Genomic DNA, 115,343 nt, shown 5'->3' on the forward strand with positions numbered 1-115,343 from the left:
ATCGCCGAGGGCGTCGAAACCAACGATCAGGCGGACGCGCTCATCGCCATTGGTTGTGCGGCCACGCAAGGGTATCTGTACTCCAAACCGCTATCGGCCGGCGCGGCTAGCGAGGCGGTCCTAGGTTCTATGCGGCAAATGCCGTCGCTTGACGATTAGCCTAGAAAGGCACGCGTACGGCTGAAAACGTTTTTCGCTGGTGACGTATTCCGGACCCCATTAGGCTCGGCTTAAACTTGCGCTGATCTCAGACCTCGCCCCGCCTTCCCGGCTGACCAAAGCTAGCTTCCCGACCCAGACAATCCCGAAATTCAATCTTCGATCGGGACAAACGAGGGCGCGCTGGAAATGCCGAAGACCGTCCAAATCAATCGACGGGAATAAGCTAAGTTTTCGCGCCTCGTTGTTGACGAGAAAACCTCACGCTGGACCGATATCGAATCGGCTGCTTGTACAAATACTAACCAGGTCATACTTGCCACCAGCCAAATGGAGGCCTCTATGTCCGACGATACCTACCAGCCTAACGCTATCGAACTCGCTACGGAGTTGACGATTGCGTGGCTCAGCAATCCAAACACCCGCACATCTGCCGATGACATTCCTGCATTCTTATCGCAGATGCACATCAGCATTCAGTCGCTTGTTGGTGGTTCGCCGGCATCGGAAACGTCTGCCGAAGAGCCCAAGGAGTATGTCGGCGCAGTCACAGCCCGGAAGTCCCTTGCCAGCCCGGATCACATCATCAGCATGATCGATGGCAAATCATACAAGACGTTGCGCCGTCATCTCGCAACCAACGGCATGACGCCCGCGGAATATCGCGAGCGTTACAACCTGAAGGCTGACTATCCGATGGTCGCTGCGACATATTCGGAAAGCCGTCGTGCTATGGCGAAAAAGATCGGCTTGGGTCGCAAGCCCGGTCAGACTAACGCTACGAAGGCAGAGGCAGCAAAGCCGGCGTCACGCAAGCGCAAGGCCGACGACGCACCGGAGTAACCTCTTGGCTTTCATCGAGAGATGGAGGCCAGCCCCCGTCTGCTATTTCTTCAGCTCTCCCTCCGGCACCCCATTGTAGGGGGCAGCATTAGTCCCACTCGATTTGGCGTCGAAGCTACTAGGTCGCTTGTGTTCGTCGCAAGCCCCGAGCGTAAGTAGCAGGATCAGCAGCACAACGCGCATTTCTATTCCGATTTTATGAGCTCGGGATCTACCCCCATTGTGCTCCAGCTCCGCATGATTTCGGCGCTCAGGAGTAATCGTTTCTGATCGGGAAAGGCCTATGCGACGGTGACCTATGTGCGGTTAGGGCCGTAAGGAATTACTGCCGCGCCCAAGAGGCACAGCGCAGTACCCCCGAGGTCCCACCGATCGGGGCGAACGCCCTTGGCGATCTACGGCCAAAGCACCGCTGCCGTGATGTAGATGCCTCCATTTGCGGCATACGCTCGGCCGGCATCCGACGCGTCAACCCGGGTAAGCAGATAGGCGAACGCAACTAATGATGCGCAACCGGCAAAAGCCAGAGCGCTGACTTAGACATGCGAAGCCATGCCCAGAATGCAAAGCACCCGGCTATCTCAGCGAGTGCCGCCTCGACATAAATAAAGATCGATTGCACGATCAAATCCGTAGCAGGCCAGGCGATGTCCGCTGCTTTACCGACGACCCAAGAAAGCTTTGACTAGGCCGCCAATTCCGTTGGCAGGATCCGATCACCGATCACCGATCACCGATCACCGATCACCGATCACCGATCACCGATCACCGATCACCGATCACCGATCACCGATCACCGATTACCGTAAACGTATCACCGTCGACCAGCACCTGAGGGCTCAACGGGCGGCAGTTGTAACTCGAGGCCATTGCGGCACCATATGCGCCGGTCGCGTGGAAGACGGCCAGGTCACCATGTCCTACGCGATCGATCGTTTGCGCCATGCCAAAGGTGTCGCCGGTTTCGCAAACCGGCCCCCGATATTGGCCACCATGGTTTCCCCGTTCGGTGCGACAGCGGCAAACCGGTGATAGGCGTCGTAGAGCGCAGGCCGTGCGAGGTCGTTCATGGCTGCATCCACGATCACAAACGGATGCGTGACGCCCGGCTTTACCCATATCACGCGGGTCATCAAAACGCCGGCCAACCCGGCGATAACCCGGCCAGGCTCGAACGTGAGGCCGGTGTTCCACTGCTCCGTCACCCGGGTGACCATCGCAGCATAGTCCTCAAACGACGGCATCGTATCGCGGGCACCGTAGGGAATGCCCAGCCCCCCGCCCAGATCGACACGTATTATCGTGTGACCGCGCTCGCGCAGCTCGAGCACCAGTTCACCGACCCGCCGGTAGGCAGTTTCGAGGGGCCCCAGGTCGCCAAGCTGGCTGCCGATATGGAGCGCTATCCCGTGGAGGTCCAACCCATCCAGGCTCGCGAGACGGTCGAACATGTCGGGCGCCTCGGCGATGGCGACACCGAACTTGTTCTCACGTTTGCCTGTAGAAATCTTGGCGTGGTGTACCCCCGTCGACCGGTGCCGACCGTGCCGTGCAGCGCGAGGAGGTGGCGGTCGGCATCGGCGGCTACGTGCGCGCAAATGGCCGACAGATCCGCGTGAGTGGTTCAATTGACGATAAGGGCACAACGGGGACCGCTGGCGTCGTCGCAGTAGCGTTGCTACCCGTCGCGGGCTTCTTCATTACCGGTACCAGCGCGGAAGCTCCTCTTGGGGCACCGGTGACAGCGTTTATGGACGAGGATGTATCGGTGGCTGTGGTGCCGGCCATTACGCCGATGGTCGTTACGACCCCTGCAAAACATTAAGGTAGCGAGCGCGGGCGATAACACCCGCGCTCGTCGCGCTTCAGACTGGCTTGGCGCCAGCCGTGCCGCACTTCGCGAACTTTCCGTTCGCACTCTTGCACCGAACGGTCTTGACGGGCCTTTTCGGTGGACACTTGGTGAAGCGCCCCTTGGCGTCCTTGCACGGCGCGGCGATCGACGGTGCACCTACGAGCAACGACAGCGAGGCGGCAGCGAACAGCAGTTTACGCATCTGGCATTCTCCTGCCCGAGGACCGGGCTAGTTGAAACTGTCGCGGGATAGGCGAGCGGTCAACGGCGTCGTTTCCGTCTTTGTCGGTAAGAATGCTAGCGGAGATAACAACTATTCTTCCGCAAGCACCTTCATCACCGCTGGGAGGTTGCCCTTGACCACGACATAATTGCCCTTTTCAAAGTTCACGGCACTGGCGTCGTTCCAGCCTTTGAAACGGCGCACATAGTTCACGCGATTCACATTTACGACGACCGGATCGCCCTCGGGGCTTTGAAACTCAACATAGCCGTTCATGCGTCACCACAAATCAACCGTCTTGCGCCGTGGCAGCGAGGTCCGGTGATCTCGCAGAGATCAGCGACGCGATTTCGGCTTCGTCGATCGTTCGATTTTCCCACGTGTCTTCAACCGCGATCGACTTCTCGTCGTCGCGCATCGCAATCATTTCGGCGGCGGTAGCGAGCGCCTCGTCAAAGCTGTTGCGGTGAATGCCCAGGGTGGACATCTCGCCGTCTTTCCGAATTATGTAACGCATTGACGTAACTCCCTTGATCCGGACCACTAACCCAACCTACGCGGGATCAACAAGCAAATGAGCGACAGCCCGGCCGCGCGTTAAATCGCGTTTTCCAGGACAGTCCGGCCACACATCGGTTTGAAACGACGTGTGATTGCGCGAACCGATAAACCCAGCGTAGGCTGGCGAGATGGAAAACACCGCATCGCAGTTTGATCTTCTCGGCCAGCTCCGCTCGCTGATCGCCCGACGCAACGAAGCCGCGGAGGCGTTCGATGTATTCAAGCAGGATGCGGTGATGGCACCGGCGGCAGATGTGCCATCGGGCGAGGCGTCGTCAGACGAAGCTGCGGAGGCGGCAGCGGAGCAAGTCGATACGTTCACCGTACAAGCCGAAGGCCTGATGGCTAGTGCGACCGACGACGAGCTTCTGGCAGCGTATCGTCAGACCGAGGGTGAGGTTGGCGACTTGGCGGCCGAAACGCTTCGTGACGAGATGAGACGTCGGAACCTCGTCGATTGAGCCGCCGGCGTGACACACCCATGTCGTTGGGCATGAAGATCGAGCTCGCGTTCGTCGGCACGCTCGTAACCGCAAGTGCCCTGTCTATGGTTGCAACGATCATAGGGATTATTTGATGTGCAACCGAGCCAGGTTCGACGGCGAGCCTGAAACGATCACCGAGCGCTTCGGCGCGGAGTGGCTGACGCCCAAGCCGATGGACAATCGGTTCGATCCCAAGGAATTACGCCCGTTTGGTCGAGCGTATGTCGTGCGGAACGAAAACGGCCGCCGCGGGCTCGACGTGATGGAATGGGACGTCCTGGCAGGGCAGGCCAAGCAGGCAGGCCGCAAGGTTGCGCAGACCAATGTGCGCACCCTCCATCTCCCACAATGGCGCTCGCTTGTTACCAATCCGGCCAACCGCTGCCTGATCCCACTGACGGAGTTCTGCGAATGGGCCCGCGAGCCCACCGACCTTGGCGACGGCAAGAAGCCGATCAAGGGGGAGATGTGGTTCGAGGTGAGGGAGCAGCCGGTGTTTGCGATCGCCGGCTTCTGGCGGCAGGTTGGCGATCAGCGCTATTTCGCGATGGTCACCTGCGACGCGAACGAACTTGTTGCCCCGATCCATCCCAAGGCAATGATCACGGTGCTCAACCCCGCTGATCACGATCGGTGGCTTACCGGCAGCTATGACGACGTACTGGCGTTGCAACGCCCGTATCCAGCGGATCAGATGTCGGCTCGAGGGCCGATCTTCCCGACACGGCCATAGTAATTGCACTGTTAACGAGAATACTAAAATCCGTTCTCTCGTCTAATATAGATCAATCGAAGTTGAATATATCCGTTTCCGATGATTTTTGTATTGACTGTAGGTTGTTTCATCCCATGGCTTTGATATGAAAACCTGTCTTAGCTATCCTATTTTGATCCATATGTATTTCTTCCCTTGTCCGGATCGTTCTGGCGGGTAATAAGCGCGCGCCCAATAGAGGCGACAGGGGGATAAATTGAAGAAGATTTTTGCGATAACGATTGCGGCGCTGACCGTCAGCTTAGGGGGCTGCGCAACAGTTCTTAACGGGACCAAGACCGATTACACCGTCGCATCGCGACCGGATGGCGCCACGGTCAAGTTCACGAACGGCACTTCCTGCACGACTCCGTGCAAACTGGAATTTCGCCGCAAGGACGATCTTCGTGCCGACGTAACAATGGCGGGCCACAAGCCGACTTACGTTCTCATCCAGTCGAAGCTGAACGGTAGTTCTTTCGGCAACATCCTATTGGGTGGTGGCGTAGGTGCCATCGTTGACGGCAGCAACGGCGCCAGCAACCGCCTCTACCCGAGCCCGCTTATCGTGCGCTTGGCGCCCGAAGGCTCGCCGGACGGGGCTGTGCTTCTCGATAAAAAGGGTGATGTCGTTAAGACGGTGAAGGACCACAATGACTCTGTACGTGCCGATGTGTCCAAGACAGTCGGTCCTCGGATGTCCGGCCTTGAAGGTAACGATCTGCAGTAGTTCCATGTGCCTCGCCGTATCCACGCGGCGAGGCACATCGTCTTTCGGGTTCAAACCTGCCAAGGGACGGCAACGCCCAATCTTCGAACCCTTCAGGCTTTAACAGTCGGCACGTCGGCAATGTTGGTAGTCCACGCCGGTGACCGCATCGCCGACCGCATCTTCCACTCGCGCTTGAACCCCTGGGACGCCGTCACGGCCGTCCACGTACCGAACCTCCCGTTGATCGCGTCAAGCGCGCCCATCAGCCGATCTCGCTTCCCCGTATCCTCCTCGAACAGCGTGCGCGGTCGCTCCTCCTCGGGAAGCAGATCGTCGAGCATGATGCCGGCCTTCGTGTATGCGTAGCCGCCACGCCATGCCTTGTCCGCGCCGCGCCTGGCTGCTGCGATCAGCTCAAGACTGTCGTTCGTCATCGGATGCAGCGTCACCATACGTGATTCGCCGTACTGTGGCCGGTCGGGCTTGTGCTTGTTCGTGTGGAAGAATGCGGTCAGCCGGGCCGCGACCAAGCCGTGAGATCGCAGCTTCTCGCCCGCCCGCAGCGCGTATTGCGAAAGCGCGCCCATCATCTGCTCGAAGTCGTAGATCGGCGTCCCGAACGAACGGGTAGACGTTGTCGTAAATCGCGCCCGCAGCCGCTCTCAGCCGCAGATCATGCTGCATTTCGTTGCTCCATCAGACTCGAGTCGCCGCGAGCGGCATGCCCATAGCTAGGCGCGATCCCGATTGATTCGCAAGAACATTGCAAGAACATCAATCTAATGCGATTGGTGGGCCATCGATTCGAAGGACGCCCGATGACCGATCACGATGAAGACCAGCAGGAGCCAAAGCCGGCGTTCGGCCAATGGCTGGTGACGCAGAAGGACCGAAGCGATCTTGTCGGTCAGCTTGCGATCGGAGCCGCTGCCGATCGCCGCTTCCCGCGTCACGGAGATCCGGAAGCCGTCCGTAAGCATCTCAGCTCCATGAAGGCCGAGGGCGATATGTTTGCCGCAGTGGACGATGCAGAGTCGGAATGGCTGTCTGTGTGATGCAGGACGTATGGAAGCAGGCTTTCGTACTGATGGCGGACCATGGGCAGATGGGAGCCTGCCAGATCGTAGCGTCTGGTATGCAAAAGACACTGCCGGGACAGCCTGAGCAGTACCGGCAGTGGGAAGTCTTAGCCGACTGTCTGAACGCTGTGGCAGATGCCAGCCGGACGAAGCACTGATGCGGCCGGTGGCTCGATGATTGCCCTCGCGCCAGCGACGGCTTTCTCCTGCACCGTGACCCGCGTCCACGACGGCGACGGACCCCTATGGTGCTCGAACGGCATTAAGGTTCGGATTGCTGGCGTACAGGCGCCAGACTTTGAAAGCGCATCGCCTTGCCGCGCGTCAGATCCGCGCCGCGTGAACTACCGGTGCGACAACCTCGCCGCCAACCGCAGCCAGCAGATCGTCGAGCGCTTGGTATTGCGAAAGACGTTGCGATGCGACGCAATCGGCAAGAGCTACAGTCGCGTTGTCGCTCGGTGCACGCTGCCCGACGGTCGATCACTGTCGTGCGCTGCGATCGCTTCCGGCGCGGCTGTGCGGTGGGATCGGTACTGGCGGCAGTATCGAATGGGCGATTGCCGTTAGCTTCCACTCTGCGCCATAGCGCAGTATCGATCATAATGGCCCGTGCGCAAAAGCTGAAAGTCTACCGAACGGTCGCCGGCTTCAATGACGCCTAAGTTGCCGCACCCAGTCAGAGGGCTGCTCTAGAGGCATGGGGTAGCGACCGAGACCTGTTCGCGAGGGGCATAGCGGAACTCGTAACAGACGCCGCATTGACCGCGGAACCCTTGGCGTCGCCGGGTGTGGTTGTGAAGCTTTCCCGCGGTACGACCGCCGACGCGGCGGACGAGCAGTCGAGGTTACGCTCGGTGAGGCGGATCATGTCGGCGATCGCGGCCGAAACCAGCGACACGGCGATGGGCGCTGCCGGATGAAACCCGAGCCGGAGCTCGGCGACCGGGATGACGTCGTCGCCGAAGCGGTTCCGGAGACGCTGGATCACCTGAGCGGAATGGGTCGCAACCGAGGCGTGGAAGGCTTGGATCATGACATCTCCGTCCGCGTAGGCGATGGTCGCGGTAAACAGGCGGTGGCTTGGCGAAAGCTCGGACCCCGTGCTGCGGCCGCGCCTCGGCCGGCGCAGTCCGCCGCGCCCCGCGCCGTCTTCCACGGAGCCCTCGCGTGCCACGGACGGCCGCTGGTGAACGGGCCGGCCGTTCACGTACACCCGTCCGGGCGGTCACGGTCGCGGTGCCATGCGTCGGCTTCCCGTCGTCTTCGTAACCTTCATCGGATCATTCTCCCGTCGTGGTTCCGCCATCAGACCATCAGAGGCGAGGGGTGACCGAACACGTCGTCCGCCATCGGATCGTCGACGAGTTCGGGGTCAGTATCGAGCTCGATCGAAAGGCCGTGCAGCAGGATCGCACGGAGGCACCCGTCAAGCCCCATCACCCTTCGCTCGTGTCACGGTCTTTGAAGAATTCCCGGGGCGCCAGCATCCATGAGACTGGATACTGGTCAAGCCCTTCACGCTGGAAGCAGGTATCTGTCGCTGTCATGCGCTGCGGTCGCGTTCGGTGCCGCCGTTCGATGGAATCGGTACTGGCAACGGTCTCGCATGGTGAGTGCCGCTGATCGTGACCACGGACGAATAGGCTTGGGGCCTTGTCCAACTGCGGCGTCTGAAATGATGCTCGTTCATTCACGCGATGGTATCACGAGAACCTCAAACTCGGCCTCGCCCTTAAGCGCAGTCGTCAGGACCCTTATCGTCGTCTTACTCGACCGCCACAGCACGAAAGGGCTGTCCACCCCAGGCCAACTCGTCGCGAGATACCAGTCGCCGTTAGTGCCGACGAGATGTCCGAGTTTCCTCAGGCATGACAGAAGACGCGGCTTGGGGGCCAGCATGCGGACTTTGGCCGTGGCGATGCCCCCGGCCCGGGCATCGGGAGCAAGAGAAGCGGCGTATGCCGACCACCGAGTGGTCCACTGCGCAGAACAGATCGCCGTCCTTACGCGTCGCTCGTAGGCATCTCGCGATCGTTTGGACTGGTCTGCACGCTTCCGCTCGTGATCATCGCCCATGGCGGGTTCGCCAGTCGATCGGTTCGAAGTCCGCAGAGCGTGCCTTCGGATATGCCCGGTAAGAATAGACGTTCTCGGCAAGCCATGCCTCTTCAGCCACCCTGTCGCGAACCTCCTTCCACCAAACCTCCTGGACCGCGTTCCAGCGATACCGGCAAGCTCGCACCACCTCCTTGACGTCGAACGCGGCACCGAACGCCCGAACGATCCAGCCGTTTGCCGCGGCTCGCGTCATCAACAGGTTCAGCGCGGTCATTTCGGGTACGATCTCGTGCTGAACGATCTGGATCGTCGCATGGACGTCGGCAGCGGCTCGATGCGCTTCGTGGAAGAACCTGCACTGCGTCAGGATCCATCCCAACTTCGCGCACTCGAACCCGAGTTCCGTCCAACCGATGTCCTGGATCGAGCAGGCCCACGGCATGTCGGCGGTGCCGGGTAGCCGCCGTTCGACAAAAGGACGGTCGAACGCCGCATTGTGCGCGATGCGTACGTCGGCGGACCCGACAATCCGCGAAGCCTCAGCCTCGTCGATGCGCTTGCCCATGAGTTCGTCGTCGACGAGACCCGTGATGCGAACCACTTTTTCCGAAAGCCGCCGTTTGGGATCCTCCTGCCATGGATAGAGGCGATCGATCCGCGTGATCACGTGGCGTTCGTCGTGCGCGAACCGCCGAGCCGCCGGCTCGATCACGACGTCGGTGTCGAAATCGGTACTGGTTGTCTCGACGTCGATCACGACGCCGATGCCGGCCACGGCGTCGGCGCCCCGTCTGGTCAGTCCCGTGGGAACCTCCACGCGCCGAAGAACCCGGACGTCGGCATCACGGTCCTGCAGCTCCCGCGCGACCTCTGTTTTATAACGAGCCATATCCTTCTCCTGATGAAGACGTGTGTCCGGACCGACGCGGGCTAGACCTGGCGCGCGAAGGCACACCCAGGCGTCAGGTCGACCGGTCGTGATTGATCATGGGTCGCCGCGGGCCCGAGCGTTCGCCTAGGATGAGCTCTGGGCGTTCGGCCGGCGCTTCAGCAGCGCGAGTATTCCGGGCTTCGGGACGGAGTTGGGGGACAGCCCGCCTCTGTCCGCTTAGTTCGCTGGCGCATATTGCTGACCGCAGGCCACGTGAGGTCCGGCGGTCCGCTTCGAGGGCGTACCTCGTTCACGTCGATTCCGCTTTCTGGGCGTACGGTCATTCATGAGGTCGTCGATGTCCGTGGGACGGGCGTCCAGACCCAACCCGAGGCCGTGGGACAGCTGCATACACCATCCCGATCCGACGCTCAGACGAGACAGAAACCGTACTGGACGACACGAGCGTCGCGGCTGCATCGCCGGGGTACCATAAGCTCTAGGCACCCCGCTGGTCTGGAGAAGCTAAAGGCGGAGGCTTCCGCATCAACCTGATCCTGCGACTCGGACGGTGCCGGATACTCCGCCTAGAAGGCGCGCCCCGCTGGTGGGCCGGGCCGCCGAACAGCCCGACAAGAGCAGCGCAGTCGGGATGCGCCGGCGCGTAGATGCCGGCCCGGTAGGGCGTAGTCGCTGCTGCGCGCATCGCGTCCGGCAGCCTCGTCAACCAATCGGCATGAAGCCGCGCCTGCATCGCGGGACCACACCATGTCGGCACCGTTTTTCCGTGCCGCGCATCGTGCCGCCACACCCGTGTGGTCATGAGGAGATGGGCATGCGGCGGAACGGCCCACCCCTCCGCACCGCCAGGCTTGGCGTGAATCGCCCATGTCACAGTCGGGCCGTGCGCGGCAATGGTGATTCGGGCATAATCGCGCACCATCGTGACCCAATCGCCGGCATGGCAGGTTTCTGGAAGCGTTATGACGAGATGCCAAGCGAGCACCGCATCCGGGGCAAGGTGAGTGGTAGCCACATCCGCCTCGCGCCAGATGCGACCTTCTTCTTCGGCCCAGCGTGGATGACTAGCGGGCAGTTCGAGCCCGAACGCAATGAGATCATCACGGTGCCTGAAATCGAGAAACCCGAGTGCATCGGGTCCGGCTTGACGAGTGATATACAGGTAATTGGCCGTGACCGTAGCGTGGGTAGCACGGCGGTCGGTCTCGAAGAGGCCGAAGCCCCTGGCGGAGATCGGACGGATGCTAACCGCACGGCGGGCGTGGAGCGTGGTAACGGCGTTCATGAGAGTTTGTCCTTGGGGAACGTAAAGGGGGGATCAGGCGTCGGCGCTGACGGACACACGGTCCGCCAAAGCACGCAGCGCGCCGCGCGCGGGGTCATGCTCTGCCCAGGCGGCATGCTGTTCGGCCCAACGCTGCCACGTCGCCTGCGCAACGCGGATCAGCCCGGTCTCGGTCTCCTCAGGATCGGGGAGGAAGAAGCTCGGCAGCTGCAGCGTGCAGTCCTCGCTCGCACGGCATAGGCACGGTATGCCTTGCGCCGGCAGTCCCTCGACATGGCGCATCGCGGCATGCGGCACGACCCTCAACCGTTCCGCACCATCGCGCACGAGCGCAGTCACGCGGGGGTGACGTGCCGGGTCCGAAGCACCGCGTAATGTGTGGAGGAGATGGTCGCGCTCCCGGGTGAGCACCGCACCGGTCGCCGGCAGTCGTTCCTCCAGCCAGTTGATCAGCGTGTACGGCAGCGCATCGTCGCGCAGCGCATGCGCTTGGGTATGAAAATCGAAGCCGTCGGCATACGGTACAACGCTGAACAGCGCGATCCCGACCGGAGGACTTCCCAGTGGCTGAAAGGCGAGGCTCGGGCAGACCGAGATGGTGCGCAGGGTGATGACGGTGGCGGCGCGAGTGAACGGCAGCGCCGCGAAGCTGTCATTGATGATAACGGACATGGGAACCTCCGGTTCAGTGCGTCGTGAAGGGCGTGATGGACAGAGCAGACGCGTTCAGCGCCGCGAGGTGCGTGGCGGCCGCGGCGAAGTCGGCGCCGCGCAGCCAGCGGGCGAGGTGTGCGTCGATGATGCGCTGGACATCCGCGCCCCGGCTCGTGCGCGCCGCGATCTGCATCATCGTCAACCGCCAGACCGCAATGACATCGAGTTCGAGTGCGCCGACGATCACGTCATGGCGGCCGGTGCACCAGGCGGTGAAGTCGCGGACCGGATCGGGCGCGGAGGAGGGCACGCCGAGCGCCGCGCAGCACGCGCGGAAGCCGATCGGCTCGCCATCCGAGCTGGCGCCTAGGTCGATGAGTGGCTGGCGACGCCCGGAGAGCACGCGCACCGCTGGCGACCAGCGACCCAGCGGCAGGGCCTCGAGCAGGCGGGCGTCAGCGGTCAGATCATATCCCGTGATCACGCTGCGGTCGTGCTCGAGCCGATGGTTCAGCCATAATAGCAACGCCTCGGGCGTGTCCTTAGCGCTGAGCACCGCGGCATCGAGAGCGAAGGTGACGCTAGCGTTCGCGACGTGGCCGGTGAAGGTTGCGGCACCGATCAGCTGCGGCATGGATTGCTCGTGGGTGTCACCGAGATCGAGCCGCGCGAAAACGATTGCGGTGATGATGTGGGATGGAAGCATGATGTACAGGTCCGGGTGACGCGCACCGTCAGCCCCCCAAAAAACGAGGAAGGGTGGGGGTGGACGCGCGATGTGGTGAAGCCCCCAGGCGGGGCGGCGGACACCGGCTGCGATGAAGAACAGCTGGTGAAAGAACCTGAAGGCGAGGCTGGCTCTCGCCACCCTTTTTTTCCCTTCCTTCAAGTTCTTCACTTTCCCCTCACCGGCGAAACGTCTTTTCCATGCCGCTGCGAGACCGGGCCGCACGCGCGACATCCGCGTCTTTTCCATACTCTATCTCCCGATGATTCCTGTTGGGGTAGGGGTCGTCATCACTTGATCGGCGCGCACGCGCGCCGATCGGCCCGGCAAGGATCAGATGGGCTGCGACCTCGATCATCTGCCTTAGGCTTACCGGGCGGGCCGACGTTCAGCAGAACCTCGTCCACGACGTGAGTGAAGCTAATCTTGTCAGCTGACCGAGCAGCGGCAGGGCGGTGACATGCCGCCGTTCCGGTTACCGCAATTCCAGTCCTTGATCGGGTGCTACCGCCTGCGCCATCGCCCGCATCCGCTGGTGATCGCGCGCATGCTGGCGCAACCGCATTGCCGTCGACAGCCCTTCGGCGGCCAATTGATCGAGCAGATTACGCGCTCGCGGATCAGCGACGGCTTTCGCGGCCAGCGGCCGCAGCTGTGTCATCGCCTCGGGATTACGCTGCCAGGTATCTAGCCATGCATCAACCGCCGGGTGCAGCCCGCGCATTTCGTCGACAGAAGGCGGGGCGGGTGAGGGCGGCTGGGGCGTCGGCGCCGTTGGCGGACGCGGCACCGCATGAACCGATATGAGGGTAGTCTCGGTTGTCGGCGCCTTCACCGGTGGTGTGGCCGGGCGGGCTTTCGCAGCATCCCGCGCGATGTCTCGTTGGATGCGCTTCGCCAGCTTGCCGGTAAGCGTGATCTTCTCCGCTTCCGCGACCTCGACTGCCATCTGCAGGAAGGCGTCGCTGCCGGCGATCAATTCGACCGTGCCCCATTTCTGCTGCGCCAGCTTGAGCGAAGCTACCACGTCGGAACGCTGGAGCGTGTGGATCGCGAGCGTCGGTCCACAATCGGTGAACGCTGGTTGCGGCTGGCCGATGCGGCGATACATGCAGGTGCCATCGCGACGGTGCCACTTATAACCCGCGATCGGAATGCCCTCAGCGGCATGGTCTCCGGAGGGCGCGACGAGCATTGGCACAGCAAGCCCGAGCGCCTGCGAGACGGACGGCGCGCTCGCGCCTGCGCACCAAGCGTCGTAGGATGGAAAGCGCGCCGCGGCATCGAGCGCCGCGAGTGCTGGCGCATTTGCTGCCATCAGCCCCCGCTCGATCTCGGCAAAGTGCAGCGCGAACAATTGGCGCGTGGCGTTCAGCTGGTCGCGGCGTCCGCGCCAGTGTGCGGCGTTGATTTCGGCGGCGAAGCTCTGCCGCCACGCGATTATTGTCGCGCGTGCCTGCGCGCGCTGTGCGCCGAGCTGGTCGTGCGCGGCCGTCACTGTGGCTGCGTGTGCCGCGCGGGCTGCCTCATAGCCGGGACGACGTTCCTGTCCCGGCAAGAAGCGGGGTTGGCGCGTGACGATTAGCTCCGATGTGCCTGGCTTGAACGCACCGAGCCGATCAGCCTGCACGAGCTGCGTAAATGCTGCACTGCGCGCAGCGATGCTTGCCGAGATCGCGCGCTCCCCCATCGTAATCCGCGCGCCGTTGGTGCCCGCGCGCGCGTAGCCGAGACCCTCCTTACCCAAGTCTTCATGCAGTTCGTCCCACGAGCAAGCGCGGGCGATGATGGGAGCTACGATCGTCATCGCGATGCGCTCGAAAGATTCGCGCCCAGTGCGCGCCTCATAGCCGCTTGCACCACGCGACAGCCGTTCATCGACCGACTTGTCCATTGTGCGGCGGTCGGGCGGATGCACCCCGGTGGCGCTGCCATCGGCAAGGCGGACCAATCGGTCGCTGTCGATGTGGCGCACGCCGTCATCATCTACCCGGTATTGTGCGTTCGGCTCGGCAGTCCAGCCTTGGCGATGTTCGATCAGGGCCGCCGCTTGCACTGCGGCATTGAGTTGCCAACCATCGCCTGCTGCCACCAACGTGCCGGTCTCAGGGTGCACGCGGTTCACCGCGACGTGGACATGATAGTGCTGCGTATTCCGGTGTGCTGCGTAGATCGCCTGATGCGCCTGAAGGTTTAGGACGCGCATCAGCAGTGCCACCGCCTCGCCGACCTGTTCAGGCGTCGGGCGCTCATCTTCACTCCAGCTGATGACGTAATGCTCGATCGGGTCGGTGCCGCGGGCACGCGCGATCTGCGACAGCATTTCAGTCTGTGCGCGCTCGAAGTTGGCGGGCAGGTGGCGATAGCCGACGAGATCGACCTTCTCGCCGCCATGCGCCAGGTCGGTGACATAGCCGAGCAGCGCGTGCTCAGGATGGTCGGCAAGGCCGAGCAGTTTGAGTTCGGCAGGATCGGCATCACGCAAATAGTTCGAGAGCGCCATGAAGTGTGCGCGTACCTGTGCCCCGGTGGCACGCGGCTCGCCCTGCCCGAGTGCCCGCGCCATGGCGCGGCGCTGCTGGCGGTTGCGATGGCTGATCGCAACGATGATCATCGTAGCTCTATCTCTGCCAGTAGATGCAGTGCCTCGACCAGCAGTTCGAGGCGGCGCACGATCGCATCGTCTACCGCCCTGCCACTCCTCACCGCTGCGGAGCATGCCGCCAGCGTCGCGAGGCCCTGCGCCATGAGTGGCTCGTACGGGCGCAGCACAACCATCTGGCGCAGCACCGCCACGCGGATAAACGCCGCGCGGCTAAGCCCCGAGCTCGCCACCGCCAGCTCAAACAGGGCGAGCTGCTCGGAGTCGAGCTTCGTCGAGATTGCTTGCGATCCGCCGCCTCGCGGCAGCTTAACGGGACCCATCGCAGCCTCCGGCTGCCCCGGGTGTGACAAGCGTAGCGCGGAACACCCGCATGGTCCGGTTTACCGGGCCCATCCTGCCCTCTCTAGCCCCCACTTCCGTGCAGACCCTCTCGTCACCCCGGCTGCGCTGGTGCTGCAGGATGGGAACAGGAAGCCGGGGCACAAGCACTGCAGACCATGACGTCGACGCTGGGTTACCTACTAGACGACGCAGTGATCGAGATGCCCCGCGGCTATGGAGCGCTATCATGCGAGCAATCTGTCATAACAGGCGTCGCTGGCTTTCAATCGCTTTGCTGCCGTCAGAAGTTCATGGTCATTGGTTGAAGACTTGATGTGGCCGAACGCGTCGCCCATCTCGTTCCAGCAGTCGACAACTTCATCAGTCAGTCGACGTGCCGGGACATTGGGAGGTAATGGCCGGGAAGGTGCCAGCTGCGCGATCGTAGTCAGCACGGGCAATGCGGTATCAAGCCCGAGCCAGTGTGCGAAGCCTCCGGACATCGCGATGCGTAGCAGGTGGGCGGCCCAAATTCCACGCACCCGCTGATAGCCACGAACGCCATTGCCGATGAGATCGGCGGGGAGCCATCCACGTCCGAGCGACATGTTGAGCACACTCGGTGTCAGATGGGGCACCTCGTAGCATGGTAGCGTGGCGAGCTTCGGTGGCAAAGCGTCGAAGGCACCCGTGCCGTCCAGGTTTTGCTGGACGATGCGGATATCGAGCAGATCGCCGAGTTCGTCGGCGGCTCTCGAAAGGTCGTCGATGATGTTGCTCTTGTGCGGAATCTGCGAAACCAGCATCGCCGCATTGCCATAACGACCACCGAGTTGAGCCACCAGCCTCATCAACGGTAAGAACGTCTGCTCGCTCATCAGTTCGTTGGCGCCAACATCGAACAGGATGAGGTCGAAGCTTGCGAGCTGATTGAAGAGCGTGGATACTTGGGTCCCTTTGACTAGCGGGATGACCGGCACATCAGGATGCTGGACGCGGTGCGATATCGCGCTCGTGCCGGTGGCGTCAGCATCTATGATGCCGACGCGCATGCCGGCAAGGAGCGCGAGCGAAGCCGTGGCTAGCAGGATGCTTGTCTTGGCACTGCCACCGGCCTTGCTGCCGCTGGCAAGTAGCATCGGCAGGTCGGCATGCCGGCGTAACCGCTGGGGATCAACGCTCATGCCTGCTGCCTCCCCGGCGGGGTGGCACGCAAGCGCTCCATGCGTGCGAGCAGATCCGGATCCATCCCACCATCGTCACCATCACTACGGCGCGACGGTGTGGGTAGAGACACGGCAGCCGGCTTGTTAACGAGCGGAAGCGAGGATGCGGCGGGCTGTACAGGTGCGGGCGCTTTGCGACGCGGGGCCGGGGCAGGCGAAGGGGTGGCCTTTGTGCGATCGCGCAGATGCGGCTGCGCCAGCCGCTTGATGGTGCGGGTGAAGGTCGCGCCGCAGGCCTTTTCGTCCTGTTCCGCGATGAGTACGAGCAGTGCGCTGGGCTTGAGGTGCGGCAGGTCTTGGAGCGCCTTGACGTACTCGCCGAGCCACCACGTGGCGCGATCGGCCGGTCCAATCGGCGCGCTGGCTGCGGGGAAGCGCTCGGCGGCAAGTTGTGCCAGGTGGCCGCCGTGTGCGAGCGGGAGCAGCGGTGTCGTGGCAGCGGTGGGACGGCGGCGACTCATGCGCGACCTCCCTGAATGTGATCATGATGCCGGTCGGGCAACATGGGACAAGCCAGCGCACAACACGCATGCGCGTTGCGGAAATCAACAATGCAGGACATAAAAGTAGCACCTTGACCGGACATCAGACAGCTGACTGAAAGTCAGCGATGGAGGAGCGAGAGCGCGCCCTTGGTCTGTATCATGCATCCGTCTCGTGCCGCCGCGGTGCCCGACCGTCGGTTTCCGGACTTTTGGTCCGGTACGATGCCTGCGCCAGCTGTATCAGCCGGGTCACATGCACCGCGCACACAACTTCTCACCCGGGAAGTTGCCCTTTTCAAATATGTTCGTGCGAGCAAGGCGTCAAGGGTTCGTCATCATCATCTGGGCATTCACAGCGCAGTGCTGGAAGGGTTAAATGCGAATATGACAAAAGCTCGCTGCGCGCGTGTCTGACGGTCTGCAGGGATGGTATCCGGCTCTTCGTGGCGGGGAAGGGTGCTGGCCAAGCCCAGCCATGCTATTGCGGCACGACATACGAGGATGAAGCGGTCAATATTGTAGTCGAGGTTGGCACCGAACTAAACCTCGGCACGCGCATTAGGTGCCCGATGCGGGCACGAACAGCGGAGCGTTTCGCATGTGCGCCGGCAGTGCGCGGCGACATCACCTTGCTCCCGGGTTTCGCGCGATTGATGCGGCTAACCCGGTCTATCAACATAAGCCAGGCTTCGTTGAACCGGCTGCAATAGGGGGTGTGAACCGTGACGTCTGAGGCGGTGTTGTCGCCGCTGACCACGTCGCGGACCCCTCACACGTCGAAGCGGACACCATCGGTGACCTGCCGCGTTAGAAGTAGCCGTAGCGCCGGCAGATCGCGATTGAATTCTCGTAGCCGAAGTTGGGGATGGCGACGTCGACTTCAAGCCTGTCGTTGCGCAGCGGGCGCGCCTTGGCGAACTTCAAGTCTCAGCGCGTATCGGTATCCTTCCGAGCTGCCGTGGCCGGCTTGTCTGGCCAGATTTCTGCCATGGTGTTGCCTGCCTTGATCGCTTCCTTCTTGCCCGCGGTGTTATGCTGCTTGAGCGCTGCGACGAGCGTCGCGTCGACGATCCGTCGTCCCATCGGTAGATCCGGCCTCATTGGGACTACTCTGCTCATCCACACAAACCTTTCGCTTACAGGTTTGCGGCAGCGACGCTGCTACACATCGCCGCTCCGCTCAAATTGTATATGCAGTGTCAGACAGACCAGCGACGGCCGCTATCGGCATCGAATGCGAGCCGAGACGCGTTGCAAGAAACCGAGCCGTAGCCGCCCGCCGCGCCATAGATTGAATGTGCCACCAAGCCTATGCCGAACAGAGGATGATCATACAGATCGCGGAGCGGATTGCCCGTTGAGAAGCTCTCGAAGGCTTCCGGCGCCTTATCGAACGTGATCTTGTCTTCGTTCCAGTGGACGCCATCAGCTAGTGTCAGGTTCGAGAAGATGCTGCCCTCCTTCAAGTACAGGCAGAAATTGCGACCGTCGGCAGCTTTTAGATCGACAACGTCCTGATCCCGGAATTTTGCGAGTATCTCAGCAAAATTGAATCCGGCTTGGTCCAGCGCTCCGCTCACCACGGCATCAATCTTGCCGCTGGCGCCGATGCGGTCTAGTTCCGCGCGGCCGGCGGCGCGACCTTCCTGTTGCTCACGAACCTCTGCGAAGGCGCGGATGGCGTCTTCAGCGCAATGAGCCGTAAAAGCAAATTGTTCGAGCCGTAGCGAGCTCCCAAATGCGGTATGCTCGACGCGCACGCAGTAATTATCTCGGCTACTAGTCTGGACTGGTAGAAGTTCTGCCGACGTCAACGCATATGGCAAATTTCGACGATTCGCTTTCGCTATCTCGCGCTTAGTGGCTGACTTGACCTCCGATAGCATCGCGCGAATGGATGACGCTTCGGTCAGAAGATCCGCCGTTGTTTCCGATATGTCTTTTGCGGATTGGAGCAGTACGTTAAAATCGCGATTACCGTCATGTCCGAGACTTTCGACAACCTCGGCACGAACACCCCGCCCGAGGTCGACCCCGACGTGAAGTTCAGTATCAGGTCCGTACGCGCGTTCTTTCGTGATGACGCTATAGTCGTTCAAGGTTGGTGATGCATCGATAGCGTGATCGAGCTGGAGCTGCCTTGCAACCAGCATCGCAATCAGTTCCACGTCGCTCTGATCGGTGGTCTTCGCTGACTTCTTCATAGCTTACTCCTTCTGCGCCCTAGGCGCCTTTTCCCCGCCTTATTGCAGATCATTCATCACTGAATCGTTGAGAGGGGCGCTTCATTGCAGCGGCACGGGGTCGTCTCAAATGGACCAAGAACCTCTTCGGGCGCTTGCACTCGCCTCGATAAAAAGGAATTTCACCTTGGCAATCAGGCTAGTGGCGGCAATGGCGCACAGGTATTGAGAAGAAATGAGTAGGCGATCAACGCCAGTTCGACGTCCGGAACCCTGCGACTCAGCACTAGTAACTCAAGTCCCTGTTTCTCGGCTTCTCCGCGAGTGGAACGGAAGCAGGATCGGTTATGCTTGAGGGGCTCCCGATTGGTCAATTAAGCCGAGGGTAAGTTTCGGGCGTTTGTTCAGCGGCGACGTGCCGCTAATCAGCTTATTTGAGGAACTAGATGTCGACAGCGGGTGATATGTGGCACCGTTCAGTGCGGGTCCCCGCAACCATCTTCGACGCCACTCCTAGCCCCGCAGCGCAAGCTCCGGGGCTGTCGGCGTTTATGGTCTCTTTCCGTTCCCGCGCGCCCAGCCATTCGAGGATGGCGCCGAACTCGCCGTGCAGCGTTACGTGGACCTCGCCGCGCTTCGCGCCGGGCGTCAGGGTCACCCGCTCGATCAGGCCACGGATGGCGTCTGCGGCTTCGTCGCGGTCTTCCGGGCGGTTCAGCGCCTCTGTCAGCCGCTCGACCTTCTTCGCGTAGATCCCGGCAATATTGGGATGAATGTCCGGTGTTTCGGCAGGGGCTGCCGCCAATGCTGCCTTCAAGACCTTCTCCTCGGCTTCGAGGTCGAGCAGGCGGTCCATCAATGTCTCGCTGTAGCGGCCGTTCTCTATGGCATCGACGATGTCTGCCTTAGCCTTCTTGATCTTGGCCAGCTTGGATTCCGTTACGGAGCGATCGGCACGCTGCACGATATTAAGCCGGTTGGTTTCCTCGATGAAGCTGCGGATGGCCTCGTCTACCATGTCGGGCGCCATCAGACGGTCCTTGAGCCCAGCCAGCACGCGCTCCTCGAGACTAATGCGGGTTATGGTGCGACTATTGTCGCAAGCACCGGTGTCGTTGTGCGTCGAGCACGCGAAACGGCTCTGACCGCGCAGCGAGCAGGGGCCACCACAGGTGCCGCAGTGGACAAGGCCCGACAGCAGCGATTTCGGTCGGACCGTGCCGCGCATGCCGAGCGCCTTCCGGGTGGCTTCGATGGGGCCTGCATACTGGATGGACAGGCTTGCCTGCCGTGCCTTGACCGCCTCCCAGAGAGAGTCATCGACGATGCGTAGTTCAGGCACCTCCGTGGTGATCCAGTCGGATGCCGGGTTGATACGGCTGACGCGCTTGCCCGTACGCGGATCCTTCACATAGCGCTGCCGGTTCCAGACAAGGCGGCCGATATAGAGTTCGTTGTTGAGGAATCCCGTGCCGCGCTTGGCGTGGCCGCGCAGCGTGCCATGTGCCCAGAGCTTACCCTCGGGGCCGGGGATGCCGTCTGCGTTGAGGCGCCGGGCAATGGTCTGCGGGCTGACGCCGTTGGCGAATTCCCGGAATACCCGCCGGATGACCTCGGCTTGTGCGATATTGATGGTGCGCTCGCCACGGATAGGCTCGCCGTCGCTGTCGAACTGCTTCACGACGTCATAGCCGTAGCACAGCCCGCCGCCGGCTTTGCCCTTCTCGACCCGGCCGCGCATGCCGCGGTGCGTCTTCTTGGCGAGGTCCTTCAGGAACAGCGCGTTCATCGTGCCCTTCAAGCCCACATGGAGTTCGCTGATCTCGCCTTCGGCCAGTGTCACGAGCGTGATGCCGGCGAACTGAAGATGCTTGTAGAGCGTGGCGACGTCGGCCTGATCGCGGCTGACCCGGTCGAGCGCTTCGGCGAGGATGATGCTGAAGCGGCCCGTCTGCGCATCCTGGATCAGCTGCTGGATGCCAGGACGCAGCGTTATGCTCGAGCCCGAGATCGCGGCATCCTTATAGGTGCCGATAATCTGCCAGCCTTCGCGCGCGGCCTGTTCGCGACAGATCCGGAACTGGTCGTCGATGGACGACGCGCTCTGTTGATCGGAGGAATAGCGCGCGTATAGCGCAACGCGGGTCATGGCTTGTCTCCAAACACGGTTACCGCGTTGGACGACGTGGCAACCTGCTTACCCCTGCTGTTTATTATCTTTGCGGGCGCGATGAAGATCAAGCGCGATTTGCCGTCCGAGTAGTCGGGCGATCCGCGCGATCGTCACATCGGATGATGGGGCAGGGGCGGGGACAATAGTTTGCCGTGTTCTGTCAGCGGGTAAGCGATGCTTGCTCACCGGAAGTCGTCGACGTGGTAGAAGACCCGGTTCTGTATCCAGGTGTCGATCGTGGACTCATGCCAGCCGATGCACCGCGCTGAGATATGCACGCGCTGCGGAAAGGTGCCGTTGTCCAGCTTGCGATACAGCGTCGAGCGACTGAGCCCGGTCCGGGTCAGCACCTCGCGAAGGCGCAGGATGCGGTTTGGTGATTGGGGCATGAGTTTCCCTTCCGGTGTCGCGCGGTACGGGGAAGAGATCGGACGAGAAGGCAGACGGCTCAATGCCGCGGGACGGCGATAGCCGATGATCGCCCAACAGAGCGCAATAGAGCCGATACCGGCTGCTACCCGTCGTGTGGAGTCGCTGCAGCCCACAGTCGGGTAATGACGGTTGTCGGAGGTTCGCTGAAGCTAACCGTCCTGGTTGAAGTCGAAGAGGCACGCTGCTCGCCACAGAGCTAGTTTATCCGCCACGTCGATCTCTCACTCTGCCATTGTCGCGACGTCATCACGGCCCCGAGTGCCTGCCTGATTTCAGGCGCTGACGAAATCGGCGTGAATGGCATCGGCGACTACAACCTTTGCCATGCGGTTCCGAAGATTATGGCCGGTCGGGCCCTGAGGGGTAATTCTAGTGATCTAACGCCGGCCGCCTTCCTCAAGCATCAGGCGAGGCCCAACCTGCCAAGGACGAGCTAGACGTGCTCTTAAGGTGGGGGGGAGGGGCGGCCCTTGCGGGCCGCGCCAGTTGCGCTCGTACGGCCGGTTCTGACGCCTCTTACGTTAGAGAATAACCGTGCGGCACCGTGGCGGTCGTAAGTCGGGGCCTCTGTCGCCCAGTTGACGGGCGTCGATCCGAGCAGTCAGCCTGCCATTGATCGAAACTGAATGTTTTTGATTCTTACAAACAGCGCTTCAATGTATAGCCGAAATACTTCGGATATGCATTATTGCCTACGAGGTAAGCGGCAGTAGCGAGAGTTGTCGGAATAGTCTTGAAAGGGGCATCAATGCGGTTTCCTTCAATTGCTCTTGGCGCAGTATTGGCAAATTTGCTTATTGGGAGTGCGGATGCGCAGTCCGGTGCGAACAATAAGTCCGAATTCCGCTTCGACCTGTCGCCTGCAATCGGCGAGTCTCTGCGAGAAACCGAGGGAAATCAGCCTGTTGACGAGAGTGAGGTAGCACTCGGGTTTCGGTTCATTCGCTCGTTGACGGATAGTCTCGAAGTTCAGGCTACCCCCAGCGTCGGCTACAGCCCGCAAGTATACGACAAGAACGATCCCTCTTCGCAGGCGCGCGTCGGCTTCGAAATACGACGCCGCATGTTCTTTGGGTCCGACCAGCGACCGTTGCCCTACACGAGCGTTGGCAAAATCAGTGCTCAGGCGTTTGCGCGCTACTCGCCTTCGCTGGGCTTCGCGAACGCATTTGGCGACCACGCCTTTTTTGATAATGGTCTGGCGGGCGGAGTTCGTCTGGCGAACGACGTCTGGTTTCACTGTCGCCAACGGTGGATCATGGCTGTTGGTCTTGGATGCAATCCGGCCCGCCGGGTCGCCGTCCAGTTTACGCCATCGCTACAGTATCTTGTCTCGGACAAATCGGCGCGGCGACGCCTTGTGCCGCAGGCGGATGCGAGCCTCGTCGTGCCCTTGCGGGATATTAATATCCGGCTGGCATCGCGGTTCGAGAATCGTCGTTTTTCCGACCTTAAGATCGCGGGTGGTGGGAGACAACGCGACGGCCGCATAACGGCATCGCTGAGCTTCGACTTCGCGCCAGCGATTCCCAAGCTCCGCCGGTTGCTCTTTGGCGACGAGACCGGAAAGGTCATCGTCAATGATTTCACGTTGGAGGTTGGCGCGCGGTATGTCCGCAACCGGTCGAACAATACCGAGAAGAATTTCGACAGGATCTTCTTCGTTCCCGCCTTTTCCTACACTCGCCAGCTTGACTAGATTGGGGAAGGCCCGCCGGCGTCCTAAAAATAGCCGGCAGATCAACGGCGATTGGCAAACCCCGTACGGGTTCTCCTAACAACCTATGCGATCAGCTGGAACAGCTCATCGATAGATCGGTTTGCATCAGCCGATGCGACCAGATGCCGGTCAAAACGATAGTAATTGTCCGCATCCATGGGAGCCAGGATCACCGGATCGGCCAGGTCCGGACCGTACTCGGTTCGCAATACGGTGGCAGTAAATACGTCGGGATCGACCGTGACCACGTGCAGCTTTCGGGCGGCCAGGTGATAAGTGTCACCCGCCGCGACATTCGAACTGCGGGCAAGGCTGGCACGCATCGTTCGGTCGGTCCGTTTAAGTTCGCTGTGCGGCCCGTCGTACAACCCGCGGTAGCAGGCGTATTCCGTGCCCGTCGCGGCGCTCTCGACATACTCGTCGTGCAGAAAGCCGCCGACTAGGACGTGGCTAGCCAAATCGTAGACGTGGTCGTGAATCATCAGATCGGCAGAGCGATCGTTTGAAAATCCCTTGCGCCATATGTGTAACCGGTACCGAACTCGCCCGCCGTCACCACCCGTTCCCAAGGTCACAACCACGAAACCGTATGGATGGCTCCTAGCATCGCAGGCCATGATTGCGGGTTTGAGGTCGGCGATAACGGTCTTTACAGACTGGGGTTGACGGAGGAGGGCATCGTCGAGCCTGGCGATTGCAGACGGGTCAAGCATAAGGATTTATAACACTCTTGACGGAATTTAGTACGTTATCGACTTTCGCGGGATCACTCGCTTCGGTTAAGAAGCCGAGCACTATCAGCGCAGCTCCAACTGAAACAGCGTCGAATGGCACCGGATCTGGCCAGATGTTTGATAAGTCGAGCTCCCCTACTTGTCGAATGCTGAGCTGAATATCCTCTCGTTGGCTTTCGTAGAATACAGTGCCCCGCATTGCTTTGAACGCCGGCAGTTTGGGATCGTCCCGCGTAAGGATCGCTTCCGTGTCGGTTAGATTGGTGCGGATGATCGAGAACGATTTCGTAAGTCCAATATGGATCTCTAAGTGAGGGTTGATCCGTGCTTTTGCGGCCAAGGCAATCAACGCAGCGAGAACCTCCCTTTGAATGCCCCACTCCGTCCAGTCGTCAGCCCGCCCGCGAAATGCAGCCGCGTTCCGAAACTGGACGTAGCTCGCCATGAGGCGGAGATCGCTGGGGTCTGGCATAAGCAACCAGATCAGTCGTGTGGCCGACGATGCTCGCGACCCCGATTCAATGAGCGGCAAGATGATCGAGCGGAAATGCCGGCCTGATCGTCCTTTGAAGAAATACTCGCGCGATGTCGCTACAGATGCCTGGAGTTCGGAAGCGAGATCCCGCGGATGTACGGTGACGATTTTTGCTTCGCGCACGTCCCTTGGAACCAAAAGGACGATGAACGCACCAGTCAGCCCTACCGTAAGTAGCGTGCTGAGTGCTGCATCGATCACAGCCAGCCCGACATTAGGCAGCGTATCGTTGAACGGTCCCAACGGCTCTCGCGGTGTCGAGAAGTGCGGTAAAACTACAAACCGGGCGAAGATCAAGATCGCTATCGCGAGCGCTATGATCAAGAAAATCCACCGTACAGCGTATCGCTTGCCAAGCAGGTCGTTCCATTCCATTTTATTGCGACGCCCTCGGATTATTTTCGTGATGACTGCGGAGAGCTGGGGCAGTCGTCCGCCCGAGCGTAGTCAGAACCGTAATAGTGCGGGGTTATTACCGGATCCACAATGGCGTGCAGCTGAACGCAGCGCTCGTTCATATTCCGATCCCGAAAGGGTGGGACGTCACACGTCGTAAGACCGCCCTTCCGAAACCCGTTCGAATTCGGCGCGGTGATGCGTCATGTAGAATTGCGTGCGTTTGCCCATCTGCACGATCGTCCGCTTAGGCACGCCAAGCTCGGCCAGCGCCGATGCGGGGATGGAGGCCGCGGCGCGAACACGGCCGTCCTCCTTGAGAGTGATCAAGTGCTTGTCGAACAGTGCATCGATTGATGCCGCGAGCAGGATTCCGTTGTCGGGATCCAGGCGTTCCCGATTGTCGGAATGCCTCCAAGCTTTGATGTGCGACGCTCGTAGGACCGCTCCAATATCGCAGCCACTGATCACGCATTGGTCTTCCCAGATCTCAAGAAGCGCGGCGCGGAACCTCCTTGTCCGAGCCGGGCATTGACGAGGCGGCGTCTCGTCGTTTCGTCGAGGTTTGACGCCATGACGCTCTCGATGTCTGTTGCCTCCTCCGACACCTCGAATTCGTGCTTAAGCACGATCTCGAAGCCAAGTGCTCTCAGCGGATCGTTAGTAGGCGGGCCCCCGCCGCCGTTATAGGATGCGTCTCTGGCAAGCTCCTTGGCCACGCGCAGAACCGCTTTCGGCGGAAATCGCTCGTGGGTCTGGGGGTCGATGATGTCCCACTTCCTGGACACCCCGTTCGGGGCGATGCCGTTCTTTCGAAGGACCTCGAACGCCTCACGAACATGCTCTGACTCGACCGCCATCAAGTTTCCCCCCATAATTTATGAACTGTTCTCGCCAGCTTAGAGCGCAAGCTGGCAACCGCCATCGGTTTCTGCGCGCTGCTTGACCGGAAAGGGATCTAGCGCCCTGGACCGGTACTCGACAGGCGCTACCGAGTGGATCCCGGCTACAAGACGGTGCTCCCTGAAGTTGCCACGCTGCGAGACAAAAGTCAGACCTTGCGACCATTATCGAAGAGACCGGGTGGCAAGGGAAAGTTTTCCAGAGCCAGCGATTCAGACGGGCCTTATGCCGTCCCGTGCTCTGCACGGTCGCGCTCTATTCCGCTGACGCTTCACCGAGCCGCCCGACGGCGTCTCGTCGGCAGAGCCGTTACGATCGCTCACGCTTGGTCGGGCTGTGCCCGACATACGGACGGCCGCGCTGCGCACGGCCGGCGTGGCGCTACCGCGCGTCGGATGGCGGGGGTAGGCGTCGCTACCCTCTAGTCCCGCCGCGGCGGGTCGCAAGCCGGCGTTGCCGGCTCCTTCATTGCATTACGGCCTTTCAGGTGCTGCCCGCCGCTACAGCGGGACTGCCGGTTCGCTCCTGCCGCCTACCCCCGCCATTCCGGCGCCGGTTGCGGTTCTGAAGGAGTGAGGAAATGGCAAAGGACACCCTGACCAAAACCACCGGCACGCTCTACGCCGAGGTCACCGACCGGATCATCGCGCAGCTGGAGGCGGGGCGGGTGCCGTGGGTGCAACCATGGGACGGGTCGAAGCTGGAAAGCGGGCTGCCGCGTAATGCCGGGACCGGGCGGCGCTATTCGGGGATCAACGTCCTGATCCTGTGGGCGACCGTGTTCGAGCGTGGATTCGGGACGCAAGGGTGGCTGACCTACAAGCAGGCGCAGGCGCTTGGCGGCAATGTTCGGAAAGGCGAGACCGGCACGACCATCGGTTACGCCGATCGCTTCACACCTAAGGACGAGCGCGACAAACCCATCACCGAAGCCAGCGACGAGCATCGCCGGCAGGTGGCGTTCCTCAAACGGTTCACCGTCTTCAATGTCGACCAGTGCGAGGGTCTGCCCGACACGCTGTCTGTCGGCGGTGGAGCGTTTCTCGGCGAGCGCGAGACCATCGAGTGCGCGGAGGCGCTGATGACCGCCACCGGCGCACAGATCGGCATCGGCGGTGACAAGGCGTTCTACATGCCCACCGCGAATCGCATCCAGCTACCGCCGCAGCAGGCGTTCCACGATCAGGTGAATTACTACCGGACCGCGCTGCATGAGCTTGGCCACTGGACCGGGCATACGAGCCGGCTCGACCGTGATCAGAAAGGAGCGCCGCGCAGTGCCTCTTATGCCCGCGAGGAACTGATCGCCGAGATGTGCAGCGCGTTCACCTGCGCGGAACTGGGTATCGTGCCGACCGTGCGCCATGCCGATTACATCGGTGCATGGCTGGAGGTGCTGCGCGAGGACTCCCGCGCGATCTTCCGCGCCGCCAGTCAGGCGAGCAAGGCGGCCGACTATCTGCTCGCGTTCCGTGCCGACGCGGCGGATGACGCAGAGCAGGAGATGGCGGCATGACCGACCGTCCCGAAGAGCTGGAGGCGCGCGCGGAACGCGCCCTCGAGCGACCGACCGATCTCGCGCCCGGCGACTATCATGGGCCCGTGCATCCGGACGATCTGGCGAAGATGGAACGGGCGCTACTGTCACTGTCGCGGACGACGCGGGAGATATTCCTCGAGTACCGGTTGGACGGCTACAGCTACGATCACATCGCCAAGGTGACCGGGCTCAGCCAGCGTCAGGTCGCGCGGCGGATGCGGACGGCGATCCGTCGTCTCAGTCGCTACAGGCGCGGCGACGAGCGCCCCGAATGGCAGGTGTGGTTGCAGACGCATCTGCCACGATGGTTTCGCTGAAACGGCCAGCCTTGCCCGGCGAACGCCGGGCGAGGTTGGCGCATTCACGTTGCCCGGTTAGGTAACGCACATGAAGTCCGACGCCGATCATCTGCCCGAGCGCAACCAGACGGAGCTGGATCATATCCAGCGCATCCTGCTGGACGAGTTCGCCGCCGCGATCGCGACGGCGACCAAGCCGCACAAGCGGAACGGCAAGGTCTACAAGATCATCCTGTTCGGCAGCTATGCCCGCGACGACTGGGTCGACGAGCCGGATAACGGCTATCAGTCCGACTATGATCTGCTCGTCGTCGTCAGCCATGCCGACCTCACCGAGATTGCCGATTACTGGTACGTCGCCGAGGACAGGATCCTGCGCGATCCCGCCATCGCGCGACCGGTCAACATCATCGTGCATTCGCTCGAAGAGGTGAACCAGGCACTGTCGCGCGGCGAATATTTCTGGGTCGACATCGCGCGTGACGGGATCGCGCTCTACCACCTGCCGTGTCACGCGCTGGCAACGCTAAAGCCGCTGACGCCCGCCGATGCGTACGCGATGGCGCAGGGGTATTTTGACAAGTGGTCCCACTCGATAGACGTTTGGATAGCTCGCGCCCAAATGTCTGCGGAAAGAGCTGTTGATATTGAATGGGCAAAAGCTGCGGCGTTCGACCTACATCAATCAGCGGAACGCGCATACGCATGCTTTCTCTTGGTTCACACGCTCTACTTTCCGCGCTCCCACAATATCAAATTCCTGCGGTCGATCGCTGAGGACAAGGAGCCTCGTCTGATTGAGGCGTGGCACCGCGAAAGCAAGGTCGATCGACGCCGTTTCGAGTTGCTCAAGCGCGCCTATGTCGAAGCCCGCTACTCGCCAAGCTACGCGATTACCGCCGACGACCTTGACGCGCTGGCTGCATCCGTCGATCGGCTGCGCGCGACTGTCGAGACGCTGTGCCGCGAACGCCTCGACACGCTGCGTGAGGCTGCAACCGCCAAGTAGACATTCACTGGTCCGGTCAATGCGATGCGTCGTCGAACGCGCGTTTGCCGCAGCGGCGCCATAGCACGAGCATCTGATCGCGATCGTCACCGCGCAACCGCACTGCGACCTCCACCAGCGCGCCGAAGATCACGGCGCGATCATCGTCTGTCAGCTCGATCAGTCCGGCTTTTGCGACCAGTCCGCCGAGCTCGATCAGATGCCGCGTTCGTTCGCGCCGCTGCATCATCCAGCCGCGCGTATCATTGCGGCTTCGTGTCGCCAGCAGCCGATGCCTGACCGCCATCGTCCGCCGTTCTGTGGCTCGCGATGCGGTCAGCTTTGCGAGCAGATCCGCGTGCCGGGTTTTGAAAGAAGGCGGCACCTCGGTGGCGCCATTCCTCCCGGATTGCGGCGTCCTTCGTTTCCACCGCGGACAGCAACGCGCCGGCCAGTTCTTTGATCGACAACGCGTTGGCGCCGGTCGAGATGACCAACGTGCCGAGCTGCGTTAGGCGAGCGCTGCGTAACTGTTTGGCCTTGTCGTCGAGCGCCTTCAGTTCCGAATCATAGTCGCGGGGTTTGTGCATTACGGTGTCCTCAATTGCGGGTTGAGGGCGCCTCAGTTAGTGGTCCAGTCGATCAGCGTAAATACAATGAAACAGCGTGGGGCGAAGTCGTCCCGAGATAGATGAAATCTTCGAAGGGCGGGCTTATACGTCGTGCCGACGTCGCTTTTAGAGTGTAGATGGATTGCCGTCATGGCGATCTACCATTTCTCGGCTAAGATGATCTCGCGCGCAAACGGCTCCAGCGCACTCGCCGCGGCGGCGTATCGTTCGGCCTCGCGGCTGCGCGACGAGCGGCTCGATCGCACCCACGACTTCTCGAACAAGGCCGGCGTCGTCCATTCCGAAGTCATGCTGCCGGACGGCGCGCCTGAACATCTTCGCGACCGCGAGCGGCTGTGGAACGAGGTCGAGGCGGTGGAGGTCCGCAAGGATGCGCAACTGGCGCGCGAGATCGAGTTTGCGCTGCCCCGCGAGCTGGACCGGGCGGAAGGTATTCGGCTCGCGCGCGAGTTCGTGAAAGCCGAGTTCGTCGATCGCGACATGATCGCCGATCTCAACGTGCATTGGGATATCGGTGCCGATGGGATGGCGAAACCGCACGCCCATGTGATGCTCACCACGCGCAGCGTTGGCGAGGACGGTTTCGGCCCGAAGGTCCGCGACTGAAACCGCACCGATCTGCTTGAGCGGTGGCGCGAGTCCTGGGGCGAACAAGTCAACCGCCGACTGGCCGAACTCGATATCGATGCGCGCGTCGATCATCGCTCGTTCGAACGTCAGGGTATCGACCTCGAACCGCAGCACAAGATTGGTCCCGCGGCATCGCGCCGGCCGGGGCAGGGACTGGAGAGTGAACGGCTCGACGAGCATGTCGAGATTGCGCGATCCAACGGCAACAGGATCATCGCGCAACCGGGGATCGCGCTCGACGCGATCACGCGGACGCAGGCTACCTTCACGCGCCGCGATCTGGCGATGTTCGTCCACCGGCATAGCGACGGCAAGGAGCAATTCGACATCGCACTGGCAGCCGTTCACGCCAGTCCGGATATCGTCGCGCTTGGCAGGGATGGCCGAGGCGACGAACGTTTCACCAGCCGCGACATGATCGAGACCGAACAGCGGCTGGAAAATGCCACCGTCCGTCTCGACGCGAGCCGGCGCCACGGTGTCGACGAACAGTATCGCAAGCGCGCGCTGACCCGCGCCGAAATGCGCGGAATGGTTCTATCGAGCGAACAGCGCAGCGCCTTTGACCATGTGACGAACGGGCAGGGGATCAGTGTCGTCGTCGGCTATGCCGGTACCGGCAAGTCCGCGATGCTCGGCGTTGCGCGCGAGGCCTGGGAGAGCGCCGGCTATGCCGTCCGCGGCGCCGCGCTGTCCGGGATCGCGGCGGAGAATCTAGAAGGCGGATCGGGGATGGCGTCGCGCACGATCGCCAGCCTGGAACATCAGTGGAAGCAGGACCGCGAACTGCTCACATCGCGCGATGTGCTCGTGATCGACGAGGCCGGAATGGTCGGTACGCGACAGATGGAACGCGTCATTGCTGAAGCCGAGAAGCGCGGCGCCAAGGTCGTGCTCGTCGGCGACGCCGAACAGCTTCAGGCGATCGAAGCGGGGGCAGCATTCCGGTCGGTCGCCGAGCGTCATGGTAGCGTCGAGATCACCGATATTCGTCGTCAGCGTGAGGACTGGCAGCGGACGGCAACACGCCAGCTCGCAACCGAGCGGACGGGCGAAGCAGTGCGCGCTTATGAGGAGCACGGCCATGTCCATTTCGCCGAAACCCGCGATCAGGCGCGCGCTGATCTGATCGAGCGCTGGGACCGCGACCGCGCCGCCGCGCCGACCGCATCGCGCATGATCCTCACCCACACCAATGACGAGGTCCAGGCGCTGAACGAGGTGGCGCGGCAGCGGCTTCGCCTCGCCGGTGAGTTGGGCGAGGACGTCACGATCCAGACCGAGCGTGGCGCTCGCGCGTTCGCCACAGGCGACCGCGTCATGTTCCAACAGAATGAACGCGGTCTCGGCGTGAAGAACGGATCGCTTGGTACAATTCAGAGCATCACGACCGCCCGCATGCGGTGATGCTCGACGATGGTCGTCACGTCGCGTTCGACACCAAGGACTAAGCCCAGCTCGATCACGGCTACGCCGCGACCGTGCACAAATCGCAGGGCGTGACGGTCGACCGCGTTCATGTGCTGGCAACGCCGGGCCTCGACCGCCATGCCGCCTATGTCGCGCTGTCGCGGCACCGGGATAGCGTCGATCTCCATTACGGCCGTGATGACTTCGCCGATCAGGGTAAACTCGTCCGCACGCTGTCGCGCGAACGCGCGAAGGACATGGCGTCGGATTACTCGCGCAACTTCGGCGATCGACGGCAAATCCAGTTGCCGGAACGGACGATCGAGAACGCGCGCCCGGCGCCAACCCGCGATCCGTTTGCGGGCCTCGACCTGCGTCCGGTATTGCCTGAGCCGGTTCCGCTTCAGCCAGCGCCGAACCGCGCCGAAAATCTTCCTGATGCTGTCATCCGACATGGTCGTATCGTCAGGACGATGCGCTCTACCCACGCCGTGGGCGACGCCTACACCAACGAGCAAAGGGCCGAGCTTGCGGCGAGCCGCGCGTCGCTTGAGGCCATCGCGCCCCATGGTGCTCGAGATCTCGAAACGGCGATGACGGTCGACACGCGGCTTGTCCATGAGGCGGCGGAAGGCAGGACCAACGCGGTGATCCGCGCCATGCAGCTGGAAATGGAAATTCGAGAAGATCCGACACGCCGCGCCGATGTCTTCGTACAGCGCTGGCAGGGGCTCGAGCAGCAGCGTCGTGCGCTGAAAATCTACCATGAAGACACAAAGGTTCGGGCCATTGAGGACAAGATGCTCGGCATGGCAAAAAGCTTGGAGCGCGACCCGCAGGTGGAATCGATCCTACGCAATCGGAAGGTCCAGTTAGGATTGGGAGCGACCAGCGGCGCGAGTGTCGGCAGGGAACTCGCGGATATGATCGGGCGCGGACGTAGCCGCGGTTTGGGTATTGGGATGTGAATTCTGTCCGCCGGAGTATTTGCAAATGTGGCGCGTCCTCCTCGTCCCCCGAAGCGGGCGGGTAATCCGTCTCAGAATAAGGTAAAGGCCGTTAGCAGACCGGCCGCTGTTGAGTTGATCCTGGTGGAAACCGGCCTGACCGCTTTGGAGCAAGGGACCGCAATAATGCACTTTCGTTCATCTGCGGGTAAGGGACCGACCGCCTCATTGGTCGATCCAGCTTGACGCTTTGGACCGCCTGAACGATGTCTCCGGCCGCTTATCGACTCTCAGGGCGCGGCTATTCGAACCGTACCCGGTCGCGCTCTGCGGCCTCGTCGGCGCGCTTAGCATCCCGATCCCAGCCTTCGGCGATTGCAGTCAGCATCGCCTTGGTACGCGGAGAGGTAACATGCGCGGCCGCCCACCGGCGATACTTCGCGGCAAGATCCCGCTCCTGGAGGCCGCCTTCGAACATCGGCTTCGAGACGACGCCGCGCATATTGTAACGCTCGATCATGATCGAATGCTCGACGTCGTCCGACCGCAGTCTCTCGATGGCGGCGGCCACGGCCGGCGGCGGCCAAGTCTCATCGGCCTCGGCCGCGTGCGCAAGCGTCCGACCGATGTAGGTCGGCACGATCTTCGTGCGCTTCTGCCTGCGTCCCTCCTCAAGCATTCCGTCGATCCATGCGTCGAGCTTCGCTCGGTCGATTGTCCCGTTCCTCTCGCCCGGGACTCGTTCGTTGTGGATGAGGATGCGGTGCGAGATCGAGCCGCGGTTGCGCTGCTCAGGCGTGCTCGGTTCCTCGTCGGGGTCGACGTCGTCAGCGACGAAGACGTCCTTCATGATCGAGACGAAGAATTCCGGATCGCTGCTCATACGCTCATAAAGCGCCAAATCTCCGTCCTGGTGCTCGAGCACCGGAAAGAAGGCATACTCCGCTCTGGCGAGCTCCATCTGGTCCACGTCGTCACGGGCGCGGAGCGATTTGAACAGTTCGCCCAGCAGATAGCCGTCCATGTCACTGTCCATGCCGCCTTCGTTGATCTCTCCCACACGACCGCTCAGCATGGCGATCACGGTGGGCCAGGACAGCTCCCGCTCGCGCGGGTGAACGATCGCGAGCGCGCTGCCCGCACGGCCCGCCGCGACGAACCGGCGCACCAGTTCCTCCAGCTCCTCGGTCGGCCCTTCGAATCTGAACGGCCGCCGATTGGCCCAGAAGTGCCGCTCAGCGTCAGCGCCCAGCGTCGCTACGAGATCCCATGTTTGCCGCCCTTCGGGCCAGTCGAGAAGCATCGATGCGGTTCGCACAGGGCTCCAGCCTGACCGCTCGGCCAGCGTTAGGGTCTCGGTGTCGTATTCTTTGCCGCGGCTTCGGCGCAGCATGCCGGCAAGTGCGGTCGAAAGCTCGGGCGCGGGTGCGTCCGCTTCACCGTCGACGAGGATACCTTCTAGGATAGAACCGTCCTTGATACCGGTAGCGGCGGCATACGCGACCCCGCGGACGAAGCGGACGGTGTTGGCTAGCCGAATGACGGCATCGACGCCGGAGGTGGCCGCGAGGCTGGCGACGGCGTTCGCCCGACGCTGTTCGATCGCGTGTTCGGCCGCGACGAAATCGTCTGTGGGGTAGGAATCCCATTCGTCGAAGAGAGCGCGGGCCTGATCGAACGGATCCACCGTGTCCATAGACCTGACGATCTCCTGCAGGCGCTTCAACTCCTGGTCCGGCAGGACCCAGTCGGCTTGGCGGAAGCGGACGTGACGGTCCGCCAGGCGCCGGAGCGCACGGCGGAGCTCGACCCGATCCTCCCCGGCGCTCCGCTGGGCATGCGGCGCGAGCATCTCTAGAAACTGCGCGCGCCGATCCGGGGAAAAGCGGGGGAAGGCCTCCGCGACCTCGATCCAGTGTGCCGTGTCGCTTCCGATGAGCGAGAGCGCCCGGTCCGTGATGGCATCGTAGGTCTCGCCGACAATGCCATAGGTTAGGGTCTCCTTGTCGGAGGCTCCGGCGTCCCGATAGCGCGGACGCTGCGTCGGACCCTTCATGTCCTGCATCTTCGGCAGGAGCATCGTGACGAGCTGCCACCCGATCTGCGGGTGGAGCATCATGATCTCGTCAACGACGGCAAGGCGTTCGGCGAGCGGTGCGTTGGTGCCAGGGGACCAGGCAGTGAACAGGTCGCGCAGGCTTGAGATCGGTCGGTTGCCGCTCTTGCCGCCGGGATCTTTCGACGCCAGTTTGGCGAGGAGCAGCGCGGACCGTCTGAAGAACGCGGGATCCCATGCCTGGAGTTCAAGCGCCCACAGGATATTGGGAAGTTGCGAGCGCGCCACCCCAAAGCTGCTGGTCTCCGCGAATAGGACGGCGGGCGCCTCGTCACTCTCGAGCAGCAGCTCGAGGGCCGAGAGCAAAGGGCGGGGGGCTGCCTCCATCAGGTAGGTCAACTGACGTTCCAGTCCGAGGATCACGCGCACGTCGTCGCGCAGACCGGGAAGGCCGGCAACCAGGTCGTTTACGAATGCTTCTGGGTCCAGGCCCGCCTCGAGCCCGACCTCCTCGTGCATCGCCGCGATAATCAGCAGGGTGGTGGCGATGCCTTCGCGCAGAAGAGAGCTGTAGGGCGCGCTGGACCTACCGAAACGCTCCTCGGCGATGTCGGGCGGCGTGTCCGTCGTGAACACCTTGATTGCCGCGCCGGCGAGACCTTCGAGATGCCGGCGAGTGACGAGGTGGGAGAGGTTCACGAAGGCGTCGACTGGCGCGCGCAGGCGCCAGATCCCGCCTCGGAGGTCAATCGGTGTGTCCTGCATCGGCAGGTATGCGCGCAGGGACTGTTCGTAGTCATCGTAGTCCGACCCGCTGAGCTGGGCGACCATTTCCAGATCGCCTGCCTGCTGGGTGCTCCAAGTGCCTGCGAGTAGGGCTGGCACCAGGCGCTCGCCACCCTCGACCCAGGATGGCGGACGGAACCCGGCGCGGTGCGAATGGCGATGGAGGATGGTCAGGCTGCGGCCGGACTTGCGCGCGAGCGTCTCGGCCTTCTCCTCACCAAATCCCATTGATTTGAGCGCCTCGCTCATGTCGCGGATCGAAGGCCGCTCGAGGCGCACGAACCCGGAGCCGGACGGTCGGTAGTCAAGCGTTGAGATTGCCGGGCCGTAGCTCGCGAGGGACTCGCCAACTTCCTTTACGCTCGGCGAGAGGATGTATCCGTAGCGGTCGGCCTTCGCGAGAAGCCGGCCGGCGTCGTCCGTGTCGACAATCAGTGTGCGAGCCTCAATGAACCGACGGTTTGCCTCGTCCGCCGTTCGTATGGCGGCGACGGCGACGGCGCTCACCTCGTCGGGGCCATCGCCGACGAGCACGAGGGGTCCGCGGGCGCTCGTCAGGTGGTCGATGATCTGCCTGGCCTGCTCCGTGCGGGCGACAAGGGCGACTTCTTCCGTCAGCTGCGGGCTGTAACGATTGGAGAACTCGTTCCAAAACTCGTCGGTGCTGCGCGCGCCGCGGTTCGGCGCCGTCCCGAGGACTAGCCGCGCATGCTTCGCGCCTACTGCCCCGTGCTCCTCGAGCCAGGTCTCGAGCATCGCGCCATCGATGTAGCGGACGTCAGCAAAGTCGCCCCTGTCCTTGTATTCCTGTAGGAACTCAGGGAGCTTGAGGTTCGCGTTGTCCCAGTTGCGGGGCGTGACGAAGATGAACGTAAGATCCTTGCGGGTCTCCTCAGCCGTGTCCTTCACTCGCGTGCTGTAGTCCGACTTAAATTTGTCGACCGGCTTATCGTTCGTTCCGAACTCCCACACCGATCGACCAACGGGAATATAGGGTGTGCCGATCGCCATGGTCAGGTCACCGTCGTAGCCGCGTATCTGCCCGGACTCGCCGCCTGGGAACCGAATATGGTGGATGTCACCCACGTCGCGCGCGGAGGCTAGAACGAGGTCGCGGACCATTACGGGGAACTGCTCCCTTGCGCCGATCCGGTCCGCCCAGTGCTTGAGCTCGGCATGATTTATCCACTGCATGTCATGTCTCTTTGTCGCCGACGTCGCCGCGTTTTTCTTAGTCCGAATTAGCGCCGAAACCGTACTTTGCCCATCCGTGGACCGGACGACGACTTGCCCGACGTGCATTATGATAGCCAATCGAAGTCCGATGGATCAAACACAACACGATGAAGAAGGGTAGCGATAGGCGATCGCGCGGAGGGAGCGGCGCGCCCCGACCTTCGAACCTCATCTCGCGACGCCGGTCACGATTGGGGATGTACAACCGTGTCCGCGGTTGCGCCGAACACCGAACTACCGCGGCGGTTAGCCGCCGGCGGGTTCACGGGCTGCGGCTACGGATTAGTCTCCGCAAGTGGGCCGCCGTTCATCGCACTCGTGGGGAGCGACGAGCGAGGCATGAATAGCGCTCTCGACCTTCTGCACGAATGGACCAACCTCATGGGTCCGAACGCCATCCAGCTTGAGATACTGCTCGATGAGCCGGGCTATTGGGTCACGATTTCGCAACAGCCGGAGCTGATGCAGATGCGGGTGCTCGGCATCGACACCGCCACAAAGCCGCTGGTGTTTTCAATGAGCATCACGAAGCGACTCGATACCAAGCACCCATTCCTTGATAATTTGGCAAAGTACGCCCGCGAACCGGTCGCACCCGTGCTGCTAACCGTCGCCACAATGGCGTCAGCGCGGGGCCGGACGGGGCGATTGTCGTCGGTAGGGTTCGAGCCCGACCTTAAACGAGCGATTCTCCTGCCCGGGATTGATGTCTACCTCAGGCGAGAGGACAGACACCGCCGGTCCATGGTGCGACTGGAGGACGATGAGCGCGCTGCCGGGCCGCCACCGGCCCCTTCGACCGAGCCGTCCGCTTTGGCGGCCAAGCGCGAGGCTCGTCTTTTCGCGACGTTGCCGAAGACCATGTTCGCCCTGCGGAATTATCCGGCCGGAAAAGCCGTGGTCGCGTGCGGTGTGGCGGCAGGCATGGCACCTTGGCAGGTCGAGCAAGCGGTATGCAACCTCCGGCTCGCCGCGCACCTAGCATACGTACCCAATGGTAAGGCGAAGCGGCTCGCGATGCTCGCTCAGCTACGGGAGGACATGATAGAGCCGGCGAATGCAACGTTCGATGCAACGGAGTTCAGCGCAGACCAGATCGAGCAGCAGGCGGCGCTCGACGCCGGCTTCTTGCTACGCCTGATTGACGGCGAGAACCCCGTACCCGAGAGCCTGGGCGCGCGTCTCGTTCGCCTGCGCGAGCTCGGCCATGACTGAGCCCATCGTACCTACCGCGACCTCCGACCGGCTAAAGGTATTCATCAGCTCGACGATTAAGGAATGTGCGGCCGAGCGCACCGCGGCCCGCGCCGCCATCACCGGCCTTAACTTCGAGCCGGTCCAATTCGAGCGCGAAGGCGCGCGGGCCGAGCCGCCGAGGCACTTTTATCTGCGCAAGCTGCAGGATTCGCACATCGTCGTGGGCATTTACCGCGAATCGTACGGCTGGATCGATGCAAAAAACGACATGGCGCTGTCGGGCCTGGAAGACGAGTACCGCGCATCGGTCGCTTTGGACAAGGACCTGCTCGCCTACGTGCTTGAGCCCGCCGGAGGCCGGGACGCCCGACTCGCGGCGATGCTGGAGGACATTACCGCCGGCCCGAACACGGTCTACTTCTACACGGAGGGCGAGGATCTAGAGGAGCGAATCCGAGACGACATCACCGCGTTGATAAGCGCACGCTTCGCGCCTCGGGCCAGTGGACAGCCGACGCAGCCAGCCGCCGAATTACTCCGTTCAATCTTCCGCGGGAGCCCGGTGCGGATACGGCGCGACGCCCTCCTGAACGAACTGTCGGAGGCGGCGACCGCCGCCCGCATCGTGTGGGTCACCGGTCAGGCGGGGGCGGGGAAGACGGCCCTCGCGGCAGAGTGGGCGCAGGACCGTGGCGCCGCATTCGTGACCGCCCGGGGTCTGGACCCTCGAGCGACGTTGATCGCGATCGCGCAGAGCATCGGCGTGGCTAGCGGCGCCGAGTTAGCCACGCCGCTTTTCGATGATGTCCGCAATCTCTTGGCGCGGCGGTGGGGCGATGGGCGCAACTGGCCACTCGTGCTCGACGATCCCGACGACATGCCAGCCGTGTGGTCGGTACTACGCGAATATTTGGGGTCGAGCGCGATCGGCTCTATCATCGTGGTTGCTCGTGATCCGGACCCCACCCTGGCGGGAACGCGCATGACCGTCGGCGGCTTCTCGGCAGCCGAGATCGCCGCCCTGCACGAGATCGCGGACAAAAGCACGGCCGCGGCCGGGCTGGGCGATCTTCCCCTCAGCCTGCGCCGCGGCAGGGTGGTGACCGACCAGCCGGCGCGATTTGGCGCGCTGGAGCCGGTCGCCAGGGAAGCGGTGGGATATCTGGCTCTCTCGCCCGCTCCACTCGACCTCGACGACCTCCTCGCCCTGCTAGGCGACGCTGCTGGAGGCCCGGTGGCGACGGCAGCCCGACTGGAGTTAGCGTCCGACCTGATCATGGCGACACCTGCCGGCTACACGTTCGTCCACGACGCGGTGCGCGACGACGTGGCAGCCACAATAGGCGCCCGGGTTCAGCTTAGCAGCCTCCTGCGGCGACGCCTCGGCGCACGCTTAGCGCGAACAGGCCGGGCATGGGCGGCGTTTCGCCTCCGGCGCGATGAGGATCCGCAAGTGGCAGCGGGGCTTGCGAACCGCGCCGTGCGCGAGGCGGCGTTCAGCGGATCGAACCTTCACTTGATGGACGCGCTCGAGCATCTCGCCGGCTACTATCGGAAGCGCGCCGAGCACGGGCCACTGATCTCCACCCTAATGGCATTGGCCGACGCAAAGTCTTCGCAAGGGAGGGCGAATGATGCTCCGGCCCTGCTGGCCGAGGCACGCATGCTGGCCGTCGCCATGGGCGATGGCGAAACGCGATCCGCCGTCGACATCCTGGAGGCATCGCTCGCCCTGCGCCGCTCCGCATCCCAAGCTGCACTCGAGCGCGTGAGGGATCTGAGGCGCGAGGCCGATGCCGATGGTCGTGCCTCGGACAGCGCTCGTTTGCTCCTTGAGGAGGGGATCGCGATGCTCGCGATCAATGAAAACGACTTGGCGGTGCCGCTCTTCAGGAAGGCCGTCAAATTTTTCGAAACAACCGGCGACGCTTATGGCGTCGAGGTCGGGACACGGAACCTGATCGCGTCCCTTTCTGCCACCCCTGATGGCTTTGGCGAGGCCGAGCGACTCCGCGGCGAGCTGGACGCTGCCGTCCCCGAGAGCCCACGCTACCGGGCCTGGCTTTGCAACATGCTGGTTCCGCGGCTGCGACGCGAACGACGCTTCGACGACGCGGAGGCGATGGCCCGCGAGGCGATCGCCATCGGCGAGGAGCTGGGGGATCGCTACCTCGTGGCCATCAACAACGTTGCGCTCGGAAACGTCTTGCGAGAGGCTGGCAGGTTCCCCGAGGCTCTCGACGCGCTAGCCGCAGGCGGGAGCGCCGCCCAATCGATCGGGCGACCTGACATCGAGGGACGCAGCTCCCGCCTTAGCGCGCTGACAGAGAACGTAGCGGCTGAGCGCTCCGAGGGTGCGGTCCGGCGGGCGCACGCCGGTCGGGCCGAGCAGTTTGCTATGCATGCTGTGGCGCTTCTCTCGGGAACCTTCGCCTGGGGCGACAGGGCACATGCGCTTGAGGAGCTCGGCGACGCACGAAGGCTGCTCAGCCGGGACGGCGAGGCCGTCGCCGACTATGCCCATGCTATTCGGGACTTCCTCAAGGCAGCGGACGAGGCGGAAGTCGGGCGACTTTTGCCGTTCCTTCTGCGCATGCTTGAGGACCGCGATGACGCCGCCGAGACTATCGCCGCGGCATTTGGTCCGGACATCAACCGAGCTGCGCTTGGTGACAGCGGCGTTTGGATCCAGGCGGTACTGGTCGTCCTCAACGACTGCCCACTCCGGTTCGCCGCTAGCTGCCTCGGCAGCTTGGTTCGCAGCTTCGCACCCGCGCAAGGTGGCTCGTTCTGGCTGCAGAGGCTCATCCGCTGTCTGCTCGTAATCGACCGCGAGCTCGGCCGTAACACCCGCCCCGACACCGGACCGATTTTGCTTCTAGCAATCCTCGCCTTCTCGCGGCATCGCGAGATGAATAAGCAGGACCTACTCACGCTCGCAGGGATCTGTCTGGCCGATGCCGACGGATTGGTTGCTAGGCATCGGCCCGGCTCCGACCTTGACTTGATCGTGCTGACCGCCGGTGGACGCGTGCTCCTCACTGTGCGGACGGAGGCGCAGGCGCCAGAGGCGATCTATGTGGCTCTCGTTATAGCATGCTTCCTGACTGCGTACGGCGAGCAGCTCACCGCAATCCTGTTCTCGGAGGAGCTCGAGAGCGGGGTGGCGCTGGACGTCGTGGTTTTCGCGGCGGACATCGAGACGGGGCCGCTGAGGGAGTTCACGAAGGAGGCGCTTGAGACCAGGCCAGTCGCCGCAGGCCGACTGACGCCAGCCGAGGGCGAGGAGGTGCCAATTGTAATCTTTGCGCGAGCGGACACGATCGCCGCGACTCAAGCCGTTCCGACCCGGGGCGGCGAACTCGAAATAGCGTTGGCGCAGTTCTTGGAGGAGATAACGCACGCCACGCTTGGCCGAAGCCTGGACGACGAGATCTATGCTGAGAAGATCAAGGAGCTGCTGCTCTCGGCTCTTCGGTGATGCACAGGCGACTTGCCGATTAGCTATTGGAAAAGGGCTACCAAGCCTCGCATGTTGAATTTACTGTAGTAATGAGATGCGTCCCAATCATCCGCGAACATGAACAGATGGCCGGCGTTAGTGAAGATGCTGGCGTAAATGCCTGCTTGTGGGTCGGCCTGACCGACAAGGCTGGCAGCCTCTAGGATAAGCTCGCCTTAGGCTAAAAATCACAACAATGGCGGCGGGGCAGGTCAGTCCCAGTCACGCCTCATTTGCTCCACGTCCTGCTCGGCATGCCGCCGCGCCTCCTGAGCGAAGGTCCTGACCTTGGGGCGCGGATCGTCCAGGTAGCGGCCGAGCCGCCCGTGCTGCTCCCCCTCAAGCTCGACGTGGCCGAACTCGCCGGAGATCACGCCCGTCTCGCCGAGGACATCGGACACCCGCCGCAGGAGGTCATCCTTCTCGTCGAGCCGGTCCACCACATCCATGCAGATCGGGTAGATCGCCTCAATGCCGTCGTAAGCCTGCAGCGTCGCCAGCACGAAGGCCAAGTCCTCCCGGTTGCCACCCGCGACGAGCGCCGCCAGCGGTTCGGCGAGGCCGCCGGCCAGACTCGGGAAGACATTCGCGACTAGCCTGCCGCCACGGAACTGGTGGAGGGGCGGACTAAGGTCGTACCACCGCCGCACGGCGGTCAGCAGCAGCGTCGGGTGGCGGGAGAGCGGCTTCGGCAGTTCATGGATCCGGAATGGAATGGCGTCGAAGCGCCCTCCATCGCGGTCCCGCTCGCGCCTCACGCGCCCGTCGAGGAACTCCAGAACGAGCGCGGGCCGCTGGTCGGCGATTGTCGCGAGGATGCGGTCGCCATCGTAGTCGATCTCAGGAGCGTCGGCGAACGAGGCCACCAGCGATCGGCTCTGGTCATCGTCGAGAGCGGCGACGAGGCCACCCTGCCTGATGTTCCAGGCATGCCGGATCCAGTTGGTCTGCCCGGTCCCGGTGAAGTGCTTCACCGCTGGTATGATCGCCTCGTCCACCAGAAGGCGGTCCGGTGCCCTGTCCCAGAGCCCCGCCGCCGCGTTCACCACTGCGAGCATCGCCGTAAGGTCGCCCAGCCCGTGCGCCTGCGCGACCACTGCGCCTAGCCTCCGCGCGTCGGGCACGCTCTCGGTTGCTAGCCAGTCGGCGAGGCTGCCGAGGAATCGGCCCTCGGCGATCCAGGTGTCGGCGAAGCGGCGGACGTCGTCCTTTCGTCCGGCGGCGTCGAGGCCGATTAACATGACCAGGAGAATGGGGGAGAGCGTGTCGTCCATCGCGCCGAGGAGATGGAGGGCCACGTCCGGCCTCACTTGCGCCAAATGCTTGGAGAAGTTGGAGAGCGGCACGCTGCTGCCCGTCGCCAGCCGTTCGGAAAGGTAGCGCCGCAAGCGAGCGGTCCACGCCAGCGCGCCCTCCGCATCGATGCTGGCGACGATTGCCGGCCACCTCGCCTGTCGCCAGGCGTCGGTCGCCTGGAAGTCGAACGGGTCCGCGGTCCAAGCCAGCGGCCGGACGGAGTCGTGGCCGATGAGCACCTTGTACAAGAGGTAGTCCTCGTTCGCGTTCAGGTCGTCGCGCAGTGCGATCAGTTCGCCGATCACACGTTGCTGGGCCGCTACGAGTTCTTGGTCGCTGGCCATGTCGGGTGGCACCGAGCCATACCAGTGATGGACGTGCAGCGCTCTCACCTCCATCTCGCGACGGACCTCGAGGCCGCAATCGGGGGCGATGCCACGCTGGATGGCCGCGACGCGTGCGGCGTCGTCCATGACTATGGTGCGCAGCGCCGCGCTTCCACCATGGAAGGGCGGCCGCGACGCCTCGTCCATCGCGTGCAGAATCTCGCTCCGCACCATATCGTCCGTCGCTTGGCCGAGCATGCGCTCCAAGATCGAGATCGCATCCGCACGGACCCGCTTGAGTGCGGCGGAGGGTGCGACCGTCCCCTGATGGATCTGCAGCGTGTTCAACTCAGCGCCGCGGCTGGTGCCGCCAACTTCGGAGGAGAGCACCTTCTCGATCATCCCAATGACGAGCCCCCTAGAACGCTCGGTCGGGTCCGGGTTGAGCTTGGCTATGCCGTCGACGACGATCCGCTGGATCGCCGGGCCGTGTGTCCGCCACACGTCGAGGTCGTGCTCCGCGAAGCGCTTCGCCTCTTCAAGCCAAACGCGCCGCTCGCCCTCGTCGACCGCCGATCCGTGCATCTCCAGGAGACCGACAGCGATCGTTCGGGATCGCAGTATCGGTGGTGGTGAAGAAGCGAGGCGAGCTTGCGGGCGACGCCTTCGCCCGTCTCGCCGTCGTATGGCCCGAGCACCGTCTCGATTTTGGTAGCTACCGTGCCACGCGTGCGGGACGCCACGGCCACGAGGTCGGGCAGTAGCTCTAGGAAGCGCTCGCCGCGGTTTGCCAGGCGATGCATGACCACCTCGTCGAGGGTGTCGATTGCGGTCGCAATCTCGTCGTTGCTGCTGGAGGTCCTGATGGTCGTGATCGCTGGCTCGAAGGCGTCCTCGGCCTTCATGAGCAGTGCGATGTCACGCGCGACTTTGTCGAAGTCGTGGCCGGCGGGCAGCAGGTGCTTGCTCATGACCTCATCCATGCGCTTCTTGGTCTGCTCAAACAGGGCCCGGTCGATGTGGCGGAATACCGGAGCCTTGTAGAACGTGTCGTGGTTCATTTCCGCCCAGGCGTGGTTGAGCAGGGTCTGCACCTGGATCTCGGCCTTCAGCCCCTCGAACTGCGCGTACTCGGGAAGCGCGAGGCGCTCGGCTCTGAGCCCGACGAAGTAATTCGTGCTACTGAACAGGCGGGTCTCCGTCTCCGTGCCCGGCACCGCGTGGTGGACGTTGACGCTGACGACCTCGAAGTTGTCGTGGATGATCCCCGAGCCGAGGAAACGCTGGACCTGCCCGTTGGTGAGGAAGACCACCCGGGCGCCGGCGAGATCCTTCAGCTGCTGCTCGATCGCACTGTTCGGATCGATTTTGCGATCCTCAAGCTTCGTAGCAAGCGAGTCCGGATCTTTGGCACGCCCGGAGATCGCGTGCGGCACCATTGCGTGCGCCTTCACCGCCGCCGCCAGCACCTGTCTTATCGCATCGACGAAGGCGACGTATCTCGCCCGGTAGAAGAGCCGGTATTCATCGAACGTCATTGCACCCCTCCGCCGGACCTTCCCCGGCTAGATTTAAACGCGATTCCTGAACGGCACCACGTTCGGCGGCTCACCACGCTCTGCGGCAGCGCGCTTCAACACCTCTGATTCACATGTTGCTTAAGACGATTGGATGTCCAAAGTCGGGTGGGCGGCTATCGTCCAGGCGTCCGGAACTGAGTCGCTTCACCTTAGGTGTCGAGGTGCATCCTTTCGATGAAAGCTGACCTATCGCGATTCCTTTAGCAGCTCCATGCCTGCACGTCCTTGTACTTCTCCGCGACTGCGAAGATCGCACCGTAGTTGCTGCGCTTCAGCTCGCCTGAATAGGTCAAGCCGTGCTTTTCCGCGATCGCTGCCAGGGTGCTGTAGTGGTCTGGCAAGGTCTCCGTGGCCGCCGATCTTACCTTTGGTAGTAGCACCTCGTCCCGGACCTGCTGATCCACCTTGTCTGACAGTATTGCCGCCGCGAGCAAGTTTAGTTGGTAGAGGTAGCGATCTCCCTTCGTCGCTATTTCCACGAACGCGTTCGTGTCGTCGGGAGTAGCAGCGTATGCAGAGATCGCCTTCGTGTACTCGCCATAGGTCTGGTCGTGCTGCTCGATTAGTTTGGTCGTATTTTGAAAGTTCGTCTGCTCGAAGTCGCGCCGTTCCTTCTTCGTGACCCAGATGCGTGGGACGAGCAGACCTGCAAGGAAGGTCAACGCTGCGGGCACTATAATTGCGGCCCACGCGAGTGTCGGCTGATCGCATGGCAGGCTCACTTACTCCGCGCCTGCGCGAGCAGCGTCGCGATTGTGTCAGCCTCGCTCTTAATGACGAGGTTTTGAACGATCTCGAACAGCTCGTCCGCGGCTTGGAGCCCGGCATCTTCTGGATGCTGTCCCTTGCGGATGAGCTGTTCCGCGAGCTCCGCCCACCGTGCAGCGTCTGCCTCAGTGGGAACCGTGCGAAGCCGATACTTGATCCGAAGCGCAACGCCGAGATCCCTCATGCCATACCTTCCTGTTTAAAAAGTCGGTTTGAACGCCTTTTTTGGCGGCCGCTCAATTGCTGCGAGCCTCCGCCAGCAGCGCCTTGATGGTGTCTGCTTCGGAGAACAGCAGGATGGCGTCAAGTTCGCCAAAAGCCTCCAACGCCGCAGCACGCCCCGCCTGTTCCGGCTCGTCGCCGTTGGCAATCGCCTCCTCGACGCGGCGGCGCCATTTCGTGATTTGGACGTCCGAAGGATCTCTCGTCAGGCCGTACTTGATGCGGAGCTTATGGGCGATTGCGTCTGTCATCCGGCCACCTTGTGACTACTTGTCGCTACAAACACTTAGTCTCCGAGCAACCGTGCTTCAAAGCGCTCAAGTGCAGGATGAACGACTGGCCGGTCCTGGGCAACCCAAAGGCACCTCTGAATGGCCACTTCTGGGTCGCAGCGCTGGAGGTAGTGGCTCGGCCAACGAGCGTCACCAATGGAAATAAGCATCCCGGATCGCTGCAGGAAGGCAGCCTATGCGCCATGGTCGAAATGCCTGCCGGCCCGTTTTGGCGGTGCTGTACCTTTGCCTGAAGCTTAGGTGCAGACGAAGACTGCGGGGGCTATGGCTCGGATGATAGCGGACCTGATTGGGAGCAAACCGCGCACACGATCGAGGCGTCAGCCGGGATCGCCGAGCCGAGTCAAAATTTCCTGTAGCGCCTTCTGCATGCGTGAGGCGAAGGCGATGCTCTCCTCCTGCATGCTGCAATGGGCGTCAATTGACTGCCACTTCCGTCCCACGCTCATAGACATCAGCGCACGTTGCCTTTCGACGAGGCTGCGCTCCCTCGCGTCATATTGGCTACGGAGGGCGTGGACGTCGATGTCGGGAGTGGCGGAGAAGGATTCTCGCAGGTCACGTTCCATCTGCCGATTGTCGCTCGCGACGATGTCGGCGAAAAATCTCTCGATCGCGCCGTCAGCCTGCTGCGTCGCGAGGGCGTCATCGAGTTCAGTAACAGCGCGCAGAAAGTCGAGGCGTCTGCCCTCGGCGATCTTCAGCGTGGAGGCGTCCGCGTTCAGGATGAGGAGTAGCATGCCGAAGTAGGTGGTCTGCCGCTCAGGGCCGGCTTCCGGGAACATGTTGACGAGGCGTTCTGCCTGGGGGAGCGCAGCCTTCGCGTAGCGCTGGAACGTCTCAGTTTGCGGCGAGGACGGCGTGGGAGCGTAGTCCCCGTCCAAGGCGGTCATGGCTTCGACGTTGCGAGGGGCAAGCGCGCGTTGGAAGATGACGCTTGTAATGTCGACCAGGCGTTCGATCTTTTCTATGGTGGCGGGTGTCGTTCGTTCGACAGACACGGCCGCGAACTCCTCAGCACCGGCCATGGCGAATGCCTGTGCGACGTAGGCCGAGCAGAACGTTCCGTCGTCGCCTGCCGTTGCCTTGCCGGTTCCAACAGGAAGGACACTCTGCCTCGCCTGACGTAATGAATACTCGCGTCCTACGCCCATCTGGGCGTGAGACGCCGCCCTTCTTGCGACGGTTTCGTCCGGATGGCGGAACGCCCTGACGTTCTCGATTGCGTGAACGAAGCAGTTGGCCAGCGAAAGTGAGCTTACTCCGTCGCTGCCGGCTTCGGCGAACGTTGGCGGACTTGTGCAGATCAGCACGTGGCTGAAGCTGCTTCCGGCGGCCTCGCGCACGCGTCGTGATATGTCGAGCGAGCGTTCGTCCTGCGACTCCATGGTAGAGGTCAGGATGATATCACCGGGCCGCAGCAGCGACACGTTGGGGAGGAACACCATTCTCCCGTCGTAGCGGGGATTCTTGTCACCCATCGTAGACTCCCTTCCGCCGCGTCCCCTCGGGTCGACGTGGGCTGGCAACGCATTTATGGCTTGATCCATCGGGCTGCGCAATGGAATCGTGTCGGTGGTGTCGCCCCTTAAAGGGGCGTCCACCTGAGAGTCGCCCGGCCGCGTTTCGCTTTCCGCTCGTCCCCGCCCGTTCGTGAGCCAAGTTGGCTATCGGCCATCCAAACCTACGCAAGAAGATGAATGAGCGGCAGAATGTGGAAGATCTCAAACCGTGCATAAATGGCGGATTGGGGGTCACGGGCGCGCGGCAGCTCACGACCAGACCCGGTCGATCAGACGAGCAGCTTTAAGCGTCTGATCTAATCAAAACCGGCCGTTCGCGATGGGAAAAGCAGAAGGTCAGCAAAGCGCCCAATGCGGGTCGTTCCATCGCCTGTTTGAGTATCCCAAAAGCTGCCGTCTGTTCATGCCGCGTTGACGGCCAAGGTTAGCGGTAGTGCTTAAAGATTGGTGTCATCGGTGTTCTGAACTCCATCATCAATGTCGTCATCGTCGCCAATGTCGAACCATGCCGACGTGTCGATCTCGCTCGTGATCTCGGCCTCGCCGAGGTCCTGCGGCGTCTCGACCGGAACCTGGAAGCGCATCCCGATCGGGAATTCATCGCCGATCTCCGCTCCTTCGCCCCTCCGCCGGTCGCTTCCCGAGCCGTAGAGCAGCGTGACGCCGACTGAGCCCGTGACCTCGTATTCGACGTGGGTCGCGGTGATGCCGATGACCTGGCGCTCGTCGACGCCGACCCAGTCGACCGTGTGGTGCGTCGCCAGGATGTCAATCTCCCCGACGGTCTCAGTCGTGAACTTCTCGACCGCCTCCCTCTGCAGCCCGTCCGCGATGCAGTCGACGATCTCCCGCCGGTAGTCGCGCTGCGCCTCGAGCAGCTCGGCCAGGGCGACGAGCACATCATTGGCGATCGCATCCTGTTCGTCGAGATCGCGGACGATCGTGTCCTCTCGGCCGTGAACGTGCTTATTGAGGTCGCTGTAGGCGCCGATCACCTCTTTGATCAGCGGCTTGACGTCGATGCCGGCGATCTCCTCGACCTGCTCCACTGTCAGGCCGCCGATGAGCGCGTAGGTCAGCCGCGCGTTGCGCACGGGCTTGTTCTGGCCCTCCACCGGCCCGAACCATTTGCATGCCTCGACCTGCTCGCGGGGTGCGAGTGCGTCCATGACGTGGTCGAGGAAGATCCGGATGGCGGTCGCGAATAGGTTCAGGCGCAGCGGGTTGTCGCGCTGCTCGAGCGCGAGGGCGGCCCCGAGCATCGCGTCACGGGTGAAGTCGGTCGGCGCCAGGCCGATCATCGAGTGGGCCAGCCTCGCGACGTCGATGGCCGCCCGCTCCGCCGGCATTGCTTCGCCGACCATCACCGCTGCACCAGCTGTGCCGCAGCCAGACCCGCGACCGGCATGCGCACCGCCCAAGGAAATCGAATATCGATAACATACTACTGCAGCAAACTACAGAATGACTAACTTTGACAGATAAATGGTATTAGAGCAAGTCTTATATGTAGAATTCATTTGACGTCTCAGCTATGCAATATAGAATTCAGTCATCTGATTCAAGCGTATTTTCGTCAACTTTGTATTCCATAATGACGTATCAATCTGAGATCTGAAATGCGAAGGCATCTGCCATAACTTTACAATGTATTACCATATTTTCCAGGATAGAGGGTCATTACTTGAAAACTTTGATTGGAATATTCTCCTGCCCATCTGCCCATCTGCCCACGCGAGAACGTCAAAGACTAATCGCCAATCTTAACTAGTGTATTAGTGATAGACACTGACCGTTCTTAGATCGCGTCATTGGTTATTTGCTTTGTATCTCGAAGTAACTATAATCTAATAATATCTTGAATCATGGTATTTATTGAATTCTGCATCGGGAGATCTGCAATGCGTTTGATATTGGCTAGGTGCGTCTTTTGACGATAAGACGCACTTATTGCCCCACTGCTAGTAAAAAACAGGAGAAGCATTGATAAACCTGCTACCCCTCTTAAGCAGGGATTGCTTTTCGCCATCCGCGTTTAGTACCCTGTATCTCTCATGGCTTATCCCAGTCCATTTGCTTGATAAGATTCGCGGATGGTTCGTCGATACCTCCATCGACGCTTAGCAATGGACCAGTGAGTAGAGCGGGGGCGTAGTTCGAGTCGAGTATGGTGCTGAATAGTTTTCCTGCGGAATAATTAGCGCAGGGCTCGGCAGTGGCTTGGTGAACGACGACATTTAATTTCGTGGCGCGGCTCGCGGCTCGCGGCTCGCGGAGTGCGAGGTCAACCTTATGCATGTCATGACGTGGGGCGGAGCTGGCCATACGGTGCGAGAGGCCGTATCGCGGTCGCACTCTACGCATAGCTATAAGTTCGCGCATGGCCGACAGGGCCAAAACGCTAACACGATCCGATCCGGCAGTCGCTACTATCGTCGAGCACCGAATTGATGACTCGGCCCGGTCGCTGATCGGGCTGACGATTGCAGTCTGTTACTCGGTTGATAAACGCAACTTCAGCCGGATCGATAGTTCGAATTGGCTCCTAGGGTCGTAGAGGGAAAGTGAAGTGTGTTACGGTACGGTGCGCATGCCGCAGACGTTGGCGCGCAGATCGTTACCGAGTTGTGGGCCGCCATTAACGAAGCCTAGATACGTTTTCGTCGTCAGATCGTAGCGCTTCCAAGTCGGAAGGCCCGGCGCGTTCGGATAACCGGTGCGTGCGAAGGCGAGCCAGTAAGCTTGCATCGGCGGTGCCCCTGCTTCGAGGTCCTCGCCGTTCGTCATTACGTAGCGGATCTCGCTGCCGTGCGTCACTGACTTAGCGTCGGGGGCGGTATAGTCAAATTGATACTGCCAGACCGGCTGGCCCGCGCGGGATCGTGCGGCAGCGACCACCGTCACTGGGCAGCGAAAATTGATATCGTTCGACAGGATCAGGTTGAGATCGCCCATGCGCGGATCGGCGACGGGGATCGTGTCCAAGCCGTACTCTATCCGCGCAACGGCGCCGTTGCTCCCGAATGCGTCCCTGATCGCCTCACCGGCGCGCGGTACGCCGCCGTGGAGCGTCAACTCGCGAGCGTTGCTGCCGACGATCAGCGGGGCGGCGTTGCCGCCCTTTGCCAAGGTCGCGGCGGGGGGCTCGGTGAGAACGCGGCCGTCTACGATCGCCTGGAGCCAGATAAAGCTTTTGTCAGCGAGCCCCGGCACTTCGACCGCTTCGGTCGCGGCGATCAGCGCGGCGACGGAAAGTGCGCGCAGAGCTGCTGCAGTCTGCGCGATGCCGGCCTTGGCCGCGATCGACATGCCGAGGCGCTCGTTTTCGGCCAGGCTGCGCGGCGGGGTGCCGAAGCCGGGCGTCCCGCTTTCCTCGATTGCCTTCGCGAACAACCCCCGCGATCCGGGGCTTAGCAGATGAAGACCGACGTCCATTGCGCCTGCGCTCTCGCCGAACAGCGTGACGTTGGCGGGATCGCCGCCGAACGCGGCGATGTTGGCGCGGACCCAGCGCAGGGCCGCCTGCTGGTCCATCAGTCCGTAATTGCCCGATGCGCCGCCGCCTTCGCGGGTTAGCGACGGGTGCGACAGGAAGCCGAGCGCGCCAAGCCGGTATTGCAGGCTGACCAGCACCACCCCCTTGCGTACCATTCCGGACTGGATAGTTCCCGCACCGCCGCCGGCGTAGTTTGAGCCGCCATGGATCCAGACCATTACCGGCAGCGGCCTGCCGGGCTTCAGGTCCGGTGTCGCAACTTCAAGGTATAAGCAGTCCTCGCTGGCGAAGCTTGCCGCCTGTGTGTTCCAGCCGCGATCGACCTGAGGGCAGGACGGCGCAGATTTGGTGGCGTCGCGCGCACGCGTCCAGCGCCGCATGGGCTGTGGTGGTTTCCAGCGGAGCGGGCCGGTCGGCGGTTCGGCATAGGGGATGCCGCGGAACAGGTGGCGACCGTCCTCGGTAACTTCGCCGCGCAACGTGCCCTGCTGTGTCGCAACGACTGTGGCGGCGGCGAGCAACGCGGCGAGCAGGGTCACCGGGCGATGACCGCGCGCGTCGGAGCGGGGCGCGCCAGGGCCGCCTTGAACGCGCGTTCAGCAACCGGTGCCATCACTGCATAGCCAGCGGCTGTCGGGTGGACGTGATCCGAGGACAGCCCCTCGCGCATGCCCATCGTACCGGGCGCGACCAGTGCGGACCAGTAGTCGGCGTAGGTCGAGCCGGTCGCGGCCGCATAGGCCTTGAGCCACGCGTTCATCGCGACGATCTTGCTGCCGGTATCGAGGCCCGGCCGCCATGGATACTGGTCGGCGGGCGGGATCGAGGCGAGGATGACGCGGATGCCGTTGGCTTGCGCGAGTTCGGTCATCGCGCGGATGTTGGCCTTGCTCTCATCGGGCGTCATCGGCCCGGTGTTGAACGCGATATCGTTGGTGCCGGCCATGATCTGCACGACGGCGGGCTTGAGCGCGATCACGTCTGCGGGGAAGCGCACCAGCATCTGCGGCGTGGTCTGGCCGCCGATACCGCGACCGATCCGGCCGGGGGTGAAGAACGCGGGGACCTGATCGAACCAGCCTTGCGTGATCGAATCGCCGATGAGGACGATCCGCGGCTGGCCTTTGACGGGCGCGGGCAAGGCAGCGTTCGCGTCGCGGTACCGGCCGAGATAGGCCCAGTCGGTGTGCAGGCGTTCCTCGGCTTCCTTAGCCCATTGCGCCTTCTGCTCGGGCGTCGGGTTAGCGGCGAAGGCGGGGGATGCCGCGGCGATGGCAAGCGTGGCGAGCAACAGGCGGGTCGGCGTCATTACAGGTGTTCCTTATCGGATCGGAACGAGACGGATCGCGCCGCCGCCCGATCCTGCAAGAGTGAGGGTCAGCGTGTCGCGCGAGGTGACGGTGCGCGCGGTGGCGACGACATCGGTCGGCGCATCGCCGTCCTGCCAGATCGTCGCGGTGAACCGGCCGCTGCCTAGGAAATCGAGCGGTACGTCGAGGGTGCGGGGAGTCTCGTCGGTCATCGCGCCGACATACCAGTCCTTGCCCGATCGCCGCGCGGTGACGATCCGCTCGCCGATCACGCCCGACACGACGCGGGTTTCGTCCCAGCTCGCCGGCACCGCACGCACGAAATCGAACCCCGCCGCGCCCGCGTAATTATCGGGGCTGTCGGAGACCCCCGTAAACGGGCTGTCGAACACCACGTACATCGCCAACGCCTGGCCGCGCGTCGTCTGGACCATCGGCGTCTGCGGCTCGATCCGGAACGTTGCCGGCGTCGCGTTGCGGAAACCGCCGGGCGTATAATCGTACGGCCCGGCCAGTCCGCGCGTGAACGGTAGCGTGACGTTGTGCCGCGCGGTGATGCGCCGCGTCCATTTATTATATTCGGCGCCGAGCACACCCTCCTGCGTGAGGAACTGCGGCCAGGTGCGCGTCGCGCCGGTCGGATGATAGGCACCGTGCAGGTCGAGCATCAAATGGGTGTCGGCGCTCGCTTTGAAGATTCGCTGGTAGAAGTCGACGATCTGCTGGTCGCTGCGGTCCATGAAGTCGACCTTCACGCCTTTAATGCCCATCGCCGCATAGCGCGCAAACGCCGCGTCCATCTTCGCGTCGAGCACGCGCCAGTTCGCCCAGAGCCACAGACCGACCTTCCTGTCCGCGGCGTAGCGGACGAGGTCGGGCAGATGGATCGTGGGGACGACGGTCATGATGTCGGCACCCGGATACACCACCGGCCCGCCGCCGCTATTGATGTACCAGCCCTCGTCGATCAGCATGTAGGGCAGGCCGGCGGCGGCGGCAAAGTCGATATATGCCTTGATCGTTGCGTCGTTCATCCCCGCGGTGGGAAGGGCCTTCAGCGTCGGGCCGTTCCACCAGTCCCATGCGGTCTTGCCCGGTTTGACCCAGGAAAAATCGCCCTTTGGTGCGGGGTTGAGGCTGGTCAGGATCGTCGACTCGATGAGCTTTCCCGGCGTGTCGCCGAGCAACACGACGCGCCACGGCGTGGTCAGGCCGGTGGTGCGTATGTCGGCCTTCACCGCAATCCCGGGATCGTCGAGCCGGGGCGTCAAGCGCGTCGCGAAGCCAAGCGCGCCGGTCTCGCGCCCGGTGAGATACGCACCCGAATAGTCGTGCAGATCGGCATCGGTGATCGCGAAGCTCGTATCGCCCGTGCCAGTGCGGCAGGTGACCGGCATTTCGAACAGGTTGTGCGGGCGGACCTGCGACGCCTGTACCGGGTCGTATTCGCCCTCGTGACTGGTGTCGAAGCGGCCAAGGTTGAGGCCCCAGCAGTGATAGTCCGCGGGGAACGCAAATTCGGTCAGTTCGCCCGCCAGCCTGAGATCGGTAAAGGCGGGTTGGACGGGCAGGCGATAGCGGATCGCGACGCCATCGTCATAGGCGCGAAAGACGATATCGAGCCTTCGCCGCGCGCCGCCGGTTTCGGTCAGGCCAAGCGTCAGTTCGTTATAGTGGTCGCGCGCGGTGGAGGCCTTCCCCGCGATCAGCCGGTAGCGGGTGTCGATGCTGGTCCGCGTCGTGCCGGTGACGGCGGTATCGGGACCGAGCTTCTTGTACGCCTCGAATGCGAGACCGAGCGGGGACTCGTCGATCACCGGGCGGCCGTGGAACGCAATCGCGTAGGTCGGGCCCCTGGTCATTCGATCCTGGCCGATCGTGACGTCGATCGCGCCATCGGGGGATTGGAGATGGCGCTCTTGCGCCGCCGCTACCGCGGGTGCTGCAAGCAGGGCGAGGGCGGCGAGGATCTTCATGGCTCAGCGGACCTTGATGGCGGTCGGCGTCACGTTCCAGCCGCGCAACGCGACCGTCGTCGAGCCCTTGGTTGCGGCGGCGGGGTAGCGGATCTCGACCCGTCGCTTGGCGCCCGGCAGCAGCGAGACGTAGTTGTCGGTGAAATACGCAGGTAGGACCTGCGTGCCGTCAGCGTTTATCACCGTCAACTTCGTCGCCAGCGCGGCGACAGTGCCTGGATTGAACATGTCCACCGTGGTCGCGATCTCGTCGCCGTCGCGGCGGCTGGTCGCGGTCGACGTCAGCCGAACCTTCGCCATCGTGGTCATGCCGCGATACGCGGCGTCGTCTGCGCCCTGCCAATAGACGTTCTGCGAAACGCTCTTGCCCGCGGGATCGGTGACGTCCAGCGATACCAGTACCATGCCCTGCGTGAGCAGCGGTGCGAGATCGAGCGTGAAGGCATCCGCAACCAGCCCGGCGCCCGCGTTCACGGTCGCGCGCTGTTCGGCGAGCGTGCGGTTGTCGAGCGACGTCACCTTGGCATGCACGATCGCACCCGCGAGCGCCGGGCCGTTGTTGACGAGCACGACCTTGTGATCGGGCAAGTTCATCTGGACGTGGACCGGCTCCGACGCCTTCTTGGTCCCGTAGAACGCGGCATGCGTGTCATAGTCGGACGAGAAGATCTGCCACGCCGACGACGGCCAAGCGGGCTGCGTCATCCACAGCATCCGCGCGCTGTTGGTCGTCCACAGCCCGGCGTTGAACCCCTCGAAGATCGCGCGGTAGGAGTCGTATTCCATCATCTGCGCCTTGCGTTCGAAGTCGGGGAGGCTGGTGCCCGCGCCATAGCGCGTCGCGAGCGCATTCATGTACGTCTTGACCGCGCCGTTCCCGGTCTGGTGCCAGTCGTGATACGCCCATGTATCGCCGATCGGCCAGAGATCGGCCTTGGGCATCGCACGCGTCCAGGCCTCCAGCGTCGGGAAGCTGGGCGTGCCGAGTTCGACCGAGAAACCCTTGGCGTGTTCGTTGAAATAGGTGGATTCCGGGCGCCAGTTGTACGGCCCGCTGTTCTGCAGGTTCACGCGGTTCGACGAGCCCATGTACAGCCGGGTACCGTCGTCGCGGTTGACGATGTCCTGCAACGCCTCGTTGAGGATCGGCTGCGGCACGCCCTCGTTGCGGCCGAACCAGGCGACGATCGAAGGATGGTTGCGGAAGCGCTTCACCACGTCCTCGGCATTGGCGGTGAACAACGGCACGTCCTGCGCCTCGAGGTTGTAGTCCTGCGTCGATTCCCAGAAATCGTTGAGGATCATAAGACCGTGTTCGTCGGCGAGATCGTAAAAGGTCTCTTCGGTATTCTGGCCGACCCAGTTGCGGATGATGTTGAGGTTCGCATTCTGATGCAGCCGGAAGAACGGGAGCAGGCGCTCGCGCTCGGTCCGCTTCATGAAGTCGTCCATGCCGATATTGCCGCCGCGCGCGGCGATCCGTACGCCATTGACCTTGATTAGCAGGTACGGCGCGAGGCCGGCATCGCCCGCGATCGGTGTCACCGCGGGCGAGGTCTCAGCGCCGGGGACGAGCGAGGCGGCCCAGCCATTCTCGGTCTGGCGGATACCCTGGTGCGTGCCGTCGACGATCTGCGTGCCGAGCGCGCGTGCCTTGGACAGGTCGATCCCGACGCGGCGCAGCGTATCGGTCTTGTCCATCAGCGAGATCTCGTACGTCACCTGCCGCATGCCGAAGCGCAGCGCCTTGGTGTCCGATACCGCGCCGGCGACCGCGCTGGTCAGCGTCAGGTCGTGCAGCGCGGGCGCGCCATAGCCGTTCGGCCACCAGAGCTTCGGGTTGCGAACCGCGAGCGCGGGGAACTCGGCGGGTGCCATCGTCACGTCGGCGCTCGCATGCGGCGCGAGCGCGACCGACTTGCTGACCGTCACGTCGTCGAACTTCGCGGTGACGGTGGCGGTCGTCGGCTGGTCGGTCAGGTTGCGGACGGGGACGGTGATCTCGACATGGGCCACGCTGTTGTCGGCGTTGGGCAAGGTCGTCACGACCTGTGCATCGCCGAGCGCCGCCGGGCCGGTCGTGATCAGGTCGACGCCCTGCCACAGCCCGGTGTTGCGGTCGCGGATCGACGGGATCCAGTCCCAGCCCTCGGTCGCGACGAAGGTCGGGCCGTCGAGCATCTGCATCCCGCCATTCTCGCCGACGCCGGCGGTCATCGACTCCTCGTGCGCGAGGCCGGGATGCGGCGGCGGCGACACCTTCACGGCAATGACATTGCGGCCCGGGGCGAGCTTGCCGGTCACGTCGAACCGGCCGCGGATGAACGCGCCCTTCATCTTGCCGAGCCGCGCGCCGTTCAGCCAGATCTCGGCAGCGTAGTTCACGCCCTTGAAGTTCAGTTCGAGATGCTTGCCGGCGGTTTCGGCGGGTATGTCGATCTCGGTGCGATACCAATAGTCCTGCCGCGCGAGGCGCTCGGGGATCGCCATGTTGTTGAGCCCGAACGCAGGGTCGGCATAGACGCCGCGATCGACCAGCGTGGTCAGCACGGTGCCGGGCACGGTGGCGACGTACCAGGACTTCGCGTCATAGTCGGCGCGCGATACCGCTGCCCCGTCCGCCTGCACTGTGGGGGCTTCGGCGAGCCGCCAACCGGCGACGGTCCACAGCCCCGGCGATCGCTGCGCGAGTGCCGGGCCGCGCAGGGCGGGCTTGGCGACCGGCTTCGATAAGGGTGCGCGGCTGCGGGGCAGCGTGGCCGGGTCCTGCGGAGTGACTTGTCCAAGCGACTGGCGGACCTGCACCGGCCATTCGGATCTGACGGGGTCGCGCTCGGCATACCCGGCGGGCAGGGGCGTGGTTGGCGGCGTCTGGGCGACCGCCGTGGATGCGAGCAGCGACGCGAGCGCGGTGGCGCCAAATATACGGATCGAACGGTCGGTCATCAGTCATCCCCTTTTCGGCAGCCGGATCTCCGGCCGGGCTGCGCGATCAAACCATTAAAAAGCACGGGGAAACGAAAAAGCCAAATTATTTGGCAGATTCGATCCTGCGATCGAACGGGCCGTGACGAGCGACGAAGTCGGCATGGCCGGGGAGTGCCTGCGCGTTGCGTAATGTCGCCGCGCGGATCTGCCGGATTGCGTCCGCTACGCGGTCTGCATCGAGCGCATCGACGATGGGATCATAGCCGACCGGGATCACGTTCTGGCCGAGCAGCACCTGGACCCAGCTCGAGATCCCGAACAGTTCGTCGTCGTAGCGGAAGATGCGACCTTTTTCGCGGAACAGCGCGAGCTTGCGCATCAGGCTGTCGGGGATCGGCATCGTCCGAACATGCCGCCAAAACGCGGAATCGTCGCGGCGAGTGGCGTGATAGTGCAGGATGATGAAGTCGCGGACCGAGGTGTAGGCGTCGCCCATCAGCCGGTTATATTCGTCGCGTCCGACGTCGGAGAAGCCGCTGTCGGGGAACAGCGCGAACAGTTTCGAGATGCCGGTCTGGATCAGGTGGATGCTGGTCGATTCGAGCGGTTCGAGGAACCCGCCGGCAAGGCCTAACGCGACGACGTTGCCATCCCATAATTTCTTGCGGCGCCCTGCCTTGAACCGCAGTTGCCGCGGCTCGGCGGTGGGGTTGGAGTCGAGATTGGCAATCAGCACGGCGGTCGCCTCGTCGTCCGAGATGTGCGCGCTCGAATAGACATGGCCGTTGCCGGTGCGATGCTGGAGCGGGATGCGCCATTGCCAGCCGGCGGTACGCGCGGTCGCTCGCGTGTAGGGCAGCAGCGTGGCGCTCGGTTCGGTCGGCACCGCGACCGCGCGGTCACAGGGAAGCCAGTGCGACCAGTCCTCAAACGGCACGCCCATTGTCTCACCTAACAGGAGGCTGCGAAACCCCGAACAGTCGATGAACAGGTCGCCTTCGACCGATCGCCCGTCGTCGAGCCGGACCGCGCTGACATGGCCAGTGTCGGGATGCCGATCGGTGCCGGTGATACGCCCCTCAATCCGGGTGATCCCGCCGGCCTCGGCGCGGCGGCGCAGGAACGCGCCGTAGAGCCCGGCGTCGAAATGATACGCGTAGGCGAGGGGCTGTTGCCCGTTGGGGAGGCCGAACTTGTGCAGATAGGCGGCGACGGCGGAGGGGGCATACGCATCGATACCGCCGATGCCGGGGCGATCGCGCAGTTTCAGCCAGAGCTGGTGAAAGGCGAGGCCCTGGATGTCGCGGCCATGTCCGCCGAACGCGTGCATGTAGCGGTCCTCGCCAGTGTCCCAGCCGACGAATTCGATACCGAGTTTGAAGGTGGCGCCGGTCGCGCGGAGGAAGTCGCGTTCGTCTACGCCGATCAGCGCGTTGAAGCCCAGGATCGGCGGGATCGTCGCTTCGCCGACCCCGACGGTGCCGATCGCTTCGGACTCGATCAGGACGATTTGGCGCTGGCCGTCGTCGAGATAGCGGGCGGCCGCCGCGGCGGCCATCCAACCGGCGGTGCCGCCGCCGACGATCACGACCTTGCGGATCGGTCCAGGGTGCGGATCGGTCATCGGCCACGCTCCAATTGCGCGAGATAGGCGGGGTAGGCGGGCAGCCGCGCAGGGAGCGTCGCGGTCGCATCGGCAAGCCGCTTCAAGGCTGCGGTGATCGTCGCTGGCGAACTGGACGATGCAATCGGATCAGGCACGTGCGGGATCAGGCCGAGGCCGAGCAACAGCCCGTACCAGTCGTCTTTATCGAAACTTTCGTCCTCGTAGAACGGCAGACGACCGCGATGCGCGAATTGCTCGAGCGTGTGTGCGAGGCTGTCAGGACGCGGCAGGCGGGATGCTCTTTTCCAGAACGGACCGCGCGTTCGGCCGCTCGGCAGGTAATGGGCTGCCTGGTAGTCGCGCACGCGCGTAGCTTGCCGGTGGGTGCGCTGGTTGTATTCGGCGAGTTCGGTCGGCGCACAGTCTAGCCCCGGCAACAGGTCGATCGCGCGCAGGATGGCTGCGTGGGCGAGGTGCAGATTGGCGTTGGCGAGCGGATCGAGCATTACCGTGGCGTCGCCCAGCGCGAGGACGTTGTGCTTCCACGGTTCGGGGCTGACGCCCGCCGCGATCGGCAAGATCGTTTCGCCGGCGGGCAGGATGCGCTTTGCGCTCGAGTCCGACGTCTGATCGGCAGCAAAGGCCAGGCCGAGCAACGTGCGGTCGCGGAGGGGGCTTGCAAACCGCCAGCCCGCGGGCATCGCAACGAGATCATCGGTCGGTGTCGGAGCCTGGGCAGGCGCCGTCCCTAGCAACAATCTATCGACCGGAAGCCAGGACCGCCAATCGTCCCATTGCGTATCCAGCGCCGAGCGCAACGGCGCGGCAGGGCCCGCACAGTCGAGATATAGATCGGTGACGACCCGTCGGCCGTCCGCGAGCAGCAGCGCTGCGACCCGCCCGTCTTCACGGCGTTCGACGCCGGCAAAGGCGCCCGGGACGGGGGCGATGCCGATATGCCGAGCAAGTACGCGGAGCAGGTCGCGGTAGCGGGGCGGATCGAGCCGCAGCGCATAGCCGAAGCCCGAGATCGGCGAGTTCGGATCGTCGGACGGATGGACGAATTTTTCGGCGGCTGCGAGTACCGAGGGCACCGAGAAGGCATCGAACGCCGCGACCTTGCCGTTGCGCCGCGCGTTGAGCCAATGCTGATAGAACGCCCCGGGGGCGATCGCCCCGCCGCGCTCGCCATGCGCCAGGACGAACGGCGTCCCATCGTTGCTCCAGTCCGCCAACCGCGTGCCAAGTCGGTGCGTCGCGCCTGCAGCGAGAAGATCCCGTTCGCGCAGGCCGATCCGGTTATGGAACTCGGCGATCGAGGGCAGGGTGGCGGGCAGCCGGTCCGTCAGCGCGGCGGGGTCGTCCGGCGTCTCGATCAACGTCACCGCCAGCCCAGGTAACGCGCGCGCGAACGCGATCGCCGCGGACAGGCCGACAATCCCGGCGCCGAGCACGGCGATGGTGCCGATGGGCGTGCGGCTGGTCATGCAGCGATCGTCGCGTTGCGCCGAGCGATGAACGCGGCATGGTCGGGCATTGCGGTGGCGGTAGCGGTGACATGGTCTCTCAGGCTCGCGAGTGCGCGCTCGAGACCGTCTAGGCCGGGGCGATCGGCACGCTGGTCCCAGCTCTGCGGGATAATACCCTGGCCAAGATACACCGCGATCCAACTCGGTTCGAGGAACAGCCCCTCGCTATATTGGGTCACGCGGCCGGCGCCGCGGAACAGCTCCATCTTGTCGGCTAACGTGTCGGGGACCTGCATCGTTCGGACATGGTTCCAGAAGTCCGAATCGTCACGCGTGGTTGCGTGATAATGCAGGATCAGAAAGTCACGGATACGGTCATACTCCATGTCAACCATACGGTTGAACTCCGTCCGGTCGGTGGCGGCGATGCCCTCCGTAGCTGCGCGTTGCGGGAACAGCTCGATTAGCTGCGTAATCGCCATCTGCGCGAGGTAGATGCTGGTCGATTCGAGCGGTTCGAGGAATCCGGAGGCGAGGCCGATCGCAACGACGTTGCCGACCCAGCTGTTGCGACGACGGCCCGCCCGGAACTTGAGGAAGCGCGGGTCGGCGAGCGGCGTGCCCTCGACCGACGCGACAAGCGCATCCGCGGCGGCCTGATCCGAGATATGTGCGCTGGAATAGACATAGCCATTGCCGACGCGGTGCTGCAGCGGGATCCGCCATTGCCACCCCGCCGATTTCGCCGTCGCTCTCGTATAGGGTTCGATCGGCCCTTCAGGGGACGCGCAGGGCATCGCCACGGCGCGGTCGCAGGGCAGCCAGCGCGACCAGTCCTGCCACGGCTCGGCCATCGCGTCGCCCAGCAACAGGCTGCGAAACCCCGAGCAATCGACGAACAAATCGCCCTCGACCATCTCACCTGAGTTGAGGCGAAGGGCACGGACGTCGCCACTCGCCGGATCCTGGTCGACCGACACAATCCGGGCCTCCGTCCGGCGTGCGCCATGCGTTTCGGCGAAGCGGCGGAGATAGGGACCGAACAACGTCGCATCGAATTGATACGCATAGCCGAAGCTCGACGCGAGATCGTCGGGCGCGCCGTTGGGAATGGCGAACCGGCAGCGTTTGGCGGCGGCGACCGCGACCGAATAGTCACCGATCGGCTCGGCCCGCCCTTCGGCCGCGAGCCGAAGCCAGTAATGGTGAAAGCCGACATCGTCGAGCGGCCGACCGAACGTACCGAAGGGATGGATATAGCTGTCACCGATCGCGCCGAAATCGCGAAAGTCGATCCCTAGCTTGAAGGTCGCATGCGTGGCCCGCATGAAGTCGGCCTCGTCGAGCCCCAGCCGTTCAACGAACGCACGGATATGTGGCAACGTCGCTTCGCCGACGCCGACGATGCCGATCTCCGCCGACTCGATCAGGTGTACGGTGCAGGCTCCGGGCAACAGGCGCACGAGAGCCGCTGCGGTCATCCATCCCGCCGTCCCGCCGCCGACCACGACGACCCTAGTCGGCACCTTGTCCATGTCCGCCATTATCCTCTCGCGACGCTTTTTTTACCCGTTACCGGTAGGGCCGTTTCGAGCCTGTTACACTTTGGCCACACTTCGGCAATGTCTGTCACATCTGTCTATCAAATTGTCTTATCTGGCTTGTGGTCCCAAAAATAGCTGCCTAACACACTGGTAAGGCGAGCGAAGGACGTTCGTCGATCTGGGGAAGCGCGATTAGATCGTCTGCTCGACGAGCGGCGGCGATCGCGCTGAAGGATGCTTAGGGGATTATCATGGCTGGTGTTGCATCAACGCGCGCGATCGCTCGCGCGTCGCGTCTTGTCGGGGCAAGCGTTTCGGTTCTCGCGATCGCCGTGATGACACCATCGGCGTTTGCGCAGGTTGCCGATCCGGCTGCTGCTGCTCCGCAAGCTGTGCCGGCCCCTGCCGGCCCGGGCACCGCCAGCACGACGTCGGGCTCGGCCAGCCTCGACTCGGCGACCGCGGGCACGGCTCCGGGTTCGGCGAGCAACACCACCGGCACGTCGGGCGCTTCGCAGAACGCCGGCAATCCGACCCCCGATCCCGAGCGCGAGGAGATCGTCGTCACTGGCATCCGCCAGAGCCTGGCCAACGCGCAGAACATCAAGCGCAATTCGGACACGGTCGTCGACGCGATCACCGCTGAGGATATCGGCGCACTCCCCGATCGCTCGGTCAACGAAGCGTTGCAGCGCGTTCCCGGCGTATCGATCAGCCGTTTTGCGGCACCGAGCGATTCCGCACACTATTCCGCCCAGGGCTCGGGTGTCGTGATCCGCGGCCTCAGCTACGTTCGCGGCGAATTCAACGGTCGCGATGCGTTCGCCGCCGGCGGCGGCCGCGAGATCGGCTTCAACGATATCCCGGCTGAAATCGTCGGCTCGGTCGAGGTCTTCAAGAACCTCACCGCCGACCTGGTCGAGGGCGGCATCGCCGGCACCGTCAACATCAACACGCGCAAGCCGTTCGACTCAAAGAAGGACCTGTTGTTCCTCTCGGCCGGCATGAACCTCGGCGATCTGGAGAAGCGCGGTGCGCCGCAGTTCGTCGGGCTCGTCTCGAAACAGTTCGATCTGGGCAGCGCGGGACGGTTCGGCATCCTCGCCAGCGGCACCTACCAGAAGCTTTACAGCCGGTCGGACTCGGTGTTCATCTCGTCGATGCTGCCGCGTTACAACGACGACAAGAACGGCAACGGCGTGCAGGATGCCGGCGAAGGCCGCTTGTTGAACGCGGGTACGCCGTTCCAGTCGACGCTGTTCGATACCTTCCCGCTGCCGGCGGGGCGCGACGTGGTGTACGCCCCCCTGGGTGCAGGCTCGCGTTCGCAGGACTTCAACCGCACGCGCATCGGCTATTCGGGCGCTGCGCAGTATGAGACCGCGTCGGGCAATCTGCTGATCACGGGGCAGCTCGTTCGCGCCGAGTCGACTGATGATTGGCTCGAGCATACCGTCGAACCGAACGTCTATTACGGCGATGCCAACACGGTGTTCCCTGTCGGCGGCTCGGACTTCACCTACGACGACGATGGAGTCTTCACGAGCGGCACACTCGGCAAGCGGAGTGGCGCGGTGCAGGGCAACACGCCTAATGGTTTCGGCGTGCTCAGCCAGTTCGCACCGAACGGCGTGTTTACGACGGAGTCGAACCGACATTTCTTCTCGAAGTCGGTGTCGCAGGATCAGTCGCTCAACATCAAGTTCGAGCCGATGGACCGCCTACACCTGAATTTCGACGGGCAATATGCCACGTCGAAGGTGAAGGTCCGCGACGACATTCTCGATACCGCGACGTTCAGCCAGACCGCGATCGATCTGCGCGGCGGTATCCCGCAGATCACCTCGATCACGCCGGGCTTCGACACGACCAGCTACTTCGCGAATCCGAACTCCATCTATTTCCGCGACGCCTTCAACGGCCGTCAGGACAACAAGGGCCATGAGTGGGCGTTCCGTGGCGACGCGCAGTTCGATGTCAGCGACACGGCGTTCCTGCGCAACGTCCGGGTCGGCGGTCGATACGCCGATCGCAAGCAGCTGGTGAAGGCGGTCGACTACAACAACTGGGGGTATCTGTCGGAGACTTGGGCGGCAAAGGGTCCAGTGACCTATGCAGCGCTCGATCAGGACGAGCAAACCCTGCACAGTTTCACCAACTTCTTCCGTGGAAAGACCAATACGCCGCCGAGCGCTACATTCGTTGCTGACGACATCCTGCGCGATCATGACGCGTTCACCGATCTGTTGCGCAAGATAACGACGCTTGGCGGCGGTACTTATACACCCGCCGAAGACCGCAAGACGTCGGATGGCAGCGCATTGATTGACGGCGCGTACCTGCCGAACGAGGTGTACCGCAACCGCGAGCAGACCATGGCCGCCTATGCCCGCGCTGATTTTGGCGTCGAGGATTTCGGCAATGGCATGAGCCTGACGGGCAATGTCGGGGTGCGTTTCGTGCGAACCAAGGACAGCTCGAACGGCGCGATAACGTTCCCACAGCAGAACACGATTTTCGATCCGAACAATCTGCCGGCCAATCCCGCTGGTGGTGCGTATCCCGCCACGCTGGCCGGGTTCTGCCAATCGCAGCGCGACGTGCCGCCGACGTCGGGATCGATCAACGCGATCTGCACCGTACCCGCCGCCCAACAGGCAGCGATCCTCGCCTATGCGAATGGGTCATCGACGCCCGACATCGCCAAGCAGAAGTTCAACTTCTGGTTGCCGAGCGCGAACGTCAAGCTTCAGGTCACGCCGACCCTGCTGTTCCGCGCGGCGGGATCAAAGGCTATCTCACGACCTAATTTCGGTGATCTGCGTAACTACGTGGGCGTCGGCACGTCAGGCGGCAACACTGCGGGCAACTTCCAGTTCGCCGCGCAGTCGCGCAACCCGTTCCTACGACCGGTCGAGGCGCTCCAATTCGATCTGACCAGCGAGTGGTATTTCTCGAAGGTCGGTTCGTTGACCGCTACGGTGTTCCACAAGACGCTGTCGAACATTATCGTCGACAATCTCGGTTATACGCGTACGCTGACCAACAACGGCCAGACGTTCGATGTGCAGGTTAGTGGCCCTGCCAACGTCAACGGCAAGTCGCGGATCAAGGGTGCCGAAATCGCGTACCAACAGACCTTCGACTTCCTGCCAGGTGCTCTCAGAGGCTTAGGTATGCAGGCGAACTACACGTACGTGAAGGCGGGCAAGATCCCTAACCCGGTGCCTGCAAATGGCGCTGCAGATGGCAGCCGCCCGCCCCAAGACGTCGCTGGCCTGTACGATAATCTGCCGTTGCAGGGCCTGTCGAAGCATACCGCCAACATTGCCGGCTTTTACGACAAGGGGCCGTTCTATGCCCGCGTGGCGTATAGCTGGCGCTCGAAGTTCCTGCTGACCAACCGCGATTGCTGCTTCCCGTTCCTGCCGGTCTACGCATTGCCGACCGGGCAGCTCGATGCATCGGCGTTCGTGACGGTGAACGAGCACTTCAAGCTAGGCGTGACCGCCTCGAACCTGCTCGACGAGACGACCAAGACCAACTTCCTGTTGAACGGCGCCGGGCTCGAGGCACCGCGCAGCTTCTTCAAGAACGACCGGTCGTACACCTTGTCGGCTCGCATGACCTTCTGAGGTCTGGCGGGACGAGACGCCGGGGATTACACGCACGTCATGAGTGACATCCCCGGCCTTCCCGTTGCCGAAACGGGCGCGATCGATGCGGCGCAGTTCGAAGCCGAGATCGCGCACGGATATCGGCCCGTCGTCATGCGTGGGTTGGCGGCGCACTGGCCAGCGGTCCGCGCGGCGGGTCGATCGGACCGCGAGATCGGGGAGCACATCGTGTCATTCGATGGCGGGCGCTCGGCCGATGTCATGGTCGCACAGAGCGACGTGCGCGGGCGGTTTTTCTATAACGATGATCTGAGCGGCTTTAACTTCGAGCGTGCCAAGGCGCCGATTCCCACACTGGTTGACCAGCTGATCGCGCTGCAGGGCGTATCGGGAGCACCTGCGATCTACGCGGGAGCTGCCGCGGCGGGCGAATTTCTGCCGGGCTGGGCAGAGGCGAACGTCCTGCCGCTACCGACCCCCGATGCAGTACCGCGCGTGTGGATCGGCAACGAGAGCCGCGTTTCGACGCATTACGACGTGTCGAGCAACGTCGCGGTCGTTGTGTCGGGCCGGCGGCGGTTCTGCCTGTTTCCGCCCGAGCAGGGGCGCAATCTGTATGTCGGGCCGCTCGACGTGACGATTGCAGGACAGCCCGTAAGCTTGGTTGATCTCGAGGCACCTGATCTGGATCGTTACCCCCGGTTCGCGGAGGCGCGGGCGCAGATGCAGGTGACGGTTCTGGAGCCTGGGGATGCGATCTTCATACCGTCGATGTGGTGGCATGACGTGAAGGCGCTCGGGCGGTTCAATGTGCTGGTTAACTACTGGTGGGGTCAGGCGGGCGCGGCATCGCCGTTCCCCGCGCTAATCCACGCGATCCTCGCGATCCGCGATCTGCCGGACGGGGAACGCACGGCGGTACGCGGGTGGTTCGAACAATATGTGTTTGATGATGATGCGCAGAAAGCTGCCGTGCATTTGCCCGAGGAGATGCGCGGCGTGCTCGGAAGCCCTTCGCCGGAGCGGACCGCCGCGGTCCGCGGGTATCTGGCGCGAGCGTTGGACCGGCTTTAGCATCAGCCTGATTAGAGAAGGATCATATTCGCACGTCGATCCGGCCTACCGTCGTCGCGATGCGTCGAGGAAGTCGGCGGTCCAGACCAGGGGCGCGTTCCAGTTGATTGCGAGCTCGTTCACCGTAAACGCGCGGTAATCGTCGATGCAGCAGGGGCGCACCCCTTATCGGCCCGGGCTCGTTGGCGGCGGCGGAATTTGCGCCAACTGACAGCATACCGGCAAGCGGTGCGGGATGACGCCTGTCCGCAGGCCCCCCAGAAGCGGTGATGCGGGTGCTGCATCGCGCGCGTGCCGATCCCGTTGACGTAGGAACGGTCGAGCGAATTGCGACCGAGGATTAGTCGAGGCTTGCCACGAACGCGTCGCGGTAGGCGGGTTTGCGATCGATCTGCCATGCGACCCCGAGGACGATCGCGCGGTTGAGGATCGAACTGTTCGATCCCCAGGATAGTTCGTGCCACCAAAGGGGATCCCGTAGCTGCTGTGCAGTCCTTGAGCCACGAAGCCGTCGGCGAGCGCGATAATCCGGCTGCGAAGTATCGTAAGATCTTCGGTGGGTAGCACGTCGGGCAGCGTCGCAAGCGTCAGTGCGCTAGCGACGCGGATCATTTGCTCATTTACGCATCCAGATCTCCGGATGCGTATCAATGTAAGTCGATAGTGCTGTCGTGATCCGAGCGTCGTCCGACGTCGAAGGGTGCGCATGGCAGCCGGTGAAGGCAAGGTCGGTCACGCGCACAAAGGCGACATTGCGCTCGCCTTCAGCTTTGAGACGTGCGGCGACCTTACCGACTTCTGCGGCGATTTCTCCATCGGCCATGTCGGTCGCCCACAAAACGACATGTGCGTCCGGGTTGGCAGCGCGCAGGCGTTTGACGAAGTCGACATAATGCTGCTCGTAATCGGCGTGCAGTGCCGCGCGTGTCTTCCACGGCTCGCCGGGATGCAGCGGTGTGGTGAAGTCGTTGGTGCCGAGCGCGATGACGTACAGGCGGGGGCGCCAGGCGGTGTCAGTGTAGCGCGTGGTCTTGTCGAACAGTATGAACGGATAGGCTACGGGCACGGTATCGGCGGCCATGCCGTCGTAATTGCGGACGATGCCGCGGCCGGAGATCGCGTTGACCTGATAGTCGGCGCCGTAGCGACGGGCGGTCAGCGCGGGCATCGCTTGCGAGGCGTCGGTGGTGGTCCAGACTTCGTCCTGCGTGCAGTCGCGCTTGGTCGAGATGTTGCCGTAGCCGACGGTGTGGGAGTCGCCGATGAACTCGATCTGCCGCGTACGAGTGGGCGCGGGGAGGGCGCGCGTTCCGGCCGTGGCGTAAAAACCTCCGAAGACGGTCGGTGCGGCCTGGCTTTCGCTGGCGACATCCACGCGGATGGTATGGCGGCCGTTCGCGAGGTCGGCGACGCGGTAGAGGCCCGGCTTGGGCTTGACGAGCGTGCCGGTGGTGCTGCCGTCAACCGAAACACGGAGGATGACGTCGCCCTCGCCGACCTTCAACAAGACGCCGACGCCGAGGAACGTTGCTTCGAAATACGTGCCGGGCCATTGGCGACGATAACCGTTGCCGGTGCGGTCGACACGGCCGGCGATGTGCACCGGCAGCGGTGCTCCGGGCTTGATCGACACCGGCGTCACGGACAGCGGCGTGGAAATTGCCGACGTCGACAACATTGCCGCGCCGAGCATGCCCAGGAGTTTCTTCATGCTCATACCTCTAGCCATGCGGGGAGCTCATCCTTGGTGAGGGAGCGCTTTGCGTTGAAATCGCGCCGCAGTTGCTCCGCCGTATTCTGGTCGGGGCCGGTGAGCCATCGGGTGTGCCAGGTCATGAACCAGAGCCAGTCTGCGTCTGGACCAAGCAATGTCGGGTCGGGGACGGGACCATTCTCGTGCAAGCAGATCGGTAGCGTGTCTGCGACGATTGCCTTTACCTGTGCAAACATCGGCGCGAGGTTGCCGTGGTCGTTCGCGTAGATATCCGCGCCGGCGACATCGACTGTCGCCCGGCCCGGATACCAGGCGGGATCAACGTTTTGCCCGGCCCAGCCGAGTACCCAGATCAGGTTGTTCAGCCGGTGGACGCGCGTAAACTGGTCGTACATCAGTGCCCAGAGCGCCTTGAACGCGTCGGGGCCGTGCTTGCCCCACCAGAACCAGTCGCCGCTGAACTCGTGAAAAGGGCGCCAGAGGACGGAAATGCCCCGGTCTTGCAACACCTTCAGCAGGCGTGCGACTTCAGCCATGTCGCGCATCATCGCGATGTTCTGCGGCGTGCCGGGTTTGAGCGCGGCGGCGACGTCGAAGTCCTTCTTGGAATTCTCGTAGCCGGTGCCGATGTCGGGGGCGCCCCAGTGCCAGCAAAGCGTGACGATCCCGCCAGACCGCGCCCATGCGGTCGCACGATCGTTGACGGCGTCGTTGTCGCGCGCATCGATATAATCGAGGCCGAGAATGGCGGGCAGTTTGCCGGTGACGCGCTGGAGATAGTCCAGTTCGCCGTTCGGATTGAGCGGGCCGGATCCCTGTTCCTGCTGGCCGGTCAGCGTTCTTCGCCCGTATTGGCTCCATAAATATGCGTAGAGTTTTCGCGCGGCCGGCGACGCACTCGCGTTGCTCAGCGTGCGGTCTGGGACCGCCGCCAGCGCCGGCATGCCGTGAAGCAGGCCGAGCGCTGCGGTCATGCCCAGTGTTTCGCGTCGGCTCAGCATCAGATCGCCGCCATCGCCGACGCATGCGCGCGGATCACGGCCTGCGTCGACGTGTCGCTGTCGAACACGCCGTACCAGCCCTGCGGTTCGTGCGGCGGATCGCCCATGTAGCCGAGATCGCCGCGCTGAAAACGGTGATCGGCGTGCGGTGTGCGCGCCTCGCCGTTCCAGGCCCAGAAATTCGAGCCCGCCAGCGGTCCGCCGGACTTCGCATTGGCTTCGATCGCCGCGTAGATCTGGCGATAGAAGCGATCCTTGTACTCGGTCGTGATGGTCGGATCATAGGCATTCTGCCCGTCGCGGGGATAGCCGAACTCCTCGATTACCAGTGGCTTGCCGAGCGCGGTGGCGAGCCGGATGTGCGCGTCGATATAATCGGCGACTTTCGCCGCGCCGGCGTCGTAGGTGCCTGCGAGATCGCCCGCATCCATCCACGTCCAGTTGTTCGGCCAGATATGCGTCGTGAGGTAATCGATCGACGGCGAGCGATGCGCGGCAAGTACGACGTCCTCGCGCTCGATCGAACCCTTCAGCCCTTCGGAGCCGGTCGAGACGAGGTGGTTGGGATCGAGCATCTTGATGTACCGCGCGGTCTCGTCGATCCAGCGATAGAAGTTCGGCAGGTTGGGAACGGCAACCGTAGCCCCGCCTGCCGGACGCGGTTCGTTCGCGAGCTGCCAAGCCATGATCGTCGGGTCGGCAGCGTATGCGACACCCGTCACGCTGTTGGTGCGCGAGACGACCGCGCGGATATAGTCGCGGTACATCGCCTGCGCTTGGCCGTTCGTGTAAAAGGCTGCGTTCCAGTCGGCGAACTCGGGCCATGGATGCGCGGGGTCGTTCATGTTGATGAACTTGCCGCCGTTGACCCACGACAGGTAGGTCATCATCCCGCCCGACCATTCCCAGAAGTTGGTCAGGTAGATCACGCCGGTCATGTCGCGCTTCGCCATTTCGGCGAGCGTCCAGTCGAGGCCTTTGAGCAGGTCTTCATTGTAGGTCGCGGTCTTGTCGCGGAACCCGGGCGTGATCGAGTTCTTCAGCGGCGATAGTTCGGCAGAGCCAAGGATGCGCAGATTACGGACGCCAAGCGTCCTTAGCCGGTCGAGCTCGCGTCCAAGTCGCGCGCGATTGCCGTAGGCGGTGCCCGCTCCCAGCCAGGCGCCGTACCAGATGTTCGCGCCAGCGTAGCGATAGGGCTTGCCGTTCCGTTCGAAGCCGTTGCCGACAACGGTAACGAGCGATGACGGCGACCGTTGTCCGGCAAGCTTCCCTTTCCCGAGATTAGCCGAGTTCGTGCATGCAGCGACTAACGCCACCCCGCCTAATAGAGCAGCACGCCTGTCAATTCCCGCCAATGCCGACTTCCCGATCCAGTTATAGGTCCGAAGACGATAGCGCCCGGTCCGCGTCTCACGCTAGCTGGCTTATGGTTCTCGCCAAAACAAAAACCTGATAATCAAGCGCGAAAGCCGCACCTAACTATAATGCAAACCAGCCAACATGAGCCGAAATCTGGAGCAGATGAACGGCGGAAGTTGGGAAGCACGAATGCCGCGCGCATACGCGGAGTCGAGTCTTGGGGCCTGCGGATAGTTCTTCGTGATCCTTGGCCAGGCGAGCCCGCTGCGGCGACTTGGCGAATCATGCTGAGCGCATCCGGCAGAGCAAAAAGCAGGCTTTTACCAGGAATCATGCAGCGCGCGGTATGACCAGCACGAACGTCGAACCTGATTCATCATCGAGTATCAAACTGCCGCCCGCGCCTTCGATCAACGATCGGGCAATGGCAAGGCCGAGACCGGTGCCGCCGGTCGTGCGTTTGGTCGTAAAGAAGGGTTCGAACACGCGGTCGCGGTCGCAGGCGGGGATGCCCGGGCCGTCATCGATGACGTACAATGCGACTTGAGTGCGAGTGATCGTCGCGCGCACGTCGATCATGCGTGCGCCCGCCTGACGACTATTCTCGAACAGCGTGGTCACGGCCGCCTCGAGCGTCGCGCCGGGCACGGGAAGCGCGGGCAGTTCGGCGGGCAGCGAAACGATCACGCCTGCGTCACGTACCGCATCGGCCACACGACCGATCACCGCGAGTGGGGCGATCGTCGTTGCGGTACCGGGTTCAGCCATGTCGGCGCGAGCCAGGTCCAGCAGACGCGTAACGAGCAAGGCCAGTCGATCGGCATCGGCATCGGCGTTGGCGAGGAACCGGTGGCGGTCGGCTGCGGCCATATCGGGATGATCCTGCAGCAGTTCTATCGCGCCGCGAATCCCTGCGAGCGGCGTCTTGAATTCGTGGCTGACCGCGTGTGCGAAGTCGCGCAGATAGTGCGAGCGACGCTCGATCGCCGCCGCCATCGCGGCAAAGTCGGCGTAGAGGCCCTGGATCTCGATCGCCGCGGTGACCGGCGCGTCGGGCACGCGGCCAGGGCCGGTAGCCACCGCGCGCGTCGCGATCCCAAGCTGCTCGATCGGCCGCGTCACCCCGCGTGAGATGACGCCGCTGAGCGCGACGAGCGCCAGAAAAATAGCGGCTACGCCGATCAGGATCTTGCCGCGATCCTCGTACAGGCCCTTGAACAACGCGCGGGCGGAGCGGGAGAGCAGCAGCACGCCGACCACCCGCCCGTTCACGACGACGGGTCGGGCGTAATGGACGCGGATCGCGGCGGCGCGCGAGAGCCATTCGAACCGATAGGTCGCACGGTAGGCGCCGTTGCGGCGCAGGACCGTCGTCGATCGTCCCGCAAGCGCCGCGACGATTTCGGGCAGGGCCGCATAGCTACCGCCCGCGGAGGTGGCGACGATGCGTCCGTTGCGATCGAGCAGGGTCATGCCGGCGAGCGTGGTCGCACGGGTCGCATCGAGTACGGGCTCGAGCCGTGTCATCGCTTGTGTCGCATCGGGCGAAATAGGGCCCGCCGGGGTGGGGGCGGGGCGTTCGTCGAGGATCGGCGTGGTGCTGAGGTCGACCCCGGACGTGGTGGGGCTTGGGTCATACGGATCGATGGCCGTCGCCGCGCCAGGAGGCACGTTACGGCCCGGCGGGCTCTCCGGCCAGACGAGCGCGGCGGTCGCTGCCAGTGCCGCGCCCTGCGCGACCAGTTCGGCCTCGGTCTGGCGGACGAGCGTGTTCTCGTAAACGCGCAGGAACACAGCGCCGACGCCAGGCATCGCTGCCACGACGAACAGCGTTGCGAACAGGATCGTGCGCAGCCGCAGTTGTGGCCAGTGGCGTTTCGCCCAGTCTTTGACGACGGCGATCACGTTCCCGCGCACGCACCCAGGCGATAGCCGATACCCGCCCGCGTCTCGATCAGGTCCGCTGCACCGACACAGGCGAATTTCGCACGAAGGTTGCGGATATGGCTGTCGATCGTCCGGTCGGTGACGGCGAAGCCGGGGCCGTGCAACCGATCGATGATCGCATCGCGGCTGAACACCTTGCCAGGCATCGAGACGAGCAGGCGGAGGATTTGGAACTCCGTGACGGTGAGCGGCACGTCGGCATGGTCCCACAGCGCACGCCAGCCATCGAGCTCCAGGCGCAGGCGGCCTTGGATCAGGTCGCGCCCGGCATTGGTGGCGGGCGGCGGCGAAGTCGTACGGCGCAGGATGGCCATGACCCGCGCGACGACTTCACGCGGCGAGAAGGGTTTGACGACATAATCGTCGGCGCCGAGCTCGATGCCGAGCACACGGTCGATCTCGTCGTCGCGGCTCGACAGGAACAGGATGGGGACACCGCCGCCGGTATCGCCGCGCGCGCGCAGGCGGCGGCAGACTTCGAGCCCGTCCATCCGGGGCATGTTTATGTCGAGGATGACGAGGTCCGGCAACCGCGCGGCGGCAAGCGCGAGCGCCGCCTCGCCGTCTTCGGCCTCGATCGCGCCGAGCCCTGCCTTGCCGAGCGCGAAGACGAGGAGTTGACGGATATGGGGATCGTCGTCGACGACCAGGATGGTGCGGGGCATGGGGCACAGGATCATCGTTCCGCCCCTGCCGTCAACGGTGTTGGGGCCGGCGTGACGAGGGTGGCCGGTGGTGGCGGTGTCACGGACCCGTCGCAGCCTCGGCCGTGCGGGGCGGGACGCACGACCGGCGGGCGGACGCCGACGAGCGCTTCGGCTGTATCGAGCCGGCGCGCGGCGCGCGGTGTCCAGCTTCGCCAAGTGGCTTGGGATCGGATCGTGCTGCGCTGCGCCTCCCATCGCAACCAGGCGATACGATCGCGAAGCAAGGGTTGGCGCGCCTGCCGCTCGAGCGTCGCCAGCGACAAGAGTGCGGACGGGCCGAGGTGCGCCATGTAGCACAGATCGAGCGGGGGCCCCGACTTACCGGTTGTCAGGGCGGTCCGCGCGTTCCACGCCGCTGCGGTCGCGCCGAGATCGATGACGCTTGCAAGCGCAAGCACGATTGCTGCCGCAAGCGCATTTGCGTTGATCAGCCACGCCGCCGACCGCCCCATCAACAGACGCCAGCCGATCAGCACCAGCCCCGTCGCTACCAACACCATCCACACCAGCGCGGCGAGCCGAAGAATGGTCATCCCATAGGCGTCGACATAATCGAGCGTGCGTAAACCACTGGAGGCGACAAGCAGCAGGTTCTGCACGATCCACAAGGCCACAAGGCGGCGGACCTTCGGTCGCGTCGCCCCGGTATTTCCCGGCCTGAGTGCCACGAGTACGAACAGCCCAGCCAGCAACGCGGTGACGATCAACGAATAGGCGCCGCGATGCGCGTACTCCGCCATCGTGACGCCAGCGGGCAAGTCCGCACCGCTCCATGGGAAGGCGAGGTCGAGTGCATTCTCGACCGCGAAGATCGCGTTGAAGGTCACGAGCGACAGCGTCAGCGTTGCCACGCTGGGATCGAGCGCGGCAACCGTCGGGCGATCGGCGCCGCGTGCCAGTCGCGTTGCCGCCGCACTTGGCCGCAGGCTCGTCCATACGACGACGACGACCAGCGCCGCGAGCACGCTGCGCCAGACCATCGTCACGGTGTCGGGCAGGACGATGTTGGCAAAGGCGCGATCGATCAGCGGATTGGCGGATGCAAACAGCGCGAGAAAAATGGCACCGCCGCCGATTGGGATGACGAGCATTCGGGCCACGGCGCGAATACCGCCCGCCGTCCGCCCCCTGCGTTCGCGGACGGTCGCGATCCGTGCGGCATCGCGCAGCGGCGATAGCATGCCGGTGAGGCCGAACCATGCCACGCGCAATCCCCAAGCGAGTGCATCGTCGAACCCGCGGCGCGGCAAAAGGCTGGTGAGCGCCAATGCGATGCAGAACAACAACCAGGCGAGCGGGCTCGGATCGTCGACCAGCACCAAGGCGAATATGGCGGCGACGATCGCCGCGATGCGTGCGGTAGCGACGCGTAGCGTCGCGCGTCGGGTCGCCAGCACCAGGGCGAGCCAAGAGACGGCGAACCCGCCGACGACCGCGCCCAAATCATTGCCGTCGACGATAAACTCGGCGGCCGCCACGAGCGTCAACACCGCCCCCATCTTGGCGATCAGCCGGTCCTGCGTATTAGAGCGCGCGTCCATCATGATCTCCCGATTGTGAGGGGCATCCATGGTGGACGGGCGTCCGGATCGGATGGGGCACCCCACGCAGAACGCGATTTGATCCGGTGCAGAACCTGTGCAGGAGCACGATTGGTTTACCTGGAGCGCGGTCGATCGGGCAGGGCCCTCAACGGTTTACCGCGGTGGTGCGCCTGGACGTTGACACCCGCCTCTAACGTTCAGCCGCCGCAGGGGCTGGGAGATTATGCCCAAACGGGAATGAGTGTCTGAGGTTGGGGACCGACTGACATGCGCACGGCCGTATCGCTGCGAGGCTTGGCGTAGCCACCGTCTGCGTAAGAACGGGCCGTGGCTACGGGTATGAGCCCAACCGGACCCATGAGTTCGGGCACAGACACCTGCGCTGGGCGGCATTGCCAGGCGGCATTAGCCGCCGTGCTGGCCGTAATCGTCCGCTCGGGCCTACATCGTAGCTTCATGGGGCAGCCGAGGAACACGACCTCACTATAGGCAGCGCGCCGGCGCTGCGTATACGCGATCACGCCCCTGTGCTTGAGGCCGCGGACGGTGGCGCCGACAGCGGTCTTGGTCAATCCGGCGGATCGGGCAGGCAACGATCACGCCGCGCTGGCCCGAAGCGCGAGCGACGCAGGCTGCGGCTTCGTTGCGGTTGAGACCGCCGGTGTGTGACACGGCGCGCAGTGCAGATGCCAGGGACTTGACTGATTCAGCCATGACTCACTTCAAAAATCATGGGAGCGAGCACATGTGACGACGCGCTCCGCGGATTTGGGAAACGAACGGTCGCTAAGATTGGCTTGCATAGGTGTCTAGCCGGCTCCCCGAATCCCCTGCTGGCAAAGGTGTGGGGTACGGGCCTCATTCATCGGCGTCGAATGTGGAAAATGGGAACGAGTCGCTCGGCTGCGAGCAGGGCTGGCTTGCGGCACAGGCTAGTCACAGCCAAAACCGGAACATGAACGAGCAGCGATTTTTAGGGGAGCATGCCGGCGGGGACAGCATATTGGTGGCGATTCAGCGGATTTAGTGATTGTGCGTGAACTAAATCGAGCAGGGACGGTGTCTAAAGCTGATGCGTGAAAATATCGTCAGTCGAAAGGATGATCGCGTGCCTCCGAAGCCGGAAATCCTTCTCTCCAAAGATCAGAAACGCATCGTCTGGGATTTGCGGATCTCCGGCCCCAGTGCGCGAACGACACTCGCCGATCGGCTCGATATGCACAATGGCGCGGTGACCCGGTTGAGCCGCGAGCTGATCGCGCTCGGGCTGGTCGAGGAGCATCTTCAGGACCAGCGCGGCCGGCGCGGCCGGCCGATCGTCCCGCTGGGTATCTCCAGCCGCGGCGGCTACGCGGCGGGCGCGACGCTGCATCCAGGCTGGCTCGAGATCGCGCTGGTCGATTTCGCCGGGACGGTCATCGTCCGCGACCTGGAGCCTTTCGACAGTCCCGATCCGCGCGCGTTCGTCGAGGCGGTGGATCGCCGGTTGCGCGGGCTAAGCATGAGCCACACTGTGCCGCGGTCGCGCTTCCTGGGGCTGGGCGTTGCAGCGACGGGACCGACGCTCGCAGGCGATCCGACGCGGCGCTGGACGGTCGACTGGCTGCAGGGCTGGCGCGATCTCGATCTGCAACGGCTGTTCGCCGACTATCTCGGCCTGCCGGTCTGGATCGAGAATGACGGGACGCTGGCGGCGCTCGCTGAATACTACGACAGCGGGCTGATCCGCACGTGCAGTTCGGCGATCGTCTTCTTCATTGGGCATGGGGTCGGCGGAGGGATCATCGTCGACCGCGCGATCCTGCGTGGCGAGCATGGCAATGCGGGTGAGATCGGCCGGTTGTTTCCGGGGAAATCCAAGCGGCCGTCGGGTATCGACCTGCTCGCCGAATTGCAGGCCGCCGGCGCCGACATCCGCGCGCTAAACGAGGTCGAGATGCATCAGGGCACGCATGCGGCGTTGATCGGTGCGTGGGTCGACCGCGCCGCCGCGCAACTTGCGGTCGCCGCCGATAGCGGGGTCGCATGGCTCGATCCCGGCGCGATCGTCGTATCGGGCGCGCTGCCCCTGCCGATCCTCCACGCGCTCGGTGCAGCCCTGGAACGCGCCGACTGGGCGACGGCCTTTTCCCATCTGCCTCGGCCGAAAATCCATGTGTCGCGACTTGGCAGCTGGGCGGCAGCGGTAGGCGCCGCACTGCTACCCATCCACCAGCTCGTCGCCCCAAATGCCGAACGGTGACGTGATTTATTTCCGGATAAATAAATAAAACTGCCACAACCACCGCCTAGCCGCGCCGTCATTGGGGCGGGCAGTCGATGCCGGCCAGACGGGCGGGGATCATCGCATGGTTGGGTTTTCATTACGGTTGCTGGCACTCGCCGGCGTGTCGTCGATCGCGATCGTCGGTCCGGTCGCGGCACAGCAGGCGGACGCCCCGTCGGCGGCCGGGGCGATTGAACCGGCGGCTGCGCCACCCGGGGATATCGTCGTTACCGGTATCCGGCGCGCCAACAACGTCGCGATCGAGGCCAAGCGTAATGCGACCAACATCATCGACGTCATCGGCTCGAACGATGTCCGCGCCTTGCCCGACGCGACCATCGTCGAGGCGTTGCGGCGCATCCCCGGTCTGTCGGTCCTGCCTGCGACCGACAACGAGCATCCGCGCGACGAGGCCGCGACGCCGGTGATCCGCGGGCTCGGCCCCGCATACAACAACGTGACGATCGACGGGTTGCAACTCGCCTCGCCCGGCACGCCCAACGGAACGCTCGGCTCGATCTCGCGCGGGGTACGTCTCGACATCCTGCCCGCATCAATGATCAGCCAGTTGCAGGTCGTGAAGACCTTCACCGCCGATCTCGATCCGAACGCGGTCGGTGGCGCGATCAACATCGTGACGCGCAGCGCGTTCGAAGGCGGCGGCAAGCCGTTCGTCACGACCGAGGCGTCGCTCGGCCATGCGAACGACACCGGCCTGCCGCGCCACCAACCCGATTTCGGCACGCGGCTCGGCGCGACGGTCAGCACGACGTTTGGCGCGAACCACCAATACGGCGTCGTCCTGTCGGGCAATTACCAGACGCTCAGCAGCTACACCGACACGCACATGACGACCGATACGATCCACTATTCCTTCTACAATGCGGCGGGACAGCTTCAGACCGGCGCCAATCTTGGCAACGGCTTTGCGGTGCCGCAGCAGGACAAATACTGGTACGTGATGGACAAGCGCGATCGCTACGGCCTGACCGGCAAGTTCGAGGTCCGGCCGACCGACACGCTCCAGGCCTATGCGTCGCTCGGCTATTATTATTTCAAGGACAAGATGGAGCGCAACGAGGTCCTGATCGACCCGCGCAACCGCGGCACCGTCCTGAACCAGACCGCGACCTCGGGCAATTATCCCGGCGGCGACGTCGAAGTGGGGTGGGAGAACGCCGATATCGTCACCCGCACTCGGGTCGGGCAGGCCGGTCTGACGTGGCAGCCCGGTGATCGCCAGACGCTCTCGCTCAAGGGCAGCGCGTCGCGCGCGACCTATGACGAAGTGTTCCAGATGATCAAATACGCGACCGGGGTCGCACGGCCGGTGCCCGGCATCGCCGGGGCCACGCCGACCGCGACGTCGAACTTCGCGTTCGCATACGACACCAGCCGCCTCGATCAGAAGTTCGCGGTCGATCCGGCAGCCTATAACAACTTGTCGAACTACAGCCTGCTCTATTACCGGCCGACCAACGAACGGCACGCCAGCGACACGGTGCTGACCGGGCGGCTCGATTACGGCCTCAACCAGGGCGCCGATGCTGACGGTATCGGGTTCGCGGCGGGCGCGAGCTACACCGACGATCGGCCCAAGTTCAATCTCGACCGGATCGATCTGGAGCCCAACACGACTGGTCGGCCGATCGGTCTTGCGACCGCGCTCGGCCCCGGCGGCGCGCCGCTCAACTATTCAAACGGCCTCTATTTGCTGACGATCGATCCGGTCGCTTCGGTCCGCGACATCACTGCGCAACCCGGATCAATCCTCAACAGCACGGATCAGTCGAACTACAACAACCAGGACGATTTCCGTCACGTCGAGAAGATCGTCGGCGGCTATGCACTTGCCAGCTACGTCTCGTCGGCGATCAACGCGCAGGCGGGCGTCCATCTCGATCACACCGACCAGTCGACCGTCGGACGGATCAAACGCAACGGCGTCTTCGTCGACCAGCCGACCAGGTCGAGCTACACTTATCTGCTGCCCTCGGCGATCGCGACCTGGCATGCGACGCCCGCGATCGATCTTCGCGCCGCGGCCAGCCAGACGATCGGTCGGCCCAGCTATGACAGCTACGCCGCGCGCAGTTCGATCGGCTTCGTCAATGCGAGCGACCTCGGCAACGGGGCGGCGACCGGCGTCAACGTCGCGATCGGCAATCCCGACATCAAGCCGCGCCGTTCGACCAATCTCGACCTCGCCACGGACTGGACGCTGTCGAGCCGCTATGGCGGGATCGTCTCGCTCGCGGCGTTCTACAAGGACATCAAGGACGAGATCTTCAACGCGGCCTCCGTCGGCTACACCTATGAGGGGGTGAACTACGTCAACGCGTTGGTCACCCGGCCGACCAACGCGAGCAAGGCGAGCATCAAGGGGATCGAGGCGAGCGCGGTGCTGAACTCGCTCGAGCTCATCCACCCGCTGCTGAGCGGCTTCGGCGTCAGCGCGAACGCGGCGTTGCTTCGCGGGCGGATCGACGTGTTGAGCGGCGCCGACGTCGCGCGCAGCATCGACCGGCTCGTCGGCCAGCCCGACAGCACGCTCAACGCCAGCGTGTTCTATGCGAAACACGGCCTCGAACTGCGCGCGGCGTATAATCGACAAGGCAGGGCGCTGCGCACGATCATCAACGATATCGTCTGGCAGGACCTGTACTGGGCGCCGCGCGAGCAGGTCGACCTGACCGCGAATTACACGCTGCGGAACGGCGTCGCGGTGATCGGACAGGTCAGCAACCTGACGCACAGCCGCCTGACGAGCTTTGCGGGGCCGGACAAGAATTTGCTCAAGGACAGCTATTCCGTGCCGACGACCTTCTGGCTCGGCCTCCGTTTCACGCCCAAATTCTGATCCCGGAAAGGTCTGCCATGACACGATCGCATCTTGGGGCGCTGTCCCTACTGATCCTCGCCTCGCTACCCGCGGTTTCGACCGCTGCAGTGGTGCCGGCTCAAAACGTGCGGGAGATCCACGCGGCTCTGCTGGATCCGAACGGTCGCCTGCTGATTGCCGCGCATCGCGGGTGCCATAATTCGTCGCCTGGCCATGCCTTGCCGAGCGCACCAGAAAACTCGCTGATCGGCCTCGATCACTGCGTCGCGATGCGCATCGACATCATGGAGACCGATGTGCGCCGCACCCGCGACGGCTATCTGGTGATGATCCATGACGCGACGGTCGATCGGACGACCACCGGAACCGGTGCGGTCGATCACCTGACGCTTGCAGAGATCAAGTCGCTCCGCCTGCGCGACAACGAAGGAGAAAAGGGCGCTGGCCTCACCGACCAGCAGGTGCCGACTCTCGACGAGATCCTGGCGCATGCCGGCGACCGGATCGTGCTGAACCTGGACGTCAAGGACGCGATCTATGCCGAGGTGATCCAGGCCGTCGTCCGTGCAGGCGCGACCGACCGGGTCATCGTGAAGACCTCCGCCGGCATCGGGAGCGCGCCGCTGGCTGCGATGGCGCCCTACAACCGCGTGCCGTTCATGCCGATCCTTGCCAGCGGAGATGGAGCCGAGTCGGATCTGCCCGCAATCATCACACGCCAGGCTTCGGGCCCGCAGCGTCCGGTCGGCTTCGAAGTACCGCGCATGCTGGGCGCTGCTCTGCCTAGCGTTGCTGCGGCTGCTCGAGTGGCCCAAGGTCGTGTGTGGGTGAATACACTCTGGGAAGGATTCGTTGGCGGCTATGGCGGTGACGTGGATGCCTTACGCGATCCGGACGCAGTATGGGGACGCCTGCAACGAGCGGGTGTTAGTATAGTCCAGACCGACGAACCCGAGGCGCTCCGACGCTTTGTCCCCAGGTAATCGCCATTTCCGTTTTCCAAGAACGCTTAATCGGGTACGTTTTCAATGAGACCATGGCAGCGGACACAGTCGGGTAGGGCGGAACGATTTCCGAATGGCCCTGGCTATCCGCGCGTTCTATGGGCTGTGTTCTAGTGCGAGAAGATCTGAAGGTAGACTCTGGTGGGACCAGCGATGGTGCCGCAGACCCACTCACGGTTCAACTGGTCAAATGGGCCGACCTCATTTTTCTCATGGAGAAGGCGCACTGAAGCAAGCGGCGGCGATAATTTTGAGAGCCTATCGAGAGGCTCTAGGAGACACGCGCGTCATCTTCCTCGACATACCGCATGAATATGCTCTCCTGGAGTCGGAACTGGTCAGCCTTTTTGAGGATCACGCAGAGCAGGCACTTGCCCGAGAACTTACGGCGCCGCCAAAGAAGAGAGCTTAATTACGACAAACATGAATGAACAGCTGGTTTCCGTAAGAAGCACCGTTGGCCTGAATATCCGCGTGTGTGTCAAGCTGACCAGCCAGTCCCTCAAGCTCTGGCTGGTATCGGGTACGATTGCTCAAATGCGCGGCCGAAACGATGGCGCGGGGAGAACAGACCCGCTATCCATGATTAGCAAGCGGGGGACTAGATGAGCCAATTCAGAGAAGAGGTTCTGGGTTGGATCGTGTCCCGGCGAGTCGTGCGCGGCAGCGAACTTGCTGCGTTGCGGGCGGCTGGGATCGTTCCGAGACCGGCGCAATGGCGGGCGTTCCTGAGCCTGCTGGCCTTGTGGCTGGGCACGCTCGCCTTGGCTGCGGCAGTGATTTTTTTCTTTGCCTTCAATTGGACCGATCTGGATCGTCTCGCCAAGATTGGCCTAGCCGAAGCAGCGATCCTGGTTGCCCTGCTCGCCTGCTGGCGGCTTGATCTCAACGCGGTTGCGGGCAAGGCTGCGCTTACCCTGGTTAGCCTGCTGGTGGGAGCGCTGCTCGCTTTGGTTGGGCAGATATATCAGACCGGAGCGGACACGTTCGAGCTGTTCGCCTGTTGGGCCGTGTTGATCTTGCCGTGGGTGCTGATCGCGCGATACGCGTCGTGACCGGGCTGCGCGGCCCACGTCTGGAACTGTTGAAGCCCGCCCGGTAGGCAGACCCGATCGCGATCTCTGACGCGACATGCGATGCGAAATGTGTCGCCTTCCGCTCTGATGAATGAGCGTTCGAAGCTGAGGCACAAGGAACGGCGGGTTGGAAGTCTTCGTTTGGGTCCGCACGGCGGCGCGAATACGATTGTTTCAGCATAGGCCACGATCGCGAACATTTCCAGCAATGGCATCCGGGAATGGCGGACCTGGTTGGGTTTCGAGAACGCTCGCGTTTTCCAAACCTGATCCCCGCCGAAAGAGTGCCGGCCGTACCGATCGCTACCAAGGGCAAACGACCACTCGGCCGTGGCCGGGGTACCAGCCGGACCCAAGCTATAGACGCCCACCGGTCCGCCCGGACAATGGCCGACCGGTGTACCCAAGCGCCGGGCTAGTCGTCGACGGCAGAACCGTCGATCTCGGCCTCGGCTGCTTTGGCGATGGATTTAAGACGGGGATCGCGAGCGGTACGACATGGTTATGGAGTTGCGATCGAGACCGGTATGAGCACGGTACCTACAATACGACGAGGACCGAACTGTACGGTGCGTCGCTGATCGTCCAGACATGGGATGGGGCCGGTCGGATCCGCTTGCCCCGTTCGCTGATTCCCCCGATCTCGCGCGGCAACAACGGCTGGTGGGACCTGTACGATGTGTCCGTCAGTTCTGAGGTCATCCGCGCGAGCTACCGGCTCAACGGGCTCAACAAACCGAAGATCGTCATCGATCGCCGCAGCGGCCGGATCACCGTCCAAGGAACCGCGAACTATGGCTTTCGCGGTACCTGCGACATGATCAATCATGAGCCACGCAGGTTCTAGAGGCTGCGCCGACAGGCGGTCGTCCTGGGATTACCCGCGCTGGCGGGCATAAAGGTCTGGTTCTACACCATCGTCTATCTCGCCATCGGTGCGACAGCCATGCTGGCGGCGTCTGTGTATTTCTCGACCATTGGAACCTAGCCGGTGTCACCTGCGCAGCGTACCTCTGCCCGGCTCCCGCGCGTCGTCGGTCATTGGGCGCGGGTCAGCAAATGAGTTGCGGAAATAAGTAAAGTTTGACTACCGCCATCTACAGAATGCGAACGTGCGCGTAGGAGCGGTATGCCAACCTTTCGTCAGCTGGAATATCTGGTTGCGATCGCCGACGCGCACAATTTCCGACGTGCTGCCGCAGCGGTGCACGTCTCGCAACCGACATTAAGCCAGCAACTCCGCGTGCTCGAAGCGGAACTCGGGATCACGCTAGTCGAGCGCCAATTGGCTGGGGCGCAGTTGACGCCGATCGGGCGAGATGTCGCAGACCGTGCGCGAAAGCTGCTCGTGGAACGACAGGATATTTGCGATCTCGCGTCGTCTGCCCGCGACAGGGCCGTCGGGACGATCCGGTTCGGCGTGACGCCGACGCTGGGGCCGTATCTGTTGCCGGGCGTCATCGCCGACCTCACGCGCGATCATCCGGGCCTACGGCTTTATATCCGCGAGGGCATTCCTGATGAACAGACGCTCGAACTCGCCCGTGGCAAGCTCGACATGATCCTGGGGCCGCTACCGATGCACGGTGATGCACTCGCGATCGAACCACTGTTCCGTGAGGACCTAGTGCTCGTGGCGTCGCCGTTCCACCCGCTCGCACAGCGCAGCCGGCTGACCGCGGAGGATCTGCGCGGGGCCGAAGTGCTGAGCCTTGATCCGCGGCACCATCTGCACCGGCAAGGCGTGATCCTTTGCGAGCGATACGGCATGGTCCTGTTACGCGACTATGAAGGCACGAGCCTCGACAGTTTGCGACAGATGGCGGCGACCGGGCTTGGTCTGGCGATCCTGCCAAGGCTTTACATGTGTTCGGAAGTCGGTGGTGATGCTGGGATCAGGATCCTGCGTCCCGACGAGTGGAATGGCCACCGGATGATCGCGGCAAGCTGGCGTGAGAACGCTGCGAACGGCGCGCTGTACGCGATGATCGCGGACCGCGTCTCGCAAAGCGCGACACGGATAATGAATGGGTACCGATAGTCTCAGCCTATCAAAAGGTATCTGGACTATCGATTGGCGCAAAGGTGCCGAACCGGCCATTTCAGTTGTGCGAGCAACGCCCGATCATGTGGCGCGCTCGACAACGGAAGGAGAAATGTCGTGGCTGTGTTACGCACGCATCTTAGAGAGCAGCGAGGCCCCCCGTGCCGGTTGGCGGCATCAGCAAGACTGTCCGCCCTGATCATAGTCGGTCTCGGCGCAACCCCTGCGCTGGCACAGAGCGACGTTCAGGCCTGGGGCGGCTTTCTCGCAAGCGGCACCGTCCGAGAGCGGCTTGGGGTATGGGCCGAAGGGCAGATCCGGGTCACCAACGATATCGACCATCTAGGTCAGCGCAATCTGCGCCTGGGGCTCGGCTGGGAGGCGTCGCCCGACCTCTCGATCTACGGCGGCTATGCGGTCTTTCGCAACACGCCCGTCGAGGACAGCGCGTCGTCGATCGAGCACCGCACCTGGCAGCAGTTGTTGGTCACACTGCATTCGTCCCCAAAACTGCGGCTGATTGCGCGGACGCGGACCGAACAGCGGTGGCGCGAAAATGCCAGTGGGACGTCGTGGCGAGCGCGCCAGATGCTGCGCGGGGTGATGCCGCTGGGCAAATCTGGTTCGCCCTCCGCCATCGTAACGAGTGAGGTCTTTTTCGAGCTGGAAGACACGCGCTGGGGCGTTCGATCCGGCCTTGATCAGGTTCGCACCTTTGCGGGCGTCGGCCTTCCCCTGAAACCCGGACTATCGACCGAGATCGGCTATCTCAACCAGACGCTGATCGGCCGCGACCGTCCTGGTCCCAACCATATCGCTCAGATCACTTTGGTTGCCCGCTTCTAAAACTCCCTCCCCTGAAAGGATGAAATATGACCGTATCTCGACGTGATATTCTGACCACTGGCACGCTCGCATCGGCGGCTGCCGTAACTATGACGTCGACTGCCGACGCCGCCGACACGATCGTTGCAGCTACGCCGCGGCTGACGCCAGATGAAGCATTGCGGCGACTGAAAGATGGCAATGCAGGGTTCGTCGCGGATCGCCCGGTACGGTCCGACCTGTCGCGCGCTCGGCGTCTGGCGCTTGCCGAGGGCCAGCAGCCGTTCGCGACGCTGGTCGGATGCTCGGACTCGCGCGTCGGTCCCGAACAGCTGTTCGGCGCGGGTCTGGGCGAGTTGTTCATCGTCCGCACTGCCGGCAACAATGTCGATACAGCGGGCATGGGCTCGATCGAATATTCCGTGACCGCGCTCGGCGTACCGTTGGTCGTTGTGTTGGGGCACGAAAAATGCGGTGCCGTCGCAGCTGCAGTCGATGTAGTAAACAAGGATGTACGACTGCCCGGCAGCATCGGCCGGATGATCGAGCCGATAATCCCGTCTGTACTGGTAGCACGGCGTGCCGGGGCGACCGCCGAGACGCTGCTCAACCGCACGATCGATGAGAACGTACGGCGGATGGTCGATCGGCTGCGCAACTACTCTGAGCCGATGCTGCTCGAGCCCCAGCGACAGGGGAAGTTGAAAGTCGTGGGGGCGGTCTACAGCCTCGCGACCGGACTGGTGCGCTGGCTTTAGTCCGACGCGAGGGGGAGGTGAGGTCTTCCCCCTCGAATTCTCCTGCGTACCAAGCCGGTCACTGCCTAACGCCCGTGGGCAGAAACGCCCTCGCCCCCACGTCATCAATGGCACCGCGAGCCCACGCCAGCTAAGCTTCCCGTTCTTGATCGAGGCGCTCAGCGAGATCACGACCAGATCCGCATCGCGCGCTTACGCCTCATCCGCGGCCTGATCGGCGAGCCGTACCGCATAGCCCCGCGCGGCAAGATGATCGCACCCCTTCAAGTCGTTGGCGGCAGACGGCCCCGCCTGCTGCATGACGAGTACGGCAGTCGTCGTTTTAGCCGTGACGGGCGAGGCGGGGACGCGCGAGACGCAGCGGCCGCTTCCTCATAGACGGAAGCTCATCGTGCCGATCGCGCGGCGCGGATCGCCGATCGCAACACCGTAAACGTTTACCGCGGACGTGTAATAGGTCTTGTCGAAGACGTTCTTGAGATTGAACTGGAACGTAACGGCCTTCCCCGCAAGCATCGTGTCGTAGGTCAGGAACGCATCGGCGACGGTGTAGTCGGGCAGCCGGAAGCTGTTCGCGTTATCGCCCGGCCGCCGCGCGACGTAGCGCGCCACGCCGCCAAGCCGCAGGCTGTCGTTGCCTGCGATCCGTCCGACTTCGTAGGCGGCCGATAGCGACGCAGTGTGCGGCGCGCCGTTCGCCAGTTCCTTGCCGGCGAACACCGGGTCCTCCGTGGTGCGGGCGTGCGTGTAGGCATAGCTGCCGATCAGGCTCAACGCCTTGGTGATCCGCCCGGCGATGTCGAACTCGACCCCGCGCGAGATTGCTCGTCCTGCGGTCCGGTATTCGGTCAGGCCGGTCGCGGCATCGAACTGCGAGACGAGCACGTTGCGCTTGTCGATGTCGTACAGCGCCAGCGTTGCGGTGATCCGATCGGGCACATCGAGTTTCGCGCCGACCTCGAACGATCGTCCACGCTCTGGTGCGAAGCCGGATCCGATGGTCACACCACTGGCGAGCGGTGCGATCGTCGAGGTCGGCTTCAACGAGCGGGTATAGCTCGCATACAGCGAGAACACATCCGCCGCCTTCCAGACGAGTCCGGCCTGCGGCACGAACTCCCAGTCGTTCAGGTCGGTGTTGGCGACGAATGGTCGACCCCGTCCGGCGCGCTGGTCGAAACCGACCAGCCGCCCCCCGGCGCTGACGATCCAGCGATCGCCGAGATGGATCGAATCCTGCGCGAACAGTGAGTAATTGTAGAGTCGATCGGTCTGGTCGCTGTCGCTTGCCGATACCGTCGTAGGGAATGCTTCCAGTCCGTAAATCGGGTTCACGTAGCTGAATGTCGATCGGACGGCCTGCCGGATCAGGTCGCGCCGGTAATAGCGACGATATTCGCCTTCGATCCCGCCGATCACCTGATGATCGACACCGAGCAGCTCGAAGCCGCCATCGATATAGGCTTGCGCATAGGCGTCGGTGCTGAGCGATCCGAGCGTGGCATCGTTGCTGCGCATGAGCGTACCCCGCGCGACGTTGACGCCCGACACGCGGAGCTGGCCGGCGTCGTAGGTCTCGCTGTTGAAGCTGGAGGCGAGATGCGCTGCCCAGCCACCACCGAGTTGATGGTCGACGGCGAGCTGGACGAGGTGGCTCGACCCCGCCATCGTGTTGTTCACGTCGTCGAGACGCTGGCGGCGCGGGACCGCGAGCGGCGTCAGCGTACGCGGATCGAGTGCGGTGCCGCGATCGAACGGATAGTCGAACTTGCGGTATTCGTACCATATTACGGCCTGCGTATTTTTCCCGTACCAGGCGAGCGACGGTGCGATCAGCGTGTCGCGGCGCTCGCCGAAATTGCGCCAGTAATCCTCATCCTGATGATCGACGACGAGGCGCGCAGCGAAACTGCCGCTCAACGATCCGGTGACATCGGCCATGCCCTCAAGCCCCGACCTGCTGGCTGCATAGCTCGATCCGGTGAGGGCGACATTCAGATGCGTCTCAAGCAGCGGCTTCTTGCTGACGATGTTGATGACGCCGCCCGGATCCATCATGCCATAAAGAAGCGAGGAGGGGCCCTTGAGCACCTCGACGCTCTGCGTGGCGGCATTGAAGGCGCGGCCCTGCACCACCGGCGTCCCGTTGTGCATGACCGAACCGTCGCGGTTGCCGCCGAAGCCGCGCTTGAGCACCGTGTCCTGCGTTCCGGCCAAAGTGTTGCCCTGCGTAATACCGCTGACGTTGGTCAGCACGTCGTCGAGATAGCGGGGCCGCTGATCGCGAATGACCTGAGCGGGTACGACATTGACCGCCTGCGGCGTATCGAGCGGTGATGCCGCAGACCGTAGCGTCGATGCGTCGGGGGTAGGCTTGTAGCGATCGTCGGCGGCCTTTGGGGTCGGCGATGCTCGCGCGGTAACGACAATCTCCCGATCATGCTCGATAAGCGCCGCCATCGTTTCCGCGGTTGCGACGCACGGTGAGGTGAGCGCCGTTATGGCGAGCAGGCAGCATGGATCAAAACGCACAACATTCCCCGAAAGTTCGCGGGCGCTTACGCTTGGTGAGAAGGATTCGCAATAGCAGCGATTTTGGCGCTGTTATCGACTGACGCGGTTGTTTTGAACGAGACGTGGCGGGTGTAGCAGAAAGGGTCGATGCGAAGGGCGACGTCGGCAGTTTCTCGACGCCGCAAATGACCCGCGACTACGGCGCGCCGATCGGCAAGAATCGCCACTCCAAGGCAGCCGGGGATCTAGGGCCGGTGCTGCTTGAGGACACCACGCAGATCGTGAAGCTGGCCCGCTCCGATCGGGAGCGTGAGCCCGAACGCGTCGTCCATGCCAGCGGTACCGGCGCGCACGGGGTGTTCACAGCGAGCGTCGAGATCTCGAATATCACCAGCACATCACTGCTTGCGACGGGCAAGCAGACGTCGGTGTTAGTTTGCTTCTTGACCGTAATCCCGGATTGGGCAGCCCGAGGGCATGCGCGATCCCCGCGGTCGTCAGTTCCGCCCGACAACGGCGTTGCGCGGATTATCGATCTCGATTGCCGCACGCATTGCGGCGACGTGTTGCGTGACGTGCGCTCGCCTGTCGTCATCATCCCATGTCATGGCCTCGACATCGAACCGTTGCGCCTCGTGGCCCAGCACCTCATCGCCGAACATTGCGGCCGTCCCGGCAAGCTTATGGTGCAGGTCGACTGCAGCGAGCATTTCGGTATCGGTGTAGGTGTCAGCCCGCAACAGGTCGGTTAGCATAGCCATGATCTCCGCTTTGCGCTGGCGATAGCGGCCCTCGATCTTCGGACTGAAGCGGCTCTTGATATTCAACGCCGCGTGCGGCTGGCGCATGTCGGTCCAGCGCGCCAGAGCGGATTGGAGGCCGTCGAGATGCATCGGCTTTGCCAGATGCGCTTGCATGCCCGCATCGAGGCATGCGGCGATGTCATCCGCATAGGCGTTCGCGGTCAACGCCACGATCGGCAGATCCGTTGCGGTAATGCCGCTCGCGCGGATGCGACGTGCTGCTCCGATGCCGTCGAGTTCTGGCATCTGCATGTCCATGAGCACCATGGCATAAGGCCGCGTTACGGCCACTGCGTGCTGAACGCGTTCCACGGCAACATGGCCGTTTTCCGCAATATCAACATCGCACCCCAGCCTTTCCAGCATGGAGCGCATCAGTAACTGGTTCACGTCGTGATCCTCGGCGACAAGGATGCGCAAGCCTGGCCTCAACTCGGCACAAGCGTCTTCGACATTACCGTCAGACGTAGACACAGGGGTTGACGCCGATGCCTCACAGGTGCGCAGCGGCAGCGACAGAAAAAAGCGTGTGCCTTCGCCAAGCACGCTTGTCAGGGTAAGTTTTCCGTTCATCAGCCGCGCCAGCTGCGCGCTGATCGCGAGTCCGAGCCCCGTGCCACCGAACTTGGATGCGGTGCCCGTCTCAGCCTGGACGAATTGCTCGAATACCGCCGCTTGGCGATCGGGCGCGATCCCGATCCCCGTGTCCTCGACTTCGATGACGATAGACGGCGTTCCACCCGGCTGAATCGAGGCGCGTAAGGTGACGCGGCCATGTTCGGTAAACTTTACGGCGTTGCCAAGCAGATTGAGAACTATTTGACGGAGGCGCAGTCCATCGCCGACGACCATCTTGGGCAGGTTTTCGGCGAAGTCGTAGTCAAGCGCGATGTGCTTCTGCGCCGCCGCGGGCATGACCAGCGTAACGCACGCCCTGAGGGCGTGGGGCAGGTCGACGGGTTCTTCCGCGACCGTCATCTGACCGGCTTCGACCTTTGACAAGTCCAGGATATCATTGAGCAGTCTCATCATTGCGCGTCCTGAGTCGGCGATGAGTTCAGCCTGCCGGCGCTGGTCGGCACGAAGGTCGCTCGACAGCAGCAGGTCGGTGAAGCCGATCACGCCGTTCATCGGCGTGCGAATTTCGTGACTCATGTTGGCAAGGAAGTTTGCCTTGGCACGTGCCGCGGCCTCGGCGAGGGCTCGTGCTTCGCGCAGCTCGACCTCGGCCACGACCTGATCGCTGATGTCCCGACAAACCAATATCGTACACGTGTCGCCCATATAGTCTGCAAGACGTGCTGCAGCCTCAACCCAGATGTGATGGCCATCGGCATGACGCATGCGGAAGCGCAGCGTCGTTACCGCGCCGGGTGCCTCGATGTGAAGCTGCGCCCGGTGCGGGGCCAGCAGCGGTATATCCTCCTCGGAGATGAACATCTCGAGCGTTTTGCCGAGCATCTCGTCGGGGTCATGGCCAAGGACCGCCCGAACGGCGGGCGAAATGAACCGGTAGGCACCATCGGTCGCGTGGAGCGAGATGATATCTCCCGCCTGTTCGGTGATGAGGCGAAAGCGTGCTTCCCGATCACGCAGCAGGGCTTCTATTCCCGCCTGTTCAGTTACGTCCTGGATGACGCCGAATAGGCCGATGACGGCGCCGTCCGGGCCTTGCTCGGCGCGACCTCTGGCGATCACGTGTCGCACCTGTCTGTCCGGCCGCAGCAGCCGTGCATGGAATTCATACGGTGTGCCATTTTCCAGCGCGTCGCTGACTTTCAACTCGACGTCCGCGCGGTCATCGGGATGATAGACGGCAAGAGCGGTGGCAAACGCTGGAGCATGGCCGGCCGGCTGACCGTGGATCTCGCACACGACGTCGGACCAAAAGACGGACTGGCTAGCGCAGTCGACGCGCCAATGACCGACGCGTCCCATCGCCTCAGCCATGGTAAGCAGCCGGTTGGTTTCCTGCAATTCGGCGGTCGAACGCGATCGATCGAGTTCCGCCTGTCGGCGACGACCGACATCGCGAACGCTTGCAATGAATCCGGTCGGTTTATTGCTGCTGGTATCGTGGAGCAGGCGGTAGCTTGCTTCGAGCCAGATATAATGACCGTTCTTATGACGCTGCCGGTATGTACAGATCGGATTGACGGCGCCATTCAGCAACGTCCGACATGTCGCTATCACCGTGCCGCGATCATCAGGATGTATTTCCTTCGCGGCGGCGGCATCGACTAGCTCTTCCGGGGCATATCCCAAAACATTTTTAGACGCTGGGGAGACGTAGCGGCGGACACCGTCCATCGTAAACTGGACGATCATGTCGTTCGAATTGTCCGCCAGCAGCTGGTACAAACGCTCGCTTTTTAGCCTCGCCTGCTCGGCGGAACGGCGGGCGGTGACATCATGCAGGGTGCCATATGTGCCAACGATATTGCCCGATTGATCGATCAGGAGGTGGCTGCGTACCGACGCCCAACGGTCGGTCTGGTCAGGGCCGGCGGTGAGGTAACGCAATTCCTGACGGCATTCGTCGACATCGCGCGCGAGTAGCGATGCCAGGCGCGCCATCGCCGCGTCGCGATCCGCCGGGTGGATCGTACTGATAAACGATCGGCCGATACTCTCCTCGTTCGTCCGGCCAGTAAGAGTTTCCCAGGCCGGATTAAGATATATCCAGCGGCCCTCCAGGTCAGTCTCGAAAATCACCTCGCGCGAGCGGTCCAGAATACGCCGGTGTCGCCGATCGCTTTCGTCGAGGCGTTCGCTCAGTCGCCGCCGTTCCGCAAGCAGCAGCGCCAGCGGCAGACAGGTCGCATATATGGTAACCAGATACCCTTGAAAGAACAAGATATGTAGGGCCGCGCCTGCGTTTATCAGCGCGATCGGCCCAAGTCCCAAAGCCGTAAGGGTCGATCCGATCAAGGCGATGACGAGCGTTCCTGCAGCCGCCCCCAGCAGGCCCATACGATACGTTGCCAGCACGAGCGCAGCGAGCGGCAGAAACAGGACCGGTAACCCGGTTTGGCTGAAGATTGCGAGGGTGGTCGTGAGCACCGCAAATAGGCCAACCGCAATGTCGAATGTCGATCGTGACGCGGAGGCATAAGGGCGTGCCAGACGATAGCGCGCGCAGGTCAACGAGAACGATACGATCAATACGATGCCGATGAGGTCGCTCGCCGCCCAACTGATCCACGCAGCCCTGAAAGGACCACCTCCCGCAGCGATCGCGCTTGCCGCGATGGTGGCGCCAAGCGGCACCGCGACAAGCGTCGCCAGAAGAAAGCGGCATACCCCATTGGCGCTCTCGAAAAGCTCGATCCCTGATGTCCAGCGGCGGATCAGGGTATAGGCCGTTGCCACGGTCGCGAGATTGGCAAGCGTGAATACCGCCGATACGATGAGGCTGGAACCCGACCACCAGTTTACGAACAGGCTCGCGACACAGCATAGCACCACATGTGGGCGTCGTGTCCCCGGCGCCGCGAGCATCAGGCCGGACAGCAGGATGCCATTTGCAGGCCAGAGTGCCGCAATGCCTTCGGTACCGCGGCTGATCGCCAACCCGAGCATTGCCCCCGCAAGATAACAGACCCCGGTGAACAACGCCGGTGTCCAGCGGGGCCGGCCGATCAACGGCAGCGATGGTAAAGACAGGTCGCGCATTGCTGTAGCCTATCTTGAGAAGGTTAACTCTCCACCTGCATCGTTGGTTAGTTCCGTCAGCGCAAATTGTGTTTGAACAAACTTTCCTTCAGGATCTCGCCAACCCTCAGAACGAGAATGTCGGGGTCGAACGGCTTGATAAGATACCCGCTCGCGCCCGCGCCAAGCCCCTCGTCGATCATGTCTTCGCCACCCTGGGCGGTAAGCATCAATATGGGGATCAGGTAGGTCTCGGGCGCCGCGCGCAGGCGCTGCAGGATTTCCAACCCCTGCATCCCCGGCAGTGAGCGGTCGAGGATGACGAGATCGGGCTTCTTGAAGGCGATCGTCTCATAGGCTAACGTGCCGTGGCCGACGACGCCAATGAGATAGCCGGCATCAGTCAGCAGTTCCTTGACCATATCGCCCATGAGGGCGTCGTCCTCCACGTAGATGATGCGGGTAAGGCGCGCGGGCGGCTGATCGAGTGCCTCTTGCATCAGCGGCCAGCCACTGGTCGTTGCTGTGGCGGATGCTTTTTCAGCATTTCCTCGACCCTGAAGACCAGTTCGTCAGGTTCGAAAGGTTTCTTCAAATAGTCGTTGGCGCCTTCGTACATCGCTAGCTCGACGTCCTGATCGCTCCGCCTCCCGGTGAGGATAAGCACCGGCATATCACAGAGATCAATCGAGTTGCGCATTTCTCTCAGCACCAGCAGGCCGTTCATCTCCGGCATGTTGCAGTCGAGGATGACGAGGTCGGGACGCTTAGTCCGTAAGACGGCGATGACGTCCTTGCCGTCCGGCAGCAAACCAACGCCGTGCCCCGCACCGATCAACGCGTCCTGGGCAATCTCGCCGACGATCTCGTCGTCCTCTGCCATGATAATACGGGCCAAAATTTACTCCTACCCAACCACACTTGGTGCCAAGCCTGACAACGTATGGAGGCTTATCGGCCCTCGCACCATATTGAAATACGGTCAATTCTAACAAAGGTGACCTGTCAGGGTGCGAAACCCGCCGTGAGAAAAAGTCAGCAAACATCTACGTCGCCGTGCCCCCTCCTGATCTCATGCAGAATGCCAAAAAAGTTAGTTTCCGGCACCTTTCTGAATCAGAATCAGCTTATAAAAAGCCGGCGGTTATCCGCCGAAAATACCGATGTTAAGCAATATTGTTGTATAAAGAGAGTGCGGGGATTGAATTTTTGACCCTTCAATATGGTCTGCGCGTGCACTAGACGTGATAAATCCGGTTTTTTTGTAGGTTGGCAGGTATTTGTCCCCGATTAGGAGCCTTCCTTTTGGGTGAGGCGTTTTATCGAGAGGCGCTTCTCGCTTGTCGGGATAAGATCTGACGACGACATCTTATCGACAAAATGCGAAGCCTGCCTGGCTCATGACGCAGCGGTCGGACTCTTTCTCGACACATTATGAACCCGTTGTAGCTAGTGAAGGCCGCTAAGGGACTGAAAAATGTTCGAGTGGATGTCGGAATTCAGACTTAGCTTGATACTGTCAGCGCGAATATTGAAGGCGTCGTGTTGTGGGCAAGTATGCAATTAATCGACTAAATACAGTAATATTTAATAATTATTCACTTAAGTATATCGGGCTGTATTAACTATGAATGTGGTCAAATATGGGTTTGAGTTGCTCACTGAATTGAAAGGTTCTTGCGAATAACAAAACTGTGGCCGCCGTTCTGCTGGGGCGACCACGGTCGTACGATCCGGCCTACAGGTCGCGCGGTGTCTTGCGATCGTCGCCGACCATCAGTTCGACTGGGGTATCCCCGATCGGTCCGGGCGACTGGTCGTCATCCGTATGGACGAACAGCCAAGCGGCCCATAAGTCCGGCAACCGCGGCGCCGCTGAGCGGTGCAATCCAGAACAGCCAGAGTTGCGACAACGCCCACCCGCCGACGAACGGCGCCGGACCCGTGCTGCGTGCCTGGTTCACCGACGTATTGTCGATCGGTATCGATATGAGATGGATGAGCGTCAGCGCCAGGCCGATCGACAGCTGCGCGAACGGAGCCCGCGAACGCTCGTCGGTAGCGCCGAGGATAACCGTCAGAAAGCCTGCGGTCAGGAGCGCTTCGGCAAGGAAGGCCGTTGCCGCACTGTATCCGCCCGGCGAATGCACACCATAGCCGTTCGCGGCGAACCCGCTGGCGACGAGGTCGAACCCTGCAGTTCCCGACGCGAGCGCGGCGAGTGCGGCGCTGCCCAGGATGCCGCCGATTACTTGCGCAATGACATAGCCCGGCAGGTCGCGGACGGGAAACCGCCCGGCGATCGTCAAGCCGACGCTGACGGTCGGATTGAAGTGGCTGCCCGAATTAAAGCCGACGGCAAACGCCATCGTGAAGACCGTCAGACCGAACGCCAGAGCGACACCGGCTATGCCGATCGTACCGGGAACACCCGTGCCGCCCGCGAGTACCGCAGCGCCACATCCGCCGAGAACCAACCAGAACGTACCGATGACTTCGGCCGCAAGCCGGCGTGCCGTTGCGATACGTCGAGGACGAACAGTCGGCTCTCCAGACGCGCCGGTGGTGGAAGAGCCAATGGCCATTTTTGAGGATGCTTCGCGTGGGACGCATCCGCTGACGTCCGTCGGTCAATGAGATATCGGGCGGGGCGGCTGTTACTGCCCCGCCCGACGACTGATCGTCAGGTCCGGCGGATTATTTGCCGCGCAGCGTATTGATGACGGCGATGCCGAGCACGCCGGCCACGGCTGCTGCGGTGAAGGGACGCTCCTTCGAGAACTGGCAGACATAGTCGATCAGCGTTTGGATGGTGTCCTCGACGACATCCTTTGCCTAGCCGACAGTCTTCTGGATGGTGCCGTCCAGCTAATCCGCTGCGCCTTCGCTCTGCCGCAACCTGTCGCCGATCGCGCCGCCTAGCGTCTCGTTGACCTTGCTGCTGACGTTGGTGGCGCCGCCGGTGAGAGTATCGGTGTTCATGAGCGTTTCCTTTGGTTGGGGAAGAGAAGGTCAGATCAGGGTACGGTCAGTAGTGCCCCGCGTGTCGTCATTATTGTTCGGACGGTCGAAGCCGGTGCCCGACTGACGATCCATCGAGACCATGCCGGTAGGGGCCGTCTCGCGACGATCACCGTCGACAGTCCGACGCGCATTCGGCGTGTCGTCGCTCGACTTGGCGCCATCGAGCATCCGCTTGACGGCATCCCCGGCCGCGTCGCGACCGCCCAGTCCGAACGCGAGCGCAAAGGCCACGGCGATCGCCCCCAGCAGCAAACCGAACGCCAGGTTGATGATGTCGTCGGCCAGGCCCATGAAGCGCAGGCCAACCGCCGTGCCGAGCACGAAGATCGCGATCCGCACGACAGGTGCCGCAACGCGCGCGCTGTGGTCGCCGTTACGCTCGATGGTACGGGCCACGAAGCGAGCGATCACGACCGATCCGAAGATGATGATCGCACCGAACACTACCTGCCCGAACAGCGTCAGCACCTCGGCCATGATCTGCGAACCGTAGGCGAAGTTCAGCTGAAGGAATGCCTTCATCAAGCCGAAGATCAGGATCGCGACGAACGCGCCGGTGCCGACGGTCTTCGACGACACGAACGATGGGCTGGCCAACGATCCACCGAGTTCGCGGTTCTCTGCGTTGCCCAGGACATCGATCGAACCGATCGTGCGGTCGAAGCTGGTCGTCGCCAGAAACTGCGTCAACAGACGCGACGCGAACTTGGCGATGACATAGGCGACGGCGAGGATCATCCAAGCGACAATGACATGCGGAATGGCATCGAGGATGAAGCGCCGCATAGCGGTTGCGGGCTGCGAGATCGCCGCGATGTTCAGCGTGTAGAGTGCCGCGATCGATACGGGAATGATGATCAGCGCGAACACGATGCCACCGACGGTACTGGGCAGCATCATCGGGTCGGTCGGCGTGACAGCACCGACATGCGTCGAGAAACGCTCGACATGGCTTGCCGTAATGATCGCCTCGACCGCCTTTTCGGCGACCTTGGCGAGGACATCGCCGGGGAAGAAGATCAACGCAGCGCCGATGATCCGTGGCACGGGCGTGCCGAAGCACTGTAGCATGTCGCCGAGCGGACCGGTTGCGCCGACGAGGCCCAAAGGCTGCGTGGCCAAGAACAAGGCGATAAGGACCACCCAATATGCGGCTTCACCGACCTGCGCGCCGATCGTGGTCGGGTTGCGCGGGTTCGCGTTGGCGTGCAGCGCGAGCGGCGCCTTGTTGACAAGCTCCGCTACGTCCCATTTGGCGGCCCGCGCGATCGCCTAGCCGATCACCAGGATAATCCACGCGGCGATGACCCGCGGTGCCCAGATCTCGACATAGCCCTAGGCTTGCGCCCCAAAATCGCAAGTATTCGATGCTACCGTATCGCCTGCATACGTCACGTCTTCCATGATCCAGTCCTTGAAACCCTCTACGGGGCTGGATTTGTTGAGGTTACCCGGCATCGCCCGCGTCGGGGCAATGCCGGGTGGTCCAGGTTAAAGCGGCGATGCCGGGTCAGCGAGAATGCCGCATGCTGCAGCCGCCTTGCCGACTTCGAGCGGCACCTTGGGATCCTTCACCTGCCCCGATACGCGAACGAAATCGCTGACCGTCAGGCGGCCCGGCGTCGTGTCTCCTTCGCGCGAAGCCTTGACCGCGCGACCGAGTTGCTGGAGCTGGCCGAGCGACAAGTTCGCCTCAAGCCGGTCGCCGACGCACTGCGACTGGGCAGGCTGGAACCCATAGCCCTCGAGCGAGGTCGCGATCTTGGCGGAGGGATTGACGCATGCGGCGAGCGAGATCGTGCCGATGCCGATCGCGGCCAGCCCGGCGATCCGTGTGAAGTTGCGATGTTGTGTCATGAGACGGCCCCTGTTTTCGGGGCCATACAGTCAAGCCGGAGCGGCTCTCGATCTGATGATCCCGAGCGCCAAACCAACCAGTTCGTCCAAAGGTTGCTAGTAATTCTAGCCGTTTATCAGGTGCATAAGTATTATCACTGTTGGAATACACCGTATTGCGGGGAGGGGAGGGGACGGGGCGGGGCAAGCGCGACACTCTGAAACTATTGAGCGGTGCAGACAGCCGTTCGTATAGATACATGAAGGCCCGAACTCAAAGAGCGGGAATGGCGGACTGGACGTCCACTCAGGGTCGTTCACGGGAGGTCGGGTCGATGCGACCTTATCGAGCCCCGATAGTTGATCGACGCAAACGTGCTGCACAGCGCTTTATCATCAAGATTCTGAGGAAACCGCCATGGTCCCATCGTCGCGTATCGCCATCATCGGCGCCGGTAATGTTGGCGCCGCAGCCGCCTACGCCCTGATGCTGCGTGGTCTGGTTGCCGAAATCGTCCTGATCGATGCGGATCCCGAGCGTGCGGTTGCCGAGGCTACCGACATCGCCGATGCCAATGCGATCGCGCGCCCGACCCGGATCTGGGGTGGTGACTATGCGGATGTGCGCGACGCGACCATCCTCGTCATCACCGCAGGCGCCGCCAACAAGGACGGACAGCCGCGTACGGCGATCGCCGACAAGAGCGCGGCGATCGTGCGCGATTGCGTCGGCCAAGCCATGGCTGCCGGTTTCAATGGCATCCTCGTCGTTGCCTCGAACCCCGCCGATGCGATGACGCAGGTCGCGCAGGTTGCCAGCGGGCTTCCGTGGGCACGGGTGATCGGTACCGGCACGTTGCTCGACAGCAACCGCTTTCGCAAACGCATCGCCGACCGGCTCGGGATCGCGCCCGGCGCGGTAGAGGCATTGGTGCTGGGCGAACATGGCGACAGCGAGGTCATGGCCTATTCCACGGTCCGGATCGGCGGCATGGACCTGGACGCCTATCTCGACGGACAAGCCTTCGATCGCCCGGCGATCGCGCATGATGTCATGCGCGCCGGCTATACGATCACCGATGGCAAGGGCTATACCTCGTTCGGCGTCGCCACCGCGATCGTCCGTATTTGCGAGGCGATCCACCGCGACGAGCGCGTGGTGCTACCCGTATCGACACGGGTGGAAGGCCAGTACGGAATCGACGACCTGTACCTCAGTCTGCCCTGCCTCATCGGTGCGGGTGGCGTGCTTCGCATCCTGACACCCGGCCTTGCCGATGACGAACTTACCGCGTTGCACGCCTCTGCCGATGCCCTGCGCGAAACGCTGAAGAACACCGGCTGAGTGGGCGGCGATGGGTGAGGCTGCCACAGTCGCCGCACCAAATTGGCGTAGAGCAGAGGATATCCCGGTGGCGGTCAGCTGTCGGGTTCTGGGATTGTAGAGATGTCCTTGTTCGACAATCCCGAACTCTCGTCCCGCAGGAATTGCAGAAGCTCGTCCACCTCGTCGGAATCGAACTGGAGATCCAGGTCGTCCATCTGGATACGGACCGAATTCCGCTTTTCTGCGGGGAATTCGGCAATGAGGTCGGCACATTCGGACAGCGTACCCCGTCCAAGAACGTCGGTGCTTTTAGCATCGAGATCGCCGACGGCGTAGATGGTAGCCGGTTCGCTCAGTGGATAGGTCGTCATGGTTTTCCCTTTTGTTACCGCAAGTCACAACGTGCAGCTACCCCTGCTGGGCGCACGCATCTTGAACTTAAGGTCGACTAGCGGGGGCCCAGCCTCGCCCTCGCCAAACCACCTCGTGAGGGGGAGGGAGCAAGGCATTCTCCGCACCAATTCGCCGTCGCTGCTCTAAAGGTCGCGACAACTCCCTCACCGCTTCTGCCGGTTAGCCGCCGTTGGTAATGGCCGCCGCGATCTCGGCCGCTTTCGCGTCTCGCAGTGCGCCACAGAGTCGTATCCCCTCAAGCGCACGCTGATAGGCGAGCAGGCCGACATTGGACTTGCGCACCGTAGGCCCGACTTTCGCATCGATCATGGCGGCGCGATCGACGCCGCACTGCGAGGCGAACGCCGATGGCAGCCGGCTAGTGATGAAGATGCCGTTGGCGCCCGCAACCAGCCGGTCATAGTTCGCCAGCACCCAATCGGTGCCGAAATCGCGGGTCTCGACCGTGCGGACGATACCGAAGATCAACTGCAATCGATCGAAGCCGCGCAGGCGCTTGTCGTCGAGTGACAGCAGATACCGGGCGACATCGGCGCGGCCGCTCGACGCCGCTGCCGCCAAGGCGCTCGATCGGAGCGTCGGATCCTCGCTGGACAGCCCGCGCTCGACCAGCATCTTGGCGACCGGCAAGCCGCCGTCCGCCGCAAGCACTGTCAAGCCGTCGGAGAGGAAGCCTGGATCGAGCGCGGCGGCGTCGCCTCCGAGGAAGCGGCTGGCCGCGTCCTTCAGCTTGGCGCGAACGGCCGGGTCGCGCGCGTCATCGGCGACCAGCCCGACGAGCCGGTGGCGCAAATTCTGGTGTCCGGGATCGTCGCTCGCATGCGCGCCGGCGGCCGGGTCGAAGCCGAGCTTGGTCAATTGCGGCGTGTAGATGGAAGCCATGAGCGACCGATATGCCGGCAACGACGCCGGCGCGATCAGACCGCGCGAGCGCCAGCCCGAAATCCGGTCGCCCGGATCGACGCTGGCGGCCGCATCCGGATTGGCGGCCATCGCCCGCGCCTCGGCGATCAGCCATTTCGCAGGCGCCTTGCCGGCCCGGAACGACGCCCACAGGCTGTCCGTGGTCGCGACGGCCTCGCCGGGCGACAACGTGGCGGACGACGCGATCAGCGCCTGCCAGTCCGCGGGCGCCAGATCGAACCGGTAATAGCCGGTGCCGCCGACATTGGGCATCAGCACGCGCCCGGCGGTAATGCTCAGCGTCGCGGTCTTCGCGTCCATCAAGGTGCATTGTTTGCCGGCGTCGATGCGCACGCAGAAGGGAATCGTCCACTGGAGCGGTGCCAGCTTCGAACCCACGAACGCGTAGCGCGACTGAACAGCCGTCAGCTTGCCACCGTCGCGGCGCACGTCGATCACCGGGACGCCTTGCTGGTCGACGAAGCTCGTCAGCGCCGCGAGCACCTTGGGATCATGCGCGGCATCGGCGATCGACTGGAAGAACTGCTCCGACGAGGCGTTGCCGTAAGCATGGCGCTTCAAATGGAGGCGCACGCCGGCCTTGAACTTGTCGTCGCCCAGATACGCGGCGATCATCGCAACCACCTGGCCACCCTTGCCGTAGGTGATGTTGTCGAACGCGGCGTCGATCTGAGAGTTGTCGGTGATCGCCTGATGGATCGGACGCCCAACCTCGAGCGCGTCGGTGTTCATCGCGCCGAAGCCTTCGGCAATGGCGCCGACGCCGATGCCCAGTTCGGGCCGCCACTCGTTGCCGATACGGTAGCCCATCCAGTTCGCGAAACTCTCGTTAAGCCAGATGTCGCTCCACCAGGCAGGGGAGACGAGATCGCCGAACCACTGGTGGGCCAGCTCGTGGCTGACGATCATGCCGAATGACTGTTTGTCGCTCGTCGTGGCGTTGTGGTCGAGGAAGATGATCCCGTCGCCATATGTATCCGCGCCGGCATTCTCCATCGCACCGGGCATGATCGGCGAGCCGATCTGGTCCAGCTTGGGGAACGGGAACGGCTCCCCGAAATAGCGCTCGAGCAGGCCGACGATGCGCGGGGTCTCCGCCATCACGTACCCCATCTTGTCCTTTTGTGCCTGAGTCGCGACCGCTCCGAACGGCATCGGCTTTGCGCGCTCCGGCGTCGGTGCGATCGTCCCCGTCAGTCTGACGAAAGGCCCCGTATCCACCGCGACAAGGTACGTCGGCAGCGGCTTGGTGGGCGCGAAGCGGTGCGTCTCCAGTCCGGCCGCGGTTTTGGTCGTGCCAATTTCGGGGCTGTTGCTCACGACCGTCATGCCCGGATGGGTCGTGACGCTGACCGTGAACGGTTGCTTGAATCCCGGCTCGTCGAAGGACGGGAACGCCGCCCGCGCGTCGATGCTCTCGAACTGGGTCCAACTGTACCAGCGCTCGCCGACCTTGACGTGGTAGAGACCGGACGCGTCGTCGCCGAACTTGCCGCGATAGTCGAACACCAGCGTGGCGGCACCCGCCGGGACGGCGCTGGCGAAATCGAGCCGCGCGGTACCCATCGCGTCCACCTGCGTGAAAGTCGCCGGGACGATGGTGCTGCCGATGCGGGCGAAGACCTTGCCGACGACGAGATCGCGACCGTGCATATACAGCTTGGTCGTGCTGCCTTTCAGTACGACGTCGATTTCGTCATGCCCGCTGAAGCCATCGCTTTCGGGAAGGATGGTCAGGTCGAGGCGATAGGCCTTCGGCACCGCTGCATCGGAAAGCCGTCCCTTCGGCGCGTTCGCATCCGGTACGACGCTCTGGGGCGGCGATTGGGCGAACGCTGTCGTCGATAGCAGCGCTGCGACCGTCAGCATGATTCCGTTGCGCATCGCTCGTTCCCTTGTGGTCATTCTTCGCACGCTAAGTCGTCGCGATCGTTACAGCAAGCTGGCGCGCCGGATGTACTTCCCAATCCGCATCTCCGACTGTTCGACCATCCGAACCTGTTTCAAGGCCGGGATACGCTTCGGATCTAGGCCGAACTTGCGGTGGCGCCCCAGCGATGCTGGGGCGGCGGTCGAAGACGGCAACGGACGCAATTTCACGGCGGGGCGGCCACCTGTTCCCATGATTGCCTTCGCTCCCCATCTGAGATGCTACGCACGAAAACCTCAACCGCCTCGGACTGATCGACGAAGAGGATATCATCCTCGACGAAGCCGCATTGGCGTTGGCCCACCTCGACCACCCCAGCACCGATCTCGCGACCTACCGCAACCTGCTCGACGCGATCGAGATGCGGCTGGACGTGGTCGGCCAGGACGCGGAGACGTCGACCGAGCGCGCCGATGCCTTGGCGGCGGTCCTCGCCGGCGAATTCGGGTTAGCGGGCGACGCCGAGACTTACGACGATCCCGCCAACGCCGACCTCATCAGCGTTCTCGCGCGTCGCCGCGGGCTGCCGGTCAGCTTAGCCATTCTCTGGGTCGCGATGGCGCGGCGGCTCGGCTGGAGCGCCAACGTGCTCGACGTACCCGGTCACGTCCTCGTCATGGTCGGCGCAGAGGCCGCGCCGGTGATCGTCGATCCGTTCGCGGGGGGCGTCCGGGTCGGCGTCGAGCGGCTGGCCGCGCTGGTCGAAGCGGCCACCGGTCCCGGCCGGGCGGTGACCCACGTCGCGGCAATGCCAAACCGCGCCGTTCTCGTCCGCCTCCTTCAGAACCAGGCGTCGCGCGCCGAGCAGGCGGGCAGGGGACGCCGCGCGCTTGAGCTTTACGTCCGCATGACGACGATGGCGCCGGCCTATCCGCACGCATGGTGGGAGCGCGCCCGGCTCGAACTCGTCGACCATGAGATCGCCGCGGCTAGGGGCAGTTTAGGCGCGATGCTGGAGATCACGCGCGACCCGGTGCTGCGCAGCCGCGTTACGGAAACGCTCGACGCGCTGCCGGCATCCTGACGTTGCTCGTGATCGAAATACAGACAAGAGACAAAGCCGGTGACGCTGCGCGGGGCATCAGGGGGCTTTCGGAGGTGACGGCATCGATGGAAGCTTTGGGACGAAGGTCTGCACGATCAGAGGGATATTGCCTCAACCGACATGGCGACATCGGGTATGGTAGCGTCAGTAAATGCAGCGGTGCGATCTGAACCTATGACCGATCCATTCATCCTACCAGACGGCCTTTCCGACTGGCAGCAGGCGCCGCGCATGCGCCCGTTGAACGACCGGATGCCAGTTGCGGAAGGCCGCTATGTCCTGTGCTGGCTTCAGCAGGCACTGCGCGCGTACGACAACCCGGTCATCGATGCAGCCGTCCGTTTCGGCAACGCACTGCGGCTGCCGGTGTTGGTCTACCACGGCGTTCGCGAGGACTATCCGTATGCGTCGGACCGACTGCACCACTTCATCATCGGTGCGAGCATCGATCTCGCCGACGGGTGCCGCGAGCGCGGGCTGGCCTGTGTTCGGCACATCGACCGGGCCGTCCGGCGCGAGAAAGGTCTGGTCTACCGCTTGGGCGCTGATGCTGCGGCAGTCGTGCTGGAGGACCAGCCGACCTTCGTTGCGCGGTGGCAGTCCGAGCGCTTGGCCGCGCGTGTCGACGTGCCCGTCTTCGCGGTGAATGCCGCCTGCCTGGTGCCACCCTCGATCATCGGTGCCGACGTACGCGGGCGGACGGCGTTCCTGCGCAGCCACGAGCCGGCGCGCGCCGGCTGGGCGGATTGGGACGAAGACGTCGCGGAGATCGAGCCCTACGCCAGTGAGCTGCCGTTCACGCCCGACACGCTCGACGAAGACGATCTGGACATCCTGATCGCCGGCCTCAACATCGACCATTCTCTGCCGGTAAGCTCGCTGCATCCGGCGGGCCGGAGGGCGGCGAAAGAGCGGCTCGCCCGTCTGGTCGCGGAAGTGCTGCCTGGCTACGCGTCCATCCGGAACGACGCGACGCGTGCCGAGGGCGCTAGCGGCCTGTCGCCCTATCTGCACTTTGGCGTCCTTGGTCCTCGCGAAGTCATGGCTGCGGTGAACGGCGCGGCCGCTGGCGAACAGCACAAGAGGAAGTTCGCCGACGAGCTTCTCGGCTGGCGCGAATGGTTCCATTATCAGGCGCGGCATCTGGACGTGCCCGAGCGGTACGACCGGATTGCGAGCTGGGCGCGGCAGACGCTGGCCGATCATGCCGGCGATCCCCGTCCCGATCACGAGACGCTGGCCGCCATGCTGAGGGGCGAGACGCGGGACGAGACGTGGAATGCCTGTCAGCGCCAATTCCTGGCTGAGGGTTGGATGCACAACAACCTGCGTATGTATTGGGGAAAGCGGATCATCGCGATGACGCCCAGTCCCGAGGCGGCATGGGCGACCGCCTGTTACCTCAACGATCGGCTCAGCCTCGACGGTCGCGACCCCAGCACCTACGGCAACATCGCCGCGATGTTCGCCGGCTCGCCCGCCGATCGCGAGCGTCCTGTCTATGGGCGCGTGGCTACGCGTGGCGACGGCTCTAGGCGGCGCACGGAGGGCGGCGACGTGTGGCTTGCGACTGCCGCAGTGCGGGCAGGCCCGCTAGTATCTGTTCCAGAATCGGTGCCAGTCGACCCATATCTGACTGGCGAGACTACTATATAAGCGTGTCGGCTGTTTGACTAAGCAAACCAACGCGCATCCTGACAAATCGCGTGTTGTTGGTAGTTGTTGGTTTCCCGCATTTGGACGGGAAGCAGTCTTCGGTTCGAATGAATCGAACAGCAATGAATGTCGTTATGCAACAACGAGTTCTATGTTTGGATGACTAGCGATAATCTCGAGGATTATCTCGAAATAAGTCTGGCCCGTGCCTTCTTTCAGCGCGGCTAGCAGGCGGGTAATCCGCTTGAGGTCATACCGGTCAGGTAGTTCCAGCTTTGTCTTCAGGAACTGATACGTTGCGGCAAATCCGAGGCTTGCACGAGCAAGGTCGATATCCTGCCAGACAAGCCTGACGGGTTCGCGCCCACGGATGGCACCGTAACCGCCGCGTAGCATGTCATCCAGCGCATCGAGGCTTTCGCCAAGCTCCCAGTCCTCTGTTGCCATGAAGACCCGATTGATCTCGGCGTAAAACGATGGGATGTCGCGTATGTGTTCGCCGACGATCGTAAGTGTGGCGGTCAGTGTCGTTCTCCCATCGCGCGCAGCGTTGGGCGTCTGAGGCTCACGTCGCAACGTCGGCTGCCGAGAGCAGGATAGGGGGCTCTCCGCCCAGCCGACTGACGAACTCCCGCCGCGCGATGCGGTGGATGTCGGATTCGAATTCCGCATAGGTCTCGATCGCGGTCTCGCGGTCAATTCCCTCTACATCCTGGTCGGTAAGTTCGACCAAGGCCTCGCTGGTGATCAGGAACTCGACGACGCCGAGGTCGGTGTGCCCGAGGAACAGGATGCCATTCCGCTCCGCGAGCCACTCATACTCGCCGAGGTCGAAGCGAACGCTCGCGGGCTCCATGCCTCAGCCCTCGTCGTTCGCGCTGGGCAGCCGCTCGGCCAGCGCGGCTATACCGTCGCCGCTAAGGGACGCATGCGATGCGCCATCGATCTGCAACGGGCGTTCCGGGGTTAGCACGGCAGCGTTGCGATGCTCCGTATCGAGGGCCTTCCAGTCACGGACTGCGCGCTCCAGGCTGGTGACCTCGGTTAAATCCTCGTCCCCGCGCGGGACGTTCTCCAACGCGGCGCTCATCCGCCAGTCGATGTCCGGCGTCTTTGCGTCGTCGCCCCAAGTCGCTTCCGTCATGCTGGTACCTCATCATGGCCGGCGACGCCGGCTTCCTGGCTACAGCGCTCACCTTCGACGGCTGGTTCCGCCACGGGTGGCATCGTTCCTTTCACGACCGATGCTCGAGGCGCTTGATCGCATCGTCGGACACTTTCAGTTGAGATTGTACGCGCGGCTTGCGCGGTGCATGGTGGACGAAAGATGCCACAGGGAGAGTGACGACATGAACCGACTGCTCACGGCCTTGACCTGCCTCGCGACATTCGGGGCCACGGGGGTGGTCGCACAGTCGTTCGCTCCCTCGAAGGACATCGCTGCCGTCCTCTCGTCGCCGACGCGGACGCCTGCGAACCGGGCGCGCGATCGCTATCGCCACCCCGCGGAGACGCTGGCCTATTTCGGCGTAAAGCCGACGCAGACGGTGATCGAGTTCCTGCCCGCCGGCGGCTGGTATGCCGAGATCCTCGCGCCGCTGGTAAAGGGCCGTGGGCGATATGTCGCACTGGTGCCGACGACGCAGGCGGAGCGCACCCGCAAGGCATTCGCCGAGAAGGCCGCGGCGTACGGCACGACGCAGGTCGCGACGATCGACTTCAAGACCGGAGCATCGACCGTCCCGGCCGGCAGCGCGGACGTGCTGCTTACGTTCCGCAACGTCCACAATTTGCTGATGCAGGACGATCCTGCCGTGGCAGGCCGCGTGTTCAAGGCATTCTACGCGGCGCTCAAGCCGGGCGGCGTGTTAGGCGTGGTCGATCATCGTCTGCCGGAGGATATGGACACGACGCGCGAGAAGACGAGCGGTTATATCAAGCGATCGACGGTAGTCCGGCTGGCGCAGGGGGCGGGTTTAACGCTGGCCGGGGAATCCAGGGTCAACGCCAATCCCAAGGATACTCATGATCATCCGGAGGGCGTCTGGACGCTGCCGCCAACGTATCGATTGAAGGACGTCGATCGCGCGAAATACGCCGCGATCGGCGAGAGCGATCGGTTCACGATACGGTTCGTAAAGCCGCGTTGACCGAGCCGAAGGGAAGGCCCGCGATGGCGGCGCAGAATATGTGATCGATAGGCAGGTGGCGGCAATGGTTGTCGGGATCGTGCGCCGCTCGGCATAGTTATCACATGTGTCGTGAACCCCCGTTTGCGACCATATTCAAAGGGCCGATGCCGATGAAAGCTGCCGATGTCTTCACGACGCTCGACGTCGAGTTGAAGCCCGATCCTTCACGCACCGTCATCCGGCCGTTCAGCTTTGGTTATCCGCCAGCGTTCGAGGCGGATCACCCACCGCGCACCCAAGTCGTCGTGGATCGCATCCAGGCGCTGGACGATACCATGCGGGCGCGGATGCGTGACCTGCTGCTGACGCCGATGCGGGAGCGTCACCGGAACGTCGAGCAGGTCCTGCTCCGCCGTTTTCATGAAGTGCGTAAGGACATAGGCGAAGGCGACTTCAACGAAGACGAACAGCTGTTGATCGGCGCGTATTTCAGTCAGGAATATGCGTTCGAGTCAGCCGCGCTGTTCAATCCCAGCATCGTTTCGTTGACGGACGAGGCGCCGTCGGTGCCGGGCGCGGTCCGCTTCGTCATGTCACTACGGGGGATCGGCGAGGGGCATATATCGTCGATCACGTTTCGTACCGGCGAATGGGGCCCGGGCGACCGACTGGTGATCGACCCAGCCAGCGACCACGGCGTCCCGCCCCGCATCGAGCGGCAAGACGACGCGTGGGTCCGCCTGGTCTGCGACGACAGTCAGGACGTGTCCGAAACCGTCATCTTCCCGGTGCTGCCCAGTCAGCGTCAGGGGATCGAGGATTTGCGCCTCGTCAACTTCACCGATCACGACGGTGTCGGCAGCGTCATCGGCACCTACACCGCGTTCGACGGCAAGAATGCGCGGCAGGAGATGCTGCGTGGCGTCGATCTGCGCCGGGTCGAGATGCGGCCGCTTGCCGGGGCCATGACCGGGTACAAGGGGATGGCGCTGTTCCCGCGACGGATCGACAACCAGTTCGTGATGCTGGGCCGGCAGGACAGCGAGAATATCTGGCTGCTGCGATCGGACGATCTCTATACGTGGGAAACCGGAACGCCGATCATGGCGCCGAAATACCCCTGGGAGTTCGTGCAACTCGGCAATTGCGGGTCGCCGATCGAGATCGACGAGGGCTGGCTGGTGTTCACGCACGGCGTCGGCATGGTCCGGGGCTATTGCATCGGTGCATGCCTGCTCGACAAGGACGACCCGTCTAAGGTGCTCGCCCGCACACCGTCGCCGTTGCTGTTCCCGAGCGCGGAGCAACGCGGGGGCTATGTCCCGAACGTGACCTATAGCTGCGGTGGCCTGATCCGGGATCGTCGCATCTTGCTGCCATATGCGATCGGCGACGAATATTCCGCGTTTGCCGTTGGAGACGTCGATGACCTGCTGTCGGTGATGCAACCCGCCTGATATCGTACGGGCGTGGCGACTGTCTGATCCTGATCGTACTGTCTACAAGCGGGGGACTAGCAACCCGAGGTGGCGCCGGCTTGCCAAGGATCGGGGGCGAGGCCAATGTTGCGTAGATGATGGAGAAGCCGGCGATGTCCGACGAGTATGCACGCGGGCGGCGGGATGGACTGCGTCTGGCGCTGTCCATCCTTGAGGCAGAGGAGGCGAAGTGGGAGGCGCTGCTCGGTGAAAGCCCATCATGGCGGACCAACGCGACCCGCGTGGTCCGCCACAAGGCATATCAGGTAGCACGCAAGCGCGTGCAGACTGCGCTCAGCCGGCTTCTGCCCAAGTCGGAGTCCGGGTTACCGGTCGAGGTTGCCACGATGATCGACCAAGCCGGGTTATAGGCCGATAACGTTGGCGCTTTTGTCCTTCAGGCATAAGCCTGACGCCGAACCCTAAAATTGACCCGCCCGGCGTCGTTCGTCCCACGGCATGCCGTGCGGCAAGCGCGCCTGACCGGCTTCGCTACCGGCCGCACGCGATCTGCCGTTGTCCTCAGATTACCGGCGTGCAACACGAAGTGTTCAGGTTTCTCGGTTTAGCTTACAGCCAGTCGCTGACGGACATTCGAGGACGATTGATGCGCGCACCCCGGCTTTCCCGCCTGTTTCTCCTTAGTATTGCAGCAAGCTTCCTTGTCCCCGCACCGGCAGTCGCAAGCGCCCTGGAACCCGCCGGGCTCGAGCGCGTGTTGAACATGCTGGTCGCGGGACGTTCCGGTGACTATGGCATCGCTGCCCTCGACCTGCGGGATGGCTCGACCGTTTCGGTCAGGGGCGACATACCGTTTCCCATGGCGAGCACGGTCAAGCTCGCTATCGCGGCAGCGTACCTCGCCGATGTCGATCGTGGCCGGCGGACCCTGAGCGACATGATCGCTGGGCGTCCCGCGGCGAAAGCCCTGGAACTGATGCTTGTCCGCAGCGACAACCGCGCAACCGACCAGCTGCTTGCCGCTCTCGGCGGCCCCGTCGCCATCCAGGCATGGCTGCGGTCGCACAACATAACCGGCATGCGGATCGACCGGACGATCGCCCAGCTGCTTGGCGAGCCCGGCCATCTTGCCGACAGCAAGGATGTCGCTACGCCGGTCGCCATGGTCATGCTGTTGAACAAGCTCGACAACGGCTCCGTTCTGACGGCGCAGAGTCGCACCTTCCTGCTCGGAATGATGGGCCGCTGCCAGACGGGTACTCGCCGTATCCGTGCACTGCTGCCTGCGGGTACTCGGGTAGAGGACAAGACGGGTACGCTCGACGGCATAACCAATGATGTCGGGTTCATCACCATGCCGGACGGTCGCCGCGTGGCAATCGCGATATTCGCGCGAGGCGGCCGCGACCGCCAGCCCGGTATCGCGGAGGTTTCACGCGCAATCTACGACTATTTCGCGGACAGCGCCCGCAACGCACTCTCTCTGTTCATGCAGATGCGATGATCAGAGTGGGCGATTGCGCGTTCTTGTCTGGGATTAATAAATAGGTAGCGCAGAATAATGCACATACTGCCAACGTGCGGCCGTTGAACATTGTTATCCAGACAATTTTGCAGCTAGATGCTGCGTAAATAATACCTAAAATTATATATTCGATGGATAATTCTTAAAGCACCATCTGTGTTACCGAACGCATTGCGAGGCCGTCATCGTGAGGTGTTGGCATATTAGGCAATAGGTTGAAAAAGTCGCAGCGTTGCCTTCTCAAAACTGTCTCCTGATAGCTGGAAATTACCTCATAGGTCGAGGGTGCCCTGCAACTTGTCGTGTAACGTGCGTCATGTTGCACTTGGGTTACACTGCGCAATAAAGTTTCGCGGAATGTTTGGCTCGATTTACAATGTTTCCGAAGTTCGACAGTAAGGTTTGCACATGGCGCCGGGGGGCGTCGATCGATGTCGGCATAGCCGGCAACGATCATCGTGACACTGGGGGGAAATTTAAATGCGCTCGTTCAAAATGCGCTCGTTCAATCGCGCTAACGCGACACGCCTATGCGTCGGTACCGCGCCGCTTGCCCTTCTGCTCGGTTTGAGCAGCCCTGGTTTTGCACAGACCATACCAGCCGACGCTCCCAATACGTCGACCGAGCAGGTCGCGGATCAGGCGCAGGACATCGTCGTTACCGGCTCGCTGTTTCGCCGAACCAATACCGAGACGCCTTCGCCCGTCACGGTGCTGACCGCAGACAATCTGGCCAAAGCTGGTATCACGACGGCGGCCGAAGCGATCCGCTCGGTCTCTGCCGATAGCGGTGGTTCGATCGGCGTTGGGTTCCAAAGCGGCTTTTCGGCCGGCGGTGTCGCCGTGTCGCTTCGCGGCCTAGGCGTGTCCTCGACCCTGGTGCTGGTCGACGGCCTGCGCTCGGCGAACTTCCCGATCAACGATGACGGCCACAATTCCTACGTCGATCTCAACTCGATTCCGTTCAGCTTGATCGAACGTGTCGAGGTCCTGAAGGACGGCGCATCGTCGACCTATGGCGCGGACGCGATTGGCGGCGTGGTCAACCTTATTTTGAAAAAGCAGTTTACGGGTATCGCCGGCACGGTCGAAGCTGGTGCCAGCAGCCGCGGCGATGCGGCCCGCCAGCGCGCCAACCTCACGATCGGGTACGGCGATTATGCCGACAAGGGATTCAACGTCTATCTGAACGGTGAATTCCAGCAGGACGGTCGCGTCAGCAACCATAGCCGTGGCTTTCCGTACAACAACCGTGACCTGACCTCGATTGGTGGCAACGACAATAACGGTGCCGACAACTCGCTGACGACCGCAACGCCGAACGCCGTTGTCGTGCGCACGACGCAATCCGACCTTAACAACCCGCTGAGCGGCGGTACGGCACTATTTAATCAGAACTACACGACTCTTAACCTTGCAGACTGCGCAAGAGGCACGTTCACGCAGACCGGTGTCGCCAATGGCGTCGGCTGCAAGCACAATCTGGAAGATGAATATTTCCAGCTTGCCCCGTTCCAGCGTAAATATTCGGTCAACGGACGCATCAGCGTGCGCCTCGCAGACAACATCGAGGGCTATCTGACGGGTAGTTATTCGAACAGCTATGTCAGCATCAACAACGCGCCGCGGGCGTTGCGGAACACGCAGCCTTATGGCGGAGCGCCGGCGCTGGCATCGAGCAACCCCGGTATCGTCCTACCCGTGTATATCTGCACGTCGGGCATCAATTGCGCAGTCCCCGGGGCCCCCGGCCGCCAGCTCAACCCCAACAACCCCTACGCCGTTGCGAACGCCAACACTCCTGCCAACGGCGCTGCTCGGATTTACTATTCGTTCGGCGACATCGACGCTGGCAGCGATCGTACGAATGAAGTGTATCGCTTCGCGGGCGGTCTGCACGGCACGGTCGGCGACGACTGGACCTGGAAAGTCGACGGCGTTTACGCTCGTGACAATCTTGAGATCGTCCAGCGCGGGTATTTGAACATCGCCAACACGCTCAACGCGATCAACACCGGCGCCTATAATTTCGTCAATCCGTCGCAGAACTCGCAGGCGGTGCGCGACTTCGTTTCACCGGACAAGGTCACGCCGTCGCACTCCGAGATGTACTCGCTCGATGCGGCGATCACTAAGCAACTGTTCGACCTGCCTGGGGGGCCGCTGATGATCGCCATCGGCGGCCAGGTTCGGCGTGAATCGCTGGTCAACAACAACCAGAACGAGCAGCTCGACACCTACGGTCTCACAACCTCTTCGGCGTTCGGCAAGCACACGGTCTCGGCAGGTTACTTCGAGATTCAGGCGCCCGTGCTCGACATCCTCGAGATCAACGGATCGGGCCGGTACGATCATTATTCGGAAGGCTTTGGCCGGTTCTCGCCAAAGATCGGAATGAAATTCACGCCGATCCGCCAGTTCGCGATCCGCGGCACCTATTCGCAGGGCTTCCGTGCCCCCACCTTCGCCGAATCTGGCCCGCGTTCGCAATATGCCGGCTTCGTTACAACGCAGCCACCAGGTAACTTCTGCGCCGCCCATGGTGGCTCGGCCACAGCGACCAACACCTGCGTAACGGGCGGTAACCCCTACAACCTTAATTACTCGGTCGGTCGCGGTTTCGTCGGCAATCCCGACCTGAAGCCTGAAACCTCGCGCAGCTTCACCGGCGGCATAATCATCGAACCAACGTCATGGTTTAGTGCTACGGTTGACTATTACAACGTCAAGAAGTCGAACCTGATCGCCAACGGCCCGCTCGCCGGCGACGCGATCGTCGCCTACTACCGTCAGTCGAACCTGGCCGCCGCAACCGCCGCCGTAGCCGCCATCGGACCGGGCTATTCGGTCAATACCGTCGACGGAATCGATCCGGCTTTCCCGAACGCGTTGCCGCGCCTGCTGATCATCAACGCACCATTCGTCAACGTGAACTTCGACAAGACCTCCGGGCTCGATTTTGCGGCGAGCGCGCGTATCCCACTTGGCGAAGGACTTCGCTTCACCAGCCGGGTCGAGGCAACGTACATCATCCAGTATGATCGCCACACCGCGCAAGGGGTTCAGAAATATGCTGGCACGATGGGACCCTATGATCTCTCGTCTGGTAACGGCACGCCGAACTGGCGCGGCAACTGGCAAAACACGATCGAGGCGGGCAAATTCTCGCTGACAGCCACTGCGTATTATGTTGGGAAGATCAAGGCGGTCGCAACCGACCAGGGCAGCCTCGACACGTCGTGTGCCAATAGCCTTTACAAGTCGTCGCAAGCTGGCGTTCCCGTCGACCGGTTCTGCTACGTCAACAGCTTCATCAATGTCGATCTGAACGCGACCGTTGCGGTTAACGACGACTTCTCGTTCTTTGGTAATGTCGGGAATATACTGGGGGCACGCGCGCCGATCGCACCGGCATCCTATGCGAGCTCGCCAAACTATCTGACCACGTGGCATTATGCCGGTCTGATCGGCCGGACGTTCCGTGCAGGTGCGAACTTCAAGTTCTGACCTGGCGGCAAAACATACGAGGGCGGCTTTAAACGCCGTCCTCAAGTTGTTGCGAGCGACCGTCAAAATTGTTTCACCCGCGTGATGGGCGGTCGGATAGCTTTGCCGCCTCCGCGCGTCAGTCGCGTAGCGATCACCGCGGCTGCTGCGATCGGAGCCGCGGCAGGCGTCATCGACAAGGCATCGTGGCTGACCTGCCAGCCGGTCACGCGCCGTGAAGGTCGAAAACCTTGTGACAGTAGGCGCGGAGTAGATCGGGCTGGTCCGCGCGGCCGCGGAAGGCGATGTGACCGTCCGGTCGGACCAGGATCAACGCGGCGGTGTCGCCGATTCCATAGGCGGCGTGCGCCTCGCCATCCAGGTCGGACAACGTCGTTGCGTCGTCCGCGTCCGCCACTGCCGCCGCCAGCACGAGCCTGGGTCGCACGCAGTTCCACCCCTCGACTGCGTCAAAGGCCTGACGCAGCCTGGGCAGGGCTTCCTTCCGGCGGCCATCGAAGGCGAGCAGCGACCAGCCCCAACTCTGTCCATCGGGATTGTAGAGGTGCGTAAACACTGTCGTCGAAGTGCCGTCCGCGTCGATCACGTCGGCGTCGGGCGCCCGCTCACCCGCCTTCGGCGCATGGCGATGCAGCAGGTCGCGCAAGCCGCCGAGACGGTCGTCGTTGAGTGGGCTGTCGCGATAGCAAACCGACAACTGCTGCAGATCGGCGCTACCCTGGATCAGTGTGCCGATGTTGGGCAACAGGCGGGCGGCGACGTCCATGCCCAGGTCCTTGATCGAGCCGCGGTACACGCTGTTTTGGAAACCGCGAACCTGCTGAGCGTCGAGGCGGCGATGCTCCCCGCCGCGCTCGACATCATAGGAGTCGAGCACGATCGGGGCTGCCTGCCCCGCCAAAGTCATGGCGAGCCGCCATGCGAGACCGACCGCATCGTGGAAGCCGGCGTTCATGCCCTGTCCGCCCGCTGGCAGCGACAGGTGCCCGGCATCGCCGACGAGGAAAACCCGGTCCACGGCGTAGTGCTTCGCCGCGCCGTGCTGAAAGCGGCTATGCGTTAGCCACACGGGGTCGGTCAGCGTCAGCGTCTCGTCCTCCGTAACCTCACGCGCGATCGCCTGCATTTCTTCCAGCGTCGGGTCGCGGTCGGGAATGCCGGTGTCGTCGGCCAGGAAGAACAGCCGGTGATAGCCGCCCCACACCGGGAGGACGCCGCAAAAGCCGCGTGGATAATAAAAGAACCAGAGGTGGTCGAAATCCGTCGAGCGCCTCCAGCTCAACTTCGCATCGACCTGCCGGTTCATGCAGTTGGGCAATTTCTCCGGTTGAAAGTCGAGACCGAGTTCGTGGCGTACGAAGCTCTTGGCCCCGTCGGCGCCGACCAGATAACGGCAGCGCAGCGTATCCGGCGGCCCGACGATCTCATCCTCGTCCTCCTCGCTGACAGAGGCAAGAGTGATGGTCACGCCGCTCGCATCCTGCACGAACCCGGTCAGTTTGCGCCCGCGCTCAATCCTGCCACCCTTTGCCAGCGCCTGTTCGGCCAGCGTCGTCTCGATAACGTCCTGCCCACTATACAATACCGGACCATAGGGGCTCGGCACGTCGGCGATCTCGACCGGGTCGACCGTCCTGCCGTTCAGCAGCGTGTTGACCTGATGGATTTGGTACGACTTCTCGGCGATCGCATCGCGGATGCCGATGCTGGCGAGCAGTTCCTGCGGGCGCGCCCATAGGTTGTTGGCGCGCGAATAGGGCTTCGGTTCGCGCCGCTGTTCGATCAGCAGGCAGTCGACGCCGTGATGCGCCAGCGCGCAGGCGGTCGTCAGCCCGATAGGGCCACCGCCTACGATGATGACGTCCGCGTCGAACGCACCTGTATTGATTTGCGTGGTCATCTCGCGTCCTTCCGGGTCGATGTGTTGACGGGTTCGGCGCCCGGCTTCAGGGTTTCGATCATCACGTCATTCATTTCGCGGAGCACCGCGATGGCGGTGGCGAGGCGGTCGGCGCCGATCCGATCGAGGATCGCCCGATCGAGCGGCGCCACGGCCGCCTCCGCGTCGCCCAGCGCGGCACGGCCCACATCGGTCAGGACGATCAGCTTGGCGCGCTGGTGATGTGGATTGGGTTGCTGGCTGACGAGGCCGCGCTCGATAAGCAGGTCGACCACGCGCTGTACCGCCTGCCGCGTCAGGCCCATGTTGCGGGCAATATGGGCCACGGGAAGCGGCGTGGGCGAGTAACCCAAGGCGCCCAGGACCTGC

General features: G+C 63.0%; 89 protein-coding genes and 5 pseudogenes (1 of these 94 running past the window's edge). 33 read left to right on the top strand and 61 right to left on the bottom strand.

Annotated elements, in window-relative coordinates:
- Nucleotides 1-501 precede the first annotated feature (501 nt).
- Nucleotides 502-1,002 (top strand): Ros/MucR family transcriptional regulator, encoded by a 501-nt coding sequence (locus U1707_RS00005; protein WP_332798122.1) that lies wholly within the window; start codon nt 502-504, stop codon nt 1,000-1,002.
- Between the two features lie 296 nt (nt 1,003-1,298).
- Here the strand turns inward: U1707_RS00005 and U1707_RS00010 are convergent.
- Together U1707_RS00010 and U1707_RS00015 are read right to left on the bottom strand one after the other, a co-directional pair.
- Nucleotides 1,299-1,624, bottom strand: a pseudogene (locus U1707_RS00010) (YnfA family protein).
- A 164-nt stretch (nt 1,625-1,788) separates the two neighbouring features.
- A pseudogene (locus U1707_RS00015) lies at nt 1,789-2,519 on the bottom strand (diaminopimelate decarboxylase family protein); the annotation flags it as partial.
- Between the two features lie 32 nt (nt 2,520-2,551).
- On the opposite strand from U1707_RS00015, the gene U1707_RS00020 reads away from it, so the two are divergent.
- Nucleotides 2,552-2,827: a hypothetical protein gene (locus tag U1707_RS00020; protein WP_443025655.1), complete on the top strand. Its 276-nt coding sequence runs from the start codon at nt 2,552-2,554 to the stop codon at nt 2,825-2,827.
- Nucleotides 2,828-2,867: 40 nt separating this feature from the next.
- Here U1707_RS00020 and U1707_RS00025 read toward each other — a convergent pair whose 3' ends face one another.
- The 3 genes from U1707_RS00025 to U1707_RS00035 all read right to left on the bottom strand — a co-directional run bounded on the left by U1707_RS00025 (nt 2,868) and on the right by U1707_RS00035 (nt 3,567).
- Nucleotides 2,868-3,059 (bottom strand): hypothetical protein, encoded by a 192-nt coding sequence (locus U1707_RS00025; RefSeq protein WP_332798123.1) that lies wholly within the window; start codon nt 3,057-3,059, stop codon nt 2,868-2,870.
- 111 nt (nt 3,060-3,170) lie between these two features.
- Nucleotides 3,171-3,356 carry a hypothetical protein gene (locus U1707_RS00030; RefSeq protein WP_332798124.1) on the bottom strand — a complete coding sequence of 62 codons (186 nt, stop codon included), beginning with the start codon at nt 3,354-3,356 and terminating at the stop codon, nt 3,171-3,173.
- Nucleotides 3,357-3,369: 13 nt separating this feature from the next.
- Nucleotides 3,370-3,567, bottom strand: a complete 198-nt coding sequence (locus U1707_RS00035; RefSeq protein ID WP_332798125.1) for a hypothetical protein — start codon at nt 3,565-3,567, stop codon at nt 3,370-3,372.
- A gap of 202 nt (nt 3,568-3,769) precedes the next feature.
- Here U1707_RS00035 and U1707_RS00040 point away from each other — a divergent pair, with 202 nt between their 5' ends.
- The 3 genes from U1707_RS00040 (at nt 3,770) to U1707_RS00050 (ending at nt 5,610) form a co-directional block, all read left to right on the top strand.
- A complete protein-coding gene (locus U1707_RS00040; protein ID WP_332798126.1) occupies nt 3,770-4,102 on the top strand; it encodes a hypothetical protein in 333 nt (110 codons plus the stop codon).
- Nucleotides 4,103-4,217: 115 nt separating this feature from the next.
- Nucleotides 4,218-4,859, top strand: coding sequence for an SOS response-associated peptidase family protein (locus tag U1707_RS00045; RefSeq protein ID WP_332798127.1), 642 nt, complete (start codon nt 4,218-4,220; stop codon nt 4,857-4,859).
- Nucleotides 4,860-5,097: 238 nt separating this feature from the next.
- A complete protein-coding gene (locus U1707_RS00050; RefSeq protein WP_332798128.1) occupies nt 5,098-5,610 on the top strand; it encodes a hypothetical protein in 513 nt (170 codons plus the stop codon).
- Between the two features lie 92 nt (nt 5,611-5,702).
- Here U1707_RS00050 and U1707_RS00055 read toward each other — a convergent pair whose 3' ends face one another.
- Entirely contained in the window at nt 5,703-6,248 is a 546-nt protein-coding gene (locus U1707_RS00055; protein ID WP_332799003.1) for a DinB/UmuC family translesion DNA polymerase, read from the bottom strand.
- Nucleotides 6,249-6,410: 162 nt separating this feature from the next.
- Here U1707_RS00055 and U1707_RS00060 point away from each other — a divergent pair, with 162 nt between their 5' ends.
- Nucleotides 6,411-6,647, top strand: coding sequence for a YozE family protein (locus U1707_RS00060; protein ID WP_332798129.1), 237 nt, complete (start codon nt 6,411-6,413; stop codon nt 6,645-6,647).
- Between the two features lie 629 nt (nt 6,648-7,276).
- Nucleotides 7,277-7,498: pseudogene (locus U1707_RS00065) on the top strand (hypothetical protein); the annotation flags it as partial.
- A 481-nt stretch (nt 7,499-7,979) separates the two neighbouring features.
- Here the strand turns inward: U1707_RS00065 and U1707_RS00070 are convergent.
- The 13 genes from U1707_RS00070 to U1707_RS00130 form a co-directional block, all read right to left on the bottom strand.
- Nucleotides 7,980-8,114 carry a hypothetical protein gene (locus tag U1707_RS00070; RefSeq protein ID WP_332798130.1) on the bottom strand — a complete coding sequence of 45 codons (135 nt, stop codon included), beginning with the start codon at nt 8,112-8,114 and terminating at the stop codon, nt 7,980-7,982.
- A gap of 625 nt (nt 8,115-8,739) precedes the next feature.
- Nucleotides 8,740-9,621, bottom strand: coding sequence for a 3'-5' exonuclease (locus U1707_RS00075; RefSeq protein WP_332798131.1), 882 nt, complete (start codon nt 9,619-9,621; stop codon nt 8,740-8,742).
- 481 nt (nt 9,622-10,102) lie between these two features.
- The gene (locus U1707_RS00080; protein ID WP_332798132.1) at nt 10,103-10,909 is read right to left on the bottom strand and encodes a MobA/MobL family protein; all 807 of its coding nucleotides are present in this window, start codon (nt 10,907-10,909) and stop codon (nt 10,103-10,105) included.
- Between the two features lie 33 nt (nt 10,910-10,942).
- Entirely contained in the window at nt 10,943-11,581 is a 639-nt protein-coding gene (locus U1707_RS00085; protein ID WP_332798133.1) for a hypothetical protein, read from the bottom strand.
- 13 nt (nt 11,582-11,594) lie between these two features.
- Nucleotides 11,595-12,539 (bottom strand): hypothetical protein, encoded by a 945-nt coding sequence (locus U1707_RS00090; RefSeq protein ID WP_332798134.1) that lies wholly within the window; start codon nt 12,537-12,539, stop codon nt 11,595-11,597.
- 226 nt (nt 12,540-12,765) lie between these two features.
- A complete protein-coding gene (locus tag U1707_RS00095; RefSeq protein ID WP_332798135.1) occupies nt 12,766-14,904 on the bottom strand; it encodes a relaxase/mobilization nuclease domain-containing protein in 2,139 nt (712 codons plus the stop codon).
- Nucleotides 14,901-15,215 (bottom strand): hypothetical protein, encoded by a 315-nt coding sequence (locus tag U1707_RS00100; RefSeq protein WP_332798136.1) that lies wholly within the window; start codon nt 15,213-15,215, stop codon nt 14,901-14,903. The genes U1707_RS00095 and U1707_RS00100 overlap by 4 nt, the downstream gene beginning before the upstream one ends.
- Nucleotides 15,216-15,461: 246 nt before the next feature.
- Nucleotides 15,462-16,400 carry a hypothetical protein gene (locus U1707_RS00105; RefSeq protein ID WP_332798137.1) on the bottom strand — a complete coding sequence of 313 codons (939 nt, stop codon included), beginning with the start codon at nt 16,398-16,400 and terminating at the stop codon, nt 15,462-15,464.
- Nucleotides 16,397-16,903: a hypothetical protein gene (locus U1707_RS00110; protein ID WP_332798138.1), complete on the bottom strand. Its 507-nt coding sequence runs from the start codon at nt 16,901-16,903 to the stop codon at nt 16,397-16,399. The genes U1707_RS00105 and U1707_RS00110 overlap by 4 nt, the downstream gene beginning before the upstream one ends.
- A gap of 951 nt (nt 16,904-17,854) precedes the next feature.
- Entirely contained in the window at nt 17,855-18,028 is a 174-nt protein-coding gene (locus U1707_RS00115) for a hypothetical protein (RefSeq protein WP_332798139.1), read from the bottom strand.
- Between the two features lie 98 nt (nt 18,029-18,126).
- On the bottom strand, nt 18,127-19,131 hold the full coding sequence (locus U1707_RS00120; protein ID WP_332798140.1) for a hypothetical protein: 1,005 nt from the start codon (nt 19,129-19,131) through the stop codon (nt 18,127-18,129).
- A gap of 421 nt (nt 19,132-19,552) precedes the next feature.
- The gene (locus tag U1707_RS00125; protein WP_332798141.1) at nt 19,553-21,259 is read right to left on the bottom strand and encodes a recombinase family protein; all 1,707 of its coding nucleotides are present in this window, start codon (nt 21,257-21,259) and stop codon (nt 19,553-19,555) included.
- 206 nt (nt 21,260-21,465) lie between these two features.
- Nucleotides 21,466-21,672 (bottom strand): helix-turn-helix transcriptional regulator, encoded by a 207-nt coding sequence (locus U1707_RS00130; RefSeq protein WP_332798142.1) that lies wholly within the window; start codon nt 21,670-21,672, stop codon nt 21,466-21,468.
- A 791-nt stretch (nt 21,673-22,463) separates the two neighbouring features.
- Here U1707_RS00130 and U1707_RS00135 point away from each other — a divergent pair.
- Nucleotides 22,464-23,414, top strand: coding sequence for a hypothetical protein (locus tag U1707_RS00135; protein ID WP_332798143.1), 951 nt, complete (start codon nt 22,464-22,466; stop codon nt 23,412-23,414).
- Nucleotides 23,415-23,497: 83 nt separating this feature from the next.
- Here the strand turns inward: U1707_RS00135 and U1707_RS00140 are convergent, their stop codons facing one another.
- From U1707_RS00140 to U1707_RS00155, 4 genes are all read right to left on the bottom strand, one after another.
- Entirely contained in the window at nt 23,498-24,148 is a 651-nt protein-coding gene (locus U1707_RS00140) for a hypothetical protein (protein WP_332798144.1), read from the bottom strand.
- Nucleotides 24,141-25,028: a hypothetical protein gene (locus U1707_RS00145; protein WP_332798145.1), complete on the bottom strand. Its 888-nt coding sequence runs from the start codon at nt 25,026-25,028 to the stop codon at nt 24,141-24,143. Before U1707_RS00145 ends, U1707_RS00140 begins: the two co-directional genes overlap by 8 nt.
- A gap of 219 nt (nt 25,029-25,247) precedes the next feature.
- Nucleotides 25,248-25,571, bottom strand: a complete 324-nt coding sequence (locus U1707_RS00150) for an HNH endonuclease (RefSeq protein WP_332798146.1) — start codon at nt 25,569-25,571, stop codon at nt 25,248-25,250.
- Nucleotides 25,568-25,960: a hypothetical protein gene (locus U1707_RS00155; RefSeq protein ID WP_332798147.1), complete on the bottom strand. Its 393-nt coding sequence runs from the start codon at nt 25,958-25,960 to the stop codon at nt 25,568-25,570. Before U1707_RS00155 ends, U1707_RS00150 begins: the two co-directional genes overlap by 4 nt.
- Nucleotides 25,961-26,583: 623 nt before the next feature.
- Here U1707_RS00155 and U1707_RS00160 point away from each other — a divergent pair.
- The 3 genes from U1707_RS00160 to U1707_RS00170 all read left to right on the top strand — a co-directional run bounded on the left by U1707_RS00160 (nt 26,584) and on the right by U1707_RS00170 (nt 28,851).
- Entirely contained in the window at nt 26,584-27,519 is a 936-nt protein-coding gene (locus U1707_RS00160) for an ArdC family protein (RefSeq protein ID WP_332798148.1), read from the top strand.
- Nucleotides 27,516-27,860, top strand: coding sequence for a sigma factor-like helix-turn-helix DNA-binding protein (locus tag U1707_RS00165; RefSeq protein ID WP_332798149.1), 345 nt, complete (start codon nt 27,516-27,518; stop codon nt 27,858-27,860). Before U1707_RS00160 ends, U1707_RS00165 begins: the two co-directional genes overlap by 4 nt.
- Nucleotides 27,861-27,930: 70 nt before the next feature.
- Nucleotides 27,931-28,851, top strand: a complete 921-nt coding sequence (locus U1707_RS00170; protein ID WP_332798150.1) for a HEPN domain-containing protein — start codon at nt 27,931-27,933, stop codon at nt 28,849-28,851.
- A gap of 16 nt (nt 28,852-28,867) precedes the next feature.
- Here the strand turns inward: U1707_RS00170 and U1707_RS00175 are convergent, their stop codons facing one another.
- Both U1707_RS00175 and U1707_RS00180 read right to left on the bottom strand, forming a co-directional pair.
- Nucleotides 28,868-29,137, bottom strand: coding sequence for a conjugal transfer protein TraD (locus tag U1707_RS00175; protein ID WP_332798151.1), 270 nt, complete (start codon nt 29,135-29,137; stop codon nt 28,868-28,870).
- Complete coding sequence (locus tag U1707_RS00180; protein ID WP_332798152.1) at nt 29,094-29,420, bottom strand: conjugal transfer protein TraD; 327 nt, start codon at nt 29,418-29,420, stop codon at nt 29,094-29,096. The genes U1707_RS00175 and U1707_RS00180 overlap by 44 nt, the downstream gene beginning before the upstream one ends.
- 171 nt (nt 29,421-29,591) lie before the next feature.
- Between U1707_RS00180 and traA the strand changes: the two are divergent.
- Nucleotides 29,592-32,470 (top strand): annotated as a pseudogene (gene traA, locus U1707_RS00185) (Ti-type conjugative transfer relaxase TraA).
- Between the two features lie 280 nt (nt 32,471-32,750).
- On the opposite strand, the gene U1707_RS00190 reads toward traA, so the two are convergent.
- Nucleotides 32,751-36,485 carry a hypothetical protein gene (locus U1707_RS00190; RefSeq protein WP_332798153.1) on the bottom strand — a complete coding sequence of 1,245 codons (3,735 nt, stop codon included), beginning with the start codon at nt 36,483-36,485 and terminating at the stop codon, nt 32,751-32,753.
- A gap of 381 nt (nt 36,486-36,866) precedes the next feature.
- On the opposite strand from U1707_RS00190, the gene U1707_RS00195 reads away from it, so the two are divergent.
- The gene (locus U1707_RS00195; protein ID WP_332798154.1) at nt 36,867-37,742 is read left to right on the top strand and encodes a hypothetical protein; all 876 of its coding nucleotides are present in this window, start codon (nt 36,867-36,869) and stop codon (nt 37,740-37,742) included.
- Nucleotides 37,735-41,205 carry a DUF4062 domain-containing protein gene (locus tag U1707_RS00200; protein WP_332798155.1) on the top strand — a complete coding sequence of 1,157 codons (3,471 nt, stop codon included), beginning with the start codon at nt 37,735-37,737 and terminating at the stop codon, nt 41,203-41,205. Before U1707_RS00195 ends, U1707_RS00200 begins: the two co-directional genes overlap by 8 nt.
- Nucleotides 41,206-43,300: 2,095 nt before the next feature.
- Here U1707_RS00200 and U1707_RS00205 read toward each other — a convergent pair.
- From U1707_RS00205 to U1707_RS00265, 13 genes are all read right to left on the bottom strand, one after another.
- Nucleotides 43,301-44,386 carry a RelA/SpoT-related domain-containing protein gene (locus U1707_RS00205; protein WP_332798156.1) on the bottom strand — a complete coding sequence of 362 codons (1,086 nt, stop codon included), beginning with the start codon at nt 44,384-44,386 and terminating at the stop codon, nt 43,301-43,303.
- Nucleotides 44,387-44,628: 242 nt separating this feature from the next.
- Nucleotides 44,629-45,090 carry a hypothetical protein gene (locus U1707_RS00210; RefSeq protein ID WP_332798157.1) on the bottom strand — a complete coding sequence of 154 codons (462 nt, stop codon included), beginning with the start codon at nt 45,088-45,090 and terminating at the stop codon, nt 44,629-44,631.
- 56 nt (nt 45,091-45,146) lie between these two features.
- Nucleotides 45,147-45,380 carry a hypothetical protein gene (locus U1707_RS00215; protein WP_332798158.1) on the bottom strand — a complete coding sequence of 78 codons (234 nt, stop codon included), beginning with the start codon at nt 45,378-45,380 and terminating at the stop codon, nt 45,147-45,149.
- A gap of 52 nt (nt 45,381-45,432) precedes the next feature.
- Nucleotides 45,433-45,669, bottom strand: a complete 237-nt coding sequence (locus U1707_RS00220; RefSeq protein WP_332798159.1) for a hypothetical protein — start codon at nt 45,667-45,669, stop codon at nt 45,433-45,435.
- 362 nt (nt 45,670-46,031) lie between these two features.
- Nucleotides 46,032-47,192 (bottom strand): C40 family peptidase, encoded by a 1,161-nt coding sequence (locus U1707_RS00225; RefSeq protein WP_332798160.1) that lies wholly within the window; start codon nt 47,190-47,192, stop codon nt 46,032-46,034.
- A gap of 479 nt (nt 47,193-47,671) precedes the next feature.
- Nucleotides 47,672-48,598 carry a pPIWI-associating nuclease domain-containing protein gene (locus tag U1707_RS00230; RefSeq protein WP_332798161.1) on the bottom strand — a complete coding sequence of 309 codons (927 nt, stop codon included), beginning with the start codon at nt 48,596-48,598 and terminating at the stop codon, nt 47,672-47,674.
- Nucleotides 48,599-49,808: 1,210 nt separating this feature from the next.
- Nucleotides 49,809-51,269, bottom strand: a complete 1,461-nt coding sequence (locus U1707_RS00235) for a carboxylesterase/lipase family protein (protein ID WP_332798162.1) — start codon at nt 51,267-51,269, stop codon at nt 49,809-49,811.
- Nucleotides 51,266-52,039, bottom strand: a complete 774-nt coding sequence (locus U1707_RS00240) for a GDSL-type esterase/lipase family protein (RefSeq protein ID WP_332798163.1) — start codon at nt 52,037-52,039, stop codon at nt 51,266-51,268. Before U1707_RS00240 ends, U1707_RS00235 begins: the two co-directional genes overlap by 4 nt.
- A gap of 12 nt (nt 52,040-52,051) precedes the next feature.
- Nucleotides 52,052-54,016, bottom strand: coding sequence for a glycoside hydrolase family 97 protein (locus tag U1707_RS00245; protein WP_332798164.1), 1,965 nt, complete (start codon nt 54,014-54,016; stop codon nt 52,052-52,054).
- 3 nt (nt 54,017-54,019) lie between these two features.
- Nucleotides 54,020-56,962 carry a glycoside hydrolase family 2 protein gene (locus tag U1707_RS00250; RefSeq protein ID WP_332798165.1) on the bottom strand — a complete coding sequence of 981 codons (2,943 nt, stop codon included), beginning with the start codon at nt 56,960-56,962 and terminating at the stop codon, nt 54,020-54,022.
- 85 nt (nt 56,963-57,047) lie between these two features.
- Nucleotides 57,048-58,568 (bottom strand): tryptophan halogenase family protein, encoded by a 1,521-nt coding sequence (locus U1707_RS00255; RefSeq protein ID WP_332798166.1) that lies wholly within the window; start codon nt 58,566-58,568, stop codon nt 57,048-57,050.
- On the bottom strand, nt 58,565-60,037 hold the full coding sequence (locus U1707_RS00260; RefSeq protein ID WP_332798167.1) for a tryptophan 7-halogenase: 1,473 nt from the start codon (nt 60,035-60,037) through the stop codon (nt 58,565-58,567). The genes U1707_RS00255 and U1707_RS00260 overlap by 4 nt, the downstream gene beginning before the upstream one ends.
- The gene (locus U1707_RS00265) at nt 60,034-61,563 is read right to left on the bottom strand and encodes a tryptophan halogenase family protein (RefSeq protein ID WP_332798168.1); all 1,530 of its coding nucleotides are present in this window, start codon (nt 61,561-61,563) and stop codon (nt 60,034-60,036) included. Before U1707_RS00265 ends, U1707_RS00260 begins: the two co-directional genes overlap by 4 nt.
- A 251-nt stretch (nt 61,564-61,814) precedes the next feature.
- Between U1707_RS00265 and U1707_RS00270 the strand changes: the two genes are divergently transcribed.
- Both U1707_RS00270 and U1707_RS00275 read left to right on the top strand, forming a co-directional pair.
- Nucleotides 61,815-65,198, top strand: a complete 3,384-nt coding sequence (locus tag U1707_RS00270) for a TonB-dependent receptor (RefSeq protein WP_332798169.1) — start codon at nt 61,815-61,817, stop codon at nt 65,196-65,198.
- Between the two features lie 39 nt (nt 65,199-65,237).
- Entirely contained in the window at nt 65,238-66,254 is a 1,017-nt protein-coding gene (locus U1707_RS00275) for a cupin-like domain-containing protein (RefSeq protein ID WP_332798170.1), read from the top strand.
- A 119-nt stretch (nt 66,255-66,373) separates the two neighbouring features.
- On the opposite strand, the gene U1707_RS18990 is transcribed toward U1707_RS00275, so the two are convergent.
- The 7 genes from U1707_RS18990 to U1707_RS00305 form a co-directional block, all read right to left on the bottom strand.
- Nucleotides 66,374-66,652, bottom strand: a complete 279-nt coding sequence (locus tag U1707_RS18990; protein WP_443025623.1) for a glycoside hydrolase family 9 protein — start codon at nt 66,650-66,652, stop codon at nt 66,374-66,376.
- A 218-nt stretch (nt 66,653-66,870) separates the two neighbouring features.
- Nucleotides 66,871-67,965 carry an SGNH/GDSL hydrolase family protein gene (locus tag U1707_RS00280; protein ID WP_332798171.1) on the bottom strand — a complete coding sequence of 365 codons (1,095 nt, stop codon included), beginning with the start codon at nt 67,963-67,965 and terminating at the stop codon, nt 66,871-66,873.
- Nucleotides 67,966-67,967: 2 nt separating this feature from the next.
- Nucleotides 67,968-68,969, bottom strand: coding sequence for a glycosyl hydrolase (locus U1707_RS00285; protein ID WP_332798172.1), 1,002 nt, complete (start codon nt 68,967-68,969; stop codon nt 67,968-67,970).
- Entirely contained in the window at nt 68,969-70,288 is a 1,320-nt protein-coding gene (locus U1707_RS00290; RefSeq protein ID WP_332798173.1) for a glycoside hydrolase 5 family protein, read from the bottom strand. The genes U1707_RS00285 and U1707_RS00290 overlap by 1 nt, the downstream gene beginning before the upstream one ends.
- Nucleotides 70,289-70,661: 373 nt before the next feature.
- Nucleotides 70,662-72,236, bottom strand: a complete 1,575-nt coding sequence (locus U1707_RS00295; RefSeq protein WP_332798174.1) for a sensor histidine kinase — start codon at nt 72,234-72,236, stop codon at nt 70,662-70,664.
- Nucleotides 72,233-72,943 carry a response regulator transcription factor gene (locus U1707_RS00300; RefSeq protein WP_332798175.1) on the bottom strand — a complete coding sequence of 237 codons (711 nt, stop codon included), beginning with the start codon at nt 72,941-72,943 and terminating at the stop codon, nt 72,233-72,235. Before U1707_RS00300 ends, U1707_RS00295 begins: the two co-directional genes overlap by 4 nt.
- An 11-nt stretch (nt 72,944-72,954) precedes the next feature.
- A complete protein-coding gene (locus U1707_RS00305; RefSeq protein ID WP_332798176.1) occupies nt 72,955-74,526 on the bottom strand; it encodes a DUF4153 domain-containing protein in 1,572 nt (523 codons plus the stop codon).
- Nucleotides 74,527-75,637: 1,111 nt separating this feature from the next.
- On the opposite strand from U1707_RS00305, the gene U1707_RS00310 reads away from it, so the two are divergent.
- The 8 genes from U1707_RS00310 to U1707_RS00345 all read left to right on the top strand — a co-directional run bounded on the left by U1707_RS00310 (nt 75,638) and on the right by U1707_RS00345 (nt 85,344).
- Nucleotides 75,638-76,771 carry an ROK family transcriptional regulator gene (locus U1707_RS00310; protein ID WP_332798177.1) on the top strand — a complete coding sequence of 378 codons (1,134 nt, stop codon included), beginning with the start codon at nt 75,638-75,640 and terminating at the stop codon, nt 76,769-76,771.
- A 106-nt stretch (nt 76,772-76,877) separates the two neighbouring features.
- Nucleotides 76,878-79,655, top strand: coding sequence for a TonB-dependent receptor (locus U1707_RS00315; RefSeq protein WP_332798178.1), 2,778 nt, complete (start codon nt 76,878-76,880; stop codon nt 79,653-79,655).
- A gap of 17 nt (nt 79,656-79,672) precedes the next feature.
- Entirely contained in the window at nt 79,673-80,620 is a 948-nt protein-coding gene (locus tag U1707_RS00320; RefSeq protein ID WP_332798179.1) for a glycerophosphodiester phosphodiesterase family protein, read from the top strand.
- 626 nt (nt 80,621-81,246) lie between these two features.
- Nucleotides 81,247-81,696 (top strand): DUF2157 domain-containing protein, encoded by a 450-nt coding sequence (locus U1707_RS00325; RefSeq protein ID WP_332798180.1) that lies wholly within the window; start codon nt 81,247-81,249, stop codon nt 81,694-81,696.
- A 418-nt stretch (nt 81,697-82,114) separates the two neighbouring features.
- A complete protein-coding gene (locus tag U1707_RS00330) occupies nt 82,115-82,564 on the top strand; it encodes a hypothetical protein (RefSeq protein WP_332798181.1) in 450 nt (149 codons plus the stop codon).
- Nucleotides 82,565-82,846: 282 nt separating this feature from the next.
- Nucleotides 82,847-83,758, top strand: a complete 912-nt coding sequence (locus tag U1707_RS00335) for a hydrogen peroxide-inducible genes activator (RefSeq protein WP_332798182.1) — start codon at nt 82,847-82,849, stop codon at nt 83,756-83,758.
- A 120-nt stretch (nt 83,759-83,878) separates the two neighbouring features.
- Entirely contained in the window at nt 83,879-84,607 is a 729-nt protein-coding gene (locus U1707_RS00340; RefSeq protein WP_332798183.1) for a DUF2490 domain-containing protein, read from the top strand.
- Nucleotides 84,608-84,633: 26 nt separating this feature from the next.
- Entirely contained in the window at nt 84,634-85,344 is a 711-nt protein-coding gene (locus U1707_RS00345; RefSeq protein ID WP_332798184.1) for a carbonic anhydrase, read from the top strand.
- A gap of 372 nt (nt 85,345-85,716) precedes the next feature.
- On the opposite strand, the gene U1707_RS00350 is transcribed toward U1707_RS00345, so the two are convergent.
- A complete protein-coding gene (locus U1707_RS00350; RefSeq protein WP_332798185.1) occupies nt 85,717-87,876 on the bottom strand; it encodes a TonB-dependent siderophore receptor in 2,160 nt (719 codons plus the stop codon).
- Nucleotides 87,877-88,043: 167 nt separating this feature from the next.
- On the opposite strand from U1707_RS00350, the pseudogene U1707_RS00355 reads away from it, so the two are divergent.
- Nucleotides 88,044-88,292, top strand: a pseudogene (locus U1707_RS00355) (catalase); the annotation flags it as partial.
- 63 nt (nt 88,293-88,355) lie between these two features.
- On the opposite strand, the gene U1707_RS00360 reads toward U1707_RS00355, so the two are convergent.
- The 7 genes from U1707_RS00360 to U1707_RS00385 all read right to left on the bottom strand — a co-directional run bounded on the left by U1707_RS00360 (nt 88,356) and on the right by U1707_RS00385 (nt 97,196).
- On the bottom strand, nt 88,356-92,336 hold the full coding sequence (locus tag U1707_RS00360; RefSeq protein WP_332798186.1) for a PAS domain S-box protein: 3,981 nt from the start codon (nt 92,334-92,336) through the stop codon (nt 88,356-88,358).
- 56 nt (nt 92,337-92,392) lie between these two features.
- Entirely contained in the window at nt 92,393-92,815 is a 423-nt protein-coding gene (locus U1707_RS00365; RefSeq protein WP_332798187.1) for a response regulator transcription factor, read from the bottom strand.
- Nucleotides 92,815-93,213, bottom strand: a complete 399-nt coding sequence (locus U1707_RS00370) for a response regulator transcription factor (RefSeq protein ID WP_332798188.1) — start codon at nt 93,211-93,213, stop codon at nt 92,815-92,817. Before U1707_RS00370 ends, U1707_RS00365 begins: the two co-directional genes overlap by 1 nt.
- A gap of 922 nt (nt 93,214-94,135) precedes the next feature.
- Nucleotides 94,136-94,900: an aquaporin Z gene (aqpZ, locus tag U1707_RS00375; RefSeq protein ID WP_332798189.1), complete on the bottom strand. Its 765-nt coding sequence runs from the start codon at nt 94,898-94,900 to the stop codon at nt 94,136-94,138.
- Nucleotides 94,901-95,183: 283 nt separating this feature from the next.
- On the bottom strand, nt 95,184-95,297 hold the full coding sequence (locus U1707_RS19105; protein ID WP_503676854.1) for a CsbD family protein: 114 nt from the start codon (nt 95,295-95,297) through the stop codon (nt 95,184-95,186).
- 30 nt (nt 95,298-95,327) lie between these two features.
- The gene (locus U1707_RS00380) at nt 95,328-96,608 is read right to left on the bottom strand and encodes a mechanosensitive ion channel (protein WP_332799004.1); all 1,281 of its coding nucleotides are present in this window, start codon (nt 96,606-96,608) and stop codon (nt 95,328-95,330) included.
- Nucleotides 96,609-96,830: 222 nt separating this feature from the next.
- Nucleotides 96,831-97,196 carry a hypothetical protein gene (locus U1707_RS00385; RefSeq protein ID WP_332798190.1) on the bottom strand — a complete coding sequence of 122 codons (366 nt, stop codon included), beginning with the start codon at nt 97,194-97,196 and terminating at the stop codon, nt 96,831-96,833.
- A gap of 397 nt (nt 97,197-97,593) precedes the next feature.
- On the opposite strand from U1707_RS00385, the gene U1707_RS00390 reads away from it, so the two are divergent.
- Nucleotides 97,594-98,520 carry an L-lactate dehydrogenase gene (locus tag U1707_RS00390; RefSeq protein ID WP_332798191.1) on the top strand — a complete coding sequence of 309 codons (927 nt, stop codon included), beginning with the start codon at nt 97,594-97,596 and terminating at the stop codon, nt 98,518-98,520.
- Nucleotides 98,521-98,594: 74 nt separating this feature from the next.
- Here U1707_RS00390 and U1707_RS00395 read toward each other — a convergent pair whose 3' ends face one another.
- Both U1707_RS00395 and U1707_RS00400 read right to left on the bottom strand, forming a co-directional pair.
- On the bottom strand, nt 98,595-98,873 hold the full coding sequence (locus U1707_RS00395) for a hypothetical protein (RefSeq protein ID WP_332798192.1): 279 nt from the start codon (nt 98,871-98,873) through the stop codon (nt 98,595-98,597).
- A 202-nt stretch (nt 98,874-99,075) separates the two neighbouring features.
- Entirely contained in the window at nt 99,076-101,724 is a 2,649-nt protein-coding gene (locus tag U1707_RS00400; RefSeq protein WP_332798193.1) for a M1 family metallopeptidase, read from the bottom strand.
- 335 nt (nt 101,725-102,059) lie between these two features.
- Between U1707_RS00400 and U1707_RS00405 the strand changes: the two genes are divergently transcribed.
- Both U1707_RS00405 and U1707_RS00410 read left to right on the top strand, forming a co-directional pair.
- Entirely contained in the window at nt 102,060-102,794 is a 735-nt protein-coding gene (locus U1707_RS00405; protein WP_332798194.1) for a transglutaminase family protein, read from the top strand.
- A gap of 195 nt (nt 102,795-102,989) precedes the next feature.
- Nucleotides 102,990-104,471: a deoxyribodipyrimidine photo-lyase gene (locus tag U1707_RS00410; protein WP_332798195.1), complete on the top strand. Its 1,482-nt coding sequence runs from the start codon at nt 102,990-102,992 to the stop codon at nt 104,469-104,471.
- Between the two features lie 132 nt (nt 104,472-104,603).
- Here the strand turns inward: U1707_RS00410 and U1707_RS18995 are convergent, their stop codons facing one another.
- From U1707_RS18995 to U1707_RS00425, 3 genes are read right to left on the bottom strand one after another with little or no spacing between them, the layout of a single operon-like run.
- Nucleotides 104,604-105,143, bottom strand: a complete 540-nt coding sequence (locus U1707_RS18995) for a barstar family protein (protein WP_443025624.1) — start codon at nt 105,141-105,143, stop codon at nt 104,604-104,606.
- On the bottom strand, nt 105,037-105,327 hold the full coding sequence (locus U1707_RS00420) for a DUF1488 family protein (RefSeq protein ID WP_332798197.1): 291 nt from the start codon (nt 105,325-105,327) through the stop codon (nt 105,037-105,039). Before U1707_RS00420 ends, U1707_RS18995 begins: the two co-directional genes overlap by 107 nt.
- A gap of 3 nt (nt 105,328-105,330) precedes the next feature.
- Nucleotides 105,331-105,615 (bottom strand): hypothetical protein, encoded by a 285-nt coding sequence (locus U1707_RS00425; RefSeq protein ID WP_332798198.1) that lies wholly within the window; start codon nt 105,613-105,615, stop codon nt 105,331-105,333.
- 205 nt (nt 105,616-105,820) lie between these two features.
- Between U1707_RS00425 and U1707_RS00430 the strand changes: the two genes are divergently transcribed.
- The 5 genes from U1707_RS00430 to U1707_RS00450 all read left to right on the top strand — a co-directional run bounded on the left by U1707_RS00430 (nt 105,821) and on the right by U1707_RS00450 (nt 113,074).
- Entirely contained in the window at nt 105,821-106,621 is an 801-nt protein-coding gene (locus tag U1707_RS00430; RefSeq protein WP_332798199.1) for a class I SAM-dependent methyltransferase, read from the top strand.
- A 152-nt stretch (nt 106,622-106,773) separates the two neighbouring features.
- Nucleotides 106,774-108,060 carry a glycoside hydrolase family 130 protein gene (locus U1707_RS00435; protein WP_332798200.1) on the top strand — a complete coding sequence of 429 codons (1,287 nt, stop codon included), beginning with the start codon at nt 106,774-106,776 and terminating at the stop codon, nt 108,058-108,060.
- A 134-nt stretch (nt 108,061-108,194) separates the two neighbouring features.
- The gene (locus U1707_RS00440) at nt 108,195-108,452 is read left to right on the top strand and encodes a hypothetical protein (RefSeq protein ID WP_332798201.1); all 258 of its coding nucleotides are present in this window, start codon (nt 108,195-108,197) and stop codon (nt 108,450-108,452) included.
- 236 nt (nt 108,453-108,688) lie between these two features.
- Nucleotides 108,689-109,546: a serine hydrolase gene (locus tag U1707_RS00445; protein WP_332798202.1), complete on the top strand. Its 858-nt coding sequence runs from the start codon at nt 108,689-108,691 to the stop codon at nt 109,544-109,546.
- 501 nt (nt 109,547-110,047) lie between these two features.
- Nucleotides 110,048-113,074, top strand: coding sequence for a TonB-dependent receptor domain-containing protein (locus tag U1707_RS00450; RefSeq protein WP_443025625.1), 3,027 nt, complete (start codon nt 110,048-110,050; stop codon nt 113,072-113,074).
- Nucleotides 113,075-113,279: 205 nt separating this feature from the next.
- On the opposite strand, the gene U1707_RS00455 is transcribed toward U1707_RS00450, so the two are convergent.
- Both U1707_RS00455 and U1707_RS00460 read right to left on the bottom strand, forming a co-directional pair.
- Nucleotides 113,280-114,974, bottom strand: a complete 1,695-nt coding sequence (locus U1707_RS00455) for an FAD-dependent oxidoreductase (RefSeq protein WP_332798203.1) — start codon at nt 114,972-114,974, stop codon at nt 113,280-113,282.
- Nucleotides 114,971-115,343: the 3' portion of a MarR family winged helix-turn-helix transcriptional regulator gene (locus U1707_RS00460; protein ID WP_332798204.1), read on the bottom strand. The gene runs 125 nt beyond the window's last position; the window shows 373 of its 498 coding nt (coding positions 126-498); its start codon lies beyond the right edge, outside the window; it ends in the stop codon at nt 114,971-114,973. The genes U1707_RS00455 and U1707_RS00460 overlap by 4 nt, the downstream gene beginning before the upstream one ends.

Origin of the sequence: Sphingomonas sandaracina (genome assembly GCF_036663695.1) — a bacterium.
GTDB lineage: Bacteria > Pseudomonadota > Alphaproteobacteria > Sphingomonadales > Sphingomonadaceae > Sphingomonas.

Excerpts from the sequence above, each read along its gene's own strand:
- U1707_RS00245 (WP_332798164.1), bottom strand. The coding sequence starts at position 54,016 with ATGAAGATCCTCGCCGCCCTCGCCCTGCTTGCAGCACCCGCGGTAGCG.
- U1707_RS00250 (WP_332798165.1), bottom strand. The coding sequence starts at position 56,962 with ATGACCGACCGTTCGATCCGTATATTTGGCGCCACCGCGCTCGCGTCG.
- U1707_RS00060 (WP_332798129.1), top strand. The coding sequence starts at position 6,411 with ATGACCGATCACGATGAAGACCAGCAGGAGCCAAAGCCGGCGTTCGGC.
- U1707_RS00130 (WP_332798142.1), bottom strand. The coding sequence starts at position 21,672 with ATGCCCCAATCACCAAACCGCATCCTGCGCCTTCGCGAGGTGCTGACC.
- U1707_RS00345 (WP_332798184.1), top strand. The coding sequence starts at position 84,634 with ATGACCGTATCTCGACGTGATATTCTGACCACTGGCACGCTCGCATCG.
- aqpZ (WP_332798189.1), bottom strand. The coding sequence starts at position 94,900 with ATGGCCATTGGCTCTTCCACCACCGGCGCGTCTGGAGAGCCGACTGTT.
- U1707_RS19105 (WP_503676854.1), bottom strand. The coding sequence starts at position 95,297 with ATGAACACCGATACTCTCACCGGCGGCGCCACCAACGTCAGCAGCAAG.
- U1707_RS00075 (WP_332798131.1), bottom strand. The coding sequence starts at position 9,621 with ATGGCTCGTTATAAAACAGAGGTCGCGCGGGAGCTGCAGGACCGTGAT.
- U1707_RS00320 (WP_332798179.1), top strand. The coding sequence starts at position 79,673 with ATGACACGATCGCATCTTGGGGCGCTGTCCCTACTGATCCTCGCCTCG.
- U1707_RS00040 (WP_332798126.1), top strand. The coding sequence starts at position 3,770 with ATGGAAAACACCGCATCGCAGTTTGATCTTCTCGGCCAGCTCCGCTCG.
- U1707_RS00455 (WP_332798203.1), bottom strand. The coding sequence starts at position 114,974 with ATGACCACGCAAATCAATACAGGTGCGTTCGACGCGGACGTCATCATC.
- U1707_RS00170 (WP_332798150.1), top strand. The coding sequence starts at position 27,931 with ATGAAGTCCGACGCCGATCATCTGCCCGAGCGCAACCAGACGGAGCTG.
- U1707_RS00265 (WP_332798168.1), bottom strand. The coding sequence starts at position 61,563 with ATGGCGGACATGGACAAGGTGCCGACTAGGGTCGTCGTGGTCGGCGGC.
- U1707_RS18995 (WP_443025624.1), bottom strand. The coding sequence starts at position 105,143 with ATGCGGAATTCGAATCCGACATCCACCGCATCGCGCGGCGGGAGTTCG.
- U1707_RS00395 (WP_332798192.1), bottom strand. The coding sequence starts at position 98,873 with ATGACGACCTATCCACTGAGCGAACCGGCTACCATCTACGCCGTCGGC.
- U1707_RS00425 (WP_332798198.1), bottom strand. The coding sequence starts at position 105,615 with ATGACGGAAGCGACTTGGGGCGACGACGCAAAGACGCCGGACATCGAC.
- U1707_RS00315 (WP_332798178.1), top strand. The coding sequence starts at position 76,878 with ATGGTTGGGTTTTCATTACGGTTGCTGGCACTCGCCGGCGTGTCGTCG.
- U1707_RS00180 (WP_332798152.1), bottom strand. The coding sequence starts at position 29,420 with ATGCACAAACCCCGCGACTATGATTCGGAACTGAAGGCGCTCGACGAC.
- U1707_RS00085 (WP_332798133.1), bottom strand. The coding sequence starts at position 11,581 with ATGTCCGTTATCATCAATGACAGCTTCGCGGCGCTGCCGTTCACTCGC.
- U1707_RS00095 (WP_332798135.1), bottom strand. The coding sequence starts at position 14,904 with ATGATCATCGTTGCGATCAGCCATCGCAACCGCCAGCAGCGCCGCGCC.
- U1707_RS00205 (WP_332798156.1), bottom strand. The coding sequence starts at position 44,386 with ATGACGTTCGATGAATACCGGCTCTTCTACCGGGCGAGATACGTCGCC.
- U1707_RS00215 (WP_332798158.1), bottom strand. The coding sequence starts at position 45,380 with ATGAGGGATCTCGGCGTTGCGCTTCGGATCAAGTATCGGCTTCGCACG.
- U1707_RS18990 (WP_443025623.1), bottom strand. The coding sequence starts at position 66,652 with ATGGCAGATCGATCGCAAACCCGCCTACCGCGACGCGTTCGTGGCAAG.
- U1707_RS00335 (WP_332798182.1), top strand. The coding sequence starts at position 82,847 with ATGCCAACCTTTCGTCAGCTGGAATATCTGGTTGCGATCGCCGACGCG.
- U1707_RS00135 (WP_332798143.1), top strand. The coding sequence starts at position 22,464 with ATGCGGTTTCCTTCAATTGCTCTTGGCGCAGTATTGGCAAATTTGCTT.
- U1707_RS00025 (WP_332798123.1), bottom strand. The coding sequence starts at position 3,059 with ATGCGTAAACTGCTGTTCGCTGCCGCCTCGCTGTCGTTGCTCGTAGGT.
- U1707_RS00270 (WP_332798169.1), top strand. The coding sequence starts at position 61,815 with ATGGCTGGTGTTGCATCAACGCGCGCGATCGCTCGCGCGTCGCGTCTT.
- U1707_RS00195 (WP_332798154.1), top strand. The coding sequence starts at position 36,867 with ATGAATAGCGCTCTCGACCTTCTGCACGAATGGACCAACCTCATGGGT.
- U1707_RS00385 (WP_332798190.1), bottom strand. The coding sequence starts at position 97,196 with ATGACACAACATCGCAACTTCACACGGATCGCCGGGCTGGCCGCGATC.
- U1707_RS00255 (WP_332798166.1), bottom strand. The coding sequence starts at position 58,568 with ATGACCGATCCGCACCCTGGACCGATCCGCAAGGTCGTGATCGTCGGC.
- U1707_RS00390 (WP_332798191.1), top strand. The coding sequence starts at position 97,594 with ATGGTCCCATCGTCGCGTATCGCCATCATCGGCGCCGGTAATGTTGGC.
- U1707_RS00225 (WP_332798160.1), bottom strand. The coding sequence starts at position 47,192 with ATGGGTGACAAGAATCCCCGCTACGACGGGAGAATGGTGTTCCTCCCC.
- U1707_RS00400 (WP_332798193.1), bottom strand. The coding sequence starts at position 101,724 with ATGCGCAACGGAATCATGCTGACGGTCGCAGCGCTGCTATCGACGACA.
- U1707_RS00230 (WP_332798161.1), bottom strand. The coding sequence starts at position 48,598 with ATGGTCGGCGAAGCAATGCCGGCGGAGCGGGCGGCCATCGACGTCGCG.
- U1707_RS00280 (WP_332798171.1), bottom strand. The coding sequence starts at position 67,965 with ATGAAGAAACTCCTGGGCATGCTCGGCGCGGCAATGTTGTCGACGTCG.
- U1707_RS00450 (WP_443025625.1), top strand. The coding sequence starts at position 110,048 with ATGCGCTCGTTCAAAATGCGCTCGTTCAATCGCGCTAACGCGACACGC.
- U1707_RS00220 (WP_332798159.1), bottom strand. The coding sequence starts at position 45,669 with ATGACAGACGCAATCGCCCATAAGCTCCGCATCAAGTACGGCCTGACG.
- U1707_RS00030 (WP_332798124.1), bottom strand. The coding sequence starts at position 3,356 with ATGAACGGCTATGTTGAGTTTCAAAGCCCCGAGGGCGATCCGGTCGTC.
- U1707_RS00110 (WP_332798138.1), bottom strand. The coding sequence starts at position 16,903 with ATGAGTCGCCGCCGTCCCACCGCTGCCACGACACCGCTGCTCCCGCTC.
- U1707_RS00175 (WP_332798151.1), bottom strand. The coding sequence starts at position 29,137 with ATGGCGGTCAGGCATCGGCTGCTGGCGACACGAAGCCGCAATGATACG.
- U1707_RS00120 (WP_332798140.1), bottom strand. The coding sequence starts at position 19,131 with ATGAAGAAGTCAGCGAAGACCACCGATCAGAGCGACGTGGAACTGATT.
- U1707_RS00285 (WP_332798172.1), bottom strand. The coding sequence starts at position 68,969 with ATGCTGAGCCGACGCGAAACACTGGGCATGACCGCAGCGCTCGGCCTG.
- U1707_RS00100 (WP_332798136.1), bottom strand. The coding sequence starts at position 15,215 with ATGGGTCCCGTTAAGCTGCCGCGAGGCGGCGGATCGCAAGCAATCTCG.
- U1707_RS00440 (WP_332798201.1), top strand. The coding sequence starts at position 108,195 with ATGTCCGACGAGTATGCACGCGGGCGGCGGGATGGACTGCGTCTGGCG.
- U1707_RS00035 (WP_332798125.1), bottom strand. The coding sequence starts at position 3,567 with ATGTCCACCCTGGGCATTCACCGCAACAGCTTTGACGAGGCGCTCGCT.
- U1707_RS00420 (WP_332798197.1), bottom strand. The coding sequence starts at position 105,327 with ATGGAGCCCGCGAGCGTTCGCTTCGACCTCGGCGAGTATGAGTGGCTC.
- U1707_RS00365 (WP_332798187.1), bottom strand. The coding sequence starts at position 92,815 with ATGCAAGAGGCACTCGATCAGCCGCCCGCGCGCCTTACCCGCATCATC.
- U1707_RS00275 (WP_332798170.1), top strand. The coding sequence starts at position 65,238 with ATGAGTGACATCCCCGGCCTTCCCGTTGCCGAAACGGGCGCGATCGAT.
- U1707_RS00115 (WP_332798139.1), bottom strand. The coding sequence starts at position 18,028 with ATGAGGCCGGATCTACCGATGGGACGACGGATCGTCGACGCGACGCTC.
- U1707_RS00200 (WP_332798155.1), top strand. The coding sequence starts at position 37,735 with ATGACTGAGCCCATCGTACCTACCGCGACCTCCGACCGGCTAAAGGTA.
- U1707_RS00045 (WP_332798127.1), top strand. The coding sequence starts at position 4,218 with ATGTGCAACCGAGCCAGGTTCGACGGCGAGCCTGAAACGATCACCGAG.
- U1707_RS00165 (WP_332798149.1), top strand. The coding sequence starts at position 27,516 with ATGACCGACCGTCCCGAAGAGCTGGAGGCGCGCGCGGAACGCGCCCTC.
- U1707_RS00125 (WP_332798141.1), bottom strand. The coding sequence starts at position 21,259 with ATGACCCGCGTTGCGCTATACGCGCGCTATTCCTCCGATCAACAGAGC.
- U1707_RS00430 (WP_332798199.1), top strand. The coding sequence starts at position 105,821 with ATGAACCGACTGCTCACGGCCTTGACCTGCCTCGCGACATTCGGGGCC.
- U1707_RS00140 (WP_332798144.1), bottom strand. The coding sequence starts at position 24,148 with ATGCTTGACCCGTCTGCAATCGCCAGGCTCGACGATGCCCTCCTCCGT.
- U1707_RS00445 (WP_332798202.1), top strand. The coding sequence starts at position 108,689 with ATGCGCGCACCCCGGCTTTCCCGCCTGTTTCTCCTTAGTATTGCAGCA.
- U1707_RS00190 (WP_332798153.1), bottom strand. The coding sequence starts at position 36,485 with ATGCAGTGGATAAATCATGCCGAGCTCAAGCACTGGGCGGACCGGATC.
- U1707_RS00305 (WP_332798176.1), bottom strand. The coding sequence starts at position 74,526 with ATGGACGCGCGCTCTAATACGCAGGACCGGCTGATCGCCAAGATGGGG.
- U1707_RS00005 (WP_332798122.1), top strand. The coding sequence starts at position 502 with ATGTCCGACGATACCTACCAGCCTAACGCTATCGAACTCGCTACGGAG.
- U1707_RS00325 (WP_332798180.1), top strand. The coding sequence starts at position 81,247 with ATGAGCCAATTCAGAGAAGAGGTTCTGGGTTGGATCGTGTCCCGGCGA.
- U1707_RS00260 (WP_332798167.1), bottom strand. The coding sequence starts at position 60,037 with ATGACCAGCCGCACGCCCATCGGCACCATCGCCGTGCTCGGCGCCGGG.
- U1707_RS00105 (WP_332798137.1), bottom strand. The coding sequence starts at position 16,400 with ATGAGCGTTGATCCCCAGCGGTTACGCCGGCATGCCGACCTGCCGATG.
- U1707_RS00160 (WP_332798148.1), top strand. The coding sequence starts at position 26,584 with ATGGCAAAGGACACCCTGACCAAAACCACCGGCACGCTCTACGCCGAG.
- U1707_RS00090 (WP_332798134.1), bottom strand. The coding sequence starts at position 12,539 with ATGGAAAAGACGCGGATGTCGCGCGTGCGGCCCGGTCTCGCAGCGGCA.
- U1707_RS00080 (WP_332798132.1), bottom strand. The coding sequence starts at position 10,909 with ATGAACGCCGTTACCACGCTCCACGCCCGCCGTGCGGTTAGCATCCGT.
- U1707_RS00240 (WP_332798163.1), bottom strand. The coding sequence starts at position 52,039 with ATGACGCCGACCCGCCTGTTGCTCGCCACGCTTGCCATCGCCGCGGCA.
- U1707_RS00360 (WP_332798186.1), bottom strand. The coding sequence starts at position 92,336 with ATGCGCGACCTGTCTTTACCATCGCTGCCGTTGATCGGCCGGCCCCGC.
- U1707_RS00300 (WP_332798175.1), bottom strand. The coding sequence starts at position 72,943 with ATGCCCCGCACCATCCTGGTCGTCGACGACGATCCCCATATCCGTCAA.
- U1707_RS00410 (WP_332798195.1), top strand. The coding sequence starts at position 102,990 with ATGACCGATCCATTCATCCTACCAGACGGCCTTTCCGACTGGCAGCAG.
- U1707_RS00435 (WP_332798200.1), top strand. The coding sequence starts at position 106,774 with ATGAAAGCTGCCGATGTCTTCACGACGCTCGACGTCGAGTTGAAGCCC.
- U1707_RS00155 (WP_332798147.1), bottom strand. The coding sequence starts at position 25,960 with ATGGCGGTCGAGTCAGAGCATGTTCGTGAGGCGTTCGAGGTCCTTCGA.